Source organism: Microbacterium sp. 4R-513 (assembly GCF_011046485.1).
In the GTDB taxonomy this organism is placed as follows: domain Bacteria; phylum Actinomycetota; class Actinomycetes; order Actinomycetales; family Microbacteriaceae; genus Microbacterium.
This window is the reverse complement of record NZ_CP049256.1, coordinates 2,813,169-2,928,511: the sequence shown is the minus strand read 5'-3', so window position 1 is coordinate 2,928,511 and position 115,343 is coordinate 2,813,169. Positions and strand designations below refer to the sequence as shown.

97 protein-coding genes, 2 tRNA genes and 3 pseudogenes (1 of these 102 only partly in view) are annotated in these 115,343 nt (G+C 70.7%); 41 read left to right on the top strand and 61 right to left on the bottom strand.

The window, feature by feature from the left end; translation table 11 throughout:
* The 4 genes from G5T42_RS12845 to G5T42_RS12830 all read left to right on the top strand — a co-directional run.
* A protein-coding gene (locus tag G5T42_RS12845) for an MATE family efflux transporter (RefSeq protein ID WP_165129056.1) crosses the window boundary here: on the top strand, positions 1-1,033 show its 3' portion. It extends 497 nt beyond the left edge of the window; the window shows 1,033 of its 1,530 coding nt (coding positions 498-1,530); its start codon lies beyond the left edge, outside the window; its stop codon occupies positions 1,031-1,033.
* A 34-nt stretch (positions 1,034-1,067) separates the two neighbouring features.
* Positions 1,068-1,457 (top strand): MmcQ/YjbR family DNA-binding protein, encoded by a 390-nt coding sequence (locus tag G5T42_RS12840; RefSeq protein ID WP_165129054.1) that lies wholly within the window; start codon positions 1,068-1,070, stop codon positions 1,455-1,457.
* Positions 1,458-1,517: 60 nt separating this feature from the next.
* A complete protein-coding gene (locus G5T42_RS12835; protein WP_165129052.1) occupies positions 1,518-2,717 on the top strand; it encodes a saccharopine dehydrogenase NADP-binding domain-containing protein in 1,200 nt (399 codons plus the stop codon).
* A 92-nt stretch (positions 2,718-2,809) separates the two neighbouring features.
* Positions 2,810-3,034, top strand: coding sequence for a hypothetical protein (locus G5T42_RS12830; RefSeq protein WP_165123776.1), 225 nt, complete (start codon positions 2,810-2,812; stop codon positions 3,032-3,034).
* A gap of 12 nt (positions 3,035-3,046) precedes the next feature.
* On the opposite strand, the gene G5T42_RS12825 is transcribed toward G5T42_RS12830, so the two are convergent.
* Entirely contained in the window at positions 3,047-3,943 is an 897-nt protein-coding gene (locus G5T42_RS12825; RefSeq protein WP_165129050.1) for an aldo/keto reductase, read from the bottom strand.
* Between G5T42_RS12825 and G5T42_RS12820 the strand changes: the two genes are divergently transcribed.
* Positions 3,942-4,430, top strand: a complete 489-nt coding sequence (locus tag G5T42_RS12820; RefSeq protein ID WP_241245813.1) for a LysR family transcriptional regulator — start codon at positions 3,942-3,944, stop codon at positions 4,428-4,430. The genes G5T42_RS12825 and G5T42_RS12820 overlap by 2 nt on opposite strands.
* A 133-nt stretch (positions 4,431-4,563) precedes the next feature.
* Positions 4,564-5,727: an endo-1,4-beta-xylanase gene (locus G5T42_RS12815; RefSeq protein WP_165129048.1), complete on the top strand. Its 1,164-nt coding sequence runs from the start codon at positions 4,564-4,566 to the stop codon at positions 5,725-5,727.
* 94 nt (positions 5,728-5,821) lie between these two features.
* Here G5T42_RS12815 and ychF read toward each other — a convergent pair whose 3' ends face one another.
* Genes ychF through G5T42_RS12795 form a run of 4 tightly spaced genes read right to left on the bottom strand, consistent with a single transcriptional unit; the run spans position 5,822 to position 9,006 of the window.
* Entirely contained in the window at positions 5,822-6,895 is a 1,074-nt protein-coding gene (ychF, locus tag G5T42_RS12810) for a redox-regulated ATPase YchF (protein ID WP_165129046.1), read from the bottom strand.
* 43 nt (positions 6,896-6,938) lie between these two features.
* Positions 6,939-7,640 (bottom strand): HAD family hydrolase, encoded by a 702-nt coding sequence (locus tag G5T42_RS12805; protein ID WP_165129044.1) that lies wholly within the window; start codon positions 7,638-7,640, stop codon positions 6,939-6,941.
* On the bottom strand, positions 7,637-8,266 hold the full coding sequence (locus G5T42_RS12800; protein WP_165129042.1) for a dihydrofolate reductase family protein: 630 nt from the start codon (positions 8,264-8,266) through the stop codon (positions 7,637-7,639). Before G5T42_RS12800 ends, G5T42_RS12805 begins: the two co-directional genes overlap by 4 nt.
* Positions 8,263-9,006, bottom strand: coding sequence for a class I SAM-dependent methyltransferase (locus G5T42_RS12795; protein ID WP_165129040.1), 744 nt, complete (start codon positions 9,004-9,006; stop codon positions 8,263-8,265). Before G5T42_RS12795 ends, G5T42_RS12800 begins: the two co-directional genes overlap by 4 nt.
* 104 nt (positions 9,007-9,110) lie before the next feature.
* Here G5T42_RS12795 and G5T42_RS12790 point away from each other — a divergent pair, with 104 nt between their 5' ends.
* From G5T42_RS12790 to G5T42_RS12780, 3 genes are all read left to right on the top strand, one after another.
* Positions 9,111-9,728, top strand: coding sequence for a 3'-5' exonuclease (locus G5T42_RS12790; RefSeq protein WP_165130235.1), 618 nt, complete (start codon positions 9,111-9,113; stop codon positions 9,726-9,728).
* A 164-nt stretch (positions 9,729-9,892) separates the two neighbouring features.
* Positions 9,893-11,254 carry an HNH endonuclease signature motif containing protein gene (locus G5T42_RS12785; RefSeq protein WP_165129038.1) on the top strand — a complete coding sequence of 454 codons (1,362 nt, stop codon included), beginning with the start codon at positions 9,893-9,895 and terminating at the stop codon, positions 11,252-11,254.
* 14 nt (positions 11,255-11,268) lie between these two features.
* Entirely contained in the window at positions 11,269-12,600 is a 1,332-nt protein-coding gene (locus G5T42_RS12780; protein ID WP_165129036.1) for a DNA recombination protein RmuC, read from the top strand.
* Positions 12,601-12,627: 27 nt separating this feature from the next.
* Here the strand turns inward: G5T42_RS12780 and G5T42_RS12775 are convergent, their stop codons facing one another.
* Together G5T42_RS12775 and glpX are read right to left on the bottom strand one after the other, a co-directional pair.
* Positions 12,628-12,831: a UDP-N-acetylmuramyl pentapeptide phosphotransferase gene (locus G5T42_RS12775; protein WP_241245812.1), complete on the bottom strand. Its 204-nt coding sequence runs from the start codon at positions 12,829-12,831 to the stop codon at positions 12,628-12,630.
* A gap of 162 nt (positions 12,832-12,993) precedes the next feature.
* Entirely contained in the window at positions 12,994-13,983 is a 990-nt protein-coding gene (gene glpX / locus G5T42_RS12770) for a class II fructose-bisphosphatase (protein WP_165129032.1), read from the bottom strand.
* A 189-nt stretch (positions 13,984-14,172) separates the two neighbouring features.
* On the opposite strand from glpX, the gene fbaA reads away from it, so the two are divergent.
* Positions 14,173-15,201: a class II fructose-bisphosphate aldolase gene (gene fbaA, locus G5T42_RS12765; RefSeq protein ID WP_165129030.1), complete on the top strand. Its 1,029-nt coding sequence runs from the start codon at positions 14,173-14,175 to the stop codon at positions 15,199-15,201.
* Between the two features lie 90 nt (positions 15,202-15,291).
* On the opposite strand, the gene G5T42_RS12760 is transcribed toward fbaA, so the two are convergent.
* From G5T42_RS12760 to G5T42_RS12740, 5 genes are all read right to left on the bottom strand, one after another.
* On the bottom strand, positions 15,292-15,840 hold the full coding sequence (locus G5T42_RS12760) for an MOSC domain-containing protein (protein ID WP_165129028.1): 549 nt from the start codon (positions 15,838-15,840) through the stop codon (positions 15,292-15,294).
* A 125-nt stretch (positions 15,841-15,965) separates the two neighbouring features.
* Positions 15,966-16,667: a zf-HC2 domain-containing protein gene (locus tag G5T42_RS12755; RefSeq protein ID WP_165129026.1), complete on the bottom strand. Its 702-nt coding sequence runs from the start codon at positions 16,665-16,667 to the stop codon at positions 15,966-15,968.
* Entirely contained in the window at positions 16,664-17,170 is a 507-nt protein-coding gene (locus G5T42_RS12750) for a sigma-70 family RNA polymerase sigma factor (RefSeq protein WP_165129024.1), read from the bottom strand. Before G5T42_RS12750 ends, G5T42_RS12755 begins: the two co-directional genes overlap by 4 nt.
* A 92-nt stretch (positions 17,171-17,262) precedes the next feature.
* Positions 17,263-17,853: a DUF6264 family protein gene (locus G5T42_RS12745; protein WP_165129023.1), complete on the bottom strand. Its 591-nt coding sequence runs from the start codon at positions 17,851-17,853 to the stop codon at positions 17,263-17,265.
* Complete coding sequence (locus tag G5T42_RS12740) at positions 17,850-18,890, bottom strand: 4-hydroxy-3-methylbut-2-enyl diphosphate reductase (RefSeq protein WP_165130234.1); 1,041 nt, start codon at positions 18,888-18,890, stop codon at positions 17,850-17,852. The genes G5T42_RS12745 and G5T42_RS12740 overlap by 4 nt, the downstream gene beginning before the upstream one ends.
* 152 nt (positions 18,891-19,042) lie before the next feature.
* Here G5T42_RS12740 and xseA point away from each other — a divergent pair, with 152 nt between their 5' ends.
* The 7 genes and pseudogenes from xseA to G5T42_RS12705 all read left to right on the top strand — a co-directional run bounded on the left by xseA (position 19,043) and on the right by G5T42_RS12705 (position 25,842).
* The gene (gene xseA, locus G5T42_RS12735) at positions 19,043-20,341 is read left to right on the top strand and encodes an exodeoxyribonuclease VII large subunit (RefSeq protein WP_165129022.1); all 1,299 of its coding nucleotides are present in this window, start codon (positions 19,043-19,045) and stop codon (positions 20,339-20,341) included.
* Between the two features lie 60 nt (positions 20,342-20,401).
* On the top strand, positions 20,402-20,683 hold the full coding sequence (locus G5T42_RS12730) for an exodeoxyribonuclease VII small subunit (RefSeq protein ID WP_241245811.1): 282 nt from the start codon (positions 20,402-20,404) through the stop codon (positions 20,681-20,683).
* Entirely contained in the window at positions 20,683-21,324 is a 642-nt protein-coding gene (locus G5T42_RS12725) for a DUF4245 family protein (protein ID WP_165129020.1), read from the top strand. Before G5T42_RS12730 ends, G5T42_RS12725 begins: the two co-directional genes overlap by 1 nt.
* 67 nt (positions 21,325-21,391) lie before the next feature.
* Positions 21,392-22,071 (top strand): annotated as a pseudogene (locus tag G5T42_RS12720) (carbonic anhydrase).
* Between the two features lie 40 nt (positions 22,072-22,111).
* Positions 22,112-23,506 (top strand): class II fumarate hydratase, encoded by a 1,395-nt coding sequence (locus G5T42_RS12715; protein ID WP_165130233.1) that lies wholly within the window; start codon positions 22,112-22,114, stop codon positions 23,504-23,506.
* Between the two features lie 162 nt (positions 23,507-23,668).
* On the top strand, positions 23,669-25,189 hold the full coding sequence (locus tag G5T42_RS12710) for an ATP-binding protein (protein WP_165129019.1): 1,521 nt from the start codon (positions 23,669-23,671) through the stop codon (positions 25,187-25,189).
* Positions 25,186-25,842, top strand: a complete 657-nt coding sequence (locus G5T42_RS12705) for a response regulator transcription factor (RefSeq protein ID WP_165129018.1) — start codon at positions 25,186-25,188, stop codon at positions 25,840-25,842. Before G5T42_RS12710 ends, G5T42_RS12705 begins: the two co-directional genes overlap by 4 nt.
* Positions 25,843-25,982: 140 nt before the next feature.
* On the opposite strand, the gene G5T42_RS12700 is transcribed toward G5T42_RS12705, so the two are convergent.
* The 3 genes from G5T42_RS12700 to G5T42_RS12690 form a co-directional block, all read right to left on the bottom strand.
* Positions 25,983-26,765 carry a hypothetical protein gene (locus G5T42_RS12700; protein ID WP_165129017.1) on the bottom strand — a complete coding sequence of 261 codons (783 nt, stop codon included), beginning with the start codon at positions 26,763-26,765 and terminating at the stop codon, positions 25,983-25,985.
* A 233-nt stretch (positions 26,766-26,998) separates the two neighbouring features.
* Positions 26,999-28,354 (bottom strand): PhoH family protein, encoded by a 1,356-nt coding sequence (locus G5T42_RS12695; RefSeq protein WP_165129015.1) that lies wholly within the window; start codon positions 28,352-28,354, stop codon positions 26,999-27,001.
* Positions 28,355-28,571: 217 nt separating this feature from the next.
* Complete coding sequence (locus G5T42_RS12690; protein WP_165129014.1) at positions 28,572-29,693, bottom strand: aminotransferase class V-fold PLP-dependent enzyme; 1,122 nt, start codon at positions 29,691-29,693, stop codon at positions 28,572-28,574.
* Positions 29,694-29,912: 219 nt separating this feature from the next.
* Between G5T42_RS12690 and G5T42_RS12685 the strand changes: the two genes are divergently transcribed.
* Entirely contained in the window at positions 29,913-30,878 is a 966-nt protein-coding gene (locus G5T42_RS12685) for an IS481 family transposase (protein ID WP_165129013.1), read from the top strand.
* A 10-nt stretch (positions 30,879-30,888) separates the two neighbouring features.
* Here the strand turns inward: G5T42_RS12685 and G5T42_RS12680 are convergent, their stop codons facing one another.
* Positions 30,889-31,668, bottom strand: a complete 780-nt coding sequence (locus tag G5T42_RS12680; RefSeq protein ID WP_241245808.1) for an isoprenyl transferase — start codon at positions 31,666-31,668, stop codon at positions 30,889-30,891.
* A 142-nt stretch (positions 31,669-31,810) separates the two neighbouring features.
* Here G5T42_RS12680 and G5T42_RS12675 point away from each other — a divergent pair, with 142 nt between their 5' ends.
* The gene (locus G5T42_RS12675) at positions 31,811-32,500 is read left to right on the top strand and encodes a hemolysin III family protein (protein ID WP_165129011.1); all 690 of its coding nucleotides are present in this window, start codon (positions 31,811-31,813) and stop codon (positions 32,498-32,500) included.
* 87 nt (positions 32,501-32,587) lie between these two features.
* Here the strand turns inward: G5T42_RS12675 and G5T42_RS12670 are convergent, their stop codons facing one another.
* On the bottom strand, positions 32,588-32,881 hold the full coding sequence (locus G5T42_RS12670; protein ID WP_165129010.1) for a hypothetical protein: 294 nt from the start codon (positions 32,879-32,881) through the stop codon (positions 32,588-32,590).
* Positions 32,882-32,945: 64 nt separating this feature from the next.
* On the opposite strand from G5T42_RS12670, the gene G5T42_RS12665 reads away from it, so the two are divergent.
* Both G5T42_RS12665 and greA read left to right on the top strand, forming a co-directional pair.
* Positions 32,946-33,338 carry a DUF4307 domain-containing protein gene (locus tag G5T42_RS12665; RefSeq protein ID WP_165129009.1) on the top strand — a complete coding sequence of 131 codons (393 nt, stop codon included), beginning with the start codon at positions 32,946-32,948 and terminating at the stop codon, positions 33,336-33,338.
* An 80-nt stretch (positions 33,339-33,418) separates the two neighbouring features.
* A pseudogene (gene greA, locus G5T42_RS12660) lies at positions 33,419-33,911 on the top strand (transcription elongation factor GreA).
* Between the two features lie 24 nt (positions 33,912-33,935).
* Here greA and ilvA read toward each other — a convergent pair.
* A complete protein-coding gene (ilvA, locus tag G5T42_RS12655) occupies positions 33,936-35,174 on the bottom strand; it encodes a threonine ammonia-lyase (protein WP_241245807.1) in 1,239 nt (412 codons plus the stop codon).
* Positions 35,171-36,373: an AI-2E family transporter gene (locus tag G5T42_RS12650; RefSeq protein WP_165129008.1), complete on the bottom strand. Its 1,203-nt coding sequence runs from the start codon at positions 36,371-36,373 to the stop codon at positions 35,171-35,173. Before G5T42_RS12650 ends, ilvA begins: the two co-directional genes overlap by 4 nt.
* Positions 36,374-36,460: 87 nt before the next feature.
* Here G5T42_RS12650 and G5T42_RS12645 point away from each other — a divergent pair, with 87 nt between their 5' ends.
* Together G5T42_RS12645 and G5T42_RS12640 are read left to right on the top strand one after the other, a co-directional pair.
* Positions 36,461-37,822 carry a crosslink repair DNA glycosylase YcaQ family protein gene (locus G5T42_RS12645; RefSeq protein WP_165129007.1) on the top strand — a complete coding sequence of 454 codons (1,362 nt, stop codon included), beginning with the start codon at positions 36,461-36,463 and terminating at the stop codon, positions 37,820-37,822.
* Positions 37,819-38,757, top strand: a complete 939-nt coding sequence (locus G5T42_RS12640) for a hypothetical protein (RefSeq protein ID WP_165129006.1) — start codon at positions 37,819-37,821, stop codon at positions 38,755-38,757. The genes G5T42_RS12645 and G5T42_RS12640 overlap by 4 nt, the downstream gene beginning before the upstream one ends.
* A gap of 88 nt (positions 38,758-38,845) precedes the next feature.
* Here the strand turns inward: G5T42_RS12640 and G5T42_RS12635 are convergent, their stop codons facing one another.
* From G5T42_RS12635 to G5T42_RS12575, 13 genes are all read right to left on the bottom strand, one after another.
* Entirely contained in the window at positions 38,846-39,943 is a 1,098-nt protein-coding gene (locus tag G5T42_RS12635) for a crosslink repair DNA glycosylase YcaQ family protein (protein ID WP_165129004.1), read from the bottom strand.
* A 71-nt stretch (positions 39,944-40,014) separates the two neighbouring features.
* On the bottom strand, positions 40,015-40,902 hold the full coding sequence (locus G5T42_RS12630; RefSeq protein WP_165129002.1) for a M48 family metalloprotease: 888 nt from the start codon (positions 40,900-40,902) through the stop codon (positions 40,015-40,017).
* A 36-nt stretch (positions 40,903-40,938) separates the two neighbouring features.
* The gene (locus G5T42_RS12625; RefSeq protein ID WP_165129000.1) at positions 40,939-41,508 is read right to left on the bottom strand and encodes a LemA family protein; all 570 of its coding nucleotides are present in this window, start codon (positions 41,506-41,508) and stop codon (positions 40,939-40,941) included.
* Positions 41,509-41,568: 60 nt separating this feature from the next.
* The gene (locus G5T42_RS12620; RefSeq protein ID WP_165128998.1) at positions 41,569-42,882 is read right to left on the bottom strand and encodes a D-arabinono-1,4-lactone oxidase; all 1,314 of its coding nucleotides are present in this window, start codon (positions 42,880-42,882) and stop codon (positions 41,569-41,571) included.
* 52 nt (positions 42,883-42,934) lie between these two features.
* The gene (locus tag G5T42_RS12615; protein ID WP_165128996.1) at positions 42,935-44,170 is read right to left on the bottom strand and encodes an alanine racemase; all 1,236 of its coding nucleotides are present in this window, start codon (positions 44,168-44,170) and stop codon (positions 42,935-42,937) included.
* 156 nt (positions 44,171-44,326) lie between these two features.
* Positions 44,327-44,400: transfer RNA gene (locus tag G5T42_RS12610), tRNA-Leu, on the bottom strand.
* Positions 44,391-47,078: a UDP-N-acetylglucosamine 2-epimerase (non-hydrolyzing) gene (gene wecB, locus G5T42_RS12605; RefSeq protein WP_165128994.1), complete on the bottom strand. Its 2,688-nt coding sequence runs from the start codon at positions 47,076-47,078 to the stop codon at positions 44,391-44,393. The genes G5T42_RS12610 and wecB overlap by 10 nt, the downstream gene beginning before the upstream one ends.
* A 45-nt stretch (positions 47,079-47,123) precedes the next feature.
* A complete protein-coding gene (locus tag G5T42_RS12600; protein WP_165130231.1) occupies positions 47,124-48,512 on the bottom strand; it encodes an NAD(P)/FAD-dependent oxidoreductase in 1,389 nt (462 codons plus the stop codon).
* Between the two features lie 46 nt (positions 48,513-48,558).
* On the bottom strand, positions 48,559-49,884 hold the full coding sequence (locus G5T42_RS12595; protein ID WP_241245806.1) for a S8 family serine peptidase: 1,326 nt from the start codon (positions 49,882-49,884) through the stop codon (positions 48,559-48,561).
* Positions 49,881-50,396, bottom strand: a complete 516-nt coding sequence (locus G5T42_RS12590) for a DUF501 domain-containing protein (protein WP_165128990.1) — start codon at positions 50,394-50,396, stop codon at positions 49,881-49,883. Before G5T42_RS12590 ends, G5T42_RS12595 begins: the two co-directional genes overlap by 4 nt.
* Positions 50,397-50,433: 37 nt before the next feature.
* Positions 50,434-51,012: a septum formation initiator family protein gene (locus tag G5T42_RS12585; RefSeq protein WP_241245805.1), complete on the bottom strand. Its 579-nt coding sequence runs from the start codon at positions 51,010-51,012 to the stop codon at positions 50,434-50,436.
* Between the two features lie 92 nt (positions 51,013-51,104).
* Positions 51,105-52,385, bottom strand: a complete 1,281-nt coding sequence (eno, locus tag G5T42_RS12580; protein WP_165128988.1) for a phosphopyruvate hydratase — start codon at positions 52,383-52,385, stop codon at positions 51,105-51,107.
* Between the two features lie 138 nt (positions 52,386-52,523).
* Positions 52,524-53,192: an O-methyltransferase gene (locus tag G5T42_RS12575; protein ID WP_165128986.1), complete on the bottom strand. Its 669-nt coding sequence runs from the start codon at positions 53,190-53,192 to the stop codon at positions 52,524-52,526.
* A 169-nt stretch (positions 53,193-53,361) separates the two neighbouring features.
* Between G5T42_RS12575 and G5T42_RS12570 the strand changes: the two genes are divergently transcribed.
* Positions 53,362-53,850 carry a DUF4442 domain-containing protein gene (locus G5T42_RS12570; protein ID WP_165128984.1) on the top strand — a complete coding sequence of 163 codons (489 nt, stop codon included), beginning with the start codon at positions 53,362-53,364 and terminating at the stop codon, positions 53,848-53,850.
* On the opposite strand, the gene G5T42_RS12565 is transcribed toward G5T42_RS12570, so the two are convergent.
* Positions 53,832-54,593, bottom strand: a complete 762-nt coding sequence (locus G5T42_RS12565; RefSeq protein WP_165128982.1) for a helix-turn-helix domain-containing protein — start codon at positions 54,591-54,593, stop codon at positions 53,832-53,834. The two genes, G5T42_RS12570 and G5T42_RS12565, sit on opposite strands and share 19 nt — an antisense overlap.
* A gap of 92 nt (positions 54,594-54,685) precedes the next feature.
* On the opposite strand from G5T42_RS12565, the gene G5T42_RS12560 reads away from it, so the two are divergent.
* A complete protein-coding gene (locus tag G5T42_RS12560; protein WP_165128980.1) occupies positions 54,686-55,222 on the top strand; it encodes a VOC family protein in 537 nt (178 codons plus the stop codon).
* Between the two features lie 143 nt (positions 55,223-55,365).
* Complete coding sequence (locus tag G5T42_RS12555) at positions 55,366-56,610, top strand: APC family permease (protein ID WP_206535638.1); 1,245 nt, start codon at positions 55,366-55,368, stop codon at positions 56,608-56,610.
* Here the strand turns inward: G5T42_RS12555 and hisS are convergent.
* From hisS to G5T42_RS18015, 4 genes and pseudogenes are all read right to left on the bottom strand, one after another.
* Entirely contained in the window at positions 56,594-57,850 is a 1,257-nt protein-coding gene (gene hisS / locus G5T42_RS12550) for a histidine--tRNA ligase (RefSeq protein ID WP_241246076.1), read from the bottom strand. The genes G5T42_RS12555 and hisS overlap by 17 nt on opposite strands.
* A 203-nt stretch (positions 57,851-58,053) precedes the next feature.
* Positions 58,054-58,803, bottom strand: a complete 750-nt coding sequence (locus tag G5T42_RS12545) for a MazG nucleotide pyrophosphohydrolase domain-containing protein (protein ID WP_165128976.1) — start codon at positions 58,801-58,803, stop codon at positions 58,054-58,056.
* On the bottom strand, positions 58,800-59,534 hold the full coding sequence (locus tag G5T42_RS18020; RefSeq protein ID WP_347103848.1) for a Na+/H+ antiporter NhaA: 735 nt from the start codon (positions 59,532-59,534) through the stop codon (positions 58,800-58,802). Before G5T42_RS18020 ends, G5T42_RS12545 begins: the two co-directional genes overlap by 4 nt.
* Positions 59,535-59,607: 73 nt before the next feature.
* Positions 59,608-59,964, bottom strand: a pseudogene (locus tag G5T42_RS18015) (Na+/H+ antiporter NhaA); the annotation flags it as partial.
* A gap of 210 nt (positions 59,965-60,174) precedes the next feature.
* Between G5T42_RS18015 and G5T42_RS12535 the strand changes: the two are divergent.
* Positions 60,175-62,850: a phosphoenolpyruvate carboxylase gene (locus G5T42_RS12535; RefSeq protein ID WP_165128974.1), complete on the top strand. Its 2,676-nt coding sequence runs from the start codon at positions 60,175-60,177 to the stop codon at positions 62,848-62,850.
* An 87-nt stretch (positions 62,851-62,937) separates the two neighbouring features.
* Entirely contained in the window at positions 62,938-63,126 is a 189-nt protein-coding gene (locus G5T42_RS12530) for a hypothetical protein (RefSeq protein WP_165128972.1), read from the top strand.
* 20 nt (positions 63,127-63,146) lie between these two features.
* On the opposite strand, the gene G5T42_RS12525 is transcribed toward G5T42_RS12530, so the two are convergent.
* The 7 genes from G5T42_RS12525 to G5T42_RS12495 all read right to left on the bottom strand — a co-directional run bounded on the left by G5T42_RS12525 (position 63,147) and on the right by G5T42_RS12495 (position 81,014).
* Positions 63,147-63,746, bottom strand: a complete 600-nt coding sequence (locus G5T42_RS12525) for a gamma carbonic anhydrase family protein (protein ID WP_165128970.1) — start codon at positions 63,744-63,746, stop codon at positions 63,147-63,149.
* A gap of 131 nt (positions 63,747-63,877) precedes the next feature.
* Entirely contained in the window at positions 63,878-67,339 is a 3,462-nt protein-coding gene (locus tag G5T42_RS17500; protein ID WP_206535637.1) for a family 43 glycosylhydrolase, read from the bottom strand.
* A 56-nt stretch (positions 67,340-67,395) separates the two neighbouring features.
* Positions 67,396-68,421 carry a LacI family DNA-binding transcriptional regulator gene (locus G5T42_RS12515; protein WP_165128968.1) on the bottom strand — a complete coding sequence of 342 codons (1,026 nt, stop codon included), beginning with the start codon at positions 68,419-68,421 and terminating at the stop codon, positions 67,396-67,398.
* Positions 68,418-69,053, bottom strand: coding sequence for a hypothetical protein (locus G5T42_RS12510; RefSeq protein ID WP_165128966.1), 636 nt, complete (start codon positions 69,051-69,053; stop codon positions 68,418-68,420). Before G5T42_RS12510 ends, G5T42_RS12515 begins: the two co-directional genes overlap by 4 nt.
* A gap of 71 nt (positions 69,054-69,124) precedes the next feature.
* The gene (locus G5T42_RS12505) at positions 69,125-74,632 is read right to left on the bottom strand and encodes an Ig-like domain-containing protein (protein WP_206535636.1); all 5,508 of its coding nucleotides are present in this window, start codon (positions 74,630-74,632) and stop codon (positions 69,125-69,127) included.
* Positions 74,633-74,905: 273 nt separating this feature from the next.
* Positions 74,906-78,526 carry a transcription-repair coupling factor gene (mfd, locus tag G5T42_RS12500; RefSeq protein WP_165128964.1) on the bottom strand — a complete coding sequence of 1,207 codons (3,621 nt, stop codon included), beginning with the start codon at positions 78,524-78,526 and terminating at the stop codon, positions 74,906-74,908.
* A 46-nt stretch (positions 78,527-78,572) separates the two neighbouring features.
* On the bottom strand, positions 78,573-81,014 hold the full coding sequence (locus G5T42_RS12495; protein ID WP_165128962.1) for a PQQ-dependent sugar dehydrogenase: 2,442 nt from the start codon (positions 81,012-81,014) through the stop codon (positions 78,573-78,575).
* A 151-nt stretch (positions 81,015-81,165) separates the two neighbouring features.
* Between G5T42_RS12495 and G5T42_RS12490 the strand changes: the two genes are divergently transcribed.
* On the top strand, positions 81,166-82,143 hold the full coding sequence (locus G5T42_RS12490) for a hypothetical protein (protein WP_165128960.1): 978 nt from the start codon (positions 81,166-81,168) through the stop codon (positions 82,141-82,143).
* A gap of 80 nt (positions 82,144-82,223) precedes the next feature.
* Here the strand turns inward: G5T42_RS12490 and pth are convergent, their stop codons facing one another.
* On the bottom strand, positions 82,224-82,808 hold the full coding sequence (gene pth / locus G5T42_RS12485) for an aminoacyl-tRNA hydrolase (RefSeq protein WP_165128958.1): 585 nt from the start codon (positions 82,806-82,808) through the stop codon (positions 82,224-82,226).
* Between the two features lie 131 nt (positions 82,809-82,939).
* Complete coding sequence (locus G5T42_RS12480) at positions 82,940-83,587, bottom strand: 50S ribosomal protein L25/general stress protein Ctc (RefSeq protein WP_165128956.1); 648 nt, start codon at positions 83,585-83,587, stop codon at positions 82,940-82,942.
* Positions 83,588-83,862: 275 nt separating this feature from the next.
* Here G5T42_RS12480 and G5T42_RS17920 point away from each other — a divergent pair, with 275 nt between their 5' ends.
* Positions 83,863-83,985, top strand: coding sequence for a hypothetical protein (locus G5T42_RS17920; protein ID WP_277601753.1), 123 nt, complete (start codon positions 83,863-83,865; stop codon positions 83,983-83,985).
* Positions 83,986-84,203: 218 nt separating this feature from the next.
* Positions 84,204-85,700 (top strand): NADP-dependent phosphogluconate dehydrogenase, encoded by a 1,497-nt coding sequence (gene gndA / locus G5T42_RS12475; protein WP_277601783.1) that lies wholly within the window; start codon positions 84,204-84,206, stop codon positions 85,698-85,700.
* A gap of 68 nt (positions 85,701-85,768) precedes the next feature.
* Here gndA and G5T42_RS12470 read toward each other — a convergent pair whose 3' ends face one another.
* The gene (locus tag G5T42_RS12470) at positions 85,769-87,109 is read right to left on the bottom strand and encodes an FAD-binding oxidoreductase (protein WP_165128954.1); all 1,341 of its coding nucleotides are present in this window, start codon (positions 87,107-87,109) and stop codon (positions 85,769-85,771) included.
* A 180-nt stretch (positions 87,110-87,289) separates the two neighbouring features.
* Between G5T42_RS12470 and G5T42_RS12465 the strand changes: the two genes are divergently transcribed.
* The 4 genes from G5T42_RS12465 to G5T42_RS12450 are packed head-to-tail and all read left to right on the top strand — an operon-like array spanning position 87,290 to position 92,060.
* Positions 87,290-88,384 carry a glycosyltransferase family 4 protein gene (locus G5T42_RS12465; protein WP_165128952.1) on the top strand — a complete coding sequence of 365 codons (1,095 nt, stop codon included), beginning with the start codon at positions 87,290-87,292 and terminating at the stop codon, positions 88,382-88,384.
* A gap of 36 nt (positions 88,385-88,420) precedes the next feature.
* Complete coding sequence (locus tag G5T42_RS12460) at positions 88,421-89,554, top strand: glycosyltransferase (RefSeq protein ID WP_165128950.1); 1,134 nt, start codon at positions 88,421-88,423, stop codon at positions 89,552-89,554.
* Positions 89,551-90,579, top strand: a complete 1,029-nt coding sequence (locus G5T42_RS12455; protein WP_165128948.1) for a glycosyltransferase — start codon at positions 89,551-89,553, stop codon at positions 90,577-90,579. Before G5T42_RS12460 ends, G5T42_RS12455 begins: the two co-directional genes overlap by 4 nt.
* The gene (locus G5T42_RS12450; protein ID WP_165128946.1) at positions 90,576-92,060 is read left to right on the top strand and encodes a glycosylase; all 1,485 of its coding nucleotides are present in this window, start codon (positions 90,576-90,578) and stop codon (positions 92,058-92,060) included. The genes G5T42_RS12455 and G5T42_RS12450 overlap by 4 nt, the downstream gene beginning before the upstream one ends.
* Here G5T42_RS12450 and G5T42_RS12445 read toward each other — a convergent pair.
* Complete coding sequence (locus G5T42_RS12445; protein ID WP_165128944.1) at positions 92,038-93,051, bottom strand: magnesium and cobalt transport protein CorA; 1,014 nt, start codon at positions 93,049-93,051, stop codon at positions 92,038-92,040. The genes G5T42_RS12450 and G5T42_RS12445 overlap by 23 nt on opposite strands.
* 104 nt (positions 93,052-93,155) lie before the next feature.
* Positions 93,156-93,887, bottom strand: a complete 732-nt coding sequence (locus G5T42_RS12440; protein ID WP_165128942.1) for an ABC transporter ATP-binding protein — start codon at positions 93,885-93,887, stop codon at positions 93,156-93,158.
* On the opposite strand from G5T42_RS12440, the gene G5T42_RS12435 reads away from it, so the two are divergent.
* Complete coding sequence (locus tag G5T42_RS12435; protein WP_165128940.1) at positions 93,886-94,038, top strand: hypothetical protein; 153 nt, start codon at positions 93,886-93,888, stop codon at positions 94,036-94,038. The two genes, G5T42_RS12440 and G5T42_RS12435, sit on opposite strands and share 2 nt — an antisense overlap.
* On the opposite strand, the gene G5T42_RS12430 is transcribed toward G5T42_RS12435, so the two are convergent.
* On the bottom strand, positions 94,004-95,446 hold the full coding sequence (locus tag G5T42_RS12430) for an ABC transporter permease (RefSeq protein WP_165128938.1): 1,443 nt from the start codon (positions 95,444-95,446) through the stop codon (positions 94,004-94,006). The genes G5T42_RS12435 and G5T42_RS12430 overlap by 35 nt on opposite strands.
* A 193-nt stretch (positions 95,447-95,639) precedes the next feature.
* Between G5T42_RS12430 and G5T42_RS12425 the strand changes: the two genes are divergently transcribed.
* Complete coding sequence (locus tag G5T42_RS12425) at positions 95,640-96,374, top strand: response regulator transcription factor (protein ID WP_165128936.1); 735 nt, start codon at positions 95,640-95,642, stop codon at positions 96,372-96,374.
* 107 nt (positions 96,375-96,481) lie between these two features.
* Positions 96,482-97,948, top strand: coding sequence for a HAMP domain-containing sensor histidine kinase (locus tag G5T42_RS12420; protein WP_165128934.1), 1,467 nt, complete (start codon positions 96,482-96,484; stop codon positions 97,946-97,948).
* Positions 97,949-98,117: 169 nt separating this feature from the next.
* Here the strand turns inward: G5T42_RS12420 and G5T42_RS12415 are convergent, their stop codons facing one another.
* The 7 genes from G5T42_RS12415 to G5T42_RS12385 all read right to left on the bottom strand — a co-directional run bounded on the left by G5T42_RS12415 (position 98,118) and on the right by G5T42_RS12385 (position 106,532).
* Positions 98,118-99,695 carry a flavodoxin reductase gene (locus G5T42_RS12415; protein ID WP_165128932.1) on the bottom strand — a complete coding sequence of 526 codons (1,578 nt, stop codon included), beginning with the start codon at positions 99,693-99,695 and terminating at the stop codon, positions 98,118-98,120.
* Positions 99,692-100,555, bottom strand: coding sequence for an FAD:protein FMN transferase (locus G5T42_RS12410; protein WP_165128930.1), 864 nt, complete (start codon positions 100,553-100,555; stop codon positions 99,692-99,694). The genes G5T42_RS12415 and G5T42_RS12410 overlap by 4 nt, the downstream gene beginning before the upstream one ends.
* A gap of 5 nt (positions 100,556-100,560) precedes the next feature.
* Positions 100,561-101,058 carry a hypothetical protein gene (locus tag G5T42_RS12405; RefSeq protein WP_165128928.1) on the bottom strand — a complete coding sequence of 166 codons (498 nt, stop codon included), beginning with the start codon at positions 101,056-101,058 and terminating at the stop codon, positions 100,561-100,563.
* Positions 101,059-101,171: 113 nt separating this feature from the next.
* Entirely contained in the window at positions 101,172-103,886 is a 2,715-nt protein-coding gene (locus G5T42_RS12400) for an HAD-IC family P-type ATPase (protein ID WP_165128926.1), read from the bottom strand.
* A 91-nt stretch (positions 103,887-103,977) separates the two neighbouring features.
* A complete protein-coding gene (locus G5T42_RS12395) occupies positions 103,978-105,012 on the bottom strand; it encodes a ribose-phosphate diphosphokinase (protein ID WP_165128924.1) in 1,035 nt (344 codons plus the stop codon).
* On the bottom strand, positions 104,987-106,459 hold the full coding sequence (gene glmU / locus G5T42_RS12390; protein ID WP_165128922.1) for a bifunctional UDP-N-acetylglucosamine diphosphorylase/glucosamine-1-phosphate N-acetyltransferase GlmU: 1,473 nt from the start codon (positions 106,457-106,459) through the stop codon (positions 104,987-104,989). The genes G5T42_RS12395 and glmU overlap by 26 nt, the downstream gene beginning before the upstream one ends.
* 1 nt (position 106,460) lies before the next feature.
* A tRNA-Gln gene (locus G5T42_RS12385) sits at positions 106,461-106,532 on the bottom strand.
* Positions 106,533-106,794: 262 nt separating this feature from the next.
* Between G5T42_RS12385 and G5T42_RS12380 the strand changes: the two genes are divergently transcribed.
* Together G5T42_RS12380 and G5T42_RS12375 are read left to right on the top strand one after the other, a co-directional pair.
* Positions 106,795-107,304: a MarR family transcriptional regulator gene (locus tag G5T42_RS12380; protein ID WP_165128920.1), complete on the top strand. Its 510-nt coding sequence runs from the start codon at positions 106,795-106,797 to the stop codon at positions 107,302-107,304.
* Positions 107,304-109,139: an ABC-F family ATP-binding cassette domain-containing protein gene (locus tag G5T42_RS12375; protein ID WP_165128918.1), complete on the top strand. Its 1,836-nt coding sequence runs from the start codon at positions 107,304-107,306 to the stop codon at positions 109,137-109,139. The genes G5T42_RS12380 and G5T42_RS12375 overlap by 1 nt, the downstream gene beginning before the upstream one ends.
* On the opposite strand, the gene G5T42_RS12370 is transcribed toward G5T42_RS12375, so the two are convergent.
* The 3 genes from G5T42_RS12370 to G5T42_RS12360 are packed head-to-tail and all read right to left on the bottom strand — an operon-like array spanning position 109,140 to position 112,494.
* Positions 109,140-110,459 (bottom strand): GNAT family N-acetyltransferase, encoded by a 1,320-nt coding sequence (locus G5T42_RS12370; RefSeq protein ID WP_165128916.1) that lies wholly within the window; start codon positions 110,457-110,459, stop codon positions 109,140-109,142.
* Between the two features lie 38 nt (positions 110,460-110,497).
* Entirely contained in the window at positions 110,498-111,430 is a 933-nt protein-coding gene (locus tag G5T42_RS12365) for a 4-(cytidine 5'-diphospho)-2-C-methyl-D-erythritol kinase (protein WP_165128914.1), read from the bottom strand.
* Positions 111,427-112,494 carry an aldo/keto reductase gene (locus G5T42_RS12360; protein WP_165128912.1) on the bottom strand — a complete coding sequence of 356 codons (1,068 nt, stop codon included), beginning with the start codon at positions 112,492-112,494 and terminating at the stop codon, positions 111,427-111,429. The genes G5T42_RS12365 and G5T42_RS12360 overlap by 4 nt, the downstream gene beginning before the upstream one ends.
* A gap of 203 nt (positions 112,495-112,697) precedes the next feature.
* Between G5T42_RS12360 and G5T42_RS12355 the strand changes: the two genes are divergently transcribed.
* Positions 112,698-114,311 (top strand): stealth family protein, encoded by a 1,614-nt coding sequence (locus tag G5T42_RS12355; RefSeq protein ID WP_165128910.1) that lies wholly within the window; start codon positions 112,698-112,700, stop codon positions 114,309-114,311.
* Here the strand turns inward: G5T42_RS12355 and G5T42_RS12350 are convergent.
* Positions 114,259-115,206 (bottom strand): phosphodiesterase, encoded by a 948-nt coding sequence (locus G5T42_RS12350; protein ID WP_165128908.1) that lies wholly within the window; start codon positions 115,204-115,206, stop codon positions 114,259-114,261. The genes G5T42_RS12355 and G5T42_RS12350 overlap by 53 nt on opposite strands.
* Between the last annotated feature and the right edge of the window lie 137 nt (positions 115,207-115,343).

The window sequence follows — 115,343 nt, the reverse complement described above, 5'->3', positions numbered from 1 at the left end:
CTTCCTGACCCTCGCCTGCGGGCTCAACGTCGGGCTCGTCATCCTCATGGTGGGAGCCTTCGGGTGGGGCGTCGGTGGAGCCGCCCTCGCGACGGTCGTGTCGCAGGCCGTGTCGGTGCTCCTCTGCCTCCAGTTCGTGCGTCGACGGATGCCTGTGCTCCATGTCCGTCGCGACGACTGGCGCGTCTCGCGAGCCGAGCTCGGGGCGCACCTGCGTCTCGGGCTCCCGATGGGCTTCCAGGCCTCCATCATCGCCATCGGCACCCTCGCGGTCCAGGTGGCGCTCAACCAGCTCGGGACCGACGCGGTCGCCGCCTACACCGCGGCATCACGCGTCGACGGGCTCGCGGTCGCCCTGCTGCAGTCCCTCGGACTCGCCGTCTCGATGTACGTCGCGCAGAATCACGGCGGCGGCCGTCCCGACCGCATCCTCCGCGGCGTGACGCAGGCGACGTGGATCGCGGTCGCCGCCGCCCTGGTGCTCGGCGCGCTGATGGTGACGTTCGGCGCGACGCTCATCCGGCTCTTCGTCGGCGGCGGCTCGCCTGAGGTCGTCGGCCTCGCGGCGCAGATGCTCGCGATCAACGGCGCGACCTACTGGATCCTCGGCATCCTGTTCGTCGTGCGCGGCGCGCTGCAGGGTCTCGGCCACACGCTCATCCCGACCGTGACGGGCGTGATCGAACTGGTCATGCGCGTCGGTGCCGCCGTCGTCCTCGGCACGGCGCTCGGGTTCATCGGCGTCGCCGCGAGCAATCCCCTCGCGTGGCTCGGTGCCGTCGTGGTGCTGGTGCCGGCATACCTCCACGCGCGCCGGCAGCTGGCTGCGGCACCGGTCTCGCCGATGGTCTGGACGCCGACGACTCCGATCGCCGTCATGGGTCCCACGGACGGATCGATGACGGTGGATGCCGTCGTCACGGCGTCGATCGGGCTGCCCGGCGGCGCGAGCACCGGGTCTGTGCCCACCGTCCGGCGGGGGCGCCGTGTGCTCCCCCGATCCGCGCGAGCCCCACGGCGCACCCGCGGATGAAACCTGTGTCGGGGGTCCCGCGTACGATCTCGGCGTGGCGACTCTCGACGATGTGCGGAGCATCGCAGGCGACCTGCCCGGCAGCGAGGAGCGCGCGACGACGGGCGGCGCGGCGTGGTTCGTGCGCAACAAGCTGTTCGCGTGGGAATGCCACCCGTGGCCCAGCATCCCCGAAGACGTCCGCGCCATCGTCGCCGCCGAGCTCGTCCTCGGCGTGAAGGTCGCCGACGAGCTCGACGCCCTCGCCCTGCGCGAGATGGCCCCCGACGTGTTCCTGCCGCAGACGACCGGCTGGGGAGAGCCCAAGATCGCGTTCCGCATGGCCCGCATCGATCGCGACCACCTCACCGAGCTCGTCGTCGAGGCGTGGCGGGTCCAGGCGCCGAAGTACCTGCAGCGCGAGTTCGACGCCCTGCATGCCTGACCGGGACGCCGACCGCAACCCGATGCCGCTCCCCGGCCTCCGCGCGTAGGCTCCCACGCCATGAGCCCGAACGACCGCGACCATGACATCGTCCTCCTCGGCGCGACCGGTTTCGTCGGCAGGTTCACGGCCCGCCATCTGGCGCGATCTGCGCCCGACGGGGTGCGGATCGCCCTCGCCGGCCGCTCGCGGGACCGCCTGACGGACCTCACGCGGGAACTCGGCGTCGACTGGCCCACGGTCGAGGTCGACACCGCCGACGACAGAGCCGTCGCCCGGCTCGCAGCATCCACCTCCGTCATCGCCACCACCGTCGGTCCGTACTTGCGCTACGGCCTGGGTGTCGCATCGGCCTCCGCCCGGGCGGGCACCCACTACGCCGACCTGTCGGGCGAGAGCATCTTCGTCGCCCGCAGCATCGAGCAGAATCACGAGGCGGCCGAGAAGAGCGGCGCCAGGATCGTGCACTCGTGCGGCTTCGACTCGATTCCCTCCGATCTCGGGCTGGGCCTTGCGCACGCGGCTGCCGGCCGAGTGCCGATCGTGGCAGCGACCCTGCGGGTGCGATCGATGCGCGCCGGCATCAGCGGCGGGACGATCGACTCCCTGCGCCAGCAGCTCAAGGAGGCGAAGACGGATGCCTCGACCCGTCGTCTCATCGCCAGCCCCTACGCCCTCACGCCGGGTCCGTCCGTTCGACTGCCCGGCGGGTCGGGCAGCGGCTGGGGCAAGGAGCGCGGGGTGTGGCAGGCGCCCTTCATCATGGGCGCTTACAACCAGCAGATCGTGCAGCGCACGAACTACCTGACGGGATGGAGCTACGGCCAGCTCATGCGGTATCGCGAGGTCGTCCGGACGGGTCGCGGGCCTGCCGGATTCCTCCGCGCGGCGGGCATCACGCTCGGAACCGGTGCGCTGGTCGGTGCGATGTCGTTCGCCCCGACCCGCGCGGTCGTCGATCGGGCCCTCCCTGCACCCGGCACCGGTCCGAGCCCGAAGACCATCGAGCACGGGCGCTTCGTCCTCGATGTCGACGTCTATCCAGTTGAGGGCGAGCCCGTGCGCGCGACCGTGGCAGCTCCGTTCGACCCTGGGTACGGCGGCACCGGAGTCATGCTGGGCGAGTCCGCATTGAGCCTCGCGCTCGACGATCTTCCCGAACGCGCCGGAGTCCTCACGCCGGTGGTCGCCATGGGCGAGCAGCTCGCCGACCGCCTGCGCGGGCACCGCTTCACGCTCGACGTCGCACCGCTGGGCTGATCAACGAATCGGCCGCCCCGACGGGTCGGAGCCAGGGCCGCAGCACTGTCAAGGGGGTGCGGCGAAGCAGCGTCCTGCACGATGGTGAGCGCATGAGCATCCACAACGCGCACCTCGACGGCGGGCTCGACGACGACGATCGCACCGCCGCGATCGAACGCGTCATCGCCGAGGTGGAGGACGACATCCGTCACGGAAGGGTGACCGATGACCTGAGCCTTCTCCTGGGCGAGCGGCTGGAGGCGGCCGGCGTCACGCTCGCGCCCGCCGCGATCGACGAGCTCGCCGAAGCCATCGAAACGGACGTCTCGCTGTAACCAGCCCCCGCCTCAGCCCTCGGCGAAGATCCCGACCGACTCCGAGAGCCTCGTGACCTCATCCGGGCTGAGCTCGAGATCGGCCGCCTGTGCGGAATCGGTGATGGACGCCGCGCGCCGCGCTCCCGGGATCGGGATGACATGCGGGTCGAGCGCGAGCTCCCACGCGAGCACCACCCGCTGCGGGCTCACGCCGTGCGCTTCGCCGACCTCGCGGAATGCCGAGAAACGGTCGCCGACGCTCCGCGCTCCCCCACCCGTGCCGCCGAGCGGGCTCCAAGGCAGGAACGCGATTCCCCGTGCCCCGCAGAAGCGCAGTTCGCTGTAGCTTCCTGGATGCCGCGGCGAGAACTCGTTCTGCACGCTCGCGAGGTTCCCCTCACCGAGAACGTCGATCGCGATCTGGATCTCCTCGACGCTCGCATTCGAGATGCCCACCGCTCGCACGAGCCCTTCCTGCTGCAGCTTCCCCAGAGCCTTCATGATGTCGCCGTACACCAGCCAGCGGTCGGGCCGGTGGTACTGGTACAGCTCGATCTGGTCCAGCCCGAGGATCTCGAGCGACTTCTCGACCGCCGATCGCAGGTACGCCTCGGAGCCGTCGCGACCCCAGACCTCACCCTCGCTGCGCGTGATGCCGCCCTTGGTCGTGACGAAGATGCTCGAGGCATCCCCATTCCACGTGCGCAGCGCCTCGGCGACGATGCGCTCGTTGTGCCCCATCTGGTCCCACGCAGGCGCGTAGATGTCCGCCGTGTCGATGAGTGTCACACCGGCGTCGAGCGCCGCGTGCACTGTCGTGACGGCGTCTTCGAACGACGGGTACTCCTTGTCGTTGTTCATCGACAGGGGCATGGCGCCGAGTCCGATCGCGGATACCTGTCGTCCTGCCAGAGTGCGCTGCTGCATGGCGCTCCTTTCTCGGGAGTCCAGACTGCCAGTCGCCGTCGACACCCGACCGGGACTGGACAACGGCGTGCTCGACGCTTATCCCGCGCGTGGGATCCTGGATGCCGGAACGCTCCCCGTCGCGACGAAAGGCACCGCCGTGAAGATCGCCCTCCTTCGACGGTTCGTGGCGCTGGTCGAGAACGACCTGCACTTCCCGCGCGCCGCCGGAGCCCTCGGCATCCCCCTGCCGTCTCTGTACTCGTCGATCGACAAGCTCGAAGCGGAAGTCGGACACCCGCTCATGTCGGGAGAAGGAGCCGACCGCACGCTGACCCCGGCCGGAGCACTCCTGCTCGATGAGGCCAGGCAGCGGATCGCCGCTGCGCCGCCGGCACCTGAGCCGGTCGTGAAGGCCGGCGGCAAGGCGAAGGCGTCGAAGGGCAAGGGCCGGGCACCCGTCGTCAAAGGGCAGCCGAAGCCCTACAAGAAGCGTCAGGGACGCTAGGCCGGGCTCCTCGAAAACTCTCGAAACCTTTTGCCACGCCCGCGGGCGCCGCTTAGCGTGTTTGTTGCGCGCAAGAACATTTGCGTCATCCCCCCGCCGCACATGACCGACGACGATGTCAGGAGTTCCCCCCATGCGACGATCCCTTCGATCGCTCGTGGTGGCCACGGCCACCGCAGCCCTCGTATTCCCCCTTCTGGGCGCGACCGCGGCGAACGCGGAGCCGCCCGGGTACAGCCATGCCGACAAGAACACCCTTCGCAACCAGGCGCCTCGCGATCTCGCGATCGGCAGCGCCGTGTGGGGCGCCAGGGATCTCGTGCAGTACGACCGCAAGGCACCCACCGAATACCAGCAGGTTCTCAGCGCCCAGTTCTCGTCGCTGACGCCCGAGAACGACATGAAGTGGGAGTCCATCCATCCCGCGCCAGACGTCTACGACTTCACGTCCGCCGATGCACTGGTCGCTTTCGCCAAGGCTAACCACCAGCAGGTGCGCGGCCACACGCTTCTGTGGCACAGCCAGAACCCTGCCTGGGTGACCACGGCCAGCCAGACCTGGACCTGTGACCAGGCGCGTGACGTGCTCGAAGACCACATCCGCACGGTGGTGGGCCACTTCAAGGGCGAGATCTACCAGTGGGATGTCGCGAACGAAATCTTCCAAGACACCTGGGACAACGGCGGTGTGCGGCTGCGCACCGAGGCGAACCCCTTCCTGAAGGCCTGTGCCGCCGACCCGATCGCCCTCCTCGAAGACGCGTTCCGTTGGGCGCACGAAGCCGACCCGGAAGCGGTGCTCTTCCTCAACGACTACAACGCGGAGGGCATCAACGAGAAGACCGACGCCTACTACGCGCTCGCACAGCGGATGCTTGCCGACGGGGCTCCGCTCGGCGGCTTCGGCGCTCAGGGCCACCTCAGCCTGCTGTACGGCTTCGACACCTCCATGCAGGCGAACTTCGAGCGCTTCGCCGCGCTCGGGCTCGAAGTGGCGGTGACCGAGGCGGACGTCCGCATCCCGGTGCTGCCGGGAGAGACGGGGCCGACCCCCGAGCAGGTCGCCGTGCAGGCCGAGCGCTATGACGCGATGCTGACGGCGTGCCTGAACGTGACCGCGTGCACGTCCTTCACGGTCTGGGGCTTCCCGGACGCGAACTCGTGGGTTCCCGGCGTCTTCCCCGGTGAGGGCTGGGCGACGATCTTCGAGGATGACTACACCCCGAAGCCCGCCTTCTGGGCGATGCTCGAGTCGCTGCGCGAGGCGACTCCCGGCACTTCGCCGCGGCACAGCTGATTCGGACGACGACGGCGGTCGGCCTTCGGGCCGGCCGCCGTCGTCGCGCATCCGGCGCCGACCGCACCGGTCCGTGGCGGTGTCGCGCGTCGGACTATACGTTGAAGCGGAACTCCACGACGTCGCCGTCCTGCATGACGTAGTCCTTGCCCTCCAGGCGAGCCTTGCCCTTCGAGCGGGCCTCGACGACCGAGCCTGTCGCCACCAGGTCGTCGAAGGAGATCACCTCGGCCTTGATGAAGCCCTTCTCGAAGTCCGTGTGGATCACGCCGGCCGCCTGCGGGGCCTTCCAGCCCTTGCCGATCGTCCAGGCGCGAGCCTCCTTCGGGCCCGCCGTGAGGTAGGTCTGCAGGCCCAGCGTGTCGAACCCGATTCGAGCGAGCTGGTCGAGACCCGACTCCTCCTGACCCGTCGAGGCCAGCAGCTCGGCAGCGTCCTCGGGGTCCAGGTCGATCAGCTCGGACTCGATCTTCGCGTCGAGGAACACCGCCTTGGCGGGCGCGACCAGGGCTTCGAGCTCGGCCTTGCGCGAGGCATCCGTCAACACCGCCTCGTCGACGTTGAACACGAAGATGAAGGGCTTCGCGGTGAGGAGCCCGAGCTCCTTGATGGGCGAAAGGTCGATGCCCGACGCCGACAGCAGCTCCCCGCGCTGCAGCGCGTCGCGCGCAGCCTCGGCGGTCTGGAGCACGACGGGGTCGAGCTTGCGGCCACGCACCTCCTTCTCGTAGCGGGCGATCGCCTTCTCGAGCGTCTCGAGATCGGCGAGCTGCAGCTCCGCGTTGATGGTCTCCATGTCGCTCTGCGGGTTCACCGCGCCCTCGACGTGCACGACGTCGTCGTCGGCGAAGCCGCGCACGACCTGTGCGATCGCATCGGCTTCGCGGATGTTCGCGAGGAACTTGTTGCCGAGCCCCTCGCCCTCCGACGCGCCCCGCACGATGCCGGCGATGTCGACGAAGGAGACGGCCGCCGGGAGGATCCGCTCGCTGTGGAAGATCTCGGCCAGCTTGTCGAGCCGCGGGTCGGGCAGGTTCACGACCCCGATGTTGGGCTCGATCGTCGCGAACGGGTAGTTCGCCGCGAGCACCTGATTCTTGGTCAGGGCGTTGAAGAGGGTGGACTTGCCGACATTCGGCAGACCGACGATTCCGATGGTGAGAGCCACGGGAGTCCAGTCTACGTGGGCGGCCGTGGGTGGCCGTGGCCGCTCAGAGCAGGTCGAGCAGTCCTCGCAACTCCGTCACGACGGCATCCGGCTCGCAGTCCTGCACCGCCTCGACGCGGTTGATCCACACCGCCCGCAGACCGGCACGGCGAGCGCCCTCGACATCCGCCACCTGGTTGTCGCCGATGTGGAGCGCCTCGTCGGCGCCGAGCCCCAGCATCCCGAGGGCGATCTCGAAGATCTCTGCCTCGGGCTTCTCGACGCCGTGCTCGCCCGAGACTATGACCGCGTCCACGAGGTCGCCGAGGCCCACGGCATCGACCTTGGCCCGCTGCAGGCCCGTCGGACCGTTGGTGATGATCGCGATCCGGATGCCTCGCTCCCGCAGCGCCGCGAGCACCTCGCGCGACTCGGGGTAGAGCTCGAACGACGCCTGCTCGCCGGCCGTGTGCAGGGCGAGAGCGTGGTCGACGGTCTCCCGGTCGTCGACGTCGAAGCCCGCCAGCGTGCGACGCCACACCTCCCGCGCGACGGCGTCCTCGTCGACCTCGCCCGTGAACCACTGCTCGGCCAGCTCGGGCCAGTACAGCCGCCACGCCTCGAGGTTGGCGGCCGACACCTCGGCCGCGTCCAGTTCGGGATGCCGCGCCGCGACCTCGGCCGCGACATCCGTCACGACCTGGCCCATCTTGTCGTCCCGCAGCAGGGTGCCGTCGAGGTCGAAGCAGACGCCGCGGATGCTCACGCGCCCCGCCCGTCGGGGTCGACGCGCCACCGCATGAGGACGTTGCCGGACTCCTCCCACACGCGCGTCTCGAGCAGCCGCAGCGCGACGGGCGGCCGCGAATCGAAGAGCGACACTCCCCCGCCCGCGATGAGCGGGAAGGTCACGAGGTGCAGCTCGTCGACGAGTCCGGCATGCATCAGGTCGTTCCACAGCACCCGCCCGAGGAGGATCAGGATGCCGCGACCCGGCGTCTCTTTCATCGCCGCCACCATGGAGCGGGCGTCGGCGATCCGCACGATCCGGGTGTTGGAGTAGGGCGCGATGTCTTCGCGCGTGATCGTGTCGGAGACGACCACCTTGTCGACGTCGAGGATCAGGTCGGCGAACTCGCGTCGGATTGCGGTGGCCTGGGGGTTGCCTCGCACGCCCGACCAGTACTCCATGTTCCCGAGGAACGACCGGCGCCCCGCGAGCAGCAGGGTGTCGGAGTTCTCGAGCAGTTCGGCGGTGTAGAAGTCGAACGAGTCGGCGCCGTCGTAGTCGGGATGCTGGTGCTCGAAGAACGAGATAATGTCGTGGTCGTCATCCTCGTACCGTCCGTCGACGGTGACGAAGTTGCAGACGATCAGCTTCTGAGCGCTCATGGGCGGATGCCTCGGAACGCCTCAGTCCGGTACGGCAGCGCGATCTCTCCCCCGCCGCCGACCTCGTCGTACAGCTCCTCGACGTGTCGGAGGATCCGCGCCCGCTCATCCGGACCCGCGGTGATGACGTAGCTGCGAGACGCCACCATGTTGGTGAAGACGGGCTTCGTGATCGGCCGCTTCCACTCCCACGTCTCGCGCTCGAACGACGTGAAAGGCGGGTGGGGGTCAGGACCGCCCTCCGCGATGAGCGACTCGGCCGGCGACGGGTGCATGATCGCGGTGAGCCGGCGCACCCAGTCCACGCTCTCGTCACGGACGTTCCAGATCAGACCGAGCACGCCGCCCGAACGCAGCACACGGGCGGCCTCCTGAGAGGCGGCCGCGGGGTCAACCCAGTGCCACGCCTGGCCGAACGTCACGACGTCGACGCTGGCATCGGGAAGCGGAAGCTGTTCAGCCGTCCCGACAAAGGTCGGCACAGCGAAGACGTTGTCGCGCAGGGTCGCGAGCATGGCCGGATCCGGATCGATCGCCACGACCTCCGCGCCCGCCTCGACGAGCGCCCGCGTGAGCTTGCCGGTCCCCGCTCCGGCGTCGGCGACCCGCTCGACCCGCTCACGACCGCGCGCCGGCGCGAGCAGCCACTGCACCGCCTCGAGCGGGTAGTCGGGCCGGCCCGACTCGTAGGCTCCCGCGGCGGAGCCGAACGACCTGGACATCTCTTCGCGGCTGGCCATGTCCCGAGCCTACGGCGGGCGGACGACGGATGCCTCGAACTCCTGTTCCCCGCCGCACGGCGCGCCTCGGCATCCGTCGCACGGCTGCGGGTGAGGCTGGCAGCGTGCCATTGGACTTCACCGCGATCGACTTCGAGACGGCGAACTCCAGCACTGCCTCCGCATGCTCCGTCGGGATGGCCCGCGTGCGCGATGGCGAGGTGGTCGCAACGGCTGGGTGGCTCATCCAGCCCCCGCCCGGCCACGACCGGTTCTTCGAACTGAACACGCGGATCCACGGCATCCGTCAAGAAGACGTCATCGGCGCGAAGGGCTGGACCGAGCAGCTCGTCGATCTTGCCGCGTTCGTCGGCGACGATGTGCTCGTCGCGCACAACGCCGGCTTCGACATGACCGTGATCCGGCTGGCGTGCGAGGCGACCGGCGAGGTGTGCCCGCCGTACCGCTATATGTGCAGTCTGCAGGTGGCGCGAAAGCTGTACGAGCTGGACTCGTACCGGCTGCCGTCCGTCGCGGCGGTGGCGGGGTTCATGGATTTCGCCCATCACGACGCGTCCGCGGATGCCCTCGCCTGCGCGCACATCATGATCGATGCCGCACACCGCACCGGCGCCTACAGCATGACGTCGCTCGCCGAGGCTGCGAACGTGCGGATCTCGCAGATCCGAGTCGTGGAGCCGGCGCCCCTCTTCGACTTCGACGCGGCGGTCGCCGTCGCCTGATCCCTTCCGCCGGCGATGTCGGAGGTCGGTGAGAGGCTTGTCTCGCGTCGGAAGAGAAGCTTCTCAGCCGACGAGACCAAGCCCAGTGCCCGGGCGAGATCACGCAGCGCGATCGCGGTGCGGCGACCTGATGGGGCACGATGCACGGGCACGGAGTTCTCGGCTTGACCGACGTTCAGGCTGCCGAGCTCGCCGATGCGGCTGCGCTGCTGCAGCGGGGATTGGATGCCGCGGCCGAGGCCCGCGCGATGGTGACGACCGCCCTCGCGCGCGGTGGCAGGATCGCCGAAGACGTCGCCGCGTCGAGCGACGCTCGCGTACGCGACCACGACATGGCGCTTCGGTCCATTGCGGCCGAGTTCGCCGGCATCCTGATGATGGACGACCGCTCCGTGCAGCGGCGCATCGGTGAGGCGCGGGAGCTGACCGAGCTGTATCCACGCACGTTCGAGGCTGGTCGGCACAACGAGATCTCCGAGCGGCATCAGCGGCTCATCACCGAGCTCGGCGCCGCCCTGCCGCCCCACAAGCGGGACGACTTCGAGACGGTCGCGATCGCCGTATGCCAGGAAGACACCCCTGGCCGGGTCAGGTCCCGGCTCGAGATCGTCGCGGCGCGGCTGCATCCGCGGACCCTGGCGGAGCGTCATCAAGAGGCCCGCGAGACGCGGAACGTCCGCGTGATCGACCTCGGCGAAGGCATGTCCGATCTCATCGCGACGCTCCCCTCGGTCCTCGCTCATGCCGTCTACGACCGGCTGACCGCGCAGGGGCGCGCGATCAGCAATGCGCGCACGCACGCTCCGACGTCGACCTCTCAGAAGACGGATGCCTCGTCCTCCGCTTCTACCCGGGATGAGACGCTGTCGCGACTCATCCCGGGTGACGTGGTGGCGAGCGACGCGCGGACGCTGGACCAGATCCGCGCCGACGTCCTGGCCGACATCCTGTTGACCGGGGCGCCGGACGCCGACCCGACGCGGACGGATGACGGACCCGGCACGCTCGGAGCGATCCGTGCACGCGTTCAGGTCGTCGTGCCGGCGTTGACCGCTCTCGGAGCCGACGACGGACCGGCTGATCTCGTCGGACACTCCCCGATCGACGCTGAGACGGCTCGGGCGCTCCTGGGCTCGACGACTCACCCGATCGAGCGGATCCTCACCGACCCGGTCACAGGATCGGTCATCGAGGTCGACACGTACGCGCGACCGGCTTCCCTCGACCGGTACCTCCGGGCACGAGATCAACGCTGTCGGTTCCCGGGCTGCCGGCTCCCGGCGGTGCGCTGCGAGGTCGACCACAACCATGACGCGGCGCTGGGCGGCAGGACCCACCGGTGCAACCTCTGCCATCTCTGCCAGCGACATCACTCGATGAAGCAGTTCACGCCGTGGCGAGTGCGCCAGTTGAAGGGCGGCGTCATGGAATGGACGTCGCCGCTGGGTCGCCTCTACATCGACGAGCCGCCGCTTCCGGTGACATTCCTTCCGGAGCTCGAATCCCGCCGGGTGTCGGAGGCATGAGCCATCCTTCTCACATGGATGCTCTTCTCGTTTCGATCCTCGTGATCGGCAGTCTCGCGGCCGGCCTGCTCGCCGGGTGGTTCGCGGGTCTCGCGCGCGGCACGACGCGGGCATCGCGCGAGCAGGGCGAGCTCCGCGCGCACCTCGCGGCGTCCGAGGCCGCGCGCGCCGGCGTGCAGGCGCAGCTCGACCACCAGCAGCTGCTCTATCGTGAGCTCGCCGGGCAGGCGCGCGCCGACCAGGCGATGCGCGAAGAGCGGGAGCGGCGCGAGCACGCCGTGCTCCGCGCCCTCGCACCGGTGAGCGAGACGCTCCACACGATGCAGCAGAAGGTCGATGCGCTCGAGCGCGACCGGCAGGAGCAGTTCGGGGCTCTCGCCGAGCAGCTGCGGCACTCGCGCGAGTCCGACGAGGCCCTTCGCGCGACGACCGAATCCCTCGCGAGCGCCCTCCGTTCGGGCAGCACCAGGGGTGTGTGGGGTGAGACGCAGCTGCGACGCGTCGTCGAGGCGGCAGGCCTCACGCGCTACGTCGACTTCGATACCCAGACGTCGATCGTGACGGATGCCGGGGCCGGCCGTCCCGATATGGTCATCCGCCTCCCCGGCGACAAGGCGCTGGCCGTCGATGCCAAGGTGCCGCTCGACGCGTACCTCGAGGCGAGCGCGATCCCGCTGACCGCGCAAGGCGCCGAGGGCGCGCGGCGCAAGGCGCTGCTCGAGAAGCACGTCAAAGCCGTCCGGGCGCACGTCGATGCCCTCGCCAAGAAGACGTACTGGGCCGGCCTGTCGTCGAGCCCCGAGTTCGTGGTGTGCTTCGTCCCCTCGGAGTCGCTCCTGGCGGCGGCGCTGGAGGAGGACCCCGCCCTCCTGGACTACGCCTTCGGGCGCCGAGTGGCGCTGGCGTCACCCGTGAACCTGTGGGCGGTGCTCAAGACCGTCGCATACACGTGGACGCAGCAGGATGTCTCGTCCGAGGCGCGGCGCCTCTTCGACCTGGGCAACCAGCTCTACGAGCGGCTCGGCGGTCTCGCGAGCCACGCCGATGACCTGCGACGCGCGATCGAGCGGACGGTCGACAGCTACAACAAGTTCACCGGCTCGCTCGAGTCGCGCGTGCTGGTCTCTGCGCGGCGGTTCCCCGGCATCGACGCGACCAAGCTCGATGCGGTGTCGGCGCCGGCCGCGATCGATCGCGCCCCCCGTCACCTCACCGCGCCCGAGCTCCTCGAGGCGATCGATGACGGCCGGACGCGCGGCGGAGGCTCCGAATCGGGCGGCCGAGAGGACGAACTCGACCTCGGTGCCGACCTAGGGGATCTGCGCGACCGAATCGCGACGGACTGAGACCGCCAACGACCTTGCGTCGTCGGGTCAGGCGCCGCCGGGAACCAGGCTCATGAGGGCGATGACGCCAGCCGAGACGAGCACGAACGCGCCGATCATCCACCACGCCGAGACCTGGTGTCCCTCGTCACGACGAACCCGGAAGAAGACGTCGGGTCGGCGGGCGGGGTCGGTAGCGTCCTTGATAACGGCTTGGGCTCCGGTCTGCGGACCCGTGGTCTGCACGGTCATCGGCATCCCTTCGACGTGCGTCGGCGCCGTTCGACGCCTTGACCATTGTGCCAGACGGCTCTCGATCAGCCGGGTCGGCTTGACAACGACTAGGACACGTTCCCAGAACGTTCACATCTCGGTCGACACCCCGGACTCGCGCGTCGGCTCCGTGCTAGGCGGTCAGAGCCACTTCGAGGTCAGGTGCTCCGACGTGATCCGCCGCAGGGTGCCGGAGGCCCCGCGCAGCACGACGCTCTCGGTGTAGATCCAGTCCCCCTCGCGGCGCACGCCGCCGACGAGCTCCCCGTTCGTCACGCCGGTGGCGACGAACAGCGTGTTCTGGCCGGTCACGAGGTCGTCCGCCTCGTAGACGAAGTCGTCGAGCTTGAGGCCCGCATCGACGCCCTTCTGCTTCTCGTCGTCGTCGCGCGGCCACAGACGCCCCTGGATGTGCCCGCCGAGCGCCTTGATGGCGCACGCTGTGACGATTCCCTCGGGACTGCCGCCGATACCGACGCACATGTCGGTGCGGGCGTTGTGGCGCGCGGCGTTGATGCCGCCGGCCACATCGCCGTCGGACATGAGTCGCGTGCCGGCTCCGGCATCCCGGATCTCTTGAATGAGCTGCGCGTGCCGCGGGCGGTTCAGGACCGAGACGACGAGCTCGTCGACGGGCTTCCCGAGCGCCTTGGCGAGCAGGCGGATGTTCTCGGCGATCGGAAGACGGATGTCGACCACGCCGACACCGGCCGGCCCGGTCACGAGCTTGTCCATGTAGAAGACGGTTGAGGCGTCGAGCATCGTGCCGCGATCCGACACCGCGATGACCGAGAGCGCGTTGTTGCGCCCCTCGGCCGTCAGCGTCGTGCCGTCGATCGGGTCGACCGCGATGTCGCACTGCGGCCCGCGCCCGTTGCCGACGGACTCGCCGTTGTAAAGCATGGGGGCGTTGTCCTTCTCCCCCTCGCCGATGACGATGACGCCGTCGAAGTTCACCGTGGTGAGGAAGGCGCGCATCGCGTCGACCGCCGCACCGTCGGCGAGCTCCTTCTGCCCGCGCCCGATGAAGGGGACGGCCCGGATCGCCGCCGCCTCCGTGGCCCGCACGAGCTCGAGAGCGAGGTTGCGATCGGGGTGCAGAGGGCTCATGTCTTCGGTCAGGCTCACCATGGGCGTCAGCCTAGCCTCGGGCCTTCACACCCTTCGCCGATTTCCGGTCCACTGGCGCGAAGGAATCGCGGTTCTTTCCGTCCGCGAAGATCGCGCCGCTCGTCGAGGAGCAGGGATGCCGTGGCATCCCGACCCCGCAAGGCGCTTCGCTAGGCTTGCCGTGAACGTCCCCCGAGCAAGGAGCCTGTCATGCCCGTCGCCACCCCAGAGCAGTACGCCGAGATGCTGGACCGCGCGAAGGCCGGCGGCTTCGCGTACCCCGCGATCAACGCGGCGAGCTCGCAGTCGATCAACGCGATCCTGCAGGGCCTCACCGAGGCCGGCTCGGACGGCATCATCCAGGTCACGACGGGCGGCGCCGACTACTTCGCCGGCCACACGGTGAAGGGCCGCGCGACCGGCGCTCTCGCCTTCGCGAAGTTCGCCACCGAGGTCGCCAAGAACTACCCGATCACGGTCGCGCTGCACACCGACCACTGCCCCAAGCCCGCGCTTGAGGACTTCGTCCTCCCGCTGATCGCCGCCTCGGAGGAAGAGGTGAAGGCCGGCGGGAACCCGATCTTCCAGTCGCACATGTGGGACGGCTCGGCCGTGCCGCTCGAGGAGAACGTCGAGATCGCGAAGGAGCTGCTCCCCCGCCTCAAGAACATCAACGCGATCCTCGAGGTCGAGATCGGCGTCGTCGGCGGCGAAGAGGACGGCGTCAAGCACGAGGGCACGAACGACGCCCTGTACACGACCACGGGCGACGTGGCGAAGTTCGTCGAGGCGCTCGGCCTCGGCGAGAACGGCCGCTACATCGCGGCGCTCACCTTCGGCAACGTGCACGGCGTCTACAAGCCCGGCAACGTCAAGCTCAAGCCCGAGCTGCTCGGAGAGATCCAGGAGGGCATCGCGGCGCAGTTCGGCACCGGACCGAAGCCCCTCGACCTCGTCTTCCACGGCGGCAGCGGCTCGACCGACGAGGAGATCGCCCTTGCTGTGCAGAACGGCGTCGTGAAGATGAACATCGACACTGACACCCAGTACGCCTTCACGCGCTCGGTCGCGGGCTTCATGTTCCAGAACTACGACGGCGTCCTCAAGGTCGACGGCGAGGTGGGCAACAAGAAGGCCTACGACCCGCGCGCGTGGGGCAAGGTCGCCGAGTCCGCCATGGCGGCCCGCGTCGTCGAGGCGACGAAGCAGCTCGGCTCCTACGGCCAGTCGAAGAGCTGATCACGCTCGACATCCAGATCGACGACGGATGCCCCGGCCCGCGCGGGCCGGGGCATTCGCGTTCCTGCGAACGGCGGAGGCGGCGCCAGGTCACTCCGGGTCGCGGTAGACGTCCAGAAGGCCGGGCGCGCCGTCGGGTGCAGGGATGACGGTGATCTCGTCACCCGCCTGGATCGTTCCCGTGCGGATGACACGGAGGTAGGGACCGAGGCGGCGCTCGGCCGAGAAGCGCTTCACCCAGCCGCGCTGGTGGGAGCCGCCGATGCGGCGGGCGAACGTGCCGCACGGCGTGCGGGGCATCGTCACCTCGACCTCGACGCGCGAGCCGATCCGCCACCGCTCACCAATGCGGGCGGCGTTGACGTCGAGGCCTTCGGTGCGGAGGTTCTCGCCGAAGAAGCCCGGCGGAACCGCACGCCCGAGCTCGCCCTCCCAGAACTCGGCGTCCTCCTGGCTGTAGGCGTAGAGCGCCTTGTCGAGGCCGCCGTGGTGCTTCCGATCCGCCTGCACATCGCCGTACGCGCCGAAGGCGCGGATCCGAACCGGACCGGGAGCCGGCCGCTTGTCGATCGCGGTCACGCCGTTTCCGGAATCGGGACGCAGCTCGTGCACGACGCAGACGGCGAGGAGGCGAGGCATCCCGTCATCCTAAGCGGGAGCGTCCGGCCCGGGCGCCGACGTTCCCGTCGCGCCGTGCGCGTCGGGCTCTCGGTCGTCTGCCGAAGCTCGCGCCGCTCCCCCGACCTTCAGGAAAGTCGTGCCCGTCAACCCTCGGAGGTCTGCGGAAGGTCGTACGACATCAGGATCTGGCCCGACATCGTGCGGATCTCGACGCTGCGGATGTCCGAGACGTCGAGCGCGGTCCCTGCCTGCAACCGGGCGTTCGCACCCGGCCTCGAGCGCCAGGTCGAGACGTTCGACGCCTCGCCGGCGCTGTCGACGACGGTGAGGGCGTACGTCCAGCCCTCCTCGGGCGCTCCGGACTCGTCATCCTCCGGATACCGGCAGCTGAGCTCGATGCGCGTGCCCCAGCCGACCGACGTCAGCTGCACGCTCGCCTCGAGCGGCACGTCGGTCGTGCTCTGCAGCGCGAACGACTCGGTCGGCCGCGGAACGAAGCTCGAGACCGACAGCGGCACGGCGACCGCCGCGATGACGAGCACGGCCGCCGCCACGAGGGCCACGACGCGGAGGCGCCGACGGCGGCGCGATCGCTCGCGCGCCAGCGAGAGCACGGCGGCGGAGCCGGCCGAGTCCTCGTCGAGATCGTCGTCGTCGATCGCCTCGGCATCCTGCGCAGAGATGCGCGAGAGCAGGCCGACCGTCGGAGTGAGCTCCGCGATCGCCCGGCGGCAGTCGGGACACTCGTCGAGATGCGCTTCGAAGTCGCGACGGTCGCTCGGCGAGAGCGCACCCAGCACGTAGGCGGCATCCCACTGCGCGAAGTGCGTGTGGTCGGGGTTCATCGGGTCACCCCCCTCTCCTGAAGTGCGAGCCGCAGCGCGCGCAGCCCGTAATGAAGTCGCGATTTGACGGTGCCCTCGGGGATGCCGAGCTCGACGGCCGTCTGCGAGATGCTGAGGCCGCGATAGTAGGCCTTGACGATGACAGCGCGGTGGTCGGCGGTCAGAACCGCCAGCGCCTCCTGGATGAGGATCGCCTCGAACAGCGCGTCTGTGTTGTCGCCGGTCGCGTTCTCGGGGAGCTCGGCCACCGTGCGCTCATGCCGCCGACGGGCGCTGCGCGCCTCGTCGATGACGATGCGGCGGGCGACGGTGATCATCCAGGCCCGCGTCGTGGAAGGGTCCTGGGCGAGGATCTTCGGTGTGCGCCACGCGCGCAGCAGCGTCTCCTGCACGACGTCGTCGGCGCCGGCCCGATCGCCGGTCAGCTTCACGACGTAGCGCCAGACCGGCGCCGCGTGCGCGTCGTAGAGCGCAGTGAGCCGAGCGTCGTCGTCGTCTGGCATCGCACACCTCCTCGAAGGAGACCACGAGTGGGCGAGCCGGAAGGTTCACCAGTCCCAGCGGTCGCGCAGTTCGAGTATGGACCCGGGCGGGATCAGCGGGGGTTGGTGGCGTATTCGACGAACGCGGGGTCACCGAGCAGCGGCACGGCGAGGCACACGTACACCAGCAGGTAGGTGATCACGGCGCCGACCACGGGGATCCACCACGCGAGCTTGCCCTTGCTCAGCCGCCGCCAGGCGAACAATGCGGTGGCGAGGAAGCCGACGATCAGGACGATCGCGGCGATCGGGCCCCAGAGACGCGCGGCCTCGACGTTGGTGAAGCTTCCTGGGATCCCGATGATCTGCATCGCCTGGTCCGCGAGAGCGGGCAGGTTGAAGTATGAGATCGCCGTGAACACCACGTTGAAGGCCCCGACGATGAGAAGCGACAGCGTCACCACCCGGTCGATGTTGCGTCCCGAGCGCGCGGCTTCGGCAGAGGTGTCGACGGGCCAGCGCTGCGGCGCAGCCGCCTGCTGCGGCGCAGCCTCGGGTGCCTGGCCGGGCTCGAGCGCCTGTCCCGTGTCGAGCGCCCAGGTCGCATCAGGCTGCTGGATGCGCGCCCGCTGCTCCTCGGGCGTGGCGTACTCCCCGTATTCCGGGCGAGGGCGCTCAGGCTGCGCCGGGGTGGCGTTCGTCACGCGCGGCTCCGCCCGCCGAGCGCGCGGTCCACGCGCTTGCCCGCCGCATCCGATCGCAGCTCCTTGGGGAGCGAGAACATGAGGTCTTCTTCGGCCGTCCGCACCTCTTCGACCGAGCGGTAGCCGGCACCGGCGAGCTCTTCGAGCACCTCCTGGACCAGCACCTCGGGAACCGATGCGCCCGACGTCACGCCGACCGTCTCGACGCCCTCGAGCCACGCCTGCTCGACCTCGTCGGCGTAGTCCACCCGGTACGCGGCCTTGGCGCCGTACTCGAGCGCGACCTCGACGAGCCGCACGCTGTTGGACGAGTTCGCCGATCCGACGACGATCACGAGATCGGCATCCTTCGCGACCTTCTTGATCGCGACCTGCCGGTTCTGCGTCGCGTAGCAGATGTCGTCGGACGGCGGATCCTGCAGGTTCGGGAACCGCTGGCGCAGCCGGCGCACGGTCTCCATCGTCTCGTCGACCGACAGCGTCGTCTGCGACAGCCACACGACCTTGTCGGGGTCGCGCACCACGACCGTGTCGGCCTCATCGGGAGAGTTCACGATCGTGACGTGATCAGGGGCCTCGCCCGCCGTTCCCTCGACCTCCTCGTGCCCCAGGTGGCCGATGAGGAGGATCTCGAAGTCGTCGCGGGCGAACCGCACGGCCTCGCGGTGCACCTTCGTCACGAGCGGACAGGTCGCGTCGATCGCCTGGAGGCCGCGATCGGATGCCGCGTTCACGACCGCCGGCGAGACGCCGTGCGCGCTGAACACGACGTGGGCACCCTCGGGCACCTCGTCGACCTCTTCGACGAAGATGGCGCCCTTCTGCTCGAGCTCGGTCACGACGTGGATGTTGTGCACGATCTGCTTGCGCACGTAGACGGGCGCGCCGAAGCGCTCGAGCGCCTTCTCGACGGCGATGACCGCGCGGTCGACCCCTGCGCAGTAGCCCCGCGGCGAGGCGAGGAGCACCCGCTTCTGTCCGCCGACCGGGATATCCTTGAGGCGCTCACGCCGCCGCGGGATGCGCGGGACGGGCATGCGGACCGCGGAGAGCGTAGAGGCCGACTTCACCCCTCGATCCTATCCGCGGCGCAGGCACCCGACCTGGGCGTCCGCCGATGGAGGAATCCCATGACCACCTTCCAGCCGGAGGCCGTGCCCACCGGGGCGCCGCCCGCGGGTGACATCCGATGACGACGTTCCGGCCCGAGACCGTGCCGGGGGAACCGCCGCCGTCCGACGCGGTGCACCCGCGGGAGTCCAGCCCGCAGGCGCCCACGTCCGTCGCGCGGCTCAACGAGACGATCCGGGGCTTCATCGAGAAGTGGGGCTTCGTCTGGGTCGAGGGCGAGATCACGTCCTGGAACATGCGCGGCGGCAACGTCTTCGGACGCCTGAAAGACCTCGGATCCGACTCCCTCATCTCGTTCCGGCTGTGGTCGAAGACGCTCGCCCGCGTGCCGGGCGACCTCAAGGTCGGCGACCACGTGATCGCATGCGTCAAGGCCGACTACTTCGTCAAGCAGGGTGACTTCAGCTTCACGGTCTCGTCGATGCGGCACGTCGGCCTCGGCGACCAGCTCGAGCGCCTGGAGCGACTCCGCGCGCAGCTGCGCGCCGAGGGCCTCTTCGACACCGCGCGAAAGAAGCCGCTGCCTTTCCTCCCGCACACGATCGGGCTCATCACGGGTGAGAACTCGGACGCCGAGAAGGACGTCCACCGCAACGCCGAGCTGCGCTGGCCGCAGGTGAGCTTCCGCACGAAGTACGCCGCCGTCCAGGGCGAGCGCTGCGTCCCCGAGACGATCGCGGCTCTGAAGGCACTGGATGCCGCTCCCGACGTCGACGTCATCGTCATCGCACGCGGCGGCGGCGATCCGCAGACGCTGCTCGGCTTCAGCGACGAGCGGCTCGTGCGGGCGGTGGCCGCGGCATCCACTCCCGTCGTCAGCGCGATCGGGCACGAGAACGACCACCCGCTCCTCGACGACGTCGCGGACCTGCGCGCTTCGACGCCGACGGACGCCGCGAAGAGGATCGTGCCGGATGTCGCGGAGCAGCGCGCGATCGTCGCCCAGCTGCGGTCGCGGCTCACGATGCGCCTGACCCATCGCCTGCAGCACGACATCGCCCAGCTCGAGCAGCTGCGCTCGCGTCCGGCCCTGCGGGCACCGGAGTCGATGCTCGACTCGCGCGCGCAGCAGCTCTGGCTGCTCTCGTCGCGCGGTCGCGACATCGTCGACCGCGCCCTCGACGCGCAGAGTCGCCATGCGGCCGAGCTGCGCGCGACGCTGCGCGCGCTCTCACCCGCCTCGACGCTCGCGCGCGGCTACGCGATCGCCCACCTGTCGGATGGTGTGATCGTGCGCGACGCGGCGCAGGCACCCGCCGGCTCCTCCGTCGTCGTGACCGTCGGTCGCGGGTCGTTCGCGGCGCGGTCGGACGGCGAGATCGCGGAGGGCGACGGCGCCCAGCGGGGCGCTTCGTGATCACTCCACATCGAGGCACCTGGCGGGAGCCCGTCGGGACGCCGAACTAAGATGGAGGCCATGAGCGTGTCGAGCGAAGGGCTTTCCGACGTCGCGACACTGTCGTTCGAGCAGGCCCGGGATGAGCTCGTGCGCGTCGTCGCCGAGCTCGAGCAGGGCGCTCCCACCCTGGAGCAGTCGCTGGCCCTCTGGGAGCGCGGCGAGGCCCTCGCGGAGCGCTGTGAGGAATGGCTCCTCGGCGCCAAGCGCCGACTCGATGCGGCACGGTCCTCGACCGCCGCTGCGAGCCCGAACGGCGCGAGCAGCAGCCGTACCGGCGACAGCGCGGCCACGGAGTCGTGATGGCCAGGGCTCCCCGCATCGTCGCCGAGCTCGGCCGCCCCGAGACCCCCGAAGAGACCGCAGACCGCAAGGCGCAGTTCTCGGCCGCCTACCGCTCCAGCCAGAACACCCGCAATCTCATCGCCGCTCTTCTCGCGACGCTGACCGTCGTCCTCATCATCGTGTTCGCCGTGCCGCGAGGCTCGATCCCCGAGCGCGAGCCCGTCGATGTCGCCTCCGTGGCCGCCGACGTCTCCTCCGCTGAAGATCGCACGGTCCTCGTCCCCGACGTGCCCGACACCTGGCGTGCCAACAGCGCCGCCGTCGAGGGCGATTCGGTCGGCGCCTGGACGATCGTCTACGTGCCGAGCGAGGCATCCGGCTATCTGCGCATCGCGCAGGGCTTCGACGCGGATGCCGCGTGGCCCACTCGCGTGCTCAAGGGGGCCGACGCGTCGGGCACCACGACGATCGACGGCGTCGAGTGGACGGTCTACGACATCCCCGACCCCGCCCGTGCCGGCAATGTGTCGATCGCGCTGAGCACACCGGCGGGGCCTGACACCGTCATGATCTACGGCTCGACCGACGAGAAGACGGTCGAGACGGCGGCGAAGTCCGTCGCCGACCAGGTGAAGGCGATCGCGCAGGACGCCCAGTGACCGAAGACAGGCTGCACCGCTCGGGATACCGGGCGGCGACCGACCGAAGGACCGACGAGGAGGCTCGATGACCGAAGAGACGCTGACCCCCCGCAAGGTGTGGCAGGAGATGGTGCAGGGCAACGAGCGCTTCGTCGCGGGCGAGCCGCGGCATCCGCGTCAGGACGTCGAGCGACGGCACGAGCTCGCCGACGGCCAGCGTCCGCGGGCCGCCCTCTTCGGCTGCTCCGACTCGCGTCTCGCGGCCGAGATCATCTTCGACGAGGGCCTCGGCGATCTGTTCGTTATCCGCAATGCGGGTCAGGTCATCTCCAATTCGGTCATCGGCAGCCTCGAGTACGCCGTGGCGGTGCTCGAAGTGCCGCTCATCGTCGTGCTCGGCCACGACGCCTGCGGTGCCGTGGGCGCGGCGATCGAGAGCACGAAGACGGATGCCCCGGCACTCCCCCGAACATCTGGCGCCAGATCGCGCCCATCGTCCCGGCCGTGCGCCGCGTCATCCGCGCCGGCGACGGCGGCACCGCCGTCGATCCCGAGATCGTCGGCCGGGAGCACCTGAAGGACACCGTCGCCGAGCTGCTGCACTCGTCGGAGCTCATCAGCGACGCCGTCGCCGAGGGTCGCGTGGCGATCGTCGGCGCCAACTACCGGCTCGCCGAGGGCACGGCCGTGCCGAGCATCATCATCGGCGACGCCGGCCAGACCGACGACGCCGCCGACATCAGCAGCGCGGGCACCGCCGCCTGACATCACCCCGGACACTGTGGAGGACGAAGACGTGACCGACATGAGCGAGACCGAGTACCGCATCGAGCACGACACCATGGGCGAGGTGCGCGTGCCGAGGAACGCCCTCTACGCCGCGCAGACCCAGCGCGCGGTCGAGAACTTCCCCATCTCGGGAGATGCCCTCGACCCGGCGCAGATCGTCGCGCTCGCGCGCATCAAGAAGGCCGCGGCGCTCGCGAACAAGGAGCTCGGCACCCTCGACGGCACGATCGCCGACGCGATCGGCCGCGCGGCAGATCGCATCATCGCCGGTGAGTACGCCGACCAGTTCCCCATCGACGTCTACCAGACCGGCAGCGGGACGTCGTCGAACATGAACATGAACGAGGTGCTCGCGACGCTCGCGACGCAGGACCTCGGCCAGACGGTGCACCCCAACGACCACGTCAACGCGTCGCAGTCGTCGAACGACGTCTTCCCCACCTCCGTCCACATCGCCGTGACGCAGGAGCTCATCGACGACCTGATCCCCGCCCTCGACCACCTCGCCGTCGCCCTCGAGGCGAAGGCCGAGGAGTGGAAGAGCGTCGTCAAGTCCGGCCGCACGCACCTGATGGACGCGACTCCGGTGACCCTCGGCCAGGAGTTCGGCGGTTACGCCCGTCAGATCCGCCTCGGGATCGAGCGCGTTCAGGCGGTCCTCCCGCGCGTCGCAGAGGTGCCGCTCGGCGGCACGGCCGTCGGCACGGGCATCAACACCCCGCTCGGCTTCCCGCAGCGGGTCATCGAGCTGATCGTGGCCGACACCGAGCTGCCGATCACCGAGGCGAAGGACCACTTCGAGGCTCAGGCCAACCGCGACGGTCTCGTCGAGGCATCCGGCGCTCTGCGGACGATCGCCGTCTCGCTCACCAAGATCAACAACGACCTGCGGTGGATGGGCTCGGGCCCCAACACCGGTCTCGGCGAGCTGCACATCCCCGACCTGCAGCCCGGGTCGTCGATCATGCCCGGCAAGGTCAACCCCGTCGTGCCGGAGGCGACGCTCATGGTGTGCGCCCGCGTCATCGGCAACGACGCGACGATCGCCTGGGCGGGCGCGTCGGGACTCTTCGAACTGAACGTCGCGATCCCGGTCATGGGGACGGCGATCCTCGAGTCGATCCGCCTCCTCGCCAACTCGATGCGAATCCTCGCCGACAAGACGATCGACGGCCTGCAGGCCAACGTCGACCGCGCGACGGCGTACGCGGGCATGTCGCCGTCGATCGTGACCCCCCTCAACAAGCTCATCGGCTACGAGGCGGCGGCCAAGATCGCGAAGCACTCGGTTGCCAAGGGCATCACGGTGCGCGAGGCGGTCCTCGACCTCGGCTATGTCGAACGGGGCGAGCTCACGCTCGAGCAGCTGGACGAGAAGCTCGACCTGCTCTCGATGACCCACCCGGGATGATCCGCGGCGGAGTCATGCCGTTGGGAGGCTTGGCGCCGCGCGGCGGCCGCATGCCGTCCGCGCTCGTGGCGGGTACCGGAAAAGCCGGGGCGGAGCGGTGCGGCCGAGCCTTCCGTCAGCGCTCACATTCCGCACAGAGCATCGCAGGACGATAATCAGGGCATGAGGCGCTCGTCCCGACCGATTTCGGCGCGCGCACGCATCCTGGGAGCGATCCTCGCGGTGGCGTGCGTGGGTCTCGCGATCGTGGGCAGCGTGACCTTCCTCGTGCAGCGCGAGCGTGCCCTCGACGACATCAACGACCGTCTCAAGGCGCAGGTCTCCAGCCTCAACGCCGTCGCCGGCGGCGCGGGCGACGAATCGACGACGGATGCCGCGTCCCCCGCGCCGACGACGGCCGTCGAGAAGCTCGACCCCGAGCAGTTCGCGTCTCTCGAGGACTACCTTCAGGCGGTCGTCGCGCGCCTCGTCCCCGGGCGGAACGAGGCATCCCTCGCCGTCATCGACGGCAAGGCGCGCTTCATCCCGCGGACGCTGTCCGGCTTCGACATCTCGGACGACCAGGAGCTCATCGACCGGGCGGTCGCCGAGACGCGGGACGGGAAGACGAAGATCGGGACGGCCGTCACCGACGAGGGGTCGCTCCGCTACATCGCGATCCCTATCCAGTTCCCCGGCGACGAGGACTCCGGCGTCTACATCCGTGCGGTCGACCTCGGCGCGGAGCTCGCCCCCGTGACGGCGGCTGTCACGACCTACTGGCTCGCCGCCGTCATCATGGTGCTCGCGATCGGGATCGTGGGGTGGTTCGTCGCGGGTCGCCTGCTCTCCCCCATCCGCTCGATCCGGGATGCCGCGGACTCGATCACTCTCACCGACCTGTCGCCCCGCCTCCCCGAGCAGGGCAACAACGACATCTCGGATCTCTCGCGCACGGTGAACTCGATGCTCGACCGGCTGGAGGGCTCGGTCGATGTGCAGCGTCAGCTCCTCGACGACGTGCGTCACGAGCTGAAGACCCCGATCACGATCGTGCGCGGCCATCTCGAGCTCATGGACCCGAAAGACGTCGCCGACGTCCAGAGCACGCGCGAGATCGGGATCGCCGAGCTCGACCGCATGACGCGGCTCGTCGACGACATCGACCTCCTCGCCGCCGTCGAGGGCGACCAGTTCGAGATGGGCGACGTCGATCTCAGCGCCCTCACATCGCGCGTGGGCGAGCTTGTCACGGTCATCCCCGGCCACGAGTGGTCAGTCGTCCAGCAGGCCGAGGGCATCGTCCAGGGCGACCACGATCGCCTGCTGCAGGCGTGGCTGCAGCTCGCCGACAACGCCGCGAAGTACACCCCCGAGGGCTCGCCCATCGAGATCGGCAGTGCCCTGGATGCCGAGGGCACGCACCTCTGGGTGCGGGACCACGGCCCCGGCATCCCGCCGTCCGCCCGCCATCGCATCTTCCGACGCTTCGACCGTGCGCAGGGCAAGCGCACCGTCGGCGGGTCGGGCCTCGGACTCGCGATCGTCGATGCGATCATGAAGGGACATGGCGGACGCTGCGTCGTCACCGACACCCCCGGCGGTGGCGCCACGTTCACGATTCACCTCCCCCTCGCCAGTTCGGAGCTGCCGCAGCCGGTGAGGGCGGGTGACGTCGTACTCCAGCGGGAGGCATCGGGATGACGAGGATCCTCATCGTCGAAGACGAGCCGCGCATCGCGGCATTCGTGAGCCGCGGCCTCGAAGCCGCCGGCTACACGACAGCCATCTCGGACGACGGAGCCGAGGCCCTCGAGCGCGCGATGCGGCCCGACATCGACCTCGTGCTCCTCGACGTCGGGCTGCCCACGATGGACGGCTTCGAGGTGCTGCGCGAACTGCGCTCACGCGGGAGCGTCGTGCCCGTCATCATGCTCACGGCGCGTTCCAGCACCCACGACACCGTCGAGGGCCTGGATGCCGGGGCCAACGACTACATGTCGAAGCCGTTCACGTTCGACGAGCTGCTCGCCCGCGTCCGATCCCGGCTGCGCGAGAGCGTCGGGCCTTCGTCGACGTCGCTCGTCCACGGCGACGTCGTGCTCGACATCCTGGGTCGCCGTGCGACGGTCGGAGGGCGCGAGGTCGAGCTCTCGGCCCGCGAATTCGCCCTCGCCGAGCAGTTCCTGCGCAACCCCGGTCACGTGCTCAGCCGCGAACAGCTGCTGAGCCGCGTGTGGGGCCTCGACTTCGATCCCGGTTCGAACGTCGTCGACGTCTACGTGCGCTACCTCCGGGGCAAGCTCGGGAGTCAGCACATCGTCACGGTGCGCGGCGCCGGCTACCGGTGGGAGTGACACTCCTCACTCACGGTCGCACGCGGCTCCCGCCTCAGAGCACCCGAGGGAGAGATTCCGGGCAGAGAGAAGCCCCCGGCGCTGGGGGACGCCGGGGGCTGGGAAAGGGTCTGGAGCTGGGGGACTCCCTGTGACCCTGGTCAATCGCCTCGTGGGGGCTTCGGCGATTGATCTCTCTTCCATCCAGACGACGAAGAATTGCCGTGCGTGGATGGGGAACCCGCGTTCTTCGCGGGGGCCTGTGAACGGCCGTTAGCGTGGCCGTTGGTCTTGGTGTCGGTCTGCGGAGGGTTGACCACCGGAGCCTGGGGGGCCTGGACGGCCGGAGCCTGCGGAGCCTGGACAGCCGGTGCCTGCGGCGCCTGCAGCGACTTGCGGCTCGATTCGCCGACCGACGCGGTGCGCTCCGTATCGGTGGGAGCGATCGACGCGTTGCGCTGCGCGTCTTGACCCTGACGATCGGCGGCCGCGCGCTCCAGCTGCTCGATCCACCGCGTGATCTTCTCGGCCGACCATCCGTGCTGCTCGGCCCAGGAGCGCAGGTCGTCCCACGAGCCGCTGCGGATCGCATCGTCGGCGATCTGCTGCTCGGACGGCCCGCTCGGCGTCTGCCCAGCGGGCACCTGCGGCGCGGGGGCCGTCGACTGGCGCTGTGTCTGCGAGGGAGCGGCGACATCCTGGGGCTCGGGCGCGGGCACGACTTCTGCGGTGGGCGCGGGTGCGGGCACGACCGGCGCGACGAGGGTGGCGGAAGCGGTCGGCGTCGGAGCGGCGGGCGTGACGCGGACGACCTCGACGTCGGCGGCTTCGCCGGGCGCGTCGGCGAGTGCGGCGGCGTTGCTCAGCGTCACCGCGCACGCGACCGCGACAGCGGCCGCGCCGGCGATGAATCCGCCGGCCGCGAAAGCGGCTCGTCCGTCCAACTCGTGCTCCCGTGTCGTCGCCTAGCAAGGCCCCCAGCGGCGCGCGCGTGCATACTTGCCGCGCACCTCTTCCATGGTCGCAGACGGTGGTGAGAGCAGAAGGAGAACGGGGTGAGATTCTTCTCATCTTGATTACTCGCACAGCGAGCGATTTTGGGAACGTCCGGCACGCCGACCGAAGGCACGCGGAAGGGGCCGGGATGCCGCATCCCGGCCCCTCCGAAACACCGCCGTCAGGCGAGCTCGCCGGCCTCCAGCAGGTCGGTGACGAGCGCCGCGATGGCGGATCGCTCCGACCGGACGAGCGTCACGTGCCCGAAGAGGTCGTGCCCCTTGAGCGTCTCGATGACCGACGCGACGCCGTCATGACGGCCGACGCGGAGATTGTCGCGCTGCCCCACGTCGTGGGTCAGGACGACGCGGGAGTTCTGACCGATCCGGCTGAGCACGGTGAGCAGGACGTTCCGCTCGAGGGACTGGGCCTCGTCGACGATCACGAAGGCGTCGTGCAGCGACCGCCCACGGATGTGCGTGAGCGGCAGCACCTCGAGCAGCCCGCGGGCGATCACCTCTTCGACGACGTTCGACGAGACGACCGACCCGAGCGTGTCGAACACGGCCTGGCCCCACGGGTTCATCTTCTCGCCCTGGTCGCCCGGCAGATAGCCGAGCTCCTGCCCGCCGACGGCGAACAGCGGGCGGAACACGATGATCTTGCGCTGCTGCTGCCGCTCCAGGACCGACTCGAGCCCCGCGCACAGCGCGAGGGCCGACTTGCCGGTGCCCGCGCGTCCACCGAGTGACACGATCCCGACGTCGGGATCCAGCAGCAGGTCGATCGCGATCCGCTGCTCGGCGGACCGTCCGTGCATGCCGAACACCTCGCGATCGCCGCGCACGAGCCGGTACGAGCCGTCGCCCGTGACGCGACCGAGAGCCGATCCGCGCTCCGAGTGGATGATGAGGCCGGTGTTGACGGGGAAGCCGTGGATCTCGTCGCTGACGCCGATCTCGCTCTCGTAGAGGTCGCTGATGTCGTCGCCCGACACGTCGAGGGTCGCGATGCCGGTCCAGCCAGAGTCGACCGCCTGCTCGGCGAGGTACTCCTCGGCCGTGATGCCGAGCGACGCCGCCTTGACCCGCATCGGGAGGTCTTTCGAGACGACAGTGACCTCCTGCCCGTCGTTCGCGAGATGCAGGGCCACGGCGAGGATGCGGCTGTCGTTGTCGCCGAGGCGCATGCCGGACGGGAGGACTGTGGCGTCGGTGTTGTTCAGTTCGACGCGCAGGGTCCCGCCCTCGCCGACGGGAACAGGGAAGTCGAGTCGCCCATGCTCCACGCGCAGCTCGTCGAGGTGGCGCAGCGCCTGACGCGCGAAGTACCCGATCTCGGGATCGTGCCGCTTGCCCTCGAGCTCGGTGACCACGACGACCGGGATCACGACGTTGTGCTCGGCGAAGCGGAAGAACGCCCGCGGATCGCTCAGCAGCACGGAGGTGTCGAGCACGTACGTGCGCAGCGCCTCCTCCTGACCTGCGACCTCTTCGGCCGTCTCGCGGTGCTGCCTCTGTGGTGCTCGTGTGGTCACAACCCACTCCCGCCCCGGGTGTGTCACCCGGCAGTCAGCGAGTCGACCAAGGTCACGAGTCGCGATCCATCCGGCCGACTCGAACAGGCGCTTTGCCCGTTGGTCCGACGCTACGACCGACCGCCGACAGCGTGCGGCGACGACACGCTGGAGATTCCGTTAACTCCGAGTGAACGGGGTCACGACGGTGACGGACGCCGCGGCATCCGTCACTCGATCACCAGACGCGTGCGGACGAGAAGGCCGCGAGTGCGTCGCCGAAGAGGCGCATCGTGTCGGCGCCCGTGCCCACGTGCGGGGCGACGCGCAGGAGCCCCGAGCGCACCGTCACGGTGAGCCCGTGATTGGCGAGCGAGGCGGCCAGCGGAGCGGCATCCTGCGGCGCGGGAGCCAGCGCGACGATCCCCGCGCGGCGCTCGGGTTCGCGCGGCGTCACGACCGGGATCTCGTAGCGGTCGGCGAAGTACATGACGTCGCCCGATCGTGCGACGAGCTCGCTCTCGATCGTGGAGACGCCGACATCGAGGATGTCGCGCAGCGACGTCGCGAGCCGCGCGAACGCGAGGGCGTCTTCGCCGGCGACCCGGAACGCCTCTGCGGTGGGCGCGGGCTGCGGCACGGCGTCGAGAGGCAGGTCGCCCTCGACTCCCGCGAAGCCCGACAGCACGGGTGCGATCCGCTCCATCGCCCGCTCGCTGAACGATGCGAAGCCGGTGCCGCGACCGGCCCGGAGCCACTTGTAGCCGTTGCCGCACACGACGTCGGCGGCCTCCCAGTCCGCCTCGATCACGCCGAAGCCCTGGATCGCGTCGACGATCAGGAGGCGGTCGCCGATCACCTCGCGCAGTGCGGTGAGGTCCGCTCGGTAGCCCGTGCGGAAGTCGACGAGGCTCACCGCCACCGCTCGCGTGTCGTCCGTGAGCGCTTCGCGCACGGCGTCGGGGGTGACGAACCCGCCGTCGGGCTCGATCCACTGCACCTCGATCGAGCCCAGCGCGTCCGCCGCGCGCGTGGCCGCGACGGTGAGGCTCGGGAACTCGCCCCGCGACACGATGAGCCCGCCGGCCAGGCCGTAGACGGCCTGCATGAGCCCGTACGTCGTCGAGGGCTGCAGGACGACCTGCTCGGCATCCGTTCTCAGCACCCGCGCGAGCAGCTCGCGAGACTCCCGCACATGCTCGCCGACGAGCTCGATGCTGGACCGGCGGCCGGACCCCAGCAGCTCGGCGTCGGCGTGCACCTCGGCACGGACATTCGGCGACAGCGGGCCGAACGAGGCCCAGTCGAGGTACCCAGGCTCCCCATCGAACGATCCCAGGTACGATTCCCAATCGTTCACCTCGCCATTGTGGCATGGCGGTGTGGGTGGCGCGGCAGCCCTTGACGAGAGGTGCGGGCGGTGCTTCCGCCCGGTCAGACGGGGAAACGGCCGGCTGCGAGGTCGTCGGCGGCTAGCTGTACCTGGCCATGAGGTTGGTGGCTTCGGTGCTCTTGTGAACGGTGAGGACCTCCGGGCTTAGTGGAGATGTCTGAAGTCTCTACTGACCGGAGGTCCTCGATGTCCCACGCTAATGCCCGCCTGACCGTGCGGGGCAGGCTGTTGATCGTTGAACGTGCCCGCGATGGGTGGAAGCAAGCGCATATCGCCGCTGCGATGGGCGTGTCCCGCCGTCGTGTGAAGCGGTGGATCGACCGCTACCGGGCTGAGGGCGAGGCCGGGTTGCACGACCGGTCCTCGCGCCCCCACCACATCGCGAACCGCACCCCAGATACGAAGGCCGCGGCGGTGGTCATCCTGCGCAAGAAGGAGCGGCTCGGTCGTGACGAGCTCGCCGCGCGCACCGGGGTGCCGGCCCGGACGGTGTCGCGGATCATCGCCCGGGCGGGCCTGCCACGGCTGGCCGATCTGGATCCGATGACCGGGGAACGGATCCGCGCGTCCAAGACCACCGCGGTCCGTTACGAGCGTGAGCGGCCGGGCGAACTGGTCCACATGGACGTGAAGAAGCTCGGGCGGATTCCCAGCGGCGGCGGCTGGAAGGCGCTCGGCCGCGGCGTCGGAGATAACCGTGATCGCCGGCACGGAACCGGCTACGACTACGTCCACTCGGTCGTCGATGACCATTCCCGACCGGCCTACTCCGAAGTTCTGCCCGACGAGAAGGGACCCACCTGCGCCGCGTTTCTGGAACGCGCGGTCGGATATTTCGCCGCGCATGGCATCGCTCGTATCGAGCGGCTAATCACCGACAACGCCTGGGCATACCGGTACTCATTGCGTGAGGTCTGCGCGGCTCACCACATCCGACAGAAGTTCATCAAGCCTCACTGCCCCTGGCAGAACGGCAAGGTCGAGAGGTTCAATCGCACGCTGCAAACCGAGTGGGCCTACCGACAAGCGTTCGCCTCAAACGATGCCCGCACCGCGGCCCTTGATCCCTGGCTCGAGCACTACAACACTGGACGACGCCACTCAGCCCTCGGAGGTCAGCCCCCGATCAGCCGACTGACACCAACGTACTGACCCGGTACAGCTAGCCGCCGTAGCGGCGATCCCGCGACGTGTAGTCGCGGATCGCGCGCAGGAAGTCCACTTCGCGAAGATCGGGCCCCAGGGCCTCGACGAAGTAGAACTCGCTGTGCGCGCTCTGCCAGAGGAGGAAGTCGCTCAGGCGCTGCTCGCCCGACGTGCGGATCACCAGGTCGGGGTCCGGCTGGCCGCCGGTGTAGAGGTGCTCGCCGATCTGCTCGGGCGTGAGGCTCTCGGCGAGGTCTTCGAGCGAACCCCCGTCCTGCTGGTGCTTCGCGATGATGCTGCGCACAGCGTCGACGATCTCGCCGCGGCCGCCGTAGCCCACCGCGAGATTGACGTGCATGCCGCCCTTGTCGCGCGAGCGCTTCTGCACATCGGCGAGCACCCGGGCGAGGTCGCGCGGCAGCAGATCGGCGCGGCCCACGTGCTGCACCCGCCAGTCCCGCTCGTGCGAGAGCTGATCGGCGAGCTCGGCGATGATGTCGATGAGATCGGCGAGCTCCTGCGAGTCGCGCTTCGTGAGGTTGTCGGTCGAGAGCAGGTACAGGGACACGACACGTACTCCGATGTCGTCGCACCACTCGAGGAACTCGCGCATCTTCGCCGCGCCCGCCCGGTGTCCGTGCGCCGCGGAGTCGTAGCCGAGCTGGCGCGCCCACCGGCGGTTCCCGTCGATCATCATGGCGATGTGCCGGGGAACGGTCTCGGGCGTGAGCTGACGGCGCAGCCGGTTGATGTAGAGCCGGTAGAGGGGACCCCTGCCCTCATTCGACGCCGTCACAACGCCTACCGTACCTCTGAGGTGCGGGCCAGCGCGGCCTGGGAATCCGTAGGACGTGCCCACCGAGGCATACTCCCCGCCGTACCCTTGGGAAATGGCGCGCCCGACCCGAATCCCCCCGACCGAAGACGCCGGCGCGGACATGCCGCATCTCCCGCTCGTCGAGGAGGCCGCGAGCGTTCCCGTCGAGATCAAGCCGACGTGGCGCGGCTGGGTCCACGCGGCCACCTTCCCGGTCGCGATCGTGACCGGGATCGTCCTGATCGCCCTCGCACAGGGCTCTGCGGCGAAATGGTCGTGCGCCGTCTTCATGGTCACGTCGCTGCTGCTCTTCGGCAACTCGGCCCTGTATCACCGCTTCAACTGGAAGCCGAAGACCAAGGCGATCCTCAAGCGCATCGACCACGCCAACATCCTGCTGCTGATCGCCGGCACCTACACGCCGATCGCGGTGCTGGCTCTGCCGACGTCTCAGACGGTCCTGCTGCTGTCCCTCGTCTGGGGCGGCGCGATACTCGGCATCCTGTTCCGGGTCTTCTGGATCGACGCGCCGCGCTGGCTCTACGTCGCCCTGTACCTCGTCCTCGGGTGGGCGGCGGTCATGTACCTCGTGCCTCTCGCGCAGGCGAGCCTCGCGATGATGGTGCTCGTGGCGGTGGGTGGCATCCTCTACACGCTCGGTGCCATCGTCTACGCAATGAAGCGGCCGAACCCGTGGCCCGGCCACTTCGGCTTCCACGAGATCTTCCACGTGTGCACGGTTCTGGCGTTCCTCTGCCACTGGACCGCGTGCCTCATCATCGCGATGAACCCCGTCTACCACGCTGGATGACGGGCGCCTCCGGCTGACGGGCGGCTTCGCTCGTCGCGCGCGGTCAGCGCTGCCGGTCGACGAGGTCAGCGCTGCGGGTCGAGGAAGTCAGCGCTGCGGGTCGATGTCCTCGTCGTCGGTCTCGGTCGCGCGAGTGGATGCCTCGGCCTGACGCGCCGCCGCCTCTTCGGCGTCGAGCTGCTCGTCGACCTCCGACCGGATGCGCGCCCGGCGGATGCGCCGCATCATGTCCCAGATCAGGACGACCACGGCGAGCGCCAGGAACGCGATCGCGACGAAGCCCCAGGGGCCCGGGGTCACGAGATCGGGGTCGGGGCCCGACGTGGGCGACGGCGTCGCCGTCGCTGCCGCCTCGACGAGTGCGACGAGCGCCTGATGCATGTGTCCTCGTTCCGCGGAGCGCTTAGCCTGGAGTCTCCAGCCTAATTCGCCCGACGGGACCCCCATGACGACGCAGCAGATGCTCGACGAGCGTTACGGCCGCACCCGCCGCGGCGCGACGCGCTGGGTCATCGGCGTCGCCGTCGCCCTGGCGCTCGTCGCCGTCGGAGCCTTCGCATGGCTGACGGTCGCGAACTCGCTCAACGCCGTCGACGTCGACACGACCGGTTTCCAGGTCGTCGACGAGCGCACCGTCACACTCGAGTTCCAGCTCTCCGCCCCCACCGGGTCGTCGATCGCCTGCACGCTCGAGGCGCAGGACGAACAGCACGGCGTCGTGGGCTGGAGGGTGGTCGAGATCCCCGCCGGCGAGACGCACGCGAGGGCATTCCGCGAGACGATTCCGACCGTCGCCGAGGCCACCACGGGTTTTGTCAACTCATGCTGGGTGTCGTAGTCTGACGGTCACCGTAACGACAGACGCCCTGGCTGAGCCGGGGCGTCTCGGCGTATCGCCCTCTGACGAAGGAGACCGACGTGTCCAGCGACGCTCCCGTGACGTTCCTCACGCAGGACGCCTACGACCGCCTCGCCGCCGAGCTCGAGCACCTCTCGACGACCGGCCGTGAAGAGATCGCCAAGCGCATCGAGGCCGCCCGTGAAGAAGGCGACCTGAAGGAGAACGGCGGCTACCACGCGGCCAAGGACGAGCAGGGCAAGCAGGAGGCCCGCATCCGGACGCTCCAGGCGCTGCTGAAGGACGCGAAGGTCGGCGAGGCGCCCGAGAGCACCGGAGTGGTCGAGCCCGGCACCGTCGTCACCGCCGTCGTCGCGGGCGGCGAAGAGGTCTTCCTCCTCGGCAACCGCGAGATCGCCGCGAACTCGAAGCTCGACGTCTACAGCGAGGCGTCCCCCCCTCGGCGAGGCGATCCTCGGGCTCAAGGAAGGCGACAAGACGTCGTACAAGGCTCCCAACGGCCGCGACATCTCGGTCGAGATCGTGAAGGTCGAGACCTACGCGGGTCAGTGACCGGCGGACGCACCCCCGGCGAGCTCAGTCGGGCATGACGGTCGGCGCGTAGCCGGCGCCGCGGAGCGTTTCGATGACGTGTGCGCGATGCTCCTCGCCGCGCGTCTCGACGCTCAACTGCAGGATGACCTCGCTGATCTGCAGGCCCTGCCCGTGACGCGTGTGGAGCACCTCGATGACGTTGGCGCCCGCCCGGGCGAGCAGCTCCGAGACGGCTGCCAGCTGCCCGGGGCGGTCAGGCAGGGGGATCTGCAGGGTCATGTAACGCCCGGATGCCGCGAGCCCGTGCGCGACGACCCGCTGAAGCAGGAGCGGGTCGATGTTGCCGCCGGACAGGATCGACACGGTCGGCCCCGTCCCGATGACCTTCCCGGCGAGGATCGCCGCCACGCCCACCGCGCCCGCCGGCTCGACGACCTGCTTGGCGCGTTCGAGAAGCACGAGGAGGGCGCGCGCGATGTCGTCGTCCGTCACGGTGACGACATCGTCGAGGAGCTCCCTGATGAGCGCGAACGGCACATCTCCAGGGCGCGCGACCGCGATGCCGTCGGCGATGGTCGGCCGCGTCTCGACCTCGATCGGATGCCCGAGCTCGAGTGACGACGGGTAGGCGGCCGAGTTCTCGGCCTGCACGCCGATCACCCGCACCCTGCGCCCCTCGGCCGCGGCCCGGGCCTTGACGGCGGCAGCGACCCCCGCGGCCAGCCCGCCGCCGCCGATCCCGACGAGCACCGTCTCGATCTCGGGCAGGTCTTCGTACAGCTCGAGGCCGAGGGTCCCCTGCCCCACGATGATGTCGCGGTGGTCGAAGGGATGGATGAGGACGGCACCCGTGCGCTCGGCGAACTCCGCCGCGAGCCGCAGCGGCGTCTCGACGGTTGCGCCTTCGAGGATGACCTCCGCGCCGTAGCCGCGCGTCGCGAGCAGCTTCGGCACCGGCACGCCCAGGGGCATGAAGATCGTGGCGCGGATCCCGAGCGACTTCGCCGCGAGGGCGACGCCCTGCGCGTGGTTTCCGGCCGAAGCGGCGACGACGCCGCGCGCGCGCTCTTCGGCCGTCAGGCGCGAGAGGCGGTACGCGGCGCCGCGGATCTTGAACGAGCCCGTGCGCTGGAGGTTCTCGAGCTTGAGGTACACCGGCACACCGAGAAGATCGGTGAGATGCAGCGACTCGTCGAGCGGAGTGTGCGTGATGACCCCGGCGAGGGTGGCCGCGGCATCCTCGAACTCGGCGAGGACCGGGGCGATCGTGGAAACGCTCAAGCGCGACTCCCTCTGCTTCTCGTTCTCGTGCGTGGCACGGTGCTCCAGATGAGATCGGCGTGCGGTGTGCGGCCCGTCTGCCACGCGCGCTCGCTCAAATAGACGGCGACCACATTGACGAAGGCCGCGATCGGGACCGCGAACAGGGCGCCCGGAATGCCGGCGATCATGGCGCCGCCCGCCACCACGAGGACGACGGCGAGCGGGTGTACCTTCACGGCCGAGCCCATGAGCAGCGGCTGCAGGACGTGTCCCTCGAGCTGCTGGACGCCCAGCACCACCACGAGCATCCAGAGCGCGATCCAGGGGCCGTTGTAGACGAGGGCCAGGAAGACGGCCACGGCGCCCGTGAGAACGGCGCCGACGATCGGCACGAACGCGCCGAGGAAGACCAGCACGGCGATGGGGATGGCGAGCGGCACTCCGAGGAGGAACGCGCCGAGGCCGATGCCGATCGCATCGATGGTCGCCACGAGAAGCTGCGTACGGGCGTAGTTGACGACGGTCACCCACCCGGCGCGGCCCGCGCCGTCGACGGCGGGCCTGGCGCGCTTCGGGAACAGCCGGGTGGTCCAGCGCCAGATGCCGGCGCCGTCGGCCAGGAGGCACAGGATGATGAACAGCGACAGCAGCGCCCCCGTCGCCACATGCCCCACGGTCGTGCCGATGGCGAGGGCCCCCGACCACAGCAGCTCGGCCTGCTGCTGGATGAACTCCCACGACTGGGCGAGCAGGTCGTCGATCTGCTGGGCTGTCAGGTGCAGCGGCCCGCTGATGAGGTACTGGCGGAAGGCTTCGACGGCCTCGACGGTGCGCTCCTGGACGCTCGCCCACTGGCGGGTGATCTGCCACACGGCGAGCCACAGAAGGCCCGTCACGACTGCGATCGCACCGATCACGGCGATGACGATCGCAAGCCACTTCGGGACGCGGTGCCGCAGCATCCAGGCGAACGCCGGCCACAGGAGGGCCGTCACGAGGATGCCGACGAGCAGCGGGATGACGAGGAGCTTCAGCTGGATGACGAGCCAGATCACGACTCCGGCCGCCGCCGCGATCACGAGCAGCCTCCAGGCGTAGGCCGAGGTGAGCCGGAGCCCGCGCGGTATCTGAGCCTGCAGGTCGGTCGATACGATCCGGGTGCGGTCGCGGACCGCGTCGAACAGAGAACCGCGTGGTTTCTCGTCGGGGCCGCTCATCCGCCCAGTCTAGGACTCGCGCAGGGGGTGACTCGGAACGCCCCGGCCGCCTGACGGTCTGTCGGAAGCCCTCATTAGGCTGGCCGGGTGAAGGAGACCCTGAGCACCGCCGAGGCGCGACGCATCGCGCTGACCGCTCAGGGGTTCGCGCGCGAGCGCCCGGCGACGGGCGGAACCCGGCAGCTCAACCTCGCGATCGCGCGCATGCAGACGCTTCAGATCGACTCGGTCAACGTGTTCGCCCGCTCGCACTACATGCCGCTCTTCTCGCGCGTCGGCTCCTACGACACCGCCGCGCTCGATCGGCTCCTCTTCGCTCGGCGCGCGCCGTACGTCGAGTACTGGGCCCACGTCGCCGCGTTCATCCCCGCCGCCGATTGGGGCCTCTTCCGCTTCCGTATGGACGACATGCGGGCAAAATACGGTTCGAAGCCAGACGGCTGGTTCGCGCGCAACGCCGAGATCGTGGAGTGGGTGCGCGCAGAGCTCGCGGAGCGAGGTCCGCTGCGCCCGGCGCAGATCGAGCACGACGCGAAGAAGTCCAGGCGCGGGCCGTGGTGGGACTGGGACGTCGTCAAGCACGCGCTCGAGCATCTGTGGCTGTTCGGCGACGTCGCGATCGCGGGAAGGCGCGGATTCGAGCGCCGGTACGGTCTGGCTTCCGACGTCCTTCCCCCGCAGATCGTCGAGGCGGCCGTCCCCCGTGATGAGGCGATCCGTGAGCTCGTGCGGCGCGCTGCGAAGGCGTACGGCGTGGCCACGGCATCCGATCTCGCCGACTACTGGCGCATCGCGAACCGTCCGGCCATCCTCGCCGCCGCGCGCGACCTCGTCGACGCCGGTGAGCTCACCCCCGTGACGGTGAAGGGGTGGACGTCGGGCGGCCGCCCCGCCAAGGCGTGGGTGCACGCCGACGCCGCACTCCCCCGCCGAGTCGACGCCGCGGCCATCCTCACCCCCTTCGACCCCGTCGTATGGTTCCGAGAACGGGCCGAGCGCCTCTTCGGCTTCGAGTACCGCATCGAGATCTACACGCCGGCGCCGAAGCGCAGGTTCGGCTACTACTCGCTTCCCGTGCTCGTCGGCGATGACATCGTCGGCCGCGTCGACCTCAAAGCCGATCGGGCGACGTCGACTCTTCTCGTGCAGTCCGCGTGGTGGGAGGCCGGCAAGGGGACGGATGCCGCGGCCCGCCTCGCCGATGAGCTGCGGCTCGCCGCGCGATGGCAGCAGCTCGAGACCATCTCGATCTCGCGGTGGGGCGATGCCACGGACGACCTCGCTCACGTGATGCCGGAGGCGCGGCGCCACGACGCCGGACCCGGTGAGCCGACGGCCCTGTCCGGCGACGAACCCGAGGGGGCGAACGAGCTCGGCGAGGCGATCGAGTCGGCAGACCTCGGCGCGGATCGGTCCGCGCCGACGGGCGAGCTCGTGGAGACCGCGTGAAGCGCGGCACCCTGCTCGGCATCGCCATCGGCGCCGTCGTCGCGATGGCGCTCGCCCTCGGCGCGTGGTGGTTCCTTTCGCGCGACGCCGGGCCGGAGGCGACGGCCAAGGGATACCTCGATGCGCTCGCGGCGGGCGACGGCGACCGGGCGCTCGAGCTCCTCGCCGAGCAGCCGTCAGGCGACGCCGACCGGGCGAAGGCCCTCGACGAGGCTCAGGCGCTCATCACCGACGTCGCGGTGGCGAAGGTCACGCAGTCCGCGGCTTCGGAGAGCGGGACCGACCACGCGGGCCGGGCCGAGGCGCGCGTCACGTACACCCTCGACGGCGCGAAGCATGCCGCTTCCCTCGGCCTCGTCGAGCGCGACGGCGGATGGCGGATCGACAGCGACGGGCTCGGAACGTTGACGCCGCAGACCACGTTGGGTTCCTACTTGTTGGTGGGCGACGTCCCCGTTCCGGCGGGGGCCGCGACGGCGCTGCTTCCCGCGCTGTACCCCGTCGAGGCGGCGCCCAAGGCGATCGTGGCGGGCTCGACGACGGCAGCGGTGACGCTCGGCGAAGCGAGTGAAGCGGCGGTCGAGGCATCCGTCTCGCCTGACGCGATCACCACCGCGCAGCAGCAGCTCGATCTCTACGCCCAGCGCTGCGCCGCGCCCGCGGAGGCGGTGCCGGCGAACTGCGGCATCCGGGTGCCGTGGGCAGCCGACCTCGCAACGCTGACGTCGATCGCCTTCCGCATCGAGCGCTCGCCGCAGCTGACGCTGGCTCCCGATCTGACGTCCTTCTCCGCGACGGACGGAATTCTCATCGCGACCGCGACGGGCATCACCCGCGACGGCGCCGAGGCGTCGTTCACGTACCGCGCCGACGACTGGTCCCTGCGCGGCGCCGTGACGCTCACGCGGGACGACATGAAGCTCGCCGTCGGCTGAGTCGCGCGGCTCGGCGACTGCGGCTCGGCGACCACGGCTCGGCGACTGCGGCTCGGCAAATACGGCTCGGCGACTCGGCCCCCGACGACTAGGGCGCGGCGAGGCCGGCGACCTCGAGGCCGAGCCAGCGGGCGAGATCGCGGATCTCGGCATCCACCGCGTCAGCCACATCGCCCGGAAACGGCTCGTCCTCGTGGATCGCCGCCACCCGGAGGACGCCGGCCTTGCGATCGGCCTTCGCGTCGAGCTTCCCGACGAAGCGGTCGCCATCCAGGATCGGGAGCGCGAAGTATCCCCAGCGACGCTTCGCGGCAGGCTTGTACATCTCCAGCAGGTACTCGTAGCCGAAGATGTCGCGCAGGCGGTCGCGATCGAACACGAGCCGGTCGAACGGCGACAGCAGCGCGGTCCGCGGCCGGAAGACGTCGAGGTCATCGAGCGCGGCGGGGTCGACACGCCACTCCCCCGGAACCCCGTCCACCTCCGCCGCCTCGCCGACCGTGCCGACGTCGATGGGTTCGAAGGGCTGGCTCACGCCCTTCGCGCGCGCGAGGCCGAGCGAGCCCAGGCGGCGCTCGGCCCGCTCGCGTGCGGCATCCTCGGGCGAGAGCTCCGCGAGGTCTGCGGGATAGACCCGCTCCGCGAGGTCGAACAGTCGCCCCTTCGCGTCGCGCGCGGCGATCGCGACCTCGCCGCGGGCGGCGAGGATCTCGAGCATCTGCATCGTGTTGCGGTCGTTCGTCCAGCCCGACGAGCGCCACGAGACCTGGGCGGTGTCGGGGATCTCGGCGGGGCGGAGCGGCCCGTCGGCACGCAGCCGGTCGAGCACTTCGCGGCGGAACACGTCGTTGGCGGCGAGCCACTCCCTCGCCTCCCGCGACTGAGGCCGCTCGCGCATGAGCGGACGGACGAGCGGCAGGTCGGTCATGGGCCGGTAGAAACCGCCCCACTCGAAGACGGCACGATCCTCCTCGACCAGCCGGCGCAGGTCGTCGGGCTGGTACGGCCAGCCGAGACGGCTCCACAGGATGTGATCGGCGCTCGGCGCGATCGCGGCGGTGGGCTCGATGTTGACGATCGTCAGCGCATCGATCGTCTCGACGATGTCGGCCGGGCGCTCCGCCGTCAGCAGCTGCGCGCGCACCGCGATTCGACGGGCGTCGTCGCGCGTGAGCCGATGGACCATCAGGCGACGCTATCGCGGGTCCGCGACATCCGGCCCATACGAAACGGCCGCTCGCGACCGAGACCGGGCGATCAGAACTTCCCGCCCATCGTCTGCAGGCGCTCGATCCGATCAGGGAGGGGCGGGTGCGTCGAGAAGAGCCGCTCGAGGGCGTTCGGGCGCAGGGGGTCGGCGATCCACAGGTGGGCCATCGACGTGTTCGGCTTGCGGAGCGGCTGGGCGTGCTCCTCGAGCTTGGCCAGCGCCGATGCCAGCCCGTCGGGGTCGCGCGTCGTCATCGCGCTCGTCGCGTCGGCGAGGTACTCCCGCTGGCGGGAGATCGCCGCCTGCACGGCACCCGCGAGAAGGGGCGCGACGACGGCGGCGACGATCCCGAAGAGCAGGAAGATCAGCTGAGCCTGTCCGTTGCCGCCACGGCGACCCCCGCCGAAGAACGCGACGCGGAGGAGCAGATCGGCGAGGATGCCGACCGCGACGACGAGTCCGAACACGATGAGCGAGACGCGGATGTCGTAGTTGCGGATGTGCCCGAGCTCGTGGCCGAGCACCCCCTCCAGCTCGCGGTCGGTCATCAGCTCGAAGAGCCCGGTGGTGACGGTGATGGATGCCTCTTCCGGCTTGCGTCCTGTCGCGAAGGCGTTGGGCGCCGGGTCTTCGACGACGTAGAGCTTCGGCATGGGCGTACCGGTCGCGATGCAGAGGTTCTCGACGAGGCGGTAGTACCGCGGAGCGTCGACCTGTGCGACGGGGACCGCGCCGGCCATCGCGATCGCCTCACGATCGGCGAAGAAGTACTGGAACGTCGCATACCCCGTCGCGAAGAGCAGGATGAACGCCGTCACCCACCAGTTGTTCCCCATGAGCCAGCCGGCGAGCACGCCGATGCCCGCGAGCAGCAGCACGAACGCGATGAGGATGAACCACGTGTTGCGCTTGTTTCGCGAGATCGCCGAGTACATGTCAGGACCCGGTCACGACGAGGGAATCGGGTTTCGTCAGAACTGAACCCTGGGCGGCTCCGAGATCGCGGCACCGTCGACGACCTCGAAGAACTCGCGCTCGTGGAAGCCGAGGTTGCGCGCGAACATGTTGTTCGGGAAGACCTTGACCTTCGTGTTGAGCTCGCGCACGCCGCCGTTGTAGAACCGGCGCGATGCCTGGATCTTGTCCTCGGTGTCGACGATCGACTGCTGCAGCTGGAGGAAGTTCTGGCTCGCCTGCAGCTGCGGGTAGGCCTCGGCGACGGCGAACAGCGACTTCAGCGCCTGCTGCATGTGCCCCTCGGCGACCCCCGCCTCCGCGGGCCCGCCGGCCGTCAGCGTCTCGGCCCGCGCGCGAGTGACGTTCTCGAAGACCGCCTTCTCGTGCGCCGCATACCCCTTCACCGCCTCGATGAGGTTCGGCAGCAGATCGGCACGCCGCTTGAGCTGCACCGTGATGTCGCTCCACGCCTCGTCGACACGCACGTTCAGCTGCACGAGCGAGTTGTACGTCGCCCACAGATAGATGCCGACGATCACGACCAGCGCGACCACGATAAGGACAGGGATCAGCCACTCCCACATAGGCCACATCCTAGCGATCCCGACCCTGGCCGATCAGCGTGCGAAACGGACTCTCAGCCCTTACCCACCGAGCACGCGCTCGAGATACGGGTTCTGGAACCTGCGCTCGGGGTCGAGGCGGTCGCGCACCGCGAGGAAGTCGTCGAATCGCGGGTAGCGCTCGCGGAGGATCGAGGCATCCAGAGTGTGCATCTTCCCCCAGTGCGGACGACCGCCGTGGTCGAGCATGATCTGCTCGACGGACTCGAAGTACTCGGCGGGGTCTTCGCGCCAGTAGCGGTGCACGGCGATGTACCCCGACTCGCGCCCGTACGCGGTGGACAGCCACAGGTCGTCGGACGCGGCGAAGCGCACCTCGACGGGGAACGAGATCCTCCAGCCCCGCGCATCGATGAGCGCGCGCATCGCCTCGAACGCCGGGCGGACGTTCTCTGCCGGCAGGGCGTACTCCATCTCGCGGAAGCGCACGTCACGGTTCTGTGTGAAGACGCCGGTCGAGGCATCCGTGTACTCGCGGTTTCCCGTGAGCTTGACGGCGAGTCGGCTGAACGACGGGACGATCGACGGGACCACTGTGCCGGTGGCGCACACCATCCGGTAGACGCCGTTGGAGAGCAGCTCCTCGTCGATCCACCGGCCCATCCGAGGAAGCGGGTGCCTCGGCGCATCGGCCGGCAGCCGTGTGTTGGTCTTCGTGAGGCCGACGTCGGTGTGGGGAAACCAGTAGAACTCGAAGTGGTCGGCCCCCGACACGCGGTCCTCGAGGCTCGCGAGCACCTCGTCGAGCGGCTCGGGGCGCTCGACGGCGTGCAGGACGAAAGCCGGCACGCACTGCACGGTGACGTCCACGAGCACACCGAGAGCACCGAGCCCGGGCGCGATCGCGGGAAGCAGGTCGGCGTTGTTCGCCTCGTCGACGGTCAGGAGGTCGCCCGACCCGGTGACGAGCGTCGCGCCGACGATCTGCGTCGCGATCCCGCCGAAGCGCGCGCCGGTGCCGTGGGTGCCCGTCGAGATCGCACCAGAGATCGACTGGCGGTCGATGTCACCGAGGTTCTGCATCGCCAGTCCGTATGGAGCGAGGAGCTTCGGGATCTGATGCAGCCGGGTGCCCGCGTACATGCGCACACGACCACGCTCGCGGTCGACGTCGATGAGGCCGGTCAGGTCGTCGAGCTCGAGGAGGACGCCGGGTGCCACCGCGATGCCGCTGAAGCTGTGGCCTGCGCCGACCGCCTTGAGCGTCATGCCGTTGCGCTTCGCGGCCTCGACGGAGCGCTGGACGGCTTCGACGGATGCCGGGCGCTCGACGCGCAGCGGACGGGCCCTCTCGGAGCGGCCCCAGTTCTGCCAGATGCCGCCGGGCCGCGTCATCGGACCGCCCTCCCCTCGCATCGCCGGGTTCGCGCCACGTCGCTGGACCGTGTCACAGGAACGTCTTCCCTTCGCCTCGATAGGTCGGCGTGGTGCCGACGCGCCGGTCGCCCTGGACCAGCTGGAACTCCTCGACGCGCTCGCTGAGCTCGCCGCTCTTAGCGTGCCGGAACCACACGCGGTCCCCGACCCGCAGGTCGCGCGCGGCCTCGCCGCGCAGCGGCGTCTGAACCTCGCCCGCACCCTCTCGGGACATCGTCTTGAGGCCCTGCGGCCAGACCGGCGCCGGCTGACGGGAGGCGACCGGCGGACCCGACGCGATCCAGCCTCCGCCCAGCACCGTCGCGATGTCGGGTGCGGGCTTGCGGACCACCTCGAGCGAGAACGCCGCCGCGGGGGCGGGGTCGAATGCGCGGTAGCCGTCGAAGAGATGGCCCGCGAGCAGTCCGCTCCCCGCCGTGACCTCGGTGACGGAGCGATCGGATGCCGTGAGCTCGAGCGATCCCGTCCCACCGCCGTTGACGAAGTCGAGGGGCGCGATCCGCTCGACGGCGTCGACGATCGCTGCGCGCCGCTCGAGCAGCTCGTGGCCGGACCGACGCTGCATCCAGCGGATGACGGCATCCCCCGATCCGGTCGCATCGCCCTGCCCGGCGATCTGGGCCTCGTACATCATGAGGCCGACGAGTCGGAAACCGGGGCGATCGGCGATCAGCCGCGCCAGGTTTGCGACCTCGGCCGGCTCGTGCACGGGCGAGCGGTAGACGCCGATGTGCCCGAGCCCGGGTGCGCGCCATGAGGCATCGGCGTCGATGGCCAGACGGATCGGCGCGCGCCGGCCGGGCGGCGCGACGGCGTCGACCAGATCGAGCTGCGCGATGTCGTCCACCATGAGCGTCACGCGGGCCGCCGCTGTCTCGTCGGCCGCCAGCCGTGCGATCGCGCCCCGGTCCGCCGTCGGATACCCCAGCACGACATCATCGTGCGTCTCGGCCAGCCACAGGGCCTCGGGGAGCGTGAAGGCGAGGATGCCGTGATAGCCCGGCAGGGCGAGGGTCGCATCGACCACCTCGCGGATCCGCACCGACTTGCTGGCGACGCGGATGGGCATCCCGCCGGCGCGCACGAGCATGTCCAGCGCGTTGAAGCGGAGCGCGGGCAGGCTGAGCGCGGCCACGGGGCCGGAGACGTCGGCCACGGCCGTCGTCATGGCACCCCAGTAGGCGGCGGGGTCAGCCCAGGTCTGTGCGTCGGCGGATTCGGGTGCCGCCAGCAGGTCGAGGGTCATCGGGGGTCGTCCTCTCGCGCACGTCATCGGTACGCATCGGTACAGCCTAAAGCCGCGGAAACCCGCGTCCGGACCGCGGGTGAGGTGCAGACGTCCGCGGCCTCACCCGGGCGACCGCGATCGGCGCTCCACCCACGTGCCGCTCGGTTCGAACCGTACCCCCGGTGGGACTCGAACCCACACTGGAGCGGGTTTAAGCCGCCTGCCTCTGCCTATTGGGCTACGGGGGCGAGTCGACGGATGCCGTGGACTCGCCGCTCAGACTATCCGCACCGCGCAACGCCGGAGCATCCGCGACGCCAGCCACCGCCTCCCGCGGTGTCTTCGCCCATGAGGTGCGTCCGCTCAGCTGGCGGACGAGCGCCACGGCGAGCGCCCCGAAGGTCAGCCACGAGTACACCGTGTACGGGATGAGCTGCACGATGGCGAGGAAGGGCGTGTACCACCGGCCTCCGCGGAGGATCAGCGTCGCCATTCCCGGGCCGAACGACAGGCCGAAGAAGATGAGCGCGATCCACCAGTAGCTCGGGCGATACGGCACCTGATCGACGAGGGTCTCCACGACCGAGACGACCAGCGCGATCCCGGTGAGCACCTGCAGCGGAGGGGTGACGAGGTAGTAGATCATGTCCAGCCGCGCGAAGAAGGGAAGCCGGGGGCGGAACACGCCCCCGAGGAGGGAGAGCGCCTGCCAGCTCCCCTGCCCCCACCGCACACGCTGCCGGTAGAGGCGTCGGAGCGAGTTGAGGCCCTGCTGGTTGATCGACACGCGATTGTCGTGCACCGACGCCCATCCCGCCTGGATGAGACGGACTCCGAGGTCCTGATCCTCCGTGAGCCGATCCCGCCACGGCCCCTCCTCCGTCTCGATCGAGGCGAGAGCGGAGAGCCGCGTGAACTGCCCGTTGCCGCCCATGTTCGCGATGCCCCACCACGCACGACCGGCTTGGAAGACGAGGCCGAAGGACGAGAACTCGACATCCTGCGCCCACGTCAGAAGACCCCGCCGGTTGTAGATCCGCACGAGCACCTGCACTCCGCCGATCCCGGGGTCGGCGAAGTGCAGCGCCGCGGCCTCCGGGGCGGTGGGCTCCAGACGTCCGTCGGCGTCGACGACGACGACGATGACGCGGTCGTCCGTCCACGCGGCGTATCGGTCGTCTTCCGCGAGGAGCCGGCGGGCTTCGTGATACGCGGCGTTGAGGGCCGCCGCCTTCCCCTTCCGCGCATCCGGAGCCCGCCGAGTCAGGACGTGGAGCCGCGGGTCGTCGATCGCCGCGAGGATCTCCCCCGTGCGATCGTCGGAACCGTCGTCGATCACGAGGAGCACGGCGTGGGTCGCGGTCGTCGCCCGCAGTCGCGACACGGCATCCGCGATCGTGACCTCCTCGTTGAGCGCCGGGACGAGGAAGACCCAGAGGAACTCGGACTCGCCAGGCCCCTCCGCGCGCCGCGCGAGCCGCCGCACACGGCGCCGGAAGCGATGTCCGAGCACGAGGAGCACGACGACCGAGCCGATCGACGAGAGGATCACGACCAGGACGATCCAGAAGAGCACCTGGACCCACTCCGGGAGTCCGAGGAAGAGCTCGTCGAGCACGGTCATCTCACCAGTCCTCCGCCCAGCCGTCCACCCATCCTTCGAGCGTCGGGTCGGCGCTTCCCCCGCCCGGAGGACGGCGACGCGATCGAAGTCCGCTCCGAACGACGTCGGCGCGGGCGCGTCGAAGACGATGTGGTCCAGCGCCGCGAGGATCCGTGCGGACGCACGGCCATCCCCGTACGGGTTCGGCCGGCGTCGCCGACGTGCGAGCTCCGCGGGGTCCTCCAACAGGCGCCGGACGGCCGAGACGATGCGACCCGTGTCCGTGCCCACGAGCTCGACGGTGCCGGCATCCACCCCCTCCTGCCGCTCCGTCGTCTCCCGCAGGCAGACGACGGGTGTGCCGAGAGAGGGCGCCTCCTCCTGGACGCCGCCCGAGTCGGTGAGGACCACCGTCGCCCGCCGCAGAAGGCGGGCGAACTCGGCGTAGGCCATGGGCTGCACGAGGGTGACGTTCTGCAGGGCGTGCAGCCGGGTCGAAAGGATCGTGGCGACCGCCGGATTGGGATGCAGCGGCACGACGAAGCGCACCTCCGGGTGCGTCGCCGCGAGCACCGAGACGGCGTCGGCGATGCGCACGAGCGGCGGACCCCAGTTCTCGCGGCGATGCGCCGTGACCACGACGAGGGGTGGTCCGTCCGTGCCGTCGAGATCGGCCAGGCGGGGGTCGGCGTACGGCACTTCGCGCCGGGCGGCGATCGTGAGGGCGTCGATCGCGGTGTTGCCCGTCACGAAGACCCGCGAGTAGTCGATCCCCTCCTTGATGAGGTTGGCCTTGTTCCGGATCGTCGGCGCGAGGTGCAGTGCGGCGATCCGAGAGATCAGCTGCCGATTGAGCTCCTCCGGGAACGGCGACAGCGTGTCGGACGTGCGCAGCCCCGCCTCGACGTGGACGACGGGCAGATGCCGGTGGAAGGAGGCGAGCGCCGCCGCCGCGGCGCTCGTCGTGTCACCGTGCACGAAGCACGCCGCCGGGTACCCGCTCGCGTACGACGCTTCGTCGGGGCGCACCGCCGGGCCGAAGCGATCGGTCAGATACGTCTCGAGATTCAGGACGATGTGCGCGAAGAGACCGTTGAGCGTGCGCGGACCCTCCGGCAGCCGGAAGGTGACATCGGGCTCGATGTCCTCGATCCCGAGCACTTCCGCGACGAGCGCCGCGTGCTGCCCCGTAGAGACCACGACAGGCTGGAAGCGCCGGCTGTCGCGCACCGCCGCGATGAGCGGCAGCATCTTGATCGCCTCCGGCCGTGTACCCACGACGAAGAGCGCGTTGACTCCGCGTGATTCGCCCCCCGAGCTCACGACTCCGAAAGTAGCGGCTGAACGGGGAACGTCAAAGCACCGCGCTCAGCGCGTTGCGGGCACCTTCTCGGCCGGGGCCTCGGCGGGCTTGGCCTCGACCGGCGCAGGCTGCGCGGGCCGCGGGCGCGCCGCGAACTCCTCGAACACGTACCGCGGGTTCTGCACCGTCTGCAGGTTGACGATGTCGCGGCCGAGCCAGAAGTTGTTCCACCAGCCCCACAGGACGCGCCACTTGCGCTCCCAGGAGGGCATGGCCAGGCCGTGGTAGCCGCGGTGCGCGAGCCAGGCGATCCAGCCCTTGAGGGCGATGTTGCCCGACTGGAAGACGCCGACCCACAGACCCAGGCCCGCAACCGCGCCGAGGTTCTTGTGGTAGTACTCGCGCGGCAGCTCGCCGCGGAGCACGCCCACGAGGTTCTTCGCGAGGAGCTTCGCCTGGCGCACCGCGTGCTGGGCGTTCGGGACGCAGTAGCCGCCCACACCGCCGCCGGAGAGGTCCGGAACGGCGGCGACGTCACCGGCCGCCCATGCGCCCTCGACGATCTCCTCGTCGCTGCCGACGCGGAGGTCGGCGCGCGTGCGGATGCGGCCCCGCTCCTCGACCGGGAGGTCGCCGCCGCGCACGACGGTGGGGTTCGCCATGACGCCCGCAGTCCAGATGATGAGGTCGCTGGGGAGCACCTCGCCCGTGGAGAGCTCGATGTTGCCGCCGATGGCGCCGGTGACCTGCGTGTCGAGGTGGACGTAGGCGCCGCGCTGGGCGAGGTTCTTGAGCACCCACTCGCTCGTCTTGAGCGAGACCTCGGGCATGATCCGGCCCATCGCCTCGATGAGGTGGAAGTGCGTGTCGTCGAACGTGAGCTCGGGGTAGCCCTCGACGAGCGCCGATGCGAGCGAGCGGAGCTCGGCGAACACCTCGATGCCCGCGAAGCCGCCGCCGACGACGATGACGGTCAGAAGGCGGTCGCGCTCCGGGCCGGGGGGAAGCGTCGCCGCGCGGTCGAAGTTCGACATCAGGCGGTCGCGGATCGCGACGGCCTCTTCGATCGTCTTGAGGCCGATCGCGTTGTCGGCGATGCCGGGGATCGGGAACGTGCGCGACACGGCGCCGGCCGTGACCACGATCTGGTCGTACTCGAGCTCGTACGAGTCGGCGAGCTCGGGCGTGATCGTGGCGACCTTCTGGGCGTGGTTGATGCCCGTCACCTTGGCCGCGACGACCTTGGTGCGCTTGAGGTGGCGCCGCAGGGCGACGACGGCGTGACGGGCCTCGATCGAGCCCGCCGCGACCTCGGGGAGGAAGGGCTGATACGTCATGTAGGGCAGCGGGTCGACGATCGTGACCTCGGCCTCGCCCTTGCGAAGGTGCTTCTCGAGCTTCCACGCGGTGTAGAAGCCGGCGTAGCCACCGCCGACGATGAGGATCTTGGGCACAGTGCTTTTCGCGGTGCTAGACACGGTGAGATGAACTCCTCGCAGTTCAACGGCTCGACGTGCGGGAATCGCGCGCCATACGGATGCGTCGGACAGCAGCGGTGACGCCGAGCGCCACCAGTATAGCGGCCACGGTGGCGGCACCGAGCGGCAGCGAGCCGTAGAGCAGCGAGTTCTCCGACGGCAGAAGGGGCGACCCCGGGCGGGTGGGGACGTCCGCCTGGGGAAGCGGCTCGACCGCGATCGGCGTCGCCGTCGGCTCGGGCGCGGGCCCCGCGGGCGCGCGCCGGTAGACGCGGATCCAGTCCTCGAGGCTGCCCATCGGATTCTCGCTGACGGAGGGGACGGATGCCGAGACCGCCGCGCCCGCATCGACCAGACCGTAGCCGTACAGCGGGTCGGGAACCGCCGTGGCGGCGCCCGCCGGACGGGCCGTCTGGATGATCCGGTTGATGACGTTGGCCGCGTCGAGATCGGGATGGGCCGCACGCACGAGCGCGGCGATGCCCGCGACGATCGGGGCGGCACCGCTCGTGCCGTTCCACAGCACAAGGCTGCCGTCGGCCGAGACTCCGACGAGATCCTCGCTCGGCGCGGACACTCCGATCGTGATGCCCTGCGTCGACGCTTCGAGGCTGGCGTTCCCCTCGGGGTCCACGCCGGCGACCGTGAGGACGCCGGGGATCGTCGCGGGCGCGCCGACGCGGGTCGTGCCGCTCCCCCGGTTCCCCGCGGCCACGACGACGACGACGTCGTGCTCGAACGCGTAGAGGAACGCCTCGTCCCAGCTCTCGTCCCAGTCCGGGGTGTTGGTCGTGAGAGACAGGTTGATGACGTCGGCCCCGTTGTCGACCGCCCACCGCATGCCCTCGGCGATCTGCTGCGTGAACGGCACCTGCGCGCCGGAGCCGAATCCCACCGAGACCGAGAGCAGCTGCGCTTCGGGCGCGACGCCGATCATGCCGGTGTCCGGGCCCGTGCCGCGGCCGGCCGCGAGAGATGCCACCCAGCTCCCGTGGTTCGAGTCGACCGCCCCGACGGGGGTGCGGCCATCGGGCGTGCCCTGGCCCGAGACATCCGTCCCTCCCGCCACGGCGCCCTCGAACTCGACGGGACCCTTGCCGATCCCCGTGTCGATGATCGCGATGCGCACTCCCGAGCCGCGCGTCGTCTGCCACGCCTGGCGGACGCCGTAGTCGTCCAGCCAGTACTCCGCCGCGCGCACCGGATCCTCGGCCGGCGCCCCGAGGGAGTGCGAGCCGGCCGACGCCGGCGCCGGCGCCTCGGAGGCGACGGCCGACGGGGTCGCCGCCGTTCCTACCAGGAGCGCCGCGAGCGCCGCGACCAGCACGGCTCCCCCGAGCCTTCTCACCCGGCTGCCCCCGGCTGGGCGCACACGCAGCGCTCGGGCGACCACGTCGACATCGCCAGCGCACGGTCGCCGATCGGGTTCACGCCGGGGCCGGCGGCGAGTGCGTGCCCCGCGAGAGCGTGGAGGCACTTGACGCGGGTCGGCATGCCGCCCGCGGAGATCCCGTCGATCTCGGGCACCTCGCCGTAGCGTGCCCGGTCGCGCAGATACGCCTCGTGCGCCGCCGCGTAGGCGGCCGCGACCTCTTCGTCGGTGAGCTCCTCCGCGAGGACGGGCATCGCATGCTCCGCCTCGAGCGTCGACATGGCCGCCGTCGCGGCGGGATGGGTGAGGTAGTAGAACGTGGGGAAGGGAGTCCCGTCCGGAAGGCGAGGGGATGTCGCGACGACCGTCGGGTTGCCGCAGACGCACCGCGCCGCGATGCCCACGACCCCGCGCGCGGGCCGGCCCAGCTGCTCGCGGAGCACGGCGAGATCGGCGTCGCTGACGGGCGGGAACGGCGGCGTGGTCACCGCAGAAGGCTATCGCCGGTCGCTGGGATGCGCCTGATCAGCCGCCCGCGGGCGTCCCGCCGGGAGTGTCGGCCGGACTCTCTCCCGGGGTCTCGACCGGCGTCTCCGCCGGGGACTCGTCCGGCACGCCGATCGACACCTCGCGCGCCGTCTGGGCGAGTCCCGCCGCCGTGACCGACCGGACGAGCTGCGCCATCCAGTCGGTACGGGTCTGCTCGACCTCGTCGGTGACCGGCTGCTGGTCCTGCGGCAGCTGCGCCGGCGTCAGGTCGTTGTCGACGAGGTAGACGACCTCGCCGGGCTTGACGTAGTAGAGGCGCTCGCGCGCCTGCGTCGTGATGAACGCGGGATCGCGCCACCGGTCGCGCTCGGCCTCCAGATCGTCGACCTCTTCGTGGCTGACCTGGACGGATTCCGCGAGCGCCGCGATCTGCTGGCGCTGGTCGACGTACGTCCCGATCGTCGGTACCAGCACGAAGGCTGCGAGCACCACGAGCCCGAGCATGATGACCATGAAGCCGGACAGGCGGATTCCGCCGAGCCAGCCGCGCACGTCGACCTGGCGACGCTCGCGGACCGGCCGGGTACGAGAAGGGGGAGCCGCCCCAGTGGTCACGGCTCCCCCTCTCGTCGAACCCGATCCCGAGCGGGGTGCCGCTCATGCGGACGAGCCGCCCCTCGGAGATCGGAATCAGTCAGTTCTCGCGCTCAGCCCTTGTAGCGGGGGAACGCTCCGCGACCCGCGAAGACCGCGGCGTCGCCGAGCTCTTCCTCGATGCGCAGAAGCTGATTGTATTTCGCGACGCGCTCGCTGCGGGCGGGCGCGCCGGTCTTGATCTGACCCGCGTTGACCGCGACCGCGAGGTCGGCGATCGTCGTGTCCTCGGTCTCGCCGGATCGGTGCGACAGCATCGAGCGGTAGCCGTTCTGCGTCGCAAGGGCGATCGCGTCGAGCGTCTCGGACAGCGTGCCGATCTGGTTGACCTTGACCAGGAGCGCGTTGCCGACGCCCAGGTCGATGCCCTTCTGCAGGCGCTCGGGGTTCGTGACGAAGAGGTCGTCGCCGACGAGCTGCACCTGCTTCCCGATCTTGTCCGTGAGAGCCTTCCAGGCGTCCCAGTCGTCCTCGGCAAGGGCGTCCTCGATCGTGACGACGGGGAAGTTCGCGACGAGGTCGGCGTAGTAGTCGGTCAGCTGCTCGGCCGACCAGGCCTTGCCCTCGACCGTGTAGACGCCGTCCTTGAAGAACTCCGTGGCCGCGACATCCAGACCCACGCCGATGTCCCTGCCCGGCGTGAAGCCGGCCTTCTCGATCGCCTTGATGAGGAAGTCGAGTCCCTCGCGGTTGCTCGGGAGGTCGGGGGCGAAGCCGCCCTCGTCGCCGAGGCCCGTCGCGAAGCCCGCGGACTTGAGCTCGCCCTTCAGGACGTGGTACACCTCGGTGCCCCAGCGGAGCGACTCGGCGTACGTGTCGGCGCCGATCGGCGCGAGGAAGTACTCCTGGAAGTCGATGCCGTTGTCGGCGTGCTCTCCGCCGTTGATGACGTTGAACAGCGGCACGGGCAGGACGTGCGCGTTGGGTCCGCCGAGGTAGCGGAACAGCGGCAGGTCGGCCGAGTCGGCGGCGGCCTTGGCGACGGCGAGCGAAACGCCGAGGATGGCGTTGGCGCCGGTCCGCGACTTGTTCTCGGTGCCGTCGGTCTCGATGAGGATCTCGTCGACGATTCGCTGCTCGCTCGCCTCGACGCCCTCGATCGCGGGGCCGAGCTCGTCGATGACGGCGGCGACGGCCTTCAGCACGCCCTTGCCGCTGTAGCGCGACTTGTCGCCGTCGCGGAGCTCGTACGCCTCGAACGCGCCGGTGGACGCACCCGAGGGGACAGCGGCACGCTGCACGGTTCCGTCGTCGAGGAGCACCTCCACTTCGACCGTCGGGTTGCCGCGCGAGTCGAGGATCTCGCGCGCGTTGACTGCCTCGATAAGTGCCACGGAGGACTCCTTGTTTCGTGGAGAGTGGGCGTGTGGTTCAGGGAGCGACGTCGGTCCGCCCCCGAGTCTAGTGAGGACGGATGCCGCGGCCACAGGTCGACGACGCGGGTGCCGAGGCATCCATCGTCGGAACAGTCGCTAGACGACGAGTGCGATGGCGACGCCGTCCCACCCCTTGGCGTCGAGGGTCTGGAGCGCCGTGGCGTCGAAGCGGGGGTCGCGGCCGAGCAGTTCGAGCCCGCGCTGCGTGCCGATCACCTGCGCCTCTTCGCTCGCCGGATCGGCGACGCGGCCGCCGCGGCCCACGTTGTCGACCACGACGACGGTTCCGGGATGCCCCAGCTTCGCCGCCCAGTCGAGATAGATCGTGTTCGACTCCTTGTCGGCGTCGATGAAGACGAGGTCGAAGGGCTCCTCGTCCGCCAGGGTCGGGAGCACGTCGGCACCCCGGCCGACCTTCACCTCGACCTTGTCGCCGACCCCGGCGCGGGAGAGGTTCGCGCGGGCGATCTCGGCGATCCGGGGCTCCGCCTCGATCGTCACGACGCGGCCGTCATCGGGGACGGCGCGGGCGAGCCAGATCGTCGAGTAGGCGCCGAGCGTGCCGATCTCGAGCACGCGGCGCGCTCGCGACATGCGTGCGAGGAGGTTGAGCAGCTTGCCGTTGACGGGTGCGACCTCGATCGCGGGCAGCCCCGCCGCGTTCTGATCGGCGACGGCGGCGTCGAGGGCCGGGTCGTGTCCCACGAGGGTTGCGGCGAAGTAAGCGTCGAGACGCTGCCAGGCGTCGGGCGTCGGGTCGGCCATGGCCTCAGCCAACCGTCGCGGCCCCGCTTCGTCAACCCTCGCCGGCTCCCGCTCCGTGCCGCGACCAGGCGCACCCGGCGAGCGCCCCCGTCGAGGCGGCGGCGCTCGCCCTTGTAGCCGACTGACAATCGAGGTGCGAGGCATCCGTCGCCTTGGCACACTGGCGCGCATGCGCATCACCCCCAGGCGACTCGCGGTCGGGATGAGTCTGTGGATTCCGAACCTCTTCAGCGGAATCCGCGTCAAACGGTTCTCGGATGACTGGACCGAGGCGACCGTAGAGCTCCACGTCAACGTCTTCACCCGCAACTACGTCAAGACCGCCTTCGGCGGCTCGATGTCGGCCATGACCGACCCGTACTTCTTCATGCTCGTGATGCACCAGCTCGGGCGCGACCACGTCGTGTGGGACACGCGCGGCGAGATCGAGTTCGTCAAGCCCGGGCGCGGCGTGCTGACGGCGCACTTCTCGGTGCCGAAGGAGAAGGCGGCCGAGCTGCGCGAGCGGGCACGCGGCGGCGCGAAGGTGCTCGAGTGGTTCGAGACCGAGATCACGGATGCCGCGGGCGACGTGGTGGCGCGCGTGCGGCGCGAGGTCTATGTGCGGGAGAAGAAGCGCGTGACTCAGGGCGCTCCGGTTCAGCCTCCGACGCGGTAGACCGTGGCGGTGAACCCCAGGACCGTCCGGAAGTCCTTCGCGAGGTGCGCCTGGTCGGCGTAGCCGAGCTCCGAGGCGATTCCCGCGAGGGATGCCTCGGGGTCTTCCCGGACACGCTGCGCGGCCTCCTGCAGCCTGCGCCGGCGGATCATGGCGGCTGGGGGCAGTCCGACAGTCCGGTGCGCGAGGCGCTGGAGCGTCCGCACCGACACGCGGAGCCGCTCGGCGGCGTCCTCGACGCGGAGGAGCGAGGCATCCGTCATCAGGAGCTCCACCATGGCGTTCGCGAGGCGACCCTCTGGGGTCACCGGCCCCGCGTGCCGGGTGAGCCACTCGGCGAATGCGGCGGCAGCGGCTGTCTCGTCCGGCATGGCGGTGGTGACGGCGTCTCGCAGATCGGGCGCATCGATCGCGACCGAGGCGTCGACGAGATCGCTCGGCGCCTCGGTCAGCCACGCGAGCGCCGCCGGGCGGAGCAGCGCTCCGACCGCCCACCCGCTCCCCCGGAGCACCCGCTCCGAGGCGCGGGTCGTGGCGCCCCACAGCGTCACCTGATCGCCCTCCACCACGAGGTTCGCGGCCGGGTACCCCAGGATGGGCTGCCGCGACTCGACTCCGTCGGCCAGCTCCCACTGCGGGATCCAGAACCACGCGGCGAGAGGGGATGCCTCGTCCCCCGCCGGGATGCGGGAGAAGCGCGGGAGCCGGTCGGGGTAGAGCACGCCTCGGGTCGGGTCGGTCACCCGGGCCAGGCTAGGCGGGGGCTGCGACGCTCGGACGGCGGGATGTCGCGAATCTTCAAGCCCGCGGCATCCGTCGTCCTCATGCTGGAAGCATGACGACGACCAAGACGACCGGCGTGACCGGTGAGCACACGACCGACGGACGACCGAACATCGCGACGACGCTGACGCCGTTCCTCGCGATCAGGGGCGCGCGGGAGGCCCTCGACTTCTACCGCGACGTCTTCGGCGCCCGTGTGACCGACGTGACGGAGTTCGACGGCCTCGTCGTGCATGCGAGCCTCGACTTCGGGCAGGGACTGCTGCAGCTCGGTGAGCCGAACCCCCAGTTCGGACTCGTGCCCGCGCCCGAGGGCGACGCCGACTGCTACTCGATCGGGATCTACGTCCCCGATGTCGACGCCGCGACGGCCCGGGCCGTGGACGCCGGCGCGACGATCCGCGAGGAGCCCGCGACGTTCGTCTCGGGCGACCGCTATTCGAGCATCCGCGACCCGTTCGGCGTCCGGTGGTCGGTCATGACGCGGGTCGAGGACCTCTCGGAGGAGGAGAGCGCCGCGCGGGTCGCTGAGTGGGCGGCATCGGCTGGCGGCGGAGGCGGCGGGTCGGGCGACTCCGACGCCGGGTGACGTCGGTCGTCCGCACGATCGAGGAGTGCCGCGCCGCGCGAGGCATATCTCGATCCGGCGTGCCGCCCCCGCGCCGTGCGGACGGCCGCCGCGGCGGCCCGTCGCTCGTGCCGTCTAGCCTCCGACGTCACTAGGTTCGGAACGTGCCTCTCGTTCGACGCCTCGGGTTGGGCGACGCCGTCTTCATCGGGCTCGGCTCGATGATCGGCGCCGGCGTGTTCTCGGCGTTCGGTCCCGCGGCGGCAGCCGCCGGCTCGGGCCTGCTCGTCGGCCTCGCGCTCGCCGCCGTCGTCGCCTTCGGGAATGCGACCTCGTCGGCGCAGCTCGCTGCCGTGTACCCCACCTCCGGCGGGACGTACGCCTACGGGCGAGCCGAGCTGGGGCCCTGGTGGGGCTTCGTCGCCGGGTGGGGATTCGTCATCGGCAAGACGGCGAGCTGCGCGGCGATGGCGCTCACCTTCGCCGCGTACGCCGCGCCCGCCGGATGGGAGCGCCCCGTCGCCATCGTCGCGGTGGTCGCCCTGGTGACGGTCAACTGGTTCGGCGTGACCCGCACGGCGCAGCTCACCCGGGTCATCGTCGTGATCGTGCTCCTCACCCTGGCTGTCGCCGTCGCCGGGGCGTTCGCAGCGCCGGATGCGGCGGGCTGGCTGAGTCCCGAGGGGCTCTGGTCGGACGGCGGGTACGGCATCCTGCAGTCCGCCGGCCTGCTCTTCTTCGCGTTCGCGGGATATGCCCGCATCGCGACGATGGGCGAGGAGGTGCGCGATCCGGCCCGGACCATCCCCCGGGCGATCCTCCTCGCGTTCGCCGGAGCCCTCGTCGTGTACACGGCGGTCGCCATCGCGGTGCTGTCGTCGCTGGGGCCTGAAGGCACCGCGGCGTCGACGGAGCCCGTCGCGGCGGCGGTCGAGGCATCCGGACGGGACTGGGCGGTGCCGGTCGTCCGCGTCGGCGCGGCGGTCGCATCGCTCGGAGCGCTCCTCGCGCTCATCGCCGGCATCGGCCGCACGAGCTTCGCGATGGCCCGGGAAGGCGACCTGCCGCGCTTCCTCGCGGCCGTGCACCCCCGGTGGCACGTGCCCCACCGCGCCGAGGTGGCCGTCGGCGTGGTGGTCGTCCTGCTCGTCGCGCTGGTCGACCTCCGCGGCGCGATCGGGTTCTCGTCGTTCGGGGTGCTGCTGTACTACCTCGTCGCCAACATCGCGGCGTTCCGGCAGCGCTCCGATGTGCGCCGCTATCCGCGGGTGCTGCAGATCGTGGGAGCGCTGGGATGCCTCGTGCTCGTGGTGACGCTCCCCTGGCAGGCCGTGGTCGCCGGCGTCGTGGTGCTGGCGATCGGGGTCGCCTACCGTCTGCTGCGGGTCCGGCTCACGAGAGCTGCTTGATCTCCAGGCTCTCGCGGCCCGCACCCGGGGACACCGTCGCGAAAGCCGTGTAGCCGTCGGATGCCGCGCGCTCGAGCAGCGGCTTGAGGTTCTTCGTGCGCTGCTCGAGACGCACGCGCGAGCCCTCGGCCACGAGCTGCGCCTTGAGCGCCACGAGGTCGCCCACGGCGACGTCGCGGTCGTGCACGAGCACGATCGCCGGAGCCCCGCCCTCTTCCTCGGCCATGAGCAGTTCGACGATCCGCTCGAAGCCGATCGAGAAGCCGACGGCCGGCACATCCTGGCCGAGGAACCGGCCGATCATGCCGTCGTAGCGACCGCCGCCGCCGAGCGAGTACGACACCGAGGGATGCGCGAGCTCGAAGATCGTGCCGGTGTAATAGCCCATGCCGCGCACGAGGAACGGGTCGAAGACGAGCGGGACGTCCACCTCGGCACGGGACGCCGCCACGGCGTCGCCGATGCCGACGAGATGCTGCACGATCTCGTCGGGCGCGCCGACCGGCAGGGCCTTGCGGATCTGCCGCTCGCCGAACGGGTTGTACTCCATCGTCACGGCCCGATTGAGGAACGCTTCGAACGCGTCGACGGCCGCGGGCGTGGCACCGCGGTCGCGAAGCTCCGCGACGATCCCCTGAGGCCCGATCTTGTCGAGCTTGTCGATCGTGATCAGCACACCGGGGCGCTCGTCGGCCGAGAAGCCGAAGCTGTCGAGCATCCAGTCCAGCGCCCGCCGGTCGTTGATGCGCACCGAGCCGCCCTCGAGTCCCAGGGCGTCGACGGCGTCGAGCGTCGCGACCACGAGCTCGGCTTCGGCGCGGGCAGAGGCATCCCCGATGATGTCGATGTCGCACTGCACGAACTGGCGGTAGCGACCCTTCTGCGGCCGCTCCGCCCGCCAGACGGGCGCGATCTGGATCGCGCGGAAGACCGACGGCAGCTCGGCCCGGTGCGTCGCGTAGAAGCGCGCGAGCGGCACCGTGAGGTCGTAGCGCAGGCCGAGGTCGGTCAGCGCGGACGGGTCGTCCGCCGCCCCCCTGATCGCGTCGGCATCCAGGCCCCGCTTGAGGATGTTGAACGCGAGCTTCTCGTTGTCTCCGCCGATTCCCGCGTGCAGCCGCGCGTACTCCTCGACGACGGGCGTCTCGATCTCGTCGAAGCCGTGTGCGCGGTAGCGCTCGCGGATGACGGCGAGCACGCGCTCGCGCCGGGCCTTGTCGGCGGGGAGGAAGTCGCGCATGCCGCGCGGCGGATTGACGGATGCCACGGGACTATCTTTCCAGGTCGGCTCCGCCGACCAGCTCACCGCCGTCTTCCTCGGGCCCTCCAGGTCGGCTCCGCCGACCAGCTCACCGCCGTCTTCCTCGGGCCCTCCAGGTCGGCTCCGCCGACCAGCTCACCGCCGTCTTCCTCGGGCCCTCCAGGTCGGCTCCGCCGACCAGGTCAGCGCCCGGATCCCGCCTCGGCCGAGCGGATGTCGTGCTCGAGGAGGCGAAGGCGCTCGCGGAGCGCGCGCTCGGCGTCCCACCCGTTGGCGCGGGCCGTGGCGACGAGGGCCAGGAGCGCGTCGCCGAGGTCGGCCTCGCCGGCGAGGGATGGGTTCGACCCTTCGACAGGCTCAGGGACCCGGTTCGGCTCAGGGACCGGGCTGGGCTCAGGGACCGGGCTCGGGACCGGAGCGGCAACGGACGCGGCCTTGCCGAGGAGCTTCTGCGCGAGGGCGAGCGACGGCATGTGCTCCGAGACGCCGTCGAGCACACTCGTGCGAGAGCCCTTCTCGGCGGCCTTCGCGGCGTTCCAGTGCACGAGCACCTCTTCGGGCGTGGTCGCCACCGCATCGCCGAAGACATGCGGATGCCGCCGCACCATCTTCTCGGTCAGCCCGCGTGCGACGTCGTCGATGTCGAAGGGGTCGTCGGGGTCGCGCGAGGCGATCTCGGAGTGGAAGAGCACCTGCCAGAGGAGGTCGCCGAGCTCTTCGCGCAGATCGGCGCGGGTTCCCGCCTCGACCGCATCGATGAGCTCCGCGCTCTCCTCCACCAGGTACGGCACCAGGGCGCGGTGATCGATCTGCTGCGTCCACACGCAGCGGTCGCGTACCGCCCGCATGGTGTCGGCGGCCTCGCGCAGCGGGTCCGACCCTGCGCTCGCCGCCGACCCGGCGCGGACGGTCGCATCCCCCGGCTCGGTCATGACGCGTCCTCGAGGACGAGCGTCCCGGCCCGGCGGTGGTGGCGCGCCCGCAGCGCGAGAAGCACGGCCGCGGCGACCGCCGAGATCATCGACCCCGCGAGCACGCCGAGGATCGCCTTGTCGCGGATCACGGGCTCGACCGCGAAGGCGAGGTTCGCGAGGAGGAGCGAGACCGTGAATCCGATGCCGCCGAGCGTCCCGACGGCGATGAGATCGCCCAGCGCGAGCTTGGGATGGTCGGGCGAGCCGACCAGGCGCTGTCCGAGCCAGCCGAACCCGGCGATGCCGATGACCTTGCCGACGGGCAGCGCGATGAGGATGCCCCAGAACACGGCCTGACCGGGGCCGCTGAAGTCGGGGATCGGCACGAGCGCGGCCGTGAACGCGAAGAGCGGCAGGACAACGGCGTTGACCCAGGGCTCCAGCGCGTGGCGCGTCACGAGCGCGGGGGTCTGCGCCATCGCGAGGCCGAGCAGCACTCCGGCGATCGTCGCGTGCACGCCCGAGAGGAGGATGAACGCCCACGTCAGCGCCGCCAGCACGATGAGCCCTGCGATCACGAGACCGCGAGCACGCCCGTAGATCATGCGACTCAGGATGCCGAACAGCACCGTCGTGAGCAGGCCGGCCGCCAGCATCCCGAAGTTCAGATCCGTCGCGAACAGGACGGCGATGAACACGATGCCGACGACGTCGTCGATGATCGCCAGCGCGAGCAGGAAGATGCGCACCCCTGAGGGGGAGCCCCCGCCCGAACACCGCGAGGACGCCGAGGGCGAACGCGATGTCGGTCGCCGTCGGGATCGGCCAGCCCTCCTGGAATCCGCTCCCCGCGGTGAGGATGAGGTAGATCGCGATCGGCACGATGACGCCGCCCGCCGCCGCCATGGCCGGCTGGACAGCGCGGCGGGCGCTGCGCAGCTCACCGCGGGTGAGCTCGTACTGCAGCTCGATCGACACGATGAAGAAGAAGAAGACGAGGAGCCCGTCGGACACCCAGTGCGTGAGGGACAGGTCGATCCGGGTGCCGGGGATCGCCAGGTGCGCGTGCGAGAACTCGATGACGTCGTGACCGATCGGCGAGTTGGCGATGATGAGGCCCGCGGCCGCCGCGATGAGAAGCAGGATGGCGGGGAATCGGGCCGAGCGCAGAAGCTTCACGTGACCTCCGGAGGGGAACGGCCACCGGCCGGCGCGAGGCCGGGCAGCGGCGAGGACGAGCCGACCAGACTTCCCGGCGCACCGGCATCCATGCTAGCCAGTGTCGAACCGCAAAACGGGGAGCTCTTCCCGCTCTCGCGCCGTCGCGTCGAGCGGGTGCCGGCGTCACACGTCACGTCGGCGAAACGCGACGGCGATAGCGTGGAGATCATGCCCGAATTGACCAGGACCGAGGCCATCGACCTCGTCGGCCGCTACGAAGCGGGCCAGGAGATCCCCGAGCGCATGCGCGCTGACGTGCGCATGCTCGGCGGACTTCTCGGCCGCGTGCTGCGCGAGAGCGGCTCCCCCGGACTGTACGAGGATGTCGAGCGGCTGCGCGCCGCCACGATCCAGGCCTACACCGACGAGACGCCCGAGGCCTTCGAGCGTGCTGCCCGCATCGCCGACTCCTTCACCGTCGAGCGGGCCGACGAGGTCGCCCGGGCGTTCACGGTCTACTTCCACCTCGCCAACCTCGTCGAGGAGCACCAGCGAGTCCGCATCCTGCGCGAGCGCGACGGCCGGCCCGAGAAGGAGGACGCGACGGACTCGGTCGCCGCGGCCTTCGTGCGCCTCGCCGCCGAGGTCGGCGACGATACGGCCCTCCAGCGCCTGCAGGCGATGCGCTTCCACCCGGTCTTCACGGCCCACCCCACCGAGGCCCGGCGCAGCGCCATCTCGCGCAGCATCCGTCGCCTCGCGACCCTGCTCGACGAGCACGACGCGATGATCCGGAACGGCGCCGACGAGCGTCGCGCGGAGCGCCGGATGATCGAGGAGATCGACACGCTCTGGCGCACGGCGCCGCTCCGCCCGGAGAAGCCCTCACCCACCGACGAGGTCCGCTCGGTCATGGAGGTCTTCGACGAGACGCTCTACACCTCGATCCCGCACGTCTACCGCCGCGTCGACGACGCCCTGCAGGGACCGGCGGCCGGCTCGCGCGCCCCCGTCGTCCGGCCCTTCGTGCGGGTCGGGTCGTGGGTCGGCGGCGATCGCGACGGCAACCCCTTCGTCACGGCATCCGTCACCCGCAAGGCCGCGAAGATCGCGAGCCAGCACGTGCTGCTGGGTCTCGAGCGCACGACGAGCCGGATCGGGCGCACGCTCACCCTGGATGCCGCGACCACTCCCCCGAGCCCGGCGCTCACGGCCCTGCTGGATCGCCTCGTGAGCGAGGACGAGGAGGCCGCCGCCGAGATCGCGAAGCGCTCTCCCAACGAGCCGCACCGCCGTACGCTCCTGCTGCTCGCGCGGCGGGTCGCCGCGACCGGCCGGCGCGACGCGAGGCTCGCGTACACCGACCCCGAGCAGTTCCTCTCCGATCTGCGGATCGTGCAGGACTCGCTCGTCCAGGCACCGGCGCCCCGCCAGGCCTACGGGCACCTCCAGCAGCTCATCTGGCAGGTCGAGACCTTCGGCTTCCACCTCACGGAGCTCGAGGTGCGTCAGCACTCGGCGGTGCACGCGAAGGCCCTCGCCGAGCTCGACGCGGGTGGTCCGCGCAGTGAGATGACCGAGGAGGTGCTCGCGGTCTTCCGCAGCGTCGCCGCGATCCAGCGCCGGCTCGGCCCCCGCGCCGCGGGCCGCTACATCGTGTCGTTCACGCAGTCCGCGCAGGACCTCGCCAACGTCCACCGCCTGGCCGAGTACGCGGCAGAGGCCGGCGGTGAGCGCCCCGTGCTCGATGTCATCCCGCTGTTCGAGACGTTCGCCGATCTCCAGGCCGCGCCCGGCATCCTCGCCGAGGTCGTCCAGCGTCCTGAGTTCCGCGATCGCCTCGAGGCGACGGGTCGCAGGCTCGAGGTCATGCTCGGGTACTCGGACTCGTCGAAGGACGTGGGGCCCGTCGCGGCGACCCTCGCGCTCTACGAGGCGCAGGCCCGCATCGCGGCGTGGGCGGACGACAACGGCATCGAGCTCACCCTCTTCCACGGCCGGGGCGGCGCCCTCGGCCGCGGCGGCGGGCCCGCCAACACGGCGATCCTCGGGCAGCCGCCGCACTCCGTCGACGGACGGTTCAAGCTCACCGAGCAGGGCGAGGTGATCTTCGCCCGCTACGGCGAGCCCGCGATCGCGATGCGGCACATCGACCAGGTCGCGGCCGCCGTGCTGCTCGCCTCCGCGCCCTCGATCGAGCAGCGCAACCGGGCCGCTGCGGAGCGGTTCGCCGAGGCCGCCGCCACGATGGACGTCGCCTCGCGCGAGCGCTTCTTCTCGCTCGTCAAGGCGCCGGGCTTCGCACCGTGGTTCGCGCAGGTGACGCCGATGGAGGAGATCGGGCTGCTCGCCCTCGGCTCGCGCCCGGCCCGGCGCGGGCTGTCGGTCGAATCCCTCGAGGACCTCCGCGCCATCCCGTGGGTCTTCTCGTGGGCCCAGGCGCGCATCAACCTCGCCGGCTGGTTCGGCCTCGGCTCGGCACTCGAGGCCGTGGGCGACGCCGACCTGCTGCGCCGCGCCTACGACGAGTGGCCGCTCTTCCGCACACTCATCGACAACGTGGCCATGAGCCTCGCGAAGGCCGACAGCCGCATCGCGCGGCGCTACCTCGACCTCGGCGATCGCGACGACCTCGCGGCCATCGTCATGGAGGAGCTCGAGCTCACCCGCGCGTGGGTGATCCGGGTGGCCGGCGGTGACGAGCTGCTCGAGAACCGCCCCGTCCTCCAGCGTGCGGTCAAGCTCCGCAGCCCCTACGTCGACGCGCTCTCGCTGCTGCAGCTGCGGGCGCTCCGCGCGCTCCGGGATGCCGCGGCGGCGGGTCGTCCCGCCGATCCGGAGCTCCAGCGGCTCCTGCTGCTGTCGGTGTCGGGGGTCGCGGCGGGTCTGCAGAACACCGGTTGAGCGCGATCGCGGTTCACCCCGAACCGGACACGGCCGACCCGCGAGTCGCTCCCGGCGCCCCGAAACCCGCGGCGTACCGTGGGCGCCATGGTCAGGACATGGGACGGCGGCACGGTCGCGGTCGAGGTGTGCCCGATCTGTTCCTCGCTGCAGGTCAGGGTCGTCGAACCGGAGTGGTTCCTCGTGGAGCTCGAGCGGTCGGACGAGCTGCGCCCGCGAGAGCCGCTCTTCGTCGTCGAGTTCGCCTGCCGCGACTGCGGATCACGCTGGCGGTGACGGATGCCGCGGCATCCGTCTCATTCCAGTCTTCTGTCGTGGGCGTGGCGTGAGAGGCCGCGCCCGTAGCGCTCGGTGAGCTGCACCATGAGGTCGGGGGTCTCGCGGTCGAGGCCGAAGACGTAGCCCGGGAAGTCGAGCTCGCGCTGCGCCGACCAGATCTCCTCATGGCGGTCGGGTGAGAGCAGCTGCGCGGGGTCGCCGACCGCAATCCAGCCGATCGGCACGACCGTCTCGGGCGGGAGGATCGTGCGCAGGTGCACCACGGCGTTGATGCGCACTTCGCTGCGTGTGCCGATGCGGGCTCCGTTGAAGACACGCGTGCCGGTCGCGAGGAAGACCTCGTCGGCGATCGTGGCGCCGCTGACGCTCGCCATCGGGCCGACGAGGACGTGCGAGCCGATGTGGACCGAATTGACCGATGTCGCGCGGATGAGGGCGTTCTCCATCACGATGACGTTCTCGCCGAGGGTGATCGCGCCTCCCTCCGCCGTGATGACGGCGCCGTGCAGGACTTGGCTGCCGGCGCCGATCGTCACATCGCCGCTGACGACGGCCGTGGGTGCCACGACGGCTTCCGGATGGATGCGGGGACTCGCCCCGAGGTGCTCGAACTGCACTGGTCCTCCTCGGTCAGCGCCAGCGTAGCGGGCCGGGTGCCCGCCGTGCTCTTGCGAGCCCGCCGCACGCACGACCGCCGCCCCGCCCCGGACGCTGGGCGGAGCGGCGGTCGGTCATCGCCGGATCGAGGTCAGCAGGTGCGGGCGTCGTAGGCGACGACGCGCTCCTCGGTGACCGCCTTGCCGCCGAGCGTGCCCGAGAGCCTCGCTGTGAGGCTCCCCTCCGGCAGTGTGCCCATCCGGGTCGTGAAGGCCTGACTCGACTTCTTGCCGACCGCGAGGTCGGCGACCGTCCGGGTGCCGAACGGCGTCTGGAGGTCGATCGTGACAGGCGCCTGACCCGCGTTGCCGACCGTCACGACGAGCGTCGCCTTGCCCGCGACGCACCGTGTCGTCGCCATGAGGTCGACGTCGAAGGACGGCGCCGGCGGCTGGGCCGCCCACGCCTCGAACTCCAGGATCCCGCTCGATCCGCCGGCGCTCGCCGTGCCCCACGCCTGCATGAGCGCGCGGAGCTTGGTCGTCGTGACGGCGGTGAAGGTCACCTCGTTGATCGCGGTCGAGGAGCGCCCGTAGGCCGACGAGGCCTCGACGTCCTTCCACTGGAGGGTCGCGAGGTCGACGTACTGCAGCTTCCACTCGCGCGGCGGGATCATGCCGACCCCCGACGCGTCGGCCGAATCCCGGAAGAACAGCACCCCGGCCTTGTCGACCGTCACGATGCGATCCCACTCGAGCTGCACCCACTGCTCGCCCACGTTCGGCCACGTCCCCCACGAGGCGCCCGTGAGCGCGCCGTCGTTCACGGCCGTCACGCTGTTCCACGAGGACGTGTACGAGGCCGTGGGCGTCGCGATCGGCGCGATGTTGCCCGAGAGCGGGGCGTTCGGCGACAGCGGGACGCTGACGGATGCCGTGGTCGAGACGTTGCCCGCGGCATCCTTCGACCGCAGGTAGACGACATGACGCTCGCCGTCGACGGTCACCGGCGCCGTGTAGGCCGCCCAGCCGACGGGCGCATCGAGCGCATACTCGATCGCCGCGACGCCCGAGCCCGCGTCGGCGGCGGTCGCCGTGACGGCGCGCGCCGCGACGTCGAGGGTTCCCGCGACCGTGGGCTTCGTGGAGTCGATGCGGACGGTGATCGACTTCTCGGCCGAGGTGTTGCCCGCGGCATCCGTCGCCCGCGCCTTCACGGTCTGCACGCCGTCTGCCGAGACGGTCGCCTCGGCGAACCGGACGTTCTCGGTCGACTGCCACGAGCCCGCGCCGACGGCGACGTCGATGCGCGTGCGGAGGTCCCGGTCGTCGGTGGCCGTCGCCCGCACCGTGACGGGTGACACGAACCAGTCCCCGGCACCCGCGACACCCGTCGTCGTGAGCTCCACGGCCGGAGCCGCGGTGTCGAGGGGCTCGCCGAAGACCTGGAGCTCGCTGATACCGACAGCCGCCCCGACCTCGGGGGTCAGGACGAGACGGATGCCGGTCGCCACGACAGGCTCGAAGGTGACGGCGCTCGGCTCACCGGCCTGGATGGCCGGCCCGTCGGCGACGTCGGACCACTGGCCGTCGACGCGCACCTGCACCGTCGCGTCGGCGGGGAGCTCGACATCCGCACCCGTCCAGAAGTGGGCGGTCACGCCGTCCACCCGGACCGGCTCATCCCACGTGTAGCCCGCCGTGGGGGCGGCAGCCGGCGTCGGACCGGCCGTCGTCCAGACGGGGTGGGTGTCGCCGGTGTACGCGATCTTCTCGTCGTTCAGCGCGGCGAGACTCCCGCCCGCGCCGGTACCCTCAGCTTGCGGCATCCCGGTGAGCGCGAGGTTCGTCCGCCAGGCGTCGTCACCGCGCACGGTGACGGTCGCCGAGACGGGACCGGCGGCGTAGCCCTCGACGAAGCCGCTCACCGTGAAGGTGCCGGCGGCGGCGTAGTCCGCGGGATCGACGTCGTTCCACCGCACCGCACCCGGGAGCGTGTCGGCGCCGTACTTCAGACCGACCGTCTCGGGCAGCTCGGGGGCGACGCCGGCGTCGGTCGTCACCGCGACCTCATCGACCGAGTCCGGCTGAGCCTGGTGGACTTCCCACTCCTCGACCGCGAGCGCCGAGTACTGCGGCGGGTTGGCCGCGTTCGGCGCGGCGTTGAGCACGGCGCGCAGGCGCGACGTCGTGACGGCGCCGAAGGTCACCGTATGGACGGCTGTCGTCGTCGTGGGGTAGCCGCTGGGGTTCGGGACGTTCTTCCACTCCCCCGCATCCCAGTACTGCAGCACCCAGGACGACGGATCCGAGACGCCGTTGCCCGTGCCGGGTGCGACGTCGCGCCAGAACTTGATGCGCGCCCTGTCGACACGGACGGGGGTGTCCCAGTCGTATTGGAGCCACTGCTGCGCGGGTCGCGTGGCCGACCAGCTGCCCCACATGTCCGGCGGAAGCGGGTTGGGGCGGATGATCTCGTCGTTGAGGGACTTGATCCAGTACTGCGTCGGGATCGGCTCGTTGGAGGCGGATGCCGTGGCCCAGGGCGCGACGTTGGACCGGGGCGTGAGGTTCGCGGTCTTGGCGGGGGTCGTGACGACGGGCTTGATCCGCGCCGGGGTCTGGGTGTCGTCCCACTCGAGGTGGTCGATCGCCACCGAGCGTCGGAAGTGGTTGCCGCCGACGGCGTCGGCCGTGTGATACGCGATGTACCACTCGCCCTTGAACTCGGCGATCGCCGGGTGGCTCGTCGTCGACGAGACGGGCGCGAGGATGCGCCCCCGGTACGTCCACGGGCCGAGCGGGCTCGACGCCGTCGAGTACGCGATGCAGGCGTGATAGTTCGCCGGCGTGCAGGTGCTCGTCGGGCCGGCGTTGTTCGCGGCGTAGGCGAGGTAGTAGGTGCCGTTGCGCTTGAAGAGCCACGCGGCCTCGAAGAAGCCCGTCACGCCGGTCGTGATGTTCGTGGGCGTTCCGATGCGGGTCTTCATGTCGGCGCCGAGCTCGATCGCCATGAGGCGGCTGAAGCTGCCCCAGTACATCCACACGCGGCCGTTGTCGACGAGGACCGTGGGGTCGATGTTGTGCGCGTCGTTGCCGAGGATCGTCTGCGAGACGATCGGTCCGCCCGCGTAGTCCGTCCACGGGCCGAGCGGCGTGTCGGACACCGCCACGCCGATGCCGAACTTGTCGGGCGCGGTCGAGTTCTTCTCGTTGACGGGGACGTACCAGTAGTAACGGCCGTCCAGGCCCTTCACGACCTGGCCCGCGTACGCGCGGCCGGACGTGGCCCAGCTGAACACGACCTCGGGCCGCATGAGCGACGGGTGATGCTCCCACTGGCCGCCGTCGACGTCCTTCGTCGAGAACGCCTGCCACTCGTTCATGATGAAGTCGTTCGTCGTCGGACCGGCCTCGTCCCGGCCCGCGTGGAGGTAGAGCGTGTCGTCGACGGCGAGCAGCGTCGGGTCGGCCGAGTAGACCGATCCGTCGCCGATGATGGGGTTCTGCGTTGCGGCGGATGCCGCTGTCGCGGGCACGAGCGCCGCGATGAGCGCGGCGACGACGGCGGCCGCGAGGGCCGTGCCGTACCTGCTTCTGGATCTGGGAACCACGATGTCCTCTCTGGTGGGGCGTTGGGGGTGGGATGCCGCGACTCGGCCCGCGGGGCTCACCGCGTGTCAGCCGGTGGCCGGGCGGTCGAGCCGCGCACGACGAGCCGGGGCTCGATGACTGCACGGGCGATCCCGACGTCGCGCTCGAGGGCGCCGAGGAGCAGCTGGACGGCGAGGGAGCCGAGCTCGGCGAAGTCCTGCCGGACGGTCGTGAGCGGCGGGAGGAAGTGCCGCGCGTCAGGGAGGTCGTCGAAGCCCACGACGCTCACATCGTCGGGCACGCGGAGGCCCTGCTCGCTGAGCCCGCGGATGACGCCGAGCGCCATCTGGTCGTTCGCGGCGAAGATGGCCGTCGCGCCGCCGGGCTCGAAGAGCCGCCCGAAGGCGTACCCCGCGTCGGAGGTCCAGTCGCCCTCCGCGGCCGGCATCGCCTCGAGGCCGGCGGCGGCGAGCGCGTCCTCCCACCCCTCGCGCCGGGCACGCGCGTCGAACCAGCCCCCGGGTCCGGCGAGATGGAGGATGCGCCGATGTCCCAGGTCGATGAGGTGGGACACGGCGCGCATGGCACCCTCGCGCTGGTCGATGCCGGCGGCGCGGAGACCGTCCTGCGGCTCCGAGGTGATGACGACGGCCGGGAGTTCGGGCGCCTGGCGGCGCAGGATCGCGAGCGACGACTCGCGCGGTGCGATGACGCAGAGCCCGTCGACGCCCTGCATGACGAGGTCCGAGACCGCGTCATGCATCCCGGCGTGCTCGTCGTCGGTGACCGAGAAGGAGCTGATGGAGTAGCCCGCGCGGCGCGCTGCGGTCTCGAAGGCACGCAGTGTCGTATTGGGCCCGTGCTCGACGGGGCTATCGACGAGCACTCCGATGCGCATCGTGCGCTGTGTCGCGAGGGCGCGGGCGATGAGGCTCGGCGTGTAGCTCGTCTGCTCGATCGCGGCCAGGACGCGGCGGCGCGTCGACTCGCGCGTGCGCGGGTGGTCGTTGAGGACGCGAGAGACGGTCGTATGCGAGACCCCGGCGAGCCGGGCGACGTCGTAGATGCTCGCGCGCCGGGACTGCTCCGCTGTGCCGGTCACGCGGCGGCCCGCTCGCGTCGCCGGCGGATCGCGAGCGGCACGGCGGCAGCGGCTCCGGCAAGGAGCAGGATGCCGGCGCCGCCCGCGACGAGTGCGCCGACGGGGAGGTCCGCAGCGGGCGCCGGCGTCTCAGCGGCGGCAGGGGCGGCAGGTGCATCCGCGACCGTCGCGGGGTCGCCCGCGACCGAGAGGGTCGTCGACAGGCTCTCGCCGCCCGACACGGCGGTCACCTCGACCGGGCCGCCCGCGGTACCGGAGGGCACGCGTACGACGGCCGTGCCGGTCCCGTCCGCCCCGATCGTCAGGCTTCCGGCGGCGTCTGGGCCGCCCGCGACGTGGACCTCCCAGACGCTGCCCGCGGCGGCGCCGACTACCGCCACGGGGAACTCCTCGCCCACGGCGGCCTGCCGCACTCCGACGTACAGGGCCGCAGGGGACGCGGCATCCGCAGTCCGGATGTCCGCGCCGAGGCCCGGTCCGGTGAACGCGGCGAAGCCTGCGGCATCCGTCACGTGGACAGGTGTGTCCGCCGCCCGGCCCGCCGCCGACGCGAGGGCTGCGGGGCCGAAGACCGCGAGCGCCGCGGCGATGAGCGTGGCGGCGGCGGACCGCCGGAGCAGGGTGCGACTCATGTCGTCTCCTCGTTCGAGGTGTGCGGGGGCGGAACGGGGCGCCCGCCCGTGCGGCGGGCGCCCCGTGATCATCAGCAGCCGGCGGCCGGGAAGGCCGCCTCGTGCTGGTCGGTCACCCTCTTGCCGTCGACCTGACCGCTCACGAGCACCTGGAGGCTCCCCGCGGGGAGATCCTTCAGCCGCGTGGTGAAGGTCTGCGACGACGACTTGCCCGGAGCGAGCTGGGCGATCGTCTTCGACCCGTACGGCGTCTTCACCTCGATCTCGACCGGCACATCGTCGAGGTTCTTGACGGTCGTCACGAGCACCGACTTGCCGGCGACGCAGCGGCTCGTCACCGCGACGTCGACGTAAAAGGCGTCGGGCGAGCCGCTCACTTCGAAGACACGCCATTCCTTGATGCCGAGGCTGCCCTGCCCCTCGGTCGTGCCCTGCGCGGTGAGAGCGAGGCGGAGGGCCGTCGTCGTGACCGGCTCGAACGATACGGCGTTGAACGTGTCGAGCGCGACCCCGTAGTCACCTGCGGGCGTCACGTCGACCCACTGCTGGGTCGCGGTGTCGAGGTACTGCGCCTTCCACTGCTTCGGCACCGCGATTCCGGCGCCGTTCGCATCGAGGTTGTGGATGAAGTAGGCCTCGACCGCGTCGACCGTCACCGGCTCGGCCCAGTCGTAGCGCACCCACTGGTCGGTGATCTGCGGCCACGCCCCCCAGACGAACGCGTTGTCGTTGGGGGTGACGTCACCCGACGCGGTCGGCTCGACGTCGTCGTTCAGGCCGTTCACGGTGTTCCAGCCCGCCGTGTACGACGCCGTCGGGGTCGCGATGAGCGCGACGTTCCGGCGGTGGTCGCCATCGGATGCCGGGACGACGACGTCCGTGACCGGCGAGACGTTGCCCGCCTTGTCCCGGGCGCGCAGCTGCACCGTCACCTCGTCGAGGCCGACGAGGATCGTGCCGTCGTAGGCAGCCCACTCGCCGTCGCCGACGCGGTACTCGATCTTGTCGAGGCCGGATCCGGCATCCGTCGCCGTCGCCTTGACGGTGCGCGCGACGGGGTCGGACGTCGGCGCGACCGCCGGCGCCGTGGCGTCGATGCGGAACTCCGCCGCAGCGAGCTGCGAGACGTTGCCGGCCTGGTCGGTCGCCCGTACCTGGACGGTGTGCGCGCCGTCGGCGGTGACCGAGACGGGCGCCGTGTAGGCCGTGAAGGCCCCGCCGTCGACCGACACCTGGATGGCGGGCGCCGTGTCGCGGTTGTCCGTCGCCGACGCGGTCACCTGCACGGCGCCGGTGTACCAGCCCCCTGCCGGCGCTGCCGGCGAGACGGCGACGGATGCCACGGGCGCGGTCGTGTCGGCGCCTCCCGTGCCGCCCGTGCCGACCGTGACGGTCGCCGTCGCGGCCTTGTTGCCCGCGATGCTCGTCTGCACCGTGCCCGACGCCGTGAACTGGCCGTCGGTCGCGTACTTCGTCGGAGCGATCGCATCCCAGGTGACCGGCAGATCCTGACGGGAGCCGTCATTGAACAGCACGCCGACCGTGGCAGGCAGCTGCGGCGCGACACCCGCGGCGGTCTTGACCGCGACAGCATCCACCAGGTTGATCTGTCCCGGCGCGGTCGCCCGCACCCAGACGGTCGCCTTGGCCGGAACCGCCGAGCCGGCGACGATGCCGACCACATCGAAGTTGCCCTCGGATGCGACCTGCTCGGCCGTGATCGGACCCCACGCCACCAGCTCGGAGCTGCGGCTGCCGTCCGAGTAGATCGCGTCGACCCGCTCGGGCAGCGTGGGGACGGTGCCTACAGAGGTGCGGACGTCGATCGGCTCGATCGCGCTCGGCGCCTCGGCGAACACGCGCCACTCACTGACGCCGATGCCGGCGTAGGGGTCCGCGCCGGTGCCCGGACCGGCGGCGTTGAACACGAGCCGCAGGCGCGTCGTCTTGACGGAGTCGAACGAGGTGGCATTCGGTGCCGTGCGGGCGACGCCGTACGTGCCGGCGCCCGTCACGTCAGCCCAAGCGGTGCCCGTCCAGTACTGCGCCTTCCACGACTTCGGGACGTTGACGCCGGCACCCGACGTCGCGTTCGTCTGGTCCGCCCAGAACGCGACCTCGACGCCGTTCACCCGGACGGGGTTCGCCCACGTGTACTGCAGCCAGCGGGTCGCCGGGCGGGAGCCCGACCACGTGCCCCAGAGGTCGGTCTGCTGACCGCCCGAGTGGAGGACTTTGCCGTCGTTGACGGCGTTGACGTTGTTCCAGCTCGCCGTGTACTCGGCGGTCGGCGTCGCAGACGGCGCGACGTTCGTGCCCTGCGTCGGAGTGGAGCCCTGCACCGGGACGTCGACCGAGGTCGTGAGTTCGCCGTCGGTCGCGGTCAGGCGCAGGACGTATTGCCCGGCCGCCGTGAACCGCGCGATCGTCGACGCCGACGTCGGCGAGTCGAACAGCGCGAGGCCGCCTGCCGGCGCCGAGACGACGCTCCACGTCGAGCTGAGGGTTCCCGCGGGCAGGCCGTCGTCCTTGGTGGTGCCGACGAGGTCGACCTGACCGGGTACGGAGACACCGGGCTTCACCCACGCCTCGACCTGGGGGGCCGCGTTCGTGCTCGGCGGCGCATCGACGCCCGTGTGGAAGACCTGGACCTCCTTGACGCCCGTCTTGAAGCCCGCGGCGTGCGTCGCCGTGATGCGCACGGCGTCGCCCGTCACCTCGGGGAACTGCACCTGGTTGAGGTTGCCCCGCGGCGTCGCGGGCGTCCGCGCCTGCGAGGGCACCGGCTTCCACTGCCCGCCGGAGCGGTACTCGAGCGCGTACATCGACGGCTCGGCGTAACCGGCGACCGTGGCCGACGACGAGGTGCGGTAGAAGTACACCCGGACGTCGTCGAACGTCTGCTGCGATCCCAGCTCGACCGTGATCGAGTCCTTCGCGTTCGGCGATCCAGCCGTGCCCCAGAAGGGCTCGTTGATCGTGTTGCCGTTGACGGCCGCCGCCGGAGCCCGTCCCGCTGCCGAGAACGTCGCCGCGACCGTCTTCCCCTGCGCGAGGTCGGCGCTGCCGCCGCTCTGCGCCGAGATGTCGGTGCCGGCCTTGGCGAAGAGGTCGACGACGCGCGCGTCGTCGCCGAACGAGACCTGCTCGGGCGCATCGAGCGACGAGGCGTTCTCCGTGGTCACCTGGAGGCCGTCCTCAGCCTCGACCTGACCCGTCGCCGGGTCGTAGACGACCTTGCCGAGTCCGTCGACGGTGAAGGCGAGCTCGCCGTCGAGGAAGACGGAGTAGCCCTCGGGCACCGCGTCGCCGTAATAGCGCTCACCGCCCGGCTGATCCCACGTGATGGTGAGGTCCTTGTCGCGGTAGCGGATGTTGTTCGCGGTGAAGTGATCCCAATCGATGTCGATGGGGTCGAGCTCGATCTTCGCGTCGCTGCGCGGACGCAGGCCCATCGCGTCCTCGATCATGGTGAAGTTCGTCGCCCCGAGGATCGTGTGATGGATCCAGGAGCGGTACCCGATCTTCTGCGGGTCGGCCGAGCCGTCCGCCCAGAACTCGTTCTGATCGGGCAGGCGGTTGTCACCGCCGTTCTGGTAGTGCGCCCACGCGTTCCAGTAGAGGAGCTTCTTGTACCACTCGGCGTCGATCGCATCCGTCGGGTAGTCGCGCAGGACGCTGCTCAGCATCCGGAAGGTCACGGTCGAGTTGATGACCGAGAAGTTGTTGCTCCCCGGGTCGCCGGCGGCAGCGGCCTCGGCCTTGTCCGCCTGGTTCGCCGTGTAGAAGGGGAAGATCGGGTACTGCTTGTCGTCGGCCCACAGGCGCAGGGCCTGCACGTAGTCGTCGTCGTAGTCGGCGTCGCCCGGCTTCGGCATGAGGCCGACCGTGAAGGGGTAGTAGTTGTTGATCTCCTTCCACGGGTTGAAGGCCTTGTCGCCCGTGGCCATGCGGTGCTCGAGGAGCTTGCGGTCGGGGTTCCACAGGACGTCGATGACGGCCTGCTTGATGGACTCCGCCTTGGCGTCCATCTCGTCCGCCTTGGCCGTGTTGCCCGCCACGCGGTAAGCCTCCGCCGAAGCCTTCGCGTTCGAGTAGAGGTAGGCGTTCTCGGTGCGGTCCATGTTGCCCGCCCGCCAGTCGAACGACACCGCATCGGCGTCGTTCCCGGTCATGGCGCCCCAGTCGTACTCGATGAGTCCGTTGCCGTTGTGGTCGTAGGCGTCCTGCAGACCCTTGACGTCGTACTCCGCGTACTCGGCGAGGTTGCCCGCGATGCCGGCAGGTCCGCCGTGCAGCTGGTAGGAGCGCCACGCGGCTTCGGAGATGTACTGCGTGTAGCTGTTCGACCAGTTCGCGGGGTCGCCGGGGTTGTCGACGTACTTGTAGCTCTTCGACGTCTCACCCGCCGAGACCCACGGCCCGTAGGAGTAGATCGGATCGCGGAAGTACTTGAGGTCGTCGATGAACATGCCCGCGGTCAGCACGATGGCGTTGTTGTAGCCGAGCACGCCCTCCATCGAGGTCGGGAACTGGTAGTCGTTCCCGGGGATGTCGGCGTCGAGGTAGTTGAACCTCATCAGCCACCACCGGTAGAAGAGCGTCTTGTCGATGTTGTCTTCGGGGGTGTCGAGGTAGGGGATGTTGTCGGCCCACCACTGGTTGTACGCCGTGACGTGGGTTGAGAATGCGGCCGCGGGCGTGGCGGCGCGATACGCGTCGTACTCCGTGCGGGACGCGGGGATCTCGTTCGTGACGAGACCGAGCTGCACCTTCGTCGTGACGCTGCCGCCCGCGGGCACCGACAGCGTACGGGTGAGCTCCGCGCCGTTGCGCGCGAACCCGTCGCCCGAGAAGCGCGGGAAGATCGTCGTCAGGTTGTTGAGGGCGTTCACGACGCCGGTCAGCTCATCGCCGGCGGCGGTCGTCGCGTACGGGGATGCCGCGCGGAGAGTCACCGTCTGCGCCGCGCCCGTCGCCTTGACCTCGAGGTCGGTCACGAGGACGTTCGCGTCGGTGATGAACTTCGTCTGCACGATCTCGAGGCCCGACGCGGCGTTGCGGTGGACGCTCCGCCAATAGCTCGGCGTCTGCTTGCGCTGGGTCGTATCTTCGGTGAGGGTGACGTTCGCTCCACCGACCTGCGCGGTGATCGTGTAGCCGCCGCGGTTGTCGATCGACTCCCAGTAGGCCAGCTGCCCCTGGAAGCCCAGGGTTCCCGGTGTGTGGGTCTTCATGAAGGCGGCTCGACCCCGGCTGAACAGCCACTGGTTCGTGTCGTCGAAGCTGCCGGCCGTGCCGGTGCGCGCGAGCATCCCGTCGATCCAGAAGTCCTTCGACGGCGAGACCCCGGCCCCCGCCGCGAGGTCTGCATCCAAGATCGACTGCAGCTGGTTGCCCGGGGTGTAGTTCACCCCCGTCGCCGGCACCGGCGTGGGGCTGCCCGTGAAGGTGGGGTAGCCGATGTCGGCGTTCGCAGCCTGTGCCGGCACGGCGAGCACGCAGCTGCCGATGACGGCTGCGGCGCCGATGACGGCGACCGCGGAACGCGTCCGATGGCGGGAAGTCTTCCAGTCCACGTCGTCTGTCCTCTCAGGCGTCGCTCGCCCGTGAGCGATCGCCTAGCTTCGGACGTTATCGGTAACAGCTCGACTCTCGCAACCCTTTTCGGAGTTTTCGGGAACCGGGATGCCGCGGCCCGCGGAATCGCGGGAGTATCACCGAAACCGATCCCGGCGCGCGCGGCGTGCGCAGATCCGGCAACCTGGCGGGGGCCCCGAGAAGTCGCCTCGGTCCGCCGTCTGCACCGGCTCGCCCTTCCTTGGGCGATCGCACCGGCAGCGAGCGGATGCTCAGGCGGTCGACGCGGTCTCGGGTTCGGCGACCCGCTCCGGCCACAGCTGATCGATGAGCTGGCCGACCCAGGCGATCAGCTCGGCATCCGTCCTCGGCTCGCCACCGGCCGTCGGCAGCGGCACCACGAGGGCCTCGCCGCCCGAGAGCAGCTTGGCCTTCGGGTGCAGGCGCTGCAGACGCACGCGCATCGAGTCAGGCAGGTTTGCCGGCGCGACGCGCAGGTTCGGACCCATCGCCACGACGTCGGCGAGCCCCGCCTGCGCCGCCCGCCGGCGCAGCCGTGCGACGGCGACGAGACCCTCCACCTCGGCGGGCGGATCGCCGTAGCGGTCGCGAAGCTCGTCGATCACGAGGTCGATCGCGTCGGGCTTCGCCGTGACGGATGCCGCGGCCGAGAGCTTCTGGTACGCCTCGAGGCGCAGCCGCTCGCTGTCGATGTACGACTCGGGGATCCGCGCCTGCACGGGGAGCTCGAGCCGCAGCTCGGCCGGACCCTCGACCTCGTCGCCGCGGAATGCCGAGACGGCCTCGCCGATCATGCGGAGGTAGAGGTCGAAGCCGACCCCCGCGATATGGCCGGCCTGCTCGGCGCCGAGCAGATTGCCCGCCCCGCGCAGCTCCAGGTCTTTCAGCGCGACCTGCATGCCGCTGCCCAGGTCGTTGTTGACCGCGATCGTCTCGAGGCGGTCGGCCGCGGTCTCGGACAGCGGCTTCTGCTCGTCGTAGAGGAAGTAGGCGTACGCCCGCTCGCGGGCGCGACCCACCCGGCCGCGCAGCTGGTGCAGCTGGCTCAGCCCGTACTTGTCGGCGCGGTCGATGATGATGGTGTTCGCGTTCGAGATGTCGAGCCCGGTCTCGACGATCGTCGTGCAGACGAGGACGTCGGATCTGCGCTCCCAGAACGCATCGACGACCTCTTCGAGCGCGTGCTCCCCCATCTGCCCGTGCGCGACGGCGATGCGCGCCTCGGGCACGAGTTCCGAGAGCTCCGCCGCGACGCGCTGGATCGACTGCACGCGGTTGTGCACGAAGAAGACCTGGCCCTCCCGAAGCAGCTCCCGCCGGATCGCGGCCGCGATCTGCTTGTCGTTGCGCGGGCCGACGTACGAGAGGATCGGGTGCCGGTCCTCGGGCGGGGTCTGCAGCGTCGACATCTCGCGGATGCCGGTGACGGCCATCTCGAGCGTCCGCGGGATGGGCGTCGCACTCATCGCCAGGATGTCGACGTTCGTCTTGAGCTTCTTCAGCTGGTCCTTGTGCTCGACGCCGAAGCGCTGCTCCTCGTCGACGATGAGCAGCCCGAGGTCTTTGAAGAGCACCTTCTCGGTGAGGATCCGGTGCGTGCCGATCACCATGTCGACAGTGCCGTCTCCCAGGCCCGCGACGACCTCGCGCGCCTGCTTGTCGGTCTGGAAGCGGGACAGGGCCTTGACCTTGACGGGGAACCCCGCGAAGCGCTCGGTGAAGGTCTCGAGGTGCTGCTTGACGAGGAGCGTCGTAGGCACGAGCATCGCGACCTGCTTGCCGTCCTGGATCGCCTTGAAGGCGGCCCGGACCGCGACCTCGGTCTTGCCGAAGCCGACGTCGCCCGACAGGAGCCGATCCATCGGGATCGGCTTCTCCATGTCGGCCTTGATCTCGTCGATCGTCTGCAGCTGGTCGGGCGTCTCGGCGAAGGGGAAGGCCTCCTCCAGCTCGCGCTGCCAGGGCGTGTCGGGGCCGAAGGCATAGCCCTTCGCCGCCATCCGGGCCGAATAGAGCTTCACGAGCTCGACCGCGATGTCACGGACGGCCTTGCGCGCACGCCCCTTCGCCTGCGCCCAGTCGCTGCCGCCCATCTTGGAGAGACTGGGCGCCTCGCCGCCGACGTACTTCGAGAGGAGGTCGAGCTGATCGGTGGGGACGTAGAGCTTGTCACCCGGGTAGCCCCGCTTGGACGGCGCGTACTCGAGCACGAGATACTCGCGCACGCTCTTCACGGCGTTGCGGCCGCCGCTGGAGACCTCGCGCTGGGTCAGCTCGACGAACTTTCCGATGCCGTGCGTCGCGTGCACGACGTAGTCGCCGTTCTTGAGCTGCAGCGGGTCGACCACGTTCCGCCGGCGCGAGGCGAGCTTCTTCACGACGCGGCTGTCGCCGCCGATCGTGCGGCCGTAGAACTCGGTCTCGGTGAGCACCGCGAGCTTGGCGTCGGGCGACTCGAAGCCGCGCTCGAGAGCCGCGAGGACGACGTGCGCGACACCGGGCTCGGGCGCGTGCGAGACGGCGTCGACCATTCGGGCGGCGATGCCCCGCTCGCCGAGCACGTCGCGCGCGCGCTCCACCAGACCTGCGCCGGATGCCGCGACCACCACCCGCCAGCCGTCGGCGAGGAGCTGCCCGACGTGGGCGGTCGCCCCGTCGACGTTGCCCTGGAACGACGGCACGGCGACACCCGCGACGCGGACCGCGGCCGACGCCTCCAGCGCGGCATCGAGGTCGTCCTCGAGGAGGCCTTCGGCCGAGGCATCCGCCGCCCCCGAGTCGAAGGCGGACAGCGTCCACCAGACGTCGCCCCGCGTGGAGGCGGCTTCGCGCAGGCGCGGGATCGTGAGGAAGTCACCCGCTCCGAGGTCGATCGGCGTGCTCGCGCCGGAGGTGGCGGCGCTCCACGCGGCCTCGAGGAACTCGCGGTTCGTGTCGCCGAGCGTGATGGCACGGGTGACGGACCGCTCGGGGTCGGCGAGGGCGACGGCCGAGCCCTCGGGCAGGTAGTCGACGAGGGTCACGAGGCCGTCGACGACGGCGGGCGTGAGCGACTCCATGCCCTCGACCGGGATGCCCTCGGCCATCTTCTCGAGCATGCCGCGAAGCGCCGGGAACTCGTCCTTGAGCTGGCGTGCACGCCCCCGGACGCTCTCGGTGAGGAGCAGCTCCCGGCTCGGGACGAGGGCGACTCCGGGCACCTCGCCGGGCAGCGACCGCTGATCGGCGACCGAGAACGCACGGATCTGGTCGACCTCGTCGCCGAAGAACTCGACGCGGTAGGGGTGGTCGGCGACGGGCGGGAAGACATCGAGGATGCCGCCGCGGAGGGCGAACTCGCCGCGCCGCGAGACCATGTCCACACGGTGGTAGGCGAGCTCCACGAGCCGCGCCGACACGTCGCCGAGCTCGTACCCGCGACCGCCGATCGTCAGCTCGATGGGCTCGACATCGGCGAGCCCGCTGGCGAGCGGCTGAAGTGCCGACCGCACCGAGGCCGTCACCACGAGCGGCGCCTCCCCCGACCACTTCGCGATGCGGCGCAGCACAGCCAGGCGGCGGCCCACCGTCTCGGCGCTCGGGCTCAGCCGCTCGTGCGGCAGCGTCTCCCACGCCGGGAAGTGCAGGATCTCGGCGCCCGGGAGCAGGCACTCCAGAGCCGTGCCGAGCGACTCGGCACGGCGGCCGGTCGGCGCGATGGCGAGGAGTGCCCCGGAGCGGCCGTTCGCGCGGCGGCGTTCGACGAGGGCGGCGAGGAGCGGCGCACCCAGTCCTTCGGAAAGAGAGAAGTCGGCGTCGACGGATGCTGCGGCCACGGCATCCCGGAATGAATCCGCCTGCTCGAGGGCGCGCACGATCCCGGGAATTGTCACCGCAAGAGTCTACGGCGACCCGCCGACACCGGCTCCTCCCGCGGCGCTACGGTGCGATCGACACGACAGCGGACCCGGCGGGCCCCGTGCCGACGGAGCTCACCGCCTGCACGCTCAAGGTGTACGCCTGCCCGGCGACAAGCTTGGTGAAGGTGAAATCCCGCCGATCGGCGGAGAGGACGTAAGACCACGGCCCTGCGCCCGACGAGTCGACGCCGTCGCGGCTCACGCGGTAACCCGTGATGGGGCTGTCCCCCGGGCTCGACGGCGGGCTCCACCGGAGCGTCGCCGAGCCTGCGCCCGACTGAGCCGCGGTCACGGAGGCAGGCGCCGTGGGGAGCCGTCCCTTGCGCGTGAGCGTCGCCGTGTACGTCGTCGCGGCCAGCGGGGTCGTGATGGTGTGAGCCGCCGCTCCCCCGTCGGACCAGGAGATGAATTCGTAGAGCGCGCCGTCGGCGTCCGACTGAGCGGGCACAGCGACTTGTAGAGCGGAACCCGCCCATGCCGAGAGGGTGACGGGTGCGGTGTACGGCGTGCCGTTGATCGTGACGAGGCGCCCGGACGGCGACGTCGCGAACGTCACCTCGACCCGTTGCGGCGTGAAGACCCGGGTCGTGGTCGAGGTCAGGCCCTTCGCGTCGGACGCGGTGAGGCTCACGAGCAGGTCGCTGTCGCCCGCCGCCGCGAGGTCCTCCGGTCCGGGCGCGACGAAGCTCACGGATGCTCCCGTGACCGGCCCCAGCAGCGGATGCGTGTGGCCGGCGTGGCGCCGCACGATCGTCCACGACAGTGAGCTGCCGGGCAGCTCGCCGTTCTCGACATCCGTCGCCCGCCCGCTCAGCGTGTAGGTCTGCCCCGCGACGAACGTCGCGCGCTCGGCCGGCTGCAGGATGATCGGCGTCGGCGCGTGGTTCCCCGACGTGATCCTCACCGTCGCGGGGGCGGAGTAGGTGCCCTTCGCATCCACGACCTTGAGCGACGCGGTCCACGAGCCGCGAGGGAAGGTGTGCGACGTGCTCGGCGTGCTGGTGACCTTGGTCGGCGTGCCGTCGCCGAACGTCCAGCGGTAGGTGAGGGCATCGCCGTCGGGATCGCTGCTGCCCGCCGCCGTCAACCGGACGGCGAGCGGCGAGGAGCCCGAGGTCGGCGTCGCCGCGAGCACCGCGACGGGGGCGCGGTTGACGCTGCCCGTGTAGGTGAGCCGGTAGACCGCTCCCCCTCCCGCATAAGTCGTGAAGTAGAGCCCCCGGCTTGCCTCGGATCCCCCGAAGGTCATGGCCACCGCGCTGCTCGCTCCGAGGCCCGTGACGAGATCCGAGACGGCACCCGTCGCCGAGAGGCTCCTGATCCTGCCGCAGACGTAGTCGGCGAAGAGGTACGCCCCGTCGTAGGCCGCCGGCCAGAGTCCGCGCGGCACGTAGGCGGCTCCCGTGATGGATGTGCAGCCGGTCGAATGGCCGTACGCATGGATGGGACCGGTCAATCCGGCGGCCTGAGGCCCTCCGCAGTCCGCTTCGGAACCGGTCAGCGCGCACAGCCCCTCGCGCTGGTTCCAGCCGTAGTCCGCGCCCTTGAGACCCTGGTCGATCTCCTCCCACGCGTCCTGGCCAACGTCGTTGATGCGGAAGGAGGTGGTCGCCGCACCGGGATCGAATGCGAAGCGGAAGGGGTTGCGCAGACCCGTCGCGAAGATCTCCTGGCACGTCCGGCCGGCTGGGGCGGGAGCCGCGGTGCACGGCTGCGTGTTCGCGCCCAGGTAGGGATTGTCGGGCCGGATGCCTCCGGCCCGCGTGATGCGCAGGATCTTGCCGTTGAGGATGTTGAGGTCGCGCGCGGCGTCGTTCGCTCCCCCGCACCCGCTCCCGCCGGGGTCGCCCACCCCGCCCCGGTAGTCGCAGCCACCATCGCCCGTCGTCGCATACAGATAGCCGTCGGAGCCGACGAAGAGGTCGCCGCCGTTGTGATACCCGGCCGGCGAGAGGATGCCGTCGAGGAGGATCGTCTCGGAGGCGGGATCGACGGTGCCGTCGGCCCGCATCGAGAATCGCGAGATGCGGCCGGTGGGGGCGCCGGCAGGCGCCGGACCGCCCGCTGCATTCGTCGGGCACGCGGCATCCGTCCCCTTCGCGGTGTAGAAGACGAAGACCGCACCGGTCGTCGGATCGGTGTCGCCGGCCAGGCCGATGACGCCGCGCTCGGAGTCGCTGCACACGCGCGCCGACAGATCGAGGACGGGGGCCGCGCGAAGAGCGCCGTTCTCGAACAGGTAGACCTGGCCGCGGCGGGAGCTGATGAGCATCCGGCCGTCGACGAGGTTCGCGATCGCCGTCGGGGAGGCGACGGTCGCGACCTTCACGACCGAGAACCCCGGCGGCGCCGTGACGGCGGCCGAGGCGGGCTGTGGAACGACGACCAGTGCCGCCGCGATGAGTGCGACCGCTACAAACGCGCCGATTCCACGGCGCAGGCGGAGTGCGAGCGAGTCCATGCGGTCCCCCCGGGCCACGAGCCGAGCAAGAAGGGTGCTGCACCTCGCGCCGGTCCCCAAGACCCGCCGGAGCATCCACAACCTAGCAGCGGCCGAGCCGCCACGACAGAGGTGCGCGGGCGTGCGGCTGTCGCGCTCCTAGGATGATGCCGTGACCGACCCGATCCCGCCGCGTCCGCCCCTCCCGCCTCAGCAGCCGCGGAAGTCGACGGATGCCTCGTCCTCCGCGCCGACGCCCGAGAGCGCCGACCCGGCAGGCGGCTCTCCGACGGCCGGTCCGCAGCAGGGATTCACCCCGCCGGCCGGGTATCCGCAGGCACCGGCGGCACCCCTGCAGGGGACGCCGGAGGTGTCCGCGTACCCGCCGCCGCAGAGCTATCCCGGCTACCCCTCACCTCGGTCTCCGGCTCAGCCGCCGTACGGTGCGGCTCCTGGCCCCGCGGTCTATCCCGGACCGCAGACGCCTTCTTCGCACCCGGGCGCTGCGCAGAGCCCCTACGGCTACGCGCCGCAGCCCGGATACGCTCCGCAGCCGGGATACGCTCCCCAGCCCGGCTACCCCGGGCAGTCGGGGTACGCGCCGCAGCCCGTATACGCTCCGCAGCCGGCCTACCCTGGGCAGCCGGGCGGACCCGTCGGCGGCTATGCCGCGGGCGGCGTCCTTCAGGCACCCGGCGGCTATGCCCCCGCGGGTGCGCAGGCGGCGGCGCCCGCGTACGGCGGACCGCTCGAGACCCCCCCGCGCACGGGGGCACTCGGTCTCGTGGCCCTCATCATCGCGCTCGTGTCCCTCGTCGGATCGGTGATCGCGGTCTCGATCGCGACGTTCCAGATCGGCCTGGGCACGGGCAAGGAGCTGGCGACCGGGCAGCTCACGTCGAACTTCGACTGGAGCCTGCTGAGCCCCGTTCGGGACTGGGTGCTCCTCGGCGAGTCGGCGTTCTGGTTCGGCACCGCGCTGGGCCTCTGGGCGCTCGTCCAGGGCATCATCGCGATCGTGAAGAACCGCGGCCGGGGGCTCGGGATCGCCGCCGTCGCCACGTCGCTCGTCGCGCCGCTCGCGTTCGCGATCGCCGCGAACATCTTCCTGTCGATGGGGTTCGCCTCCGGCTCCGGCATCGGCGGCTGACCACAGCGTCGACCGACTGTGCGAGTGCGATCGTTCAGCGAGCCGCGGACGGAATCGGGCGTCGCTTTGTGCGCCGCGGCTCAGGCGCGCGGGGCGTGGTGCTTCTGCTGCGCCGCGACGAGTCCGTCGCCGATGAGCTGCTCGACGGCGTCGGCCGCATCGCCGACCAGCACGCCGAGGTTCTGCCGTTCCGCCCCGCTGAAGGGATCGAGCACCCAATCCGCCGGATCCTGCCGGCCCGACGGCCGGCCGATGCCGACGCGCACGCGCGGGAAGTCTGCCGTGCCGAGCGCTTTGGCGACGTCCCGCACGCCGTTATGGCCGCCGTGGCCGCCGCCGACCTTGAGCTTGATCGTGTCGAAGGGGATGTCGAGCTCGTCGTGCACGACGACGACGCGCTCGGGCTCGACGCCGTAGAACTTCGCGAGACCTGCCACGGGTCCGCCGGAGACGTTCATGAACGAGTTCGGCTTGGCGAGCACGATCTTCGCGCCGCCGGGGCGGAGCCACGTCTCGGCCGCGCGCGCGTTCGCCTTGTGCTGCTTGAACGCCTCACCGCGCCGCGCGGCGAGCTCGTCGACGACGAGCTGCCCGATGTTGTGGCGCGTCAGCTCGTAGCGGGGTCCGGGATTGCCCAGCCCCACGACCAGCCACGTCTCGGCCATGTCTTCCATCCTCCCCGACACCCGGCGGTCACGGCGCCAGGGCAGAAGCGAAACGAGGGGGCGCGGCATCCGCACCCCCTCGTTCGATGTCTCGATTCGCGGCCTGGACGGCGCGATTGTGAGAAGAGTCCTTACTCGGACTCCTCCCCCTCGGACGCGGGGGCCTCGCCCGACTCTTCGGCCTGCTCGGCGGCGGCGGCCTCGTCGGCGGCCTCGATCTCCTCGGCGGCGGCAGCGGACGGAACCGCGATCGCGACGATGAGGAGGTCGGTGTCGGCGACGAGCGTCGCACCGCGCGGGAGGGTCAGCTGGCCGGCCGTGATGTGCGTGCCGTCCTCGAGGCCCTCGACGTCGAGCTCGACGTGCTCGGGGATGTGCGTGGCCTCGACCTCGAGCGCGACGCTCGTGGCGTCGAGGTTCGCGATGGCGTCACCGGCGGGCTCACCCACGACGACGATCGGGACGTCGACCTGGATCTTCTCGCCCGCCTTCACGACGACGAGGTCGATGTGCTCGATGATCTGGTGCACGGGGTCCTTCTGGACGTCCTTGACCAGCGTGAGCTGCTGCTTGCCGTTGACGTCGAGCTCGAGCACGGCGTTGGCGCGGCGGATGAGCAGCGCGACCTGGTGGCCCGGGAGGGCGACGTGGACGGGCTCGGTTCCGTGGCCGTAGATGACGGCGGGGATCTTGCCCGCGGCGCGCAGACGGCGGGCGAAGCCCTTGCCGAAGTTCTCGCGGAGCTCGGCGTGGACCTTGGTGTCGGTCTCGGTGACCATGGTGGTTCTCCTTGGCGGGCGCACGCGCCCGTTCGTGTTCAGGCGCGAGGCCTGGCGTATTGGGGTCTGGATTCGACTCGAACGCGAGCGCGTGAGGAAAGCCGTGAGCCTTGATCACCGCGTCGATCACGGATGCCGCTGCCTGCCGCTGGGCGGGCACGAGGCATCCCTCGCCGAAGTACAGTCGTCGAGTCTATCAGGGGGCACGACGCAAGCCGAAAGCGCGGCCGGCGCTACGATGAGGAGCGCCGCTTCCCCTGACTCCGGAGGTACTCATGGACTACGGCTTCGCCTCGCACGTCGTGCTCTGGTTCATCGGTGCGATCGCAGCGGTCGGCTTCGTCGGGACGGTCTTCGCCTTCTGGTCGATGGGACGCGCGAGCTACCGCGACAAGTGAACGCCGGGTGACTCACGGCGCGGTCTCCGCGCCGGTGAGGCCCACGCCACGAGAACGTAACGCGACGGCGTCAGACTCTAGGCTGGAGATCGAATCCCCACGCCTTCTTGAGGAGAACACCCGTGTCGCAGACTGACCCGTCGGCCCAGCTGAACATCTCGACCGATCGGGACCAGGCGCCCGACGAGGCGACCACCGAGCACGAGGGTGCTCCCCGCATCGAAGACGTCGAGCGCCCCGCTCCGACTCCCGAGGGGACGGATGCCGCCGCCGCCGCGACGGCCAACATCGGCGTCGTCGGACTCGCTGTGATGGGATCGAACCTCGCTCGCAACCTCGCGAGCCGCGAGGGCAACACGGTCGCCGTCTTCAACCGCAGCCGCTCGAAGACCGACGAGCTGGTCGAGGCTCACCCCGAGGCCGAGTTCGTCCCCGCGTTCTCGTACGAGGAGTTCGCGGCCCGCCTCACCAAGCCGCGCACCGCCGTCGTCATGGTCAAGGCCGGCCGGCCGACCGACGCGGTCATCGATTCCCTCCTCGAGGTCTTCGAGCCCGGCGACATCATCGTCGACGGCGGGAACGCCCTGTTCACCGACACGATCCGCCGCGAGAAGGCCGTCCGGGAGACGGGCGTCAACTTCGTCGGCATGGGCGTCTCGGGCGGTGAGGAGGGTGCGCTGAACGGCCCGTCGCTCATGCCCGGCGGACCCGACGAGTCGTGGGTCACGCTCGGCCCGATCCTGAAGTCGATCGCCGCTGTGGCCGAGGGCGAGCCCTGCGTCACCCACGTGGGCCACGACGGAGCGGGCCACTTCGTGAAGATGGTGCACAACGGCATCGAGTACGCCGACATGCAGCTCATCGCCGAGGCGTACGACCTCATCCGGCGAGGCACGGGCAAGACCCCCGCCGAGATCGCCGACGTCTTCGCCGAGTGGAACACCGGCGAGCTCGAGTCCTACCTCATCGAGATCACCGCCGAGGTGCTCCGCCAGATCGACGGCGAGACGGGCCGGCCGCTCGTCGACGTCATCGTCGACCAGGCGGGCGCGAAGGGCACGGGAGCATGGACCGTGCAGACGGCCCTCGACCTGGGCGTGCCCGTCTCGGGCATCGCCGAGGCGACCTTCGCCCGGTCGCTCTCGAGCCACCCCGAGCAGCGCTCGATCTCGCGCGAGCTGCCCGGTCCGGACGTGCACCTCGACGTCGACGACAAGGACGCGTTCATCGAGGACGTGCGCCTGGCCCTCTTCGCCTCGAAGATCGTCGCCTACTCGCAGGGCTTCGACGAGATCCGCGCGGGCGCCGCCGAGTACGACTGGAGCATCGACCTCGGTGCCGTCTCGAAGATCTGGCGCGCAGGCTGCATCATCCGCGCCCAGTTCCTGAACCGCATCGCCGATGCATACGCCACCGAGCCCGACCTCGCGGTGCTGCTCACGGCCCCATATTTCGTCGAGGCGCTGCAGCGCGCGCAGGACGCGTGGCGCCGGATCGTCACGATCGCCGCGACCGCCGGCATCCCCGCCCCCGCCTTCTCGTCGTCGCTCGCGTACTACGACGGCCTGCGCGCCGAGCGCCTGCCCGCGGCTCTCATCCAGGGTCAGCGCGACTTCTTCGGCGCGCACACCTACAAGCGCATCGACAAGCCGGGCACCTTCCACACTCTCTGGTCGGGCGACCGCACCGAGATCGAGGCGGAAGACACGCACTGACCCCTCGACGATGTCGAGAGGCCCGAGCCGCTCCGGCTCGGGCCTCTCGTCATGTGGGAGCCCCGTTCTCAGGCGGGAACGACGTTGTGGTTGCGCGCGAAGAGATTGCGCGGGTCCCACTTCGTCTTGATGGCCGCGAGCCGCGCCATCGTCTCGGTGGGATAGATCCGCTCCGCGAAGGCGGGGTCGGTCGACGTCGAGAAGTTGCCGTAGACGCCGGCGCCGCGGTCTTCGATCGCGGCCCACGCCGATGCGAGGCGCGCGCGCTCGGCGTCATCGACGAGGCCGGGAATGTCGAACCCACCCGCCATCGCGAACCACGTGGCGTCGCGGGCGGGGAACGGCGTCGCTTCCTGCGGCACGTCGCCGTACGCCCCGCCCAGCGAGCGGAGGAAGAGGACGCTCGCCGGGGTGCTCTCGCGGAAGGCCACCAGCGCGTCGATGGTCGCCTCGTCGAGGTCGACGACGAGAGTGTTGCCGCCGATGAAGCCCGGCATCTGCTGATCGGGCTCGGGCGCGGGATGGTCGAGCAGGATGTCGGGGTATTCGCGCACGGCCAGGTCGTTCTCGACGACTCCGTCGACGGCCAGGAGCGGGGCGAGAGCTGCGCGCAGCGCATCCTCATCGGCGCCTGCCCAGCAGGCGGCGATCGTCGCTCCGGCCGGAGCGTTCGGGTCCATCGCCGGGACGTCCATGTAGGTCACGGTGAGCTCGCGCGGCGCCGTCGCGAGGACGTCTCGGAGTGCGGCGAGGAGCGTCCGGGCATCGCCGGAGAGGCCGAGCTCGGCGAAGACGACCGCGGGCAGGTCATGCGCGCGGAAGTCGAAGCGCGTGACGATGCCGAAGTTGCCGCCTCCGCCGCGCAGCGCCCACAGGAGGTCGGGGTGGGAGGCATCCGAGACCTCCACGACCTCGCCCTCCGCCGTGACCAGCTGTGCGCCGACGAGCTGATCGGCGGCCAGCCCCCACGCGCGGACCATCCAGCCGATGCCGCCGCCGAGGGTGAGCCCGCCGACGCCGACCGATGCGGTGTCGCCCGAGCTGATCCCGAGCCCCTGGTCCGACAGGATGCGGGCGACGTCGCCCCACCGGGCGCCGCCCCCGATGCGGACGAGAGCCCCGCCCTCGGAATCTTCGACGACTTCGACCGCGTCGAGAGCCGAGAGGTCGATGAGCACCCCCTCGTCGAGGGTGCACCATGCGCTGTGCCCGCCACCGCGCACGACGGCGACGCGGCGGGAGGCTGCGGCGAACCGGACGGCCTCGCTCACGTCGTCGAGGCTCGACACGCGGACGATGACGTCGGGCCTGCCGACGCCGGCGTGGGACGCGCGGGCGGCGTCCCACCCCTGATCCTCGGCGGCGAGAACTGCTCCTGAGACCGCGGAGCGGAGGGGTGCGATATCCATGACGGGCACGCTACCGCGCGGCGCCGACACGGACGAGGGGGCCTTCCGCACGCTCTCCCGACGGGCCCGGGCGCGGTGTCAAGCGGATCGCGCGCAGCGCCGGGCCGGGTTAGCGTCGCGGGACGCGGGAGACCGCGCTCGACGCCGCCGCCGGCGGCGCCGCGGCTGGAAAGGAGAGGCATGCGCATCGCGATGCTCGGTCCGATCGCGTGGCGCACGCCGCCCGAGCACTACGGGCCCTGGGAACGGGTCACGAGCCTTCTCACCGAGGGCCTCGTCCGGCGCGGCATCGAAGTCACTCTCTTCGCGACCGCCGATTCGGTGACCTCGGCCCGGCTCGAGGCGATCTCACCGCACGGCTATGCCGAGGACGAGAGCATGGACGGGCGCGTGTGGGAAGCCCTCCACGTGGCTCACGCGCTCGCGCTGTCCGGCGACTTCGATCTCGTCCACAATCAGCTGGACTGGCTGCCCCTCGCATTCGATGCGTCGTGGCACGCTCCGATGGTCACGACGATCCACGGATTCTCCGGGCCCGGCATCCTCCCGGCGTATGCGCGCGCACGCTCCGCGCTCGTCTCCATCTCGGATGCCGACCGCTCCCCCGACCTCGATTACGTCGCCACCGTGCACCACGGCATCGATCTGTCGGAGTTCGACGATCTGCCGCCCGCCGGCGATGATCTCGTCGTCTTCGGGCGCATCCATCCCGACAAGGGCATCGCGGACGCGATCGCCATCGCGCGCGCCGCCGGACGCCGGCTCGTCATCTGCGGGATCGTCCAGGATGCCGCGTACTTCGCCCGCGAGGTGCAGCCCCACATCGACGGGGCATCCGTCGTGTACCTCGGCTCCGTCGGGCCGGCGGAGCGCACCCGGGTGCTCGGCGGAGCGGCGGTGCTCCTGCATCCCATCGCCTTCGACGAGCCGTTCGGCCTCTCGGTCGTGGAGGCGATGGTCTGCGGCACACCCGTCGTCGCCTACCGGCGAGGGTCGATGCCCGAGGTGATCGACGACGGCGTCACGGGTTTTGTCGTGAGCGGTCGCCCCGAGGCCGTGGCCGCCGTTCCCCGGGCCGCCGGCCTCGATCGGCGAAGCGTCCGCGCCCGTGCACGCGAGCGGTTCGATGTGGAGCGGATGGTCGACGACTACCTGCGGGTCTATCGCGGTGTCCTCGAAAGGTCGCCGTTTGTCAAGTCCCCGGAGGGTTCGCCGCTGCGGTGGTCTAATGACCCAGGAACGAAGCACCGACGGCCCCCGAGCGCCGATCGATGAAATTCACAGACCCTCGCATACCCGGAAGAGGCTCTCATGACTCGCTTCGGCATCCTGTCGACATATCCCCCCACGCGATGCGGGCTCGCCAACTTCACGCACGCCCTGGAAGCGGCTCTCACCGAGTCCGGGCACGACACGGTCGCCATCGTGCGGGCCCTGGACGCGCCCCTGGATCGCAGGGACGCCCTGACGCAGGGCACCTCGAGACCCGTCGCCGAACTGATCGCCGGTGATGCGGGGAGCATCCGCAGAGCCGCCGCGGCACTAGACACCACCGATGTGGCGATCGTCCAGCACGAGTACGGCATCTACGGCGGGCGCGACGGCGACGAGGTCATCCATCTTCTCGAGACGCTCGAGGTACCGGTGATCGTGGTGCTGCACACCGTCCTGCCTGCACCGTCGACGCATCAGCGCATCGTGCTCGAGAGGGTGTGCGCCAGCGCGGCATCCGTCGTCGTCATGACCCAGAACGCGCGAGAGGTGCTCCTCGCGAACTACCGCGTCTCGCGGGGCAAGATCGCGGTCATCCCGCACGGCGTCGCGGCGCGACAGGCACCGGACCCGACCCATGCGCGCCCCGGGCGACGCCGGATCCTCACCTGGGGACTCATCTCGCGCGGCAAGGGTCTCGAATGGGGCGTCCGCGCGATGGACGAGCTGCGCGATCTGGACGTCGAGTACGTCATCGCGGGTCAGACGCATCCGAAAGTGCGCGCGCTCCAAGGCGAGGAGTACCGGCGACACCTCGAGTCGCTGATCCGCGAGCTGAACCTGGAAGGCGTCGTGAGCCTCGATGATCGGTATCTCGATCGCCGGGAGCTCGACGCCCTCGTCGCGACCGCGGACGCCGTCCTGCTGCCCTACGAGTCGACCGAGCAGGCGACGTCGGGGGTTCTCGCCGAGGCGGTCGCCGCAGGGATCCCGGTCGTCGCGACGGGATTCCCGCACGCGGTCGAGCTCCTGAGCGGCGGGGCCGGACTCATCGCGGGCCATGGCGATCCTGCCTCGATGGCACGGGGCCTCCGCTCGATCCTCGAGGCGGACGACGCCGAGCGGCGAGTGCGCGAAGCGGCCGCGAGCAGAGTGTCGCCAGCGACCTGGCCCGTCGTCGCAGAGCGGTACCGGCATCTCGCGCGGTCCGCCATGGCCCAGCGTGCGGCATGACGTCGTGGGAGCGAGAACCCGTCTTCACCCACCTCCGCCGCCTGACCGACGCGCGGGGGGTCTTCGAGCACGCCTCCTTCGACACGCCCCGGCGTGAGCACGGCTATTGCGTCGACGATGTGGCCCGCGCGCTGATCGTCCTCGCTCGCGAGCCCCATCTCGAACCCGCGATGTCGGGCATCGCCTCGCTCTGCCTCTCGTTCGTCGAGAGTGCGGTCGCTCCGGACGGACGCGTGCGCAATCGCATGTCGTCCGACGGACGGTTCACCGACCGGCCCGGCACGGGCGACTGGTGGGGACGAGCCGTCTGGTCGCTCGGCGTCGCGTTCGCGCGACTGCGGACGGATGCCGAGACGGCCCGCGCTCTCGCGGGCTTCGCCCGGGCGGCGCGCGTCCGCTCGCCGCACGTACGGGCCATGGCGTTCGCCGCGTTGGGGGCCGCCGAGGTGCTGCGCGTGCGCCCCGCCGACGGCCCAGCCCGCGATCTGCTGCGGGACGCCGCCCGCATGATCCGGATTCCTGGTGACGCGCCGTGGCCGTGGCCGGAACCGCGCCTCCGCTATGCCAACGCGGTCCTGCCGGAGGCGCTGCTGGCGGCGGGCGACGCACTGGGCGACGACGACGCTCTCGGCCGGGGGCTGAGCATGCTCCGATTCCTCCTCGAGGTGGAGACGACCGACGGCCGGCTGTCGGTGACGGGCTCGCACGGCCGCGGGCCGGGTGAACGCGGCCCTCAGTTCGATCAGCAGCCGATCGAGGTGGCGGCGATCGCCGACGCCTGCGCCCGGGCGTTCGAACTCACCGGGGACAGCAGCTGGCGGGACGCGGTCGGGTCGGCGTGGAGGTGGTTCCTGGGCGAAAACGACACCCACACCCGCCTCTTCGACCCCGAGACCGGGGCGGGCTACGACGGATTGACCCCGGAGGGCCGGAACGAGAACCGCGGTGCGGAGTCGACTCTCGCGATGCTCAGCACCTTCCAGCAGGCCCGTCGCCTGGGAGCGCTCGATACAGTGGCCCGATGAGCCTTACGGCGCACGACGCCCTCCTCGAGCACGACCCAGGGCGCGTCGTCACGCGCTTCTTCCTGCCGGGCGAGGATCCCGCTTCCTCGGACGCCCGCGTCGACAGCATCGTCGCCCGCGTCCTGGCCATGTCGCCCGAAGCCCTCGCGGCGACCGCCGAGCGGGCCGCCGCCGACTTCTCGTCTCGACACGGGGATGCCGCGCAGACCCTCGTGGCGCACGCCGAGGCGGTCGTCGACCGATCCGTCGACGACGACGCGCTGTCGCACGACCAGAGGGTCGTCATCGGCTCGGTCTTCACGGCGGACTTCGCCGTCGAGGGCGCAGCGCTCTGCAACCCGAGCGCTGTCCCGCATCCGTCGCAGGACGGGCTCGCCGCCGGTGAGCTGCGCGTCGCCGTCTCGCTCCGCTGCATCGGCGAGGGCCACATCTCGTCGATCGGATTCGCTGAGGCCGTCATCGGCGCCGACGATTCCTGGACTTTCGGCGAACGCGCACGCCCCCTCCAACGACCCGGCATCGAGGCGGGCGAGTGGTCGCGCGCGCACTTCGCCCGTGCCCTCATCGACAGCGGCGGCCACGGCGACCTCGCGAGCGCGGTGATCCCGACGCTCCCCGAGCGCTTCGGCTACGACGACCTGGAGGCGGCGATCGCAGGTCTCCCCCACTCGGTGTCGATGCGGCCGAGCAGCTCGGCGCCCCTCCACCTCCTGCGCGACCTCGCGAGGTCCGCCTACGATGCGGCGTTCCCGTCGGAGTCCCCGCTGAGCGCGCGCACGCTGCTCCCGGTCACGCCGGATGAGGACCGGGGCGTGGAGGACGCCCGCTTCGTGCGCTTCACCGACGAGGACGGCCGCGAGACGTACCGCGCGACGTACACCGCCTACGACGGCACGCGCATCGCGCCGCGGCTCATCACGTCCCCCGACCTCGTCGACTTCTCGTTCCACCGGCTCACCGGGACGGGGTCGCACAACAAGGGGATGGCGCTGTTCCCGCGCCTCGTCGGCGGGCGGCATCTCGCACTCACCCGCCTGGGCGGGGAGAGCATCTCGCTCGCGTCGTCGGAGGACGGGCTCGTGTGGGACGATCTCGGCCCGATCTGCTCCCCCCGCGAGACGTGGGAGCTCATCCAGCTCGGCAACTGCGGGTCGCCGATCGAGACCCCGGAGGGGTGGCTCGTGCTCACGCACGGCGTCGGGCCTCTCCGCACCTATTCGCTCGGCGCGATCGTGCTCGACCTCGACGACCCGTCGAAGGTGATCCGCCGTACCAGATCGCCGCTCCTTCAGCCGTACGGCGACCTCGCCGACGGGTACGTGCCCCGCGTCGTGTACTCATGCGGCGCCATCGTCCACCGCGAGACCCTGTGGGTCCCGGTCGGCGTGGGCGACTCCCGCATCCGCGTCTTCTCCACGGGCCTCGACGACCTGTTCACTGCTCTCGAGCCCGAGCCGGCTACAGCCAGCCGCGGCGCTTGAACAGGAAATAGAGCGTCACGCTCGTCGCGACCATCAGCGTGAGCGCCATCGGGTAGCCCCACGGCCACGACAGCTCGGGCATGTACTGGAAGTTCATGCCGTAGATCGTGCCGACGAGCGTCGGGGCGAACAGGATCGCCGCCCACGATGAGACCTTCTTGACCTGGTCGTTCTGCGTGATGCTGAACTCGGTCATGCGGCGCATGGCCTCGCTGTTCGCCTGCTCGACGAGAGTCGCGTGCACGCCCAGCGCCGACTCCAGCGTGTGCTTGAAGGCGTCGACGCGATCCATCAGGTGCCGGGCCGTGTCCTCCACATCGTGGAACGCGGGCGCCGCCCCCGGCTTCGTCGAGCCGGCGACGATGTCCTGCACCCGCTCCAGCATGTCGGGAAGCGGGGCCGTCGCGTGCTGCAGGTCGATGACCTCGCGCTGAAGCTTGAAGATGCGCCGTGAGACGTTCTCGTCATTCGAGAACAGCTGGTCCTCGATCTCGTCGATGTCGTTCTCGAGACCCGAGAGCACGGGACCGTAGCCGGTCAGCACGTGCTCCACCATCCCCCAGAGCACGGCGTAGGGTCCCTTCGCGAGGATCTGGGGGTGGGCGTCGAGGTTGCGCCGCACGACCTCGTCGTCGATCTGGTCGTCGCTGTCGACGGTCACGACGTAGTCGGGTCCGACGAAGAGGTCGACCTCGGAGCACTCGACCGTCTCGCGGTCGTCGAAGTAGCGGGCCGGCTGGAGGACGACGAACGTCATGTCGTCGTAGCGCTCCAGCTTGCTGCGCTGGTGTCCCTTCAGGCAGTCGCGCACGGCGAGCGGGTGCAGCCCCAGCACATCCGCGAGGGTCTGCAGCTCGTCGGCGTCCGTGCGGCTCAGCGAGATCCACGCCATACCGCCCTGAGCGCGGGCCTCGGTCACGATCCTCGCGGGATCGCGCCCACCCTCGGCGCGCCGGCCGCCCAGGTAGACGGCGGAGTCGATCAGAGCCATAACAGCCACCCTAGGTCGCGGAGGGAACCGCGGGACTCCACGTGGTGCGCTCGACACGACGTGCCGGGCGCCGCTCGTGGAGTCCCGCGAAGGGGACGGATGCCTCAGCCCCGCGTGATGTCGCGTACCGTGCCCTTGTCGAGGCGCAGCCGCCGGCGGGCGCGCCTCGCGACGGCCGAGTCGTGAGTCACGACCACGAGCGTCAGCCCCTCGGCGTTGAGCGCCTCGAGCACCGCCAGGATCTCGTCGCGCATGCTCTCGTCGAGGTTGCCCGTCGGCTCGTCGGCGAGGAGCACGCGGGGACGCTTGACGATCGCCCGGGCGATCGCGACGCGCTGCTGCTGCCCGCCGGAGAGCTCACCGGGACGATGGTCGGCCCGGTCCGCGAGCCCCACGTGCGCGAGCGACTCCGCGACGCGGTCCGCCCGGTCGCTTCTGGACAGGCCGAGCGGCTCGAGCGCCATGTCGACGTTCTCGTGGGCCGTCAGCGTCGGGATGAGATTGAACCCCTGGAAGACGAACCCGATCTCCTCGGCCCGCAGGCGGCCGAGCTCCGCGTTCGAGGCGGATGCGGCATCCGTCTCCCCCAGGACGACCGAACCCGACGACGGCCTATCGAGTGCGCCCAGGAGCTGCAGAAGCGTCGACTTGCCGCCGCCGGTCGGACCCTGGATTGCGACGAAGTCGCCCGCCGCGATCTCCAGGTCGACGCCCGTCAGCGCGTGCACCGTACGCCCCTTCTGCTCGTACGTGCGGGTCACGCCCGCGAGGCGATAGAGGGGCGGGGGCACGAGGTCGCCGTGCGCGGGCGAGGCGGAGTTCTCGATGATGGTCATGGCATCTCCTGTCGTGGTCATGGTCGTGTTCTTCGTCATGGACGTGTTCGTCGTCGTGGTCCCGGGCGAGCCGGTCGGCCGGGCCGAGCTGTCGAAGGTCGCGGCATCCACGGCACTCACCCGACCGACCGCAGAGCCTCTGCGGGGCTGAGGCGCGCCGCCCGCCAGCCGCCGAAGGCGCCGGCGATCAGACCGCCGGCGATCGCCAGGCCGACGGCGGCCACCACGACCCAGGTCGTGACGGGCGCCGACAGCACGATGTCGCTCGTCGTCGTGCCGAGATCGCCCAGCAAGCCGGGTCCCGCGCCGCCCGGGCCGTTCTGCGGAGCCGCCGGCGCGCTCGAGATCGTCGGTGAGATGAGGTTGATCGCCCAGATGCCCGCGAGTCCGATGATGAGGCCCGCGGCACCCCCGAGAAGCCCCTGCACGACCGACTCGCCGGCGACCTGTCCGACGACACGGCCGTTCGACCACCCGATCGCCTTGAGCGTGCCGAACTCGCGAGTGCGGCGCGATACGCCGGAGATCGTGAACAGTACGGCGAGCACGACGGCGACCGCGAGCACGAGGATCGACAGCCAGGTGCCCAGGTTCGTGATGAGCGCCGTGGCGCTGGAGAGCGAGCCGGAGACCGTCGAGGCGAGCTCGGACTGTGAGCTGACAGTGGCGTCGGGGAGGGCCGCTTTCAGCGCCGACTGCACAGCGGCGATGTCATCGGCGGAGGCGGCCTGCACATAGATCGTCGAGACGACGTCACCCATGCCGGAGAGCTCTTGCGCCACGTCGAGCGGGATGTAGACGTTCGCTGCGGTGTCGGCGTCGCTGGAGGTCGAGGCGACGATGCCGACGACCTTCATGTCGGTGCCGCCGACGTCGATCGTGTCGCCGACGGCCACGTCGGCGGAAGTGGCGTAGGTCTCGTCGAGCACCGCCACATGCTGGCCGGTGTCCTCGGACGTCAGCGCCCGGCCGTCGACGACCGAGACCGACGAGAGCGGCCCGACGTCGGCCTGTGACGGATCGATCCCGAGCACGCTGAACGATTCGACGTCGAATGCGCCACCGGCGAATCCGCCGCCCCCTCCGCCGTCCTGGGGCGCCTGCACGACGTCGCCCTGATCGGCCGAGTCCGGCGGGGGCGGGAGCTCGCCGGAGAACGTCGCATTGGTGAGGGCGAGCGCTCCGGATGCCGCGGCCACCCCGTCGACGCCCGACACGGTGTCGACCGTCCCGGCATCGAGCGTCCCGCGCATGAGGTCGGGGATCAGCCGCGACTGCGAGAGTTCGGTCGTGCCGTCGTCCGAGGTCTGGCCGCCGTCCTGACCGAACTCGAATCGAGTCGGAGGCGCATCGCCCGGCTGGGCCTGCGCGCCGGTCACCGTCAGGTCAGTGCCCACGCCGTAGACCGAGTCGAGCGCTTGGGCCTGCGCGTCGCGCACACCCGCCGACAGCGCGTTCACGACGATCACGAGGGCGATCGCGATCGCGAGACCCGCCGCGACGATGATCGTCTGCTTCTTGCGGCCGGCCAGTTCCCGCCGCAGATACGTCCAGTACATGTCTCTCCTTCCGGCAGGCGAGGGGCCGGCCGTCAGCGACGAAAGTAGGGACGCGGCCGATGCGGTGGTCCAGTGCGACCTATGGATCGCATATGACCGGGGGACGAAGCATCCGTCGCCCCCTTCCCGTTTCACAGGCGAACCATAGGATTCCCCATAGGAGCCGCAAAGGTAGGCGACTCAGGATGGTGGCATGACCGTGACAGCTCCCGCTCCCGCACTGCGCCGGCCCGACGGCTCGGCCCTCCGCGTCCTCGTGGTCGACGACGAGCAGATGCTCACCGACCTGCTCTCGATGGCGCTCCGCATGGAGGGCTGGGACGTCCGCACCGCAGCATCCGGCTTCCAGGCGCTGCAGGGCGCCCGGGACTTCGAGCCCGACGCCATGGTGCTCGACGTGATGATGCCCGACCTCGACGGGATGGCCGTGCTGCAGCGTCTCCGGCAGTCCGGCAACGACGTCCCCGTGCTCTTCCTGACGGCGAAGGATGCTGTCAGCGACCGCGTCGCCGGACTCACGGCCGGCGGCGACGACTACGTGACGAAGCCGTTCAGCCTCGAAGAGGTCGTCGCACGCCTTCGGGGGCTCATGCGGCGCGCGGGCACGGCGATGGCCAGCGACGCGGAGCCCATCCTCCGGGTCGGCGACCTGTCGCTCAACGAGGACAGCCACGAGGTCGAGCGCGCCGGCGAGGCGATCGAGCTCACGGCGACCGAGTTCGAGCTGCTCCGATACCTGATGCGCAATCAGCGCCGCGTCGTGTCGAAGGCGCAGATCCTCGACCGCGTGTGGAACTACGACTTCGGCGGCCGCTCGAGCGTCGTCGAGCTGTACATCTCGTACCTCCGCAAGAAGATCGACCAGGGGCGCGAGCCGCTCATCCACACCGTCCGCGGTGTCGGGTACATGATCAAAGCCCCGCAGTGACTCATCCCCCAGCAACCGCTCCCCCACCGCCCGTTACGGGGGCGGTTCCCGTGCCGCCTGCCCGGGCAGTCCGGCGCCGCCGGCCGTGGAGCCTGCAGACGCGGCTCATGGTCACGATCACCGCCATCGTCGCGTTGATCCTCGTCGGTGTCGCCGTCGCGATCAGCGCGTTCCTCGGGCAGATCCTCCAGGAGAACCTCAACGCCAAGGTGCAGGAGACGGCCACCATCACGGGCCAGAACATCCTTCGGCTGGAAGCCGGGCCGGGCGGCGACCAGGACCTCACCGCCTACGACGTCCTCACCGCCGGACGCCAGGAGGAGGGTGTCCTGCTCGTCACGCGGGGACCCGACGACCCCGCCGCGACGGGCGCCGTCGTGGCCTCCGACGGCACCGTGAAGGCCCTCACCGGCGCTCAGGTCGACGCGATCGGCGACGGCATCCAGCGCCCTGGCCTGTACACCGTGAGTGTCGACGGGCTCGGCGAGTACCGGGTGTACGCCGATCAGCTGCCCAATCAGACCGTCGCCGTCATCGGCCTGCCCCTCAGCGAAGTGCAGAAGACCGTCGCCCAGCTTTTCTCGGCGATCCTCATCGTGACCGCGGCCGGCCTCGTGCTCCTCGGCGTCGCGATCGCCCTCGTCGTGCGGGCGGGCCTCAGGCCACTGCGCGCCGTCGCGGACACCGCGACCCGGGTGGCCGCGCTTCCCATGTCGGAGGGCTCCGTCACGATCGAGGAGCGCGTGCCCGAGGAGGAAGCCGACGACCGCACCGAGATCGGGCGGGTCGGCCACGCGCTCAACACCCTGCTCGACCATGTCGACTCGTCGCTGGACGCCCGGCAGCGCAACGAGGAGCGGATGCGCCGTTTCGTCGCGGACGCCAGCCACGAGCTGCGCACTCCGCTCGCCTCGATCCGGGGCTACAGCGAGCTGTCCCTGCGCGCGCTCCGCCAGGCCGAGGCATCCGGCATCTCGGAGCCCGTCACGATCGAGACCACGGGGCAGTCGCTCGAGCGCATCCAGGCGCAGTCGCTGCGCATGACGACGCTCGTCGAGGACCTGCTGCTCCTCGCGCGGCTCGACGAGGGCCAGGAGCTCGTGTACGGCTCGGTCGACCTCACGAAGCTCGCGATCGAGGCCGTCGAGGACGCACGCCCCGCTGGGCCCGAACACGAGTGGGTGCTCGAAGTGGGCGAGGAACCCGTCGTCATCGCGGGCGACTCGGGCAGGCTCCACCAGGTGGCGGCGAACCTCCTCGCCAATGCGCGCGCCCACACACCGGCCGGAACGACCGTGACGACGACGGTCCTGCGGGACGGGAAGGATGCCGTGCTCCGCGTGCACGACGACGGACCGGGCGTCGACCCGGCCATCAAGGCCGAGCTCTTCGAGCGCTTCGCGCGTGCCGACCGCTCACGCGCGCGGAAGACCGGCGGCACGGGCCTCGGCCTCTCCATCGCGAGGGCGATCGTCGCGGCCCACGGCGGCATCATCACGGTCGCCAGCGAGCCGGGCGACACGACGTTCGAGGTGCGCCTCCCCGCTCGCCCGGCCGACCCGGCCGCGGGCTGAGCGCTTCGCGGGCTCGGCGCGTTTCGTCTTCGGTGCTGCGCGCCTCCGCTCAACGACCGGGGGTGGATGGCTCTCCCGCGGTCCCGGGCCCGCCGGTCGTTGAGCGAGCGAAGCGAGACGAGACGCCCCGGACGCCCGAAGACGCCGGCCCGAGGCATCCGTCCCCTGCTCAGTACCCCGAGAAGGCGTCGGTCGCGATCGAACGGGCCTTCTCGAGGGCGGGCGCGAGCTCCGCGATGAGCCCCGACGGACCCGAGATGTAGGCGTGGCGCGCCGCGATGTCGGGCACGACCCGCAGCAGGCCGTCGGCGTCGAGGCGCACGCCGCGGGCCCACATCCAGTTGCGCGGCATGTCCTTCGGCTCGTCGCGCGTGAAGACGATCACCGGGACGCCGGACGCCTCGAGCTCGGGGCGGAAAGCGAGCTCCGACGCTTCGGATGCGACGTAGACGAGCACGATGTCGCGGTCGTCGCCCGCCAGCTGCTGATGGCGCAGCTGCGAGACGAACGGCGTGATGCCGATGCCGGCCGCGACCAGGAGGAGGGGGCTCGACGACCGCTTCGGCAGCACGAAGTCGCCCCACACGCCCGTCACGGCGAGCACGCCGCCTGGCGCGACCTCCGCGAGGGCCTTCTTGTAGGACGACTGCGGCTTGACGTCGGGGCCGTTGCTCTCGCGGAACGCCACGCGCAGCTCCGGCAGGTCCTCGGGCGCCGAGGCGATGCTGAACTCGCGGCGCGTCCCCCGCGCGTCGGGATGCCGGTGCGGCACCTCGAGCTCGAGGTACTGCCCGGGCGTGAACGCCAGGCGACTGTGCGTGCGGAAGGTCAGCTGCTTCACGGTCGGCGTGAGGTTGTTGCGCGACTCCAGCGTGAGCCGCACGGCCGAGCGCTGCGAGAAGGCGAAGGCGAAGGCCACGAGGTTGCCGACGAGCAGCGCGCGCTCCTGACCGAGGCTGATCTCGCCGATCGGGATGGGCCAGCCCGCGAGGACCCCGACCACCGCGGCCACCGTGAACTGCTGCCAGCGGCGCGGCGGCATCGTGAGGGGCTCGGACAGCATGAACGCCCCGAGGAACAGGAACGGCGAGGACCAGAGGATCTGCCAGAAGACGTCCCACGCGTCGAAGGTCGTGCCGAGCGACTGGTAGAGGGCCGAGACCCGCACCACCGACACCGCGACCGCGATGACGAGGAACACCGTCACGACGCGGACCTTCTCGGTGCGCAGGAGCACGAGCGCCCCGAGCACGACGACGGGCGCCGCGAGGACCGGCGTGCCGACCCACCACGCCGAGGCGCCGAGAGCCGGCACCCAGACGCTCACGATCGTGAGCACCGCAGCACCGGCGGCCGCGGGGTTGAAGATGTGGCGGCCGCGCCATGCCAGGACGTACTTCGAGAGGGATGCCACGACCCCGGCGAGCGCGATCCCGACGAGGGCCGCCAGGTCGAGCGTCGGCCGCAGCACGAAGAGCAGGATGTGCGCCGTGATGAGCGAGGACTCGATGCGCCAGGGCAGCTTGAGGATCGACTGTGCCGCGGCATCCGTCGCCGAGCAGACGGCCGCGAGAACCGCGAGCGTCACGAGCAGCTCGAGCGGAGTAGGCGCGATGGCTCCCGTGAACGACACGAGGAAGGCGATGACCGCGAGGGCCGCGAGGCACAGATACGCCAGGCGATACATCGAGACGCGTCCGAGCACCGAGAAGACGCGGTTCCAGAGCGACGTGAGGGTTCCGATCACGTGAACAACTCTGCCTTACTGTCGGGCGACCACTCGACGCGGCCGTCGCTCGTCATCCGCACCCACTCCGCGCCCCAGTCGTGGGCGAGGGCCGGCCCGCCGTCGAAGAAGAGGGCCGTCGCGGCGGCGTCCGCGCGCATCGCCGTCGGACCGATCGCCCACGTCGCGACGATGGCGCGCACCGGCTCGCCCGTCCGGGCGTCGAGCACATGATGCAGGCCGTCGCCCCACGCGCGCCGGTTCGTCGCGGACGCGCAGAGCGCGGCATCCGTCACCTCCACGACCCCGATCGCACGGCGAGGATCGTACGGATGCTCCAGACCCACGCGCTGCGGGCCGCCCCGCACGGCCAGGTCGCCGCCGGCATCCACCACGACGTCGCCCTGCGCCCACGGCGCGAGGGTCTCGAGGACGAGGTCGACGAGGCGGCCCTTGCCGAGGGCGCCCACATCGAGGAGGGCAGGCGCTCGCACCTCGAGCGTGGTGTCGGACCAGTGCACGATCGCGCGCCAGTCGGCCGGCGCGGGCGTGGGGCCTCGATCGGCGAAGGAGTAGGTCGCGTCGTAGCCGCGGCGGGCGAGCGACTCGCCCACGAGCGGATTGACCGCACCGTCGGTCGCGCGAGACACCTCGGCGTAGGCGTCGAGCATCGCCGCGGCATCCGCGGGGGCAGGTACGGCACCGCCCTCGCGCGCCAGCCGTGCGACGAGAGAGTCGGGCCGGAAGCGCGACCAGATCGCGTCGAAGTCCTCGATGCGCGCGGCGACGGCGTCGCGGGACTCCTCCGGGAGCGGATGCCGCGTCTCGACCTCCCACACGGTGCCGATCGCGTCGAACCTCCAGACCGAGCGCTCGGTCATGCGCGTCAGCCCGAGGCCTCGGCCTTGATCTGCTCGATCGCCTGGTTGAACCCGCCGCTCGTGAGCGACGAGCCCGCGACACGACTCACCGAGATCGAGTCGATGTCCTGCCCCACGACGGCGTCGGCGATCCCGCCGATGAACTTGCTCTGGTACTCCTTGGACTCGCGCTTGGTCGGATTGCCGCTCACCTCGACGTCGGTGACGACGTCGTCCTGAAGGGTGACCGTGACGCTGATCTGTTCGACGGACTCGGGCGTCGCGTACGACCCCTCGGCCGTGTAGGTGCCGTCGACGTAGGTCGACGCCGCGCTCGAATCGGTGTCGGACGCCTGCGATCCGGAGCCGCTCTGCGTGCTCGTATCGGTGGCTCCCGGGTCGGTGTTGTCGGCGTTCGATGCGGTGTCGGTCGCGGAGCAGCCGGCGAGCGCGATCACGCCCGCGACGCCGATGACGGCGGCGCCTGCGCGAAGCGGGCGGGGTACGGCGGTCGTGCGGATCATGGTGGTCCTCTCGAGTCGTGCCTCGTCTGTGGGTCTCATCCCACGCTAGGTGACACGGCCGAGCCGGCACTTCGGTTCAGGCTATGAGGATCCTTTGAATGCACGCGAATGGATCAGGATGTCCGGCGGCGGAAGAACGCCTTGAGGATCTCCACCGCGAAGAAGATCACGACCGAGAGGACGATCGGGAGGATCCAGGATGCCGCGGCCAGCGGTTCGGATTCGAACAGCGTGTTCATGACCGGCACGTACGTGAAGATCAGCTGCAGCACGATGAGCGCTCCTGCGGAGATCCAGATCATGCGATTGCCCCGGAAGATGTCGATCGTGATGCTCGACCGCGACATGAAGCGGCAGTTGAGAAGGAAGGCGAGCTGGCCGAGGGCCAGCATCAGCACGGCCTCGGTGCGGGCGTAGTTCACGTCGACGCCCGAGCCGGCGACCCCGTAGAAGACCCCCATCGCCGCGCCGCCGATGAGCACCGACACGATGAGGACGAAGGCGAGCTCGCTCCCGCTGATGATCGAGCCGCCGGTCTTTCGGGGCGGCCTCGACATGATGCCCACCTCGGCGGGCTCGTACGCGAGCGCGAGCGAGAGCGTCACGGCGGTCACCATGTTGACCCACAGCACCTGTACGGAGGTGAGCGGAAGCGTCAGCCCGAAGACGACCGCGATGAGGATGACGAGCGATTGGGCGCCGTTCGTCGGCAGGAGGAAGACGATCGACTTGCGGAGGTTGTCGTAGATGCGACGGCCCTCGGCGATGGCGCTGCGGATCGTGGCGAAGTTGTCGTCGGCCAGGACGAACTCGGCGGCCTCCTTCGTCGCCTCGGTCCCCTTGATGCCCATCGCGATGCCGACGTTGGCGCGCGTGAGCGCGGGGGCGTCGTTCACGCCGTCGCCCGTCATGGCGACGACCTCCCCGTGGGACTGCAGGGCGCGCACGATGCGGATCTTGTGCTCAGGACTCGTGCGCGCATACACGTCGACGTCCCGCACGACCTCCTTCAGCTGCTCCTGGCTGAGGGCCTCGAGCTCCGCACCCGTGAGGACGCGCACGTCGTCGCCGGCGACGAGCCCCATCTCGCGCCCGATCGCGAGCGCGGTGCCGGCGTGGTCGCCGGTGATCATTTTGACGCTGATGCCCGCGGCGTGACATTCGGCGATGGCCTCGACCGCCTCCGGCCGCGGCGGATCGACGATGCCCCAGACACCGAGGAACTCGAGGTCCTCGAGGTCGTCCACCTCGATCGAGTCGACGTCGGAGCGCACCGGCTTGCGCGCGGCGGCGAGCACGCGCAGCCCCTCGCCGCTCAGCTCGTCGATGACCGCCTCCCATCGAACGATGTCGAGAGGCTCGGAGCCGTCCTGGCCGCGCTGAGTGAGCGAGCGCTCGAGGAGTCGGTCGGGCGCACCCTTGACGAGGATCGCGCGCGACCCGTCGGCCCCCTCATTGAGGGTCGCCATGAACTTGTTGGCCGAGTCGAAGGGGATGACGGCAACACGCGAGCCGGCGCCCGGATCGAGCCGCCCCTTCATCGCGACGACCTTGAGGGCCCCCTCCGTCGGCTCGCCCACGAGGTGCCAGCCCGCTGCCCCTCCGGACCCCTGAGGCGCGCCGTCGCGAACGATGTGCGCATCGTTGCAGAGGGTAGCGACGGCGAGCACGGCGGTGAGGTCTCCTCCGGCGCGGGCGCCGCCCGTCGCGCGGATCTCGCCTTTCGGGTCGTAGCCCAGCCCTGTCACCTCGTAGCGCGCGAGCGGCGTCACGATGCGCCGGACCGTCATCTCGTTCTTGGTGAGCGTGCCGGTCTTGTCCGAGCACACCGTCGTGACCGACCCCAGCGCCTCGACGGCCGGAAGCTTGCGGGTGATCGCGTTGCGCCGCGCCATCTGCTGCACGCCGAGCGCGAGCGTGATCGTCACGAGGGCGGGAAGCCCCTCGGGGATCGCCGCGACGGCGAACCCGATCGCGGCCGACACCAGGTCGTCGATCGGCATCTGATGGAGGAACTTGCCGATGAGGAGCATGACGGCGGCCATGCCGAGGATCACGACCGTCAGGACGCGCCCGAAGTCGTCGAGCTGCTTCGTGAGCGGCGTCGCGAGGGCCCCCGCTTCGTCGGCGAGGCTCTGGATCTTCCCGATCTCGGTGTCGACCCCGGTCGCCGTGACGATGCCGCGCCCCTGCCCCGCCGACACGATCGTGCCCGAGAACGCCATCGACTTCCGGTCGCCCACCCCGGCGTCGGGTGCCACGGCGCCGACGTCCTTCGACGAGGGCACCGACTCCCCGGTCAGCGCCGACTCGTCGACGCGCAGCTGGAACGCCTGGAACAGTCGCACGTCGGCGGGCACCTTGTCGCCCGGCATGAGACGGATGACGTCTCCGGGAACGAGCTCGGCCGCCGGCACCGTCACCCAGCCGCCGCTGCGGCGGGCCGAGGCATCCGCCGACAGCATCCCGCGGATCCCGGCCAACGCCTTCTCGGCCCGTCCCTCCTGGATGTAGCCGACCACGGCGTTGATGATCGCGACGGCCATGATGACCCAGAAGTCGAGCCAGTCGCCCATGACGGCCTTGATGACGGCCGCGCCGAGCAGGATGTAGATGAGCGTGTCGTTGAAGTGCGCGAGGAACCGGACGATCGCCGGCTTGCGCGCCGGCTCGGGAAGCTCGTTGCGCCCGGCGACCGCAAGGCGGGCCGCGGCATCCTCCGCCGTCAGTCCCGCGCGATCGGCGCCGAGCTCGCGCACGACCTCGTCGACGTCGAGCGCGAACGGGCGGGCGACGACGAGCTCCGCCTCGGTGATCTGTGCTGCCATCACGACCCCTTCGACAGGGTCAGGCTATGTCACGGATGCGCGCGCGCATCACCGGTGTCCCAGCGAGCCGCGCACGCGAAGACGGATGCCTCTACGCCGCGCCGTCGAACATGCTGGTGACCGAGCCGTCCTCGAAGACCTCGTGGATGGCGCGGGCGAGGAGCGGCGCGATCGGAAGGACCGTGAGGCTCGGGAACCGCTTCTCCTCGGGCAGGGGGATCGTGTCGGTGACGACGACCTCGTCGATCGCGGCGCTCTGAAGACGCTGGGCGGCGGGGTCGCTGAAGATGGGGTGCGTCGCCGCGACGATGACCCGCTCGGCGCCGTTGGCCTTGAGCGCCTCGGCCGCCTTGACGATCGTGCCGCCCGTGTCGATCATGTCGTCCACGAGCAGGCACACCCGGCCGCTCACCTGACCGACGATCTCGTTGACCGTGACCTGGTTCGCGACATTGGGGTCGCGCCGCTTGTGGATGATCGCGAGCGGCGCGTTCAGGCTGTCGGACCACGTGTCGGCGACACGCACGCGACCCGTGTCGGGCGAGACGACCGTGAGCTTCGCGCGGTCGTCGGCCGTCAGCGTGCGCTCGAAGTAGTCGAGCAGCACGGGCTTGGCGAAGAGGTGGTCGACGGGACCGTCGAAGAAGCCCTGGATCTGGGCCGCGTGGAGGTCGACGCTCATGACGCGGTCCGCTCCGGCGGTGCGCAGGAGGTCGGCGACGAGGCGCGCGCTGATGGGTTCGCGACCGCGGCCCTTCTTGTCCTGGCGCGAGTAGGGGTAGTACGGCGCGACCACCGTGATGCGCTTGGCCGACGCGCGCTTGGCGGCGTCGAGCATGATGAGCGTCTCCATGAGCCACTCGTTCACGGGCGGGCCGAAGCTCTGGATCAGGAAGAAGTCGCAGCCCCGGATCGAAACCTCGAAGCGCGTCAGGATCTCACCCGATGCGAACGTGCGGTACTCCGTCGGCACGAGCTGCGTGCCCAGCGAGTCGGCGACCTCTGCGGAGAGGGCGGGATGCGACCGGCCGGAGGCGACGACGAGCCGCTTCTTCGTCTTGGCGACGAGGCCCGGTGCGATGTCGTTGTCGCGGTCGAGATCAACCGTCTTCTTCTTGCGCCCCATCGCCCGCCTTCTGTGCGGACCGAGCCCGGGCGGCGACCTCTGCCGCGCCCGTCCCCGGTCGATTCTTCTCGACCCACCCCTCGACGTTGCGCTGAGGAGCGACGCTCAATGCCAGGGCTCCGGCGGGGACGTCCTTGCGGATGACCGCGCCGGCACCGGTCTTGGCGCCGTCTCCGATCCTAACGGGCGCGACGAAGACGTTGTGCGACCCGGTGTGCACCTCGTCGCCGATCTCGGTGCGGTGCTTGGCGAGGTCGTCGTAGTTCGCCGTGATGGCGCCGGCGCCGAGGTTCACGCCCCGCCCGATCGTCGTGTCGCCGACGTAGGACAGGTGCGGCACCTTGCTTCCCTCGCCGATCGTGGAGTTCTTCGTCTCGACGAAGGTGCCGATCTTGCCCTTGGCCCCCAGCACCGTGTTGGGGCGCAGGTACGAGAACGGACCGACGTTGGCACCCGCGCCGATGACCGCGAGGGTCGCGTCGCTGCGGGTCACGACGGCGTTCTCGCCGACCTCGCAGTCGACGAGGCTCGTGTCCGGGCCGATCGTGGCGCCGGTGTCGACGACCGTGGCCCGGAGGATATGCGTGTTCGGCAGGATCGTGACGTCCGGCGCGAGCTTGGCCGTCACGTCGATCCACGTCGTCGCCGGGTCGAGCACCGTCACGCCCGCGACCTGCCACTCCCGCACCGTCCGCGCGTTCAGCGTGCGCGCGGCCTCGGACAGCTGCACGCGGTCGTTGACGCCGAGGGCTGCCGAGGCATCCGGAGCCGTCGAGACCGCGACCGGCAGCCGCGAGTCGTGGAGGAGGCCGACGACGTCGGTGAGGTACTTCTCCCCCTGCGCGTTGGCGGTGCCCACGAGGGCGATGTGCGTGCGCAGCTCGGGCGCGCGGAAGACGTACACGCCGACATTGATCTCGGTGACGGATGCCTCGGCATCCGTCGCGTCCTTCTGCTCGACGATGCGCTCGAGGTCCCCGGACGCCCCGCGGATGACCCGTCCGTAGCCGGTGGCGTCGTCGACGACCGCGCTCATGACCGTGACGGCCGCGCCCGAGCCGCGGTGGGTCGACACGAGCGCCGCGAGGGCGTCGGCGTCGAGCAGGGGCACATCACCGCTCAGCACGAGCACATCGCCCGCGAAGTCGCCGAGCTGCGCGAGCGCCACCTCGACGGCGCGGCCCGTGCCGGGGATCTCGTCCTGGTCGACGACGATCGCATCCGGCGCCGTCTCCTGCACGGCGGTCGCCACGAGGTCGCGCTCGTGACGCACGACGACGAGGATGCTCGTCGGCGCGAGGCTCCGCGCGGTGGCGAGGACGTGCCCGACGAGAGGCCGCCCGCCGATGTGGTGGAGCACTTTGGGGAGCGACGACTTCATGCGCGTGCCCTGGCCCGCGGCGAGGACGATGACGGCGAGCGGGGTGTCGGCGATGGTCTCTGACATGCTCCGCCGCCAGGACTCGAACCTAGACCTCACAGCTCCAAAGGCTGTCGTGCTGCCATTACACCACGGCGGACCGGCCCGAACGCAGGGACGCCGGGGCCTCGACAAGTCTGCCAGACGCGCCTCACCGACTCGCCCGTGCCCGGTCCTCCGCCGCTTGGCTGCGTGTACTCCCCGCGGCAATATGCGGGTGCCCCGCCGCGAAACCCGCACTCTGCCGCGGGGGAAGGATCGGCGGCTGCTCTCACCCGCGGCGATGTGCGGGTGCGACCGGCGACGACCCGCGGAGCGCCGCGGCGGAACGTCGCGACCCGGCCCGCCTCGATAATGGAGGGATGGCACAGGAGGCGGACGAGGTCGATCGGATCGTCGAGGCGTGGATGCTGCAGCGCCCCGACCTCGACTTCTCGCCGCTGGAGGTGCTCTCGCGCGTCGACCGGCTCTCGCGCCACCTCGACCGCGCGCGGCGCGACGCCTTCCGCCGCAGCGAGCTCGAGCCGTGGGAGTGGGACGTGCTCTCCGCACTCCGCCGGGCCGGCGAGCCCTTCCAGCTGAGCCCCAAGCAGCTGCTGCAGCAGACGCTCGTCTCGAGCGGCACGATGACCAACCGCATCGACCGGCTCGTCGGCCGCCGGCTCGTGCGGCGCGAGCAGGACCCGGGCGACGGGCGCAGCATCCTCGTCATCCTCACCGAGGACGGACGGACGAGAGTGGATGCCGCGATCACGCGCCTGGTCGACGCCGAGGCGCTCCTCCTGTCCGGCCTGTCGCGCCCGGACCGCGAGCGGATCGCAGGGCTCCTCCGTAAGCTCAGCCTCGGCTTCGACACGAGCGGCGCGCACTGATGGCGCACCTGCTCGGCGCAGAGGCGCTGCGCCTCGAGTTCCCCACGAAGGTCGTGTTCGATGCGGTCTCGCTCGGCGTCGACGAGGGCGACCGCATCGGCATCGTCGGCCGCAACGGCGACGGCAAGTCGAGCCTCCTCGCGATGCTCGCGGGGCGCCTCGAGCCCGACGCCGGCCGCGTCACGGTGCGGGGCGGAGTGCGGGTCGGCGTGCTCGACCAGGGCGACACGCTCGACGACGCCCATTCGATCCGCGAAGCGGTCGTCGGAGACACCCCCGACCACGAGTGGGCCGGCGACGCGCGGGTGCGCGACGTCATCGCGGGCCTTCTCACCGACCTCGACTGGGACGGCTCCGTCGCACCGCTCTCGGGCGGGCAGCGGCGGCGCGTCGCCCTCGCGAAGCTCCTCGTCGGCGACTGGGACGTGCTCGCGCTCGATGAGCCCACGAACCACCTCGACGTCGAGGCGATCGCCTGGCTCGCGGAGCACCTCAAGACCCGCTGGAGCCGCGGGTCGGGGGCGCTCCTCGTCGTGACGCACGACAGGTGGTTCCTCGACGAGGTCTGCACGATGACGTGGGAGGTGCACGACCGCCTCGTCGAGCCCTTCGACGGCGGCTACGCGGCGTACATCCTGCAGCGCGTCGAGCGGGACCGCCAGGCCGCGTCGATCGAGGCGCGGCGCCAGAACCTCGCGCGCAAGGAGCTCGCGTGGCTGCGCCGCGGCGCGCCGGCCCGCACGTCGAAGCCGAAGTTCCGGATCGACGCCGCCAACGCCCTGATCGCCGACGTGCCGGAGATCCGGGACAAGGTCGCGCTGCAGTCCCTCGCCGTCTCGCGGCTCGGCAAGGACGTCGTCGACCTGCTCGACGTCTCGGTCTCGTACGACAGGCCGATCCTGCGCGACGTCGAATGGCGGCTCGCCCCCGGCGAGCGCACCGGCATCCTCGGGATCAACGGCGCCGGCAAGTCGACGCTCCTCGGCCTCATCGCGGGCACCGTCGCCCCGACCGAAGGGCGCGTGAAGCGCGGAAAGACCGTGCAGGTCGCGACGCTCACGCAGCGTCTCGACGACCTCGACCCCTTCCTCGACGAGCCCGTGCGCATCGTGATCTCGCGCCTTCGGACGAGCTACGTCTTCGGCACCGGGTCCAAGGCGCAGGAGCTCACACCGGGGCAGCTGCTCGAGCGGATGGGCTTCCAGTCCGCGCAGCTCTCGACGCCGGTGAAAGACCTCTCGGGCGGCCAGCAGCGCCGCCTGCAGCTCCTGCTGATCCTCCTCGAGCAGCCCAATGTGCTGATCCTCGACGAGCCGACGAACGACCTCGACACCGACATGCTGGCGGCGCTCGAGGACCTCCTCGACTCCTGGCCCGGCACTCTCATCGTCGTGTCGCACGACCGGTACTTCCTCGAGCGCGTGACCGATCAGCAGTACGGCATCTTCGACACCCACCTGCGCCACCTCCCCGGCGGCGTCGAGGAGTACCTGCGCCTCCGCACGGTCCAGAAGACGAGGACGGATGCCGCGCCCTCGCGCGCCGCGAAGGGCACCGCGCTCCCGGACAGCCCGTCGGCGACGCCGGGAAACGCCGCTGCGAGCGTCGCCCTCTCCGGCGCCGAGAAGCGCTCCGCCGAGAAGGAGCTCTCGGCGATCGACCGCCGTCTCGAGCGGCTGCAGAGCGATCTCGACGCCATCGACGTGCGCCTCGCCGAGAGCCACGACGACTACGAGGCGCTTCTCGACCTCCAGAGCCGCCGCACCTCGGTGACCGACGAGGTCGCCCAGCTCGAGGAGCGCTGGCTCGAGCTCAGCGAGGCGCTCGAGGCCTGACTAGTACCAGAAGCTCAGCCGCGCCGTCTCGGGCCACGCGAAGACGCGGGCGGCCGAGAGCGGATCGGATGCCTCGGCACGCCCCGCGGCCACGAGCGCCGTCAGCGACACTGATCCGAGGTACACGGCCGAGAGCTCGGCGATGCCCAGGCGCACGAGGGTCGCGTCCGACGGCGAGCCGTCCCACGGCTCGACCGAGGCGCTCCCGTCCTCGCGGCTGCGCAGGAGCCAGCGCCCCTCGCCGAACCCCAGCGGGTCGGACACCTCCAGCGCGACTGCGCCTGGGACGGCATAGCGGCGGCCCGCGAGCGCTGCCGGGACGTCGAGGATCCGCACGTACTGGTGGTCCTGCACCGTGAGCCTCGCGGCACGGCGGTCGCCGATCATCCAGAGGACGGGCTCGTCGACGGCGAGCTCGGACGCCGTCAGCTCCCCCACCAGGTCGAGTTCGAGGAGGAACCGCCAGAGCGCCGCGTAGGCGTCGGGCGTCTCGGCGATGAGCCGGTGCACGCCGACCTTCGATCGGGCGAAGTCGTCGTGGTTCTCGCGGTAGGCGTAGAGGGCGACTCCCGCCAGGCGGCCGTTCGCGTCGGTGTACTGGATCGCACGGAGCTTCTCGGGGTGCTCGGCGTCCGGGCGCGTGCCGGCGAAGCGGTCCCAATGGCCGTCGGGCATCTCGATCTCGCCCGCGGTGCGCAGTCGTACGGCGTCGTGGAGGCCCGGGGCGACCTCGCGGAACCGCTCGCGCGGGATGAAGTCCACGCGCCCCTCCGGCCGCGGTCCGATCCATCGCGCCCGGGGCACGTCCACTTCGATGTGGCCGCTCATGGCGGCGGGGGCGAACCCGAACCGGCCGTAGATCGTGGACTCGCTCACAGTGAGGATCGCGACCGGAATGCCGAGCTCGTCGGCGCGACGCAGCTCGCCCTCCATCATCGACCGCAGGATGCCGCGGCGCCGGTGCGTCGGCGCCGCGGTCACGGAGCTGATGGCGACTGAGGGGATGCCGCGACCGCCCGGCACCGAGAGCTCGGCGACCCATGAGGCGAACGTGGCCACGGGGCGCTCGGGCTCGGGCGCCCCGCCGTCGAAGACCCCGACGAGCCGGCGCTGGGCGAGCCGGTCGAAACCGGCCTGCAGCTGCTCATCGTTGCGCTCACCGTCGAGGAACCCTCGGGCGACGGCCTGCAGCCAGGCGCGGAACCGCTCGGGGTCGGCGTTGGGGACGAGCCGCAGCTCGAGCCCCTGCTCGGCGAGCGCGGCGCGCGCTCCGTCGTCGAGCGGACCGTCGTGCTGCTGCTGGGCCAGTTCGGTCGGCATGTCTGTCTCCTCGATGGGAACGGTGGAGGTCGTCGGGGTCACAGGGCACGGGCGCCGGCGACCGGCCCGTGCACGTGGAGTGCCGCGTACCCGGCCGCGGCGAGCGTGACCTGCAGCTCGAGCGCCGCCTCCGGGCCCGCGGTCAGGAAGGCGATAGTCGGCCCCGACCCCGACACGATCCCCGCGAGCGCGCCGGAGTTCTCGCCGAGTTCGAGGACGTTGCGCAGCTGCGGGCGGAGCGAGAGCGCGGCCGGCTGCAGGTCGTTGCGCATGCGTTCGGCGAGGGCCGCGGCATCCCCCGTCCGCAGCGCCTGCAGCACACCGGGCTCGACGGCGGGGGTGCGCCGGGGCGGCGCGATGTCGGGCGCCCGATCGGCGCGCAGGCGGTCGAGGTGGCGGTACACCTCTGGGGTCGACAGGCCCTCGCCCTCCGACGTCACGAGCACCCAGTCGACCCGGCCCTTGGCGAGGGCGGGGCTCAGCTGGTCGCCGCGGCCCGTGCCGATCGCGGTTCCGCCGAGGAGCGAGAACGGCACGTCGGCGCCGAGCCGCGACGCGAGCCGCTGCAGCTCGTGCATGCCGAGGTCGGTCCCCCACAGCAGGTCGCAGGCGACGAGGGCGGCCGCGGCATCCGCGGATCCACCGCCCATCCCTCCGGCGACCGGCACGTGCTTGATGATCTCGAGGTGCACGCCGCCCTCGTATCCCGCGCGCTGCGCGAGGAGCCGCGCCGCCCGCAGGGCGAGGTTGCGGTCGTCGGCGGGCACCCCCGACACGTCGACGGTGCCGCTCACGCGCATCGTGAAGTCGTCGCTCGGCTCGGCCCAGACGTCCTCGTACAGCGAGACCGCCTGATACGCCGAGGCGACGTCGTGGTAGCCGTCGTCCTGCACGTCGCCGACCTCGAAGAAGACGTTGATCTTCCCCGGGGCGCGGACGTGGACGCGGTCGACGACGGCGGCGTCGCTCACTGGGCCTCGGACTCCGCCCAGACCTCGGAGCCGACGGCGTCGGCGAGGGCGTCGATGCGCTCGAGCTCCTCGGTGGTGAAGCCGGGGCCCGAGAGGGCGGCGAGGTTCTCGTCGAGCTGGGCCGTCGTCGACGCGCCGATGAGCGCCGACGTCACCACCGGATCGCGGAGCACCCACTGGATCGCCAGCTGCGCGAGCGTCTGCCCCCGCTCCTTCGCGATGACGTCGAGCCCGCGCAGCGACGCGAGGGCCTCGTCGGTCAGGCGCCGGCCGCCGAGCGAGGAGCGCTCCTGGGCGCGCTCGGCCGTGCCGTCACCCAGGTACTTGCTCGTGAGAAGTCCCTGCTGCAGGGGCGTGAAGGCGATCGCGCCCATGCCTTCCTGCTTGAGGACGCCGGTCAGCCCGTCCTCGACCCAGCGGTTGAGGATCGAGTACGACGGCTGGTGGATGACGAGCGGCGTTCCGAGGCTCCGCGCGATCGCGGCGGCGACCGCCGTGCGCTCGGCGCTGTAGGACGAGATGCCGACGTACAGCGCCTTGCCCTGCCGCACGAGCGTGTCGAGTGCGCCGATGGTCTCCTCGAGCGGCACGTCGGGGTCGTAGCGGTGCGAGTAGAAGATGTCGACGTAGTCGACGCTCATGCGCCGAAGCGACTGCTCGGCGCTGGCGAGGAGGTACTTGCGGGAGCCGCCGTTCGCGTACGGTCCGTCCCACATGTCGTAGCCGGCCTTGGACGAGATGATGAGCTCGTCGCGGTACCGGGCGAAGTCCTCGCGCATCATGCGGCCGAAGTTGGTCTCGGCCGAGCCGTACGGCGGACCGTAGTTGTTGGCGAGATCGAAGTGCGTGATGCCCCGGTCGAACGCGTGCCGAAGCACCTCGCGCTGCCGGTCGAACGGGATGTTGTCGCCGAAGTTCCACCACAGCCCGAGCGAGATGGGGGGCAGAACCAGTCCGGAAGCGCCCACCGGGCGGTAGTCGAGCGAGTCGTAGCGGTCGGATGCCGCGGCATACGGACGGTGGAGGTCTCCGCCGCGGGAGCGGTAGCGCGATTCGTCGGTCACGGTTCGAGGCTAGCGCGCGGGCGGCGAACGGGCGCGGAAGGCTGACGGGCCGAAGGCCCTGCGCATCCGGAGACGGTTGTCAAGGGCTGGACCAGGAAACGGCGCCGTAACAACATCTGCATAGGGTGGCAATGGAGCCATCCTCCGTGGACCCTGCTTCGCCCCTCGCCCCCGTCCATCACCTCGCCGCAAAGGAGGACGCCATGTCTGCGCTGCCCGCACTTCCCGCACCATCCGCACTGTCCGTGCTGCCCATCGAGCAGCACCCCTGGTCGGGCCTCCTCTCGCGCCCCGACGTCGTGCTCGACCGAGGCATCCTGAATCTCGTCCATGACTCGACCACGCCCCTCGAGGCGCAGACGGAGGACCTGCTGCTCGTCGCGTCTGCGCTCGAGACCGCCGGCGTCGACGTCATCCTCATCCGCCACGAGCACCGGGTTCCGACGCTCGTCGTCGACGTCGCCGCCCGGGATGCCGCGTTCTCCGCGCTGCGCACGATCGGCCGTCACGAGCCGCTGTACGTGAAGAAGGCTCGCGCCACCGCGGTGCTCGCCGCCGAGGCCGCGACGCCGGGCTCGGAGCCCTCGGCGTGGCGCGTCTACCGGCCGCGCATCACGGGCTCGGGAAGCCTCCGCTACGGCACGTCGGTCGCGGCTCGGCTGGAGTTCTGGCGCTTCGGCGAGGAGTTCGTCGAAGCGCCGGGTGACAACGTCCTCATGCGCCGCACGACTGCCGCCGACGACGTCTCCTTCGCGACCGTCACCCGCTACGGCCGGTCGTGGCGGACTATCGCGGGCATGTTCGACCCGCTCCCCGACGAGTTCACCGAGCCCGTCGACATCGTCTTCTCGTGGGTGGACGGCTCCTCGACGGAGTTCCAGCGCCAGCGCGCCGCGCGCATGGCGGGCTACGTCGTAGGCGAGGGCGATGACGGGCCGGCGCGATTCCGGCACGTCGATGAGCTGAGATATGCCCTGCGCAGCGTGCACATGTACGCGCCGTGGGTGCGCCGCATCTTCATCGCGACCGACTCGCCCGCCCCGTCCTGGCTGCTCGAGCACCCCAAGGTGACGATCGTCCGCAGCGAGGAGTTCTTCGCCGACCCGTCCGTGCTCCCGACGCACAACTCCCACGCCGTCGAGGCCCAGCTGCACCGCATCGAGGGGCTCGCCGAGCACTTCCTCTACTCGAACGACGACATGTTCTTCGGCCGTCCCGTCGAACCCGAGATGTTCTTCACCCCGGCGGGCGTGAGCAAGTTCGTCGAGTGCGAGGTGCGCATCGGCGCCGGCCCCACGGCCACGCACCGCAGCGGCCACGACAACGCCCTGCGCGTCAACCGCGACCTGCTGCGCGAGCGCTTCGGACGCACCATCGTCCGCGATCTCGAGCACTGTGCGGCGCCGCTGCGGCGCAGCGTGGTCGCCGAGCTCGAGGAGGCGTTCCCCGAGGACTTCGCCCGGACCGCGGCATCCCGCTTCCGGTCGGCGACCGACATCTCGGTGACGAACTGCCTCTACCACTACTACGCGCTGATGACCGGCCGCGCGATCGCGACGCAGCGACCCCGCGTGCGCTACGTGCAGACCACGATGGCGAAGTCGCTGCGGCGCATGGAGGCGCTGGCGGAGCGCCGCGACGTCGACATGTTCTGCCTCAACGACGGCGGCGAGACGGAGATCCCCGAGGACGTCCGCGTCGCAACGCTCCGCGAGACGCTCGAGAAGATGTTCCCGGTGCGCGCGCCGTGGGAGCGGGCCGAGCTCACCGAAGAACAGGCAGCGGCTCGGTCGGCGCATCCCTCCGCACGTCGCTGAATCGCGCGGGCGCCCGCGGCACCGTCGGCTCGACGCCGGCGAGCAGCAGGCGGCGGTGCGCCTCCGCCGCATCGATGTGCTCGAGTGGCACCGGCGCGTCGACCGGCACGACCGAGTGGACGACGGTCTCGTCGTAGACGTGGACGAGGTTGAACGACTGCGCGCCGTCCTGCGGGCGCGTGCCCCCGGTGGGCACGGTCAGATCCTGCGTGTAGCAGGTGGCTGAGGCCACCGACACGGGGACGCCCGCGAAGGTCGCGAACGTCGAGTAGTGCAGGTGCCCCGCGATGATCGCCCGCACATCGCTGTCGCGCAGGGCGGCGGCGAGCCGGGACTGGTCGCGCAGCTCGACGCTCGCGGCGAGCGGGAGCACGCTCGGCACCGGCGGGTGGTGCATCGCGAGGATCGTGCCGAGCGGAGCGGGGGTGGCGAGTTCGTCGCGCAGCCAGTCCAGCTGCGCGTCGCCGAGCTCGCCGTAGTGCTCCCCCGGGACGGTCGAGTCGAGCGTGATGAGCCGCAGGCCGTCGAGCTCGTCCACGCGGTCGTGGGGTGTGAGCGGGTCGACCGGGTCCTCGTCGAGCAGCCGGTCCCGGAAGGCGCTGCGGTCGTCGTGGTTCCCCATCACCCAGAAGAGGCGCGCGCCGAGCCGGGCTGCGAAGGGCTCGACGACCTCCCGCAGCTGGTCGTAGGCCGCCGGCTCGCCCCAGTCGGCGAGATCGCCGGTGAAGACCAGGGCATCGGGACATGCGCCGGATGCCTCGATCGCGGCAAGGGCCCGCGAGAGGCGCTCCGTCGAATCGACTCTGTCGAAAAGCCTCGACCCGGCCGCACGCAGGTGCGTGTCGCTCAGGTGAAGCAGGATCCGCTCGGGCGCCGGATACTCCGCGGTTCGCATCGCCTTCTCTTCCCGTGGACGCGGGACGCGATCCCGCGTGCGCCCGGTCGGACGCTTGCGGGCGATGTTACGCGCGGGTTCGCGCACTCCCCGGGAATGCGGCGTGAATGTCGGGTAAACCCTTACGAGATGCTCAG

Coding starts and splice junctions, on each gene's coding strand:
- G5T42_RS12835 (WP_165129052.1), top strand. CDS start 1,518: ATGAGCCCGAACGACCGCGACCATGACATCGTCCTCCTCGGCGCGACC.
- G5T42_RS12830 (WP_165123776.1), top strand. CDS start 2,810: ATGAGCATCCACAACGCGCACCTCGACGGCGGGCTCGACGACGACGAT.
- G5T42_RS12820 (WP_241245813.1), top strand. CDS start 3,942: ATGGCGCTCCTTTCTCGGGAGTCCAGACTGCCAGTCGCCGTCGACACC.
- G5T42_RS12825 (WP_165129050.1), bottom strand. CDS start 3,943: ATGCAGCAGCGCACTCTGGCAGGACGACAGGTATCCGCGATCGGACTC.
- G5T42_RS12815 (WP_165129048.1), top strand. CDS start 4,564: ATGCGACGATCCCTTCGATCGCTCGTGGTGGCCACGGCCACCGCAGCC.
- G5T42_RS12800 (WP_165129042.1), bottom strand. CDS start 8,266: ATGAGCGCTCAGAAGCTGATCGTCTGCAACTTCGTCACCGTCGACGGA.
- G5T42_RS12795 (WP_165129040.1), bottom strand. CDS start 9,006: ATGGCCAGCCGCGAAGAGATGTCCAGGTCGTTCGGCTCCGCCGCGGGA.
- G5T42_RS12780 (WP_165129036.1), top strand. CDS start 11,269: ATGGATGCTCTTCTCGTTTCGATCCTCGTGATCGGCAGTCTCGCGGCC.
- G5T42_RS12775 (WP_241245812.1), bottom strand. CDS start 12,831: ATGACCGTGCAGACCACGGGTCCGCAGACCGGAGCCCAAGCCGTTATC.
- glpX (WP_165129032.1), bottom strand. CDS start 13,983: ATGGTGAGCCTGACCGAAGACATGAGCCCTCTGCACCCCGATCGCAAC.
- fbaA (WP_165129030.1), top strand. CDS start 14,173: ATGCCCGTCGCCACCCCAGAGCAGTACGCCGAGATGCTGGACCGCGCG.
- G5T42_RS12760 (WP_165129028.1), bottom strand. CDS start 15,840: ATGCCTCGCCTCCTCGCCGTCTGCGTCGTGCACGAGCTGCGTCCCGAT.
- G5T42_RS12755 (WP_165129026.1), bottom strand. CDS start 16,667: ATGAACCCCGACCACACGCACTTCGCGCAGTGGGATGCCGCCTACGTG.
- G5T42_RS12750 (WP_165129024.1), bottom strand. CDS start 17,170: ATGCCAGACGACGACGACGCTCGGCTCACTGCGCTCTACGACGCGCAC.
- G5T42_RS12740 (WP_165130234.1), bottom strand. CDS start 18,890: ATGCCCGTCCCGCGCATCCCGCGGCGGCGTGAGCGCCTCAAGGATATC.
- xseA (WP_165129022.1), top strand. CDS start 19,043: ATGACGACGTTCCGGCCCGAGACCGTGCCGGGGGAACCGCCGCCGTCC.
- G5T42_RS12730 (WP_241245811.1), top strand. CDS start 20,402: ATGAGCGTGTCGAGCGAAGGGCTTTCCGACGTCGCGACACTGTCGTTC.
- G5T42_RS12725 (WP_165129020.1), top strand. CDS start 20,683: ATGGCCAGGGCTCCCCGCATCGTCGCCGAGCTCGGCCGCCCCGAGACC.
- G5T42_RS12715 (WP_165130233.1), top strand. CDS start 22,112: ATGAGCGAGACCGAGTACCGCATCGAGCACGACACCATGGGCGAGGTG.
- G5T42_RS12710 (WP_165129019.1), top strand. CDS start 23,669: ATGAGGCGCTCGTCCCGACCGATTTCGGCGCGCGCACGCATCCTGGGA.
- G5T42_RS12705 (WP_165129018.1), top strand. CDS start 25,186: ATGACGAGGATCCTCATCGTCGAAGACGAGCCGCGCATCGCGGCATTC.
- G5T42_RS12685 (WP_165129013.1), top strand. CDS start 29,913: ATGTCCCACGCTAATGCCCGCCTGACCGTGCGGGGCAGGCTGTTGATC.
- G5T42_RS12675 (WP_165129011.1), top strand. CDS start 31,811: ATGCCGCATCTCCCGCTCGTCGAGGAGGCCGCGAGCGTTCCCGTCGAG.
- G5T42_RS12670 (WP_165129010.1), bottom strand. CDS start 32,881: ATGCATCAGGCGCTCGTCGCACTCGTCGAGGCGGCAGCGACGGCGACG.
- G5T42_RS12665 (WP_165129009.1), top strand. CDS start 32,946: ATGACGACGCAGCAGATGCTCGACGAGCGTTACGGCCGCACCCGCCGC.
- G5T42_RS12650 (WP_165129008.1), bottom strand. CDS start 36,373: ATGAGCGGCCCCGACGAGAAACCACGCGGTTCTCTGTTCGACGCGGTC.
- G5T42_RS12635 (WP_165129004.1), bottom strand. CDS start 39,943: ATGGTCCATCGGCTCACGCGCGACGACGCCCGTCGAATCGCGGTGCGC.
- G5T42_RS12630 (WP_165129002.1), bottom strand. CDS start 40,902: ATGTACTCGGCGATCTCGCGAAACAAGCGCAACACGTGGTTCATCCTC.
- G5T42_RS12625 (WP_165129000.1), bottom strand. CDS start 41,508: ATGTGGGAGTGGCTGATCCCTGTCCTTATCGTGGTCGCGCTGGTCGTG.
- G5T42_RS12620 (WP_165128998.1), bottom strand. CDS start 42,882: ATGACGCGGCCCGGCGGCATCTGGCAGAACTGGGGCCGCTCCGAGAGG.
- G5T42_RS12615 (WP_165128996.1), bottom strand. CDS start 44,170: ATGACCCTCGACCTGCTGGCGGCACCCGAATCCGCCGACGCACAGACC.
- G5T42_RS12575 (WP_165128986.1), bottom strand. CDS start 53,192: ATGGCCGACCCGACGCCCGACGCCTGGCAGCGTCTCGACGCTTACTTC.
- G5T42_RS12570 (WP_165128984.1), top strand. CDS start 53,362: ATGCGCATCACCCCCAGGCGACTCGCGGTCGGGATGAGTCTGTGGATT.
- G5T42_RS12560 (WP_165128980.1), top strand. CDS start 54,686: ATGACGACGACCAAGACGACCGGCGTGACCGGTGAGCACACGACCGAC.
- hisS (WP_241246076.1), bottom strand. CDS start 57,850: ATGCGCGACTTCCTCCCCGCCGACAAGGCCCGGCGCGAGCGCGTGCTC.
- G5T42_RS12545 (WP_165128976.1), bottom strand. CDS start 58,803: ATGACCGAGCCGGGGGATGCGACCGTCCGCGCCGGGTCGGCGGCGAGC.
- G5T42_RS12535 (WP_165128974.1), top strand. CDS start 60,175: ATGCCCGAATTGACCAGGACCGAGGCCATCGACCTCGTCGGCCGCTAC.
- G5T42_RS12530 (WP_165128972.1), top strand. CDS start 62,938: ATGGTCAGGACATGGGACGGCGGCACGGTCGCGGTCGAGGTGTGCCCG.
- G5T42_RS12510 (WP_165128966.1), bottom strand. CDS start 69,053: ATGAGTCGCACCCTGCTCCGGCGGTCCGCCGCCGCCACGCTCATCGCC.
- G5T42_RS12495 (WP_165128962.1), bottom strand. CDS start 81,014: ATGGACTCGCTCGCACTCCGCCTGCGCCGTGGAATCGGCGCGTTTGTA.
- pth (WP_165128958.1), bottom strand. CDS start 82,808: ATGGCCGAGACGTGGCTGGTCGTGGGGCTGGGCAATCCCGGACCCCGC.
- G5T42_RS12480 (WP_165128956.1), bottom strand. CDS start 83,587: ATGGTCACCGAGACCGACACCAAGGTCCACGCCGAGCTCCGCGAGAAC.
- G5T42_RS17920 (WP_277601753.1), top strand. CDS start 83,863: ATGGACTACGGCTTCGCCTCGCACGTCGTGCTCTGGTTCATCGGTGCG.
- G5T42_RS12470 (WP_165128954.1), bottom strand. CDS start 87,109: ATGGATATCGCACCCCTCCGCTCCGCGGTCTCAGGAGCAGTTCTCGCC.
- G5T42_RS12465 (WP_165128952.1), top strand. CDS start 87,290: ATGCGCATCGCGATGCTCGGTCCGATCGCGTGGCGCACGCCGCCCGAG.
- G5T42_RS12460 (WP_165128950.1), top strand. CDS start 88,421: ATGACTCGCTTCGGCATCCTGTCGACATATCCCCCCACGCGATGCGGG.
- G5T42_RS12455 (WP_165128948.1), top strand. CDS start 89,551: ATGACGTCGTGGGAGCGAGAACCCGTCTTCACCCACCTCCGCCGCCTG.
- G5T42_RS12450 (WP_165128946.1), top strand. CDS start 90,576: ATGAGCCTTACGGCGCACGACGCCCTCCTCGAGCACGACCCAGGGCGC.
- G5T42_RS12445 (WP_165128944.1), bottom strand. CDS start 93,051: ATGGCTCTGATCGACTCCGCCGTCTACCTGGGCGGCCGGCGCGCCGAG.
- G5T42_RS12435 (WP_165128940.1), top strand. CDS start 93,886: ATGGCATCTCCTGTCGTGGTCATGGTCGTGTTCTTCGTCATGGACGTG.
- G5T42_RS12440 (WP_165128942.1), bottom strand. CDS start 93,887: ATGACCATCATCGAGAACTCCGCCTCGCCCGCGCACGGCGACCTCGTG.
- G5T42_RS12430 (WP_165128938.1), bottom strand. CDS start 95,446: ATGTACTGGACGTATCTGCGGCGGGAACTGGCCGGCCGCAAGAAGCAG.
- G5T42_RS12425 (WP_165128936.1), top strand. CDS start 95,640: ATGACCGTGACAGCTCCCGCTCCCGCACTGCGCCGGCCCGACGGCTCG.
- G5T42_RS12420 (WP_165128934.1), top strand. CDS start 96,482: ATGGTCACGATCACCGCCATCGTCGCGTTGATCCTCGTCGGTGTCGCC.
- G5T42_RS12410 (WP_165128930.1), bottom strand. CDS start 100,555: ATGACCGAGCGCTCGGTCTGGAGGTTCGACGCGATCGGCACCGTGTGG.
- G5T42_RS12405 (WP_165128928.1), bottom strand. CDS start 101,058: ATGATCCGCACGACCGCCGTACCCCGCCCGCTTCGCGCAGGCGCCGCC.
- G5T42_RS12400 (WP_165128926.1), bottom strand. CDS start 103,886: ATGGCAGCACAGATCACCGAGGCGGAGCTCGTCGTCGCCCGCCCGTTC.
- G5T42_RS12395 (WP_165128924.1), bottom strand. CDS start 105,012: ATGGGGCGCAAGAAGAAGACGGTTGATCTCGACCGCGACAACGACATC.
- glmU (WP_165128922.1), bottom strand. CDS start 106,459: ATGTCAGAGACCATCGCCGACACCCCGCTCGCCGTCATCGTCCTCGCC.
- G5T42_RS12380 (WP_165128920.1), top strand. CDS start 106,795: ATGGCACAGGAGGCGGACGAGGTCGATCGGATCGTCGAGGCGTGGATG.
- G5T42_RS12375 (WP_165128918.1), top strand. CDS start 107,304: ATGGCGCACCTGCTCGGCGCAGAGGCGCTGCGCCTCGAGTTCCCCACG.
- G5T42_RS12370 (WP_165128916.1), bottom strand. CDS start 110,459: ATGCCGACCGAACTGGCCCAGCAGCAGCACGACGGTCCGCTCGACGAC.
- G5T42_RS12355 (WP_165128910.1), top strand. CDS start 112,698: ATGTCTGCGCTGCCCGCACTTCCCGCACCATCCGCACTGTCCGTGCTG.
- G5T42_RS12350 (WP_165128908.1), bottom strand. CDS start 115,206: ATGCGAACCGCGGAGTATCCGGCGCCCGAGCGGATCCTGCTTCACCTG.